The 112,481-nt window shown below is 72.0% G+C and carries 110 protein-coding genes, 1 tRNA gene and 3 pseudogenes (1 of these 114 running past the window's edge); 62 read left to right on the top strand and 52 right to left on the bottom strand.

All coding sequences use genetic code 11. The features are described 5' to 3' along the window. Positions 1-213, top strand: partial view of a 1-phosphofructokinase family hexose kinase gene (locus tag AMK26_RS26190; RefSeq protein ID WP_073757228.1) — the end only. Its footprint begins 714 nt before the window's first position; 213 of the gene's 927 nt are visible here — the last part of the coding sequence; the start codon falls outside the window, past its left edge; its stop codon occupies positions 211-213. A gap of 40 nt (positions 214-253) precedes the next feature. Beyond that, on the top strand, positions 254-1,129 hold the full coding sequence (locus tag AMK26_RS26185; RefSeq protein WP_073757227.1) for a class II fructose-bisphosphate aldolase: 876 nt from the start codon (positions 254-256) through the stop codon (positions 1,127-1,129). On the opposite strand, the gene AMK26_RS26180 is transcribed toward AMK26_RS26185, so the two are convergent. After that, a complete protein-coding gene (locus tag AMK26_RS26180; protein WP_073757226.1) occupies positions 1,126-2,097 on the bottom strand; it encodes a carbohydrate-binding protein in 972 nt (323 codons plus the stop codon). The two genes, AMK26_RS26185 and AMK26_RS26180, sit on opposite strands and share 4 nt — an antisense overlap. 65 nt (positions 2,098-2,162) lie before the next feature. Beyond that, positions 2,163-3,830, bottom strand: coding sequence for a diguanylate cyclase CdgB (cdgB, locus tag AMK26_RS26175; protein WP_073757225.1), 1,668 nt, complete (start codon positions 3,828-3,830; stop codon positions 2,163-2,165). A 216-nt stretch (positions 3,831-4,046) separates the two neighbouring features. Between cdgB and AMK26_RS26170 the strand changes: the two genes are divergently transcribed. Continuing rightward, the gene (locus AMK26_RS26170; protein WP_079277826.1) at positions 4,047-4,691 is read left to right on the top strand and encodes a flavin reductase family protein; all 645 of its coding nucleotides are present in this window, start codon (positions 4,047-4,049) and stop codon (positions 4,689-4,691) included. 639 nt (positions 4,692-5,330) lie between these two features. Here AMK26_RS26170 and arfB read toward each other — a convergent pair. After that, entirely contained in the window at positions 5,331-5,768 is a 438-nt protein-coding gene (gene arfB / locus AMK26_RS26165; protein WP_073757223.1) for an alternative ribosome rescue aminoacyl-tRNA hydrolase ArfB, read from the bottom strand. Between the two features lie 107 nt (positions 5,769-5,875). On the opposite strand from arfB, the gene AMK26_RS26160 reads away from it, so the two are divergent. Continuing rightward, on the top strand, positions 5,876-6,451 hold the full coding sequence (locus tag AMK26_RS26160) for a TerD family protein (RefSeq protein WP_073757222.1): 576 nt from the start codon (positions 5,876-5,878) through the stop codon (positions 6,449-6,451). A gap of 56 nt (positions 6,452-6,507) precedes the next feature. Continuing rightward, on the top strand, positions 6,508-7,023 hold the full coding sequence (locus AMK26_RS26155) for a GNAT family N-acetyltransferase (protein ID WP_073757221.1): 516 nt from the start codon (positions 6,508-6,510) through the stop codon (positions 7,021-7,023). On the opposite strand, the gene AMK26_RS26150 is transcribed toward AMK26_RS26155, so the two are convergent. Both AMK26_RS26150 and AMK26_RS26145 read right to left on the bottom strand, forming a co-directional pair. After that, a complete protein-coding gene (locus AMK26_RS26150) occupies positions 7,004-8,380 on the bottom strand; it encodes a M1 family metallopeptidase (protein WP_073757220.1) in 1,377 nt (458 codons plus the stop codon). The two genes, AMK26_RS26155 and AMK26_RS26150, sit on opposite strands and share 20 nt — an antisense overlap. A 29-nt stretch (positions 8,381-8,409) precedes the next feature. After that, the gene (locus tag AMK26_RS26145; protein WP_073757219.1) at positions 8,410-8,982 is read right to left on the bottom strand and encodes a GlcG/HbpS family heme-binding protein; all 573 of its coding nucleotides are present in this window, start codon (positions 8,980-8,982) and stop codon (positions 8,410-8,412) included. Between the two features lie 78 nt (positions 8,983-9,060). On the opposite strand from AMK26_RS26145, the gene AMK26_RS26140 reads away from it, so the two are divergent. Then, positions 9,061-10,197, top strand: coding sequence for a sensor histidine kinase (locus AMK26_RS26140; protein ID WP_073757218.1), 1,137 nt, complete (start codon positions 9,061-9,063; stop codon positions 10,195-10,197). Continuing rightward, complete coding sequence (locus AMK26_RS26135) at positions 10,194-10,802, top strand: response regulator (RefSeq protein WP_073757217.1); 609 nt, start codon at positions 10,194-10,196, stop codon at positions 10,800-10,802. Before AMK26_RS26140 ends, AMK26_RS26135 begins: the two co-directional genes overlap by 4 nt. 13 nt (positions 10,803-10,815) lie before the next feature. Here the strand turns inward: AMK26_RS26135 and AMK26_RS26130 are convergent, their stop codons facing one another. Then, the gene (locus AMK26_RS26130; RefSeq protein ID WP_073757216.1) at positions 10,816-11,196 is read right to left on the bottom strand and encodes a Uma2 family endonuclease; all 381 of its coding nucleotides are present in this window, start codon (positions 11,194-11,196) and stop codon (positions 10,816-10,818) included. 126 nt (positions 11,197-11,322) lie between these two features. Between AMK26_RS26130 and AMK26_RS26125 the strand changes: the two genes are divergently transcribed. The 4 genes from AMK26_RS26125 to AMK26_RS26110 all read left to right on the top strand — a co-directional run bounded on the left by AMK26_RS26125 (position 11,323) and on the right by AMK26_RS26110 (position 15,139). After that, a complete protein-coding gene (locus tag AMK26_RS26125; RefSeq protein ID WP_073757215.1) occupies positions 11,323-11,823 on the top strand; it encodes a hypothetical protein in 501 nt (166 codons plus the stop codon). A gap of 130 nt (positions 11,824-11,953) precedes the next feature. Beyond that, entirely contained in the window at positions 11,954-13,108 is a 1,155-nt protein-coding gene (locus tag AMK26_RS26120; protein WP_079277824.1) for an FAD-dependent oxidoreductase, read from the top strand. A gap of 45 nt (positions 13,109-13,153) precedes the next feature. Then, positions 13,154-14,152 carry a zinc-binding dehydrogenase gene (locus AMK26_RS26115; protein WP_073757213.1) on the top strand — a complete coding sequence of 333 codons (999 nt, stop codon included), beginning with the start codon at positions 13,154-13,156 and terminating at the stop codon, positions 14,150-14,152. Positions 14,153-14,260: 108 nt separating this feature from the next. Then, the gene (locus AMK26_RS26110; RefSeq protein WP_079277823.1) at positions 14,261-15,139 is read left to right on the top strand and encodes a hypothetical protein; all 879 of its coding nucleotides are present in this window, start codon (positions 14,261-14,263) and stop codon (positions 15,137-15,139) included. Here AMK26_RS26110 and AMK26_RS26105 read toward each other — a convergent pair whose 3' ends face one another. Next, the gene (locus AMK26_RS26105; protein ID WP_073757212.1) at positions 15,140-15,610 is read right to left on the bottom strand and encodes a GNAT family N-acetyltransferase; all 471 of its coding nucleotides are present in this window, start codon (positions 15,608-15,610) and stop codon (positions 15,140-15,142) included. Positions 15,611-15,671: 61 nt separating this feature from the next. On the opposite strand from AMK26_RS26105, the pseudogene AMK26_RS38750 reads away from it, so the two are divergent. Beyond that, positions 15,672-16,466: pseudogene (locus AMK26_RS38750) on the top strand (IS5 family transposase). Positions 16,467-16,517: 51 nt separating this feature from the next. Here the strand turns inward: AMK26_RS38750 and AMK26_RS26090 are convergent. Then, the gene (locus AMK26_RS26090; protein ID WP_073757211.1) at positions 16,518-17,747 is read right to left on the bottom strand and encodes a helix-turn-helix domain-containing protein; all 1,230 of its coding nucleotides are present in this window, start codon (positions 17,745-17,747) and stop codon (positions 16,518-16,520) included. Between the two features lie 167 nt (positions 17,748-17,914). On the opposite strand from AMK26_RS26090, the gene AMK26_RS26085 reads away from it, so the two are divergent. After that, positions 17,915-18,520 (top strand): hypothetical protein, encoded by a 606-nt coding sequence (locus AMK26_RS26085; protein ID WP_073757210.1) that lies wholly within the window; start codon positions 17,915-17,917, stop codon positions 18,518-18,520. Between the two features lie 175 nt (positions 18,521-18,695). Here AMK26_RS26085 and AMK26_RS26080 read toward each other — a convergent pair whose 3' ends face one another. Beyond that, positions 18,696-19,592, bottom strand: a complete 897-nt coding sequence (locus AMK26_RS26080) for an aminoglycoside phosphotransferase family protein (protein ID WP_073757209.1) — start codon at positions 19,590-19,592, stop codon at positions 18,696-18,698. Between the two features lie 52 nt (positions 19,593-19,644). Here AMK26_RS26080 and AMK26_RS26075 point away from each other — a divergent pair, with 52 nt between their 5' ends. After that, on the top strand, positions 19,645-21,036 hold the full coding sequence (locus AMK26_RS26075; protein WP_073757208.1) for an NAD(P)/FAD-dependent oxidoreductase: 1,392 nt from the start codon (positions 19,645-19,647) through the stop codon (positions 21,034-21,036). A 58-nt stretch (positions 21,037-21,094) separates the two neighbouring features. Here AMK26_RS26075 and AMK26_RS26070 read toward each other — a convergent pair. Next, positions 21,095-21,168: transfer RNA gene (locus AMK26_RS26070), tRNA-Thr, on the bottom strand. A gap of 153 nt (positions 21,169-21,321) precedes the next feature. Between AMK26_RS26070 and AMK26_RS26065 the strand changes: the two genes are divergently transcribed. The 4 genes from AMK26_RS26065 (at position 21,322) to AMK26_RS26050 (ending at position 25,531) form a co-directional block, all read left to right on the top strand. Next, on the top strand, positions 21,322-22,722 hold the full coding sequence (locus tag AMK26_RS26065) for an RNA-guided endonuclease InsQ/TnpB family protein (protein WP_073757207.1): 1,401 nt from the start codon (positions 21,322-21,324) through the stop codon (positions 22,720-22,722). Positions 22,723-23,068: 346 nt separating this feature from the next. Continuing rightward, on the top strand, positions 23,069-24,166 hold the full coding sequence (locus tag AMK26_RS26060) for an ABC transporter ATP-binding protein (protein ID WP_073757206.1): 1,098 nt from the start codon (positions 23,069-23,071) through the stop codon (positions 24,164-24,166). A gap of 200 nt (positions 24,167-24,366) precedes the next feature. After that, positions 24,367-24,780: a hypothetical protein gene (locus tag AMK26_RS26055; protein WP_073757205.1), complete on the top strand. Its 414-nt coding sequence runs from the start codon at positions 24,367-24,369 to the stop codon at positions 24,778-24,780. Positions 24,781-24,820: 40 nt separating this feature from the next. Next, positions 24,821-25,531, top strand: a complete 711-nt coding sequence (locus tag AMK26_RS26050; protein WP_073757204.1) for a nucleotidyltransferase family protein — start codon at positions 24,821-24,823, stop codon at positions 25,529-25,531. A gap of 56 nt (positions 25,532-25,587) precedes the next feature. On the opposite strand, the gene AMK26_RS26045 is transcribed toward AMK26_RS26050, so the two are convergent. The 6 genes from AMK26_RS26045 to AMK26_RS26020 all read right to left on the bottom strand — a co-directional run bounded on the left by AMK26_RS26045 (position 25,588) and on the right by AMK26_RS26020 (position 31,832). Further along, positions 25,588-27,219: a DoxX family protein gene (locus AMK26_RS26045; RefSeq protein ID WP_073757203.1), complete on the bottom strand. Its 1,632-nt coding sequence runs from the start codon at positions 27,217-27,219 to the stop codon at positions 25,588-25,590. A gap of 213 nt (positions 27,220-27,432) precedes the next feature. Next, positions 27,433-28,383: a 23S rRNA (guanosine(2251)-2'-O)-methyltransferase RlmB gene (gene rlmB, locus AMK26_RS26040; protein WP_073757202.1), complete on the bottom strand. Its 951-nt coding sequence runs from the start codon at positions 28,381-28,383 to the stop codon at positions 27,433-27,435. 61 nt (positions 28,384-28,444) lie between these two features. Further along, on the bottom strand, positions 28,445-29,842 hold the full coding sequence (cysS, locus tag AMK26_RS26035) for a cysteine--tRNA ligase (RefSeq protein WP_073757797.1): 1,398 nt from the start codon (positions 29,840-29,842) through the stop codon (positions 28,445-28,447). 38 nt (positions 29,843-29,880) lie between these two features. Then, positions 29,881-30,378 carry a 2-C-methyl-D-erythritol 2,4-cyclodiphosphate synthase gene (gene ispF, locus AMK26_RS26030; RefSeq protein ID WP_073757201.1) on the bottom strand — a complete coding sequence of 166 codons (498 nt, stop codon included), beginning with the start codon at positions 30,376-30,378 and terminating at the stop codon, positions 29,881-29,883. Continuing rightward, on the bottom strand, positions 30,368-31,105 hold the full coding sequence (ispD, locus tag AMK26_RS26025; protein ID WP_073757200.1) for a 2-C-methyl-D-erythritol 4-phosphate cytidylyltransferase: 738 nt from the start codon (positions 31,103-31,105) through the stop codon (positions 30,368-30,370). Before ispD ends, ispF begins: the two co-directional genes overlap by 11 nt. 244 nt (positions 31,106-31,349) lie before the next feature. Next, complete coding sequence (locus AMK26_RS26020) at positions 31,350-31,832, bottom strand: CarD family transcriptional regulator (protein WP_003953493.1); 483 nt, start codon at positions 31,830-31,832, stop codon at positions 31,350-31,352. 696 nt (positions 31,833-32,528) lie between these two features. Between AMK26_RS26020 and AMK26_RS26010 the strand changes: the two genes are divergently transcribed. Then, the gene (locus AMK26_RS26010) at positions 32,529-33,218 is read left to right on the top strand and encodes a DUF461 domain-containing protein (RefSeq protein ID WP_073757198.1); all 690 of its coding nucleotides are present in this window, start codon (positions 32,529-32,531) and stop codon (positions 33,216-33,218) included. A gap of 84 nt (positions 33,219-33,302) precedes the next feature. Here the strand turns inward: AMK26_RS26010 and AMK26_RS26005 are convergent, their stop codons facing one another. Both AMK26_RS26005 and AMK26_RS26000 read right to left on the bottom strand, forming a co-directional pair. Further along, entirely contained in the window at positions 33,303-33,983 is a 681-nt protein-coding gene (locus AMK26_RS26005) for a response regulator transcription factor (protein ID WP_073757197.1), read from the bottom strand. Then, on the bottom strand, positions 33,980-35,206 hold the full coding sequence (locus tag AMK26_RS26000) for a sensor histidine kinase (RefSeq protein ID WP_073757196.1): 1,227 nt from the start codon (positions 35,204-35,206) through the stop codon (positions 33,980-33,982). Before AMK26_RS26000 ends, AMK26_RS26005 begins: the two co-directional genes overlap by 4 nt. Positions 35,207-35,406: 200 nt before the next feature. Here AMK26_RS26000 and phoU point away from each other — a divergent pair, with 200 nt between their 5' ends. Beyond that, a complete protein-coding gene (phoU, locus tag AMK26_RS25995; protein ID WP_073757195.1) occupies positions 35,407-36,087 on the top strand; it encodes a phosphate signaling complex protein PhoU in 681 nt (226 codons plus the stop codon). A 105-nt stretch (positions 36,088-36,192) separates the two neighbouring features. Next, on the top strand, positions 36,193-36,342 hold the full coding sequence (locus tag AMK26_RS37420; protein ID WP_198944163.1) for a hypothetical protein: 150 nt from the start codon (positions 36,193-36,195) through the stop codon (positions 36,340-36,342). A 252-nt stretch (positions 36,343-36,594) separates the two neighbouring features. Here the strand turns inward: AMK26_RS37420 and AMK26_RS25990 are convergent, their stop codons facing one another. Beyond that, entirely contained in the window at positions 36,595-37,356 is a 762-nt protein-coding gene (locus tag AMK26_RS25990; protein WP_073757194.1) for a phosphoglyceromutase, read from the bottom strand. Between the two features lie 104 nt (positions 37,357-37,460). On the opposite strand from AMK26_RS25990, the gene AMK26_RS25985 reads away from it, so the two are divergent. Beyond that, positions 37,461-38,720 (top strand): MDR family MFS transporter, encoded by a 1,260-nt coding sequence (locus AMK26_RS25985; protein WP_073757193.1) that lies wholly within the window; start codon positions 37,461-37,463, stop codon positions 38,718-38,720. Between the two features lie 476 nt (positions 38,721-39,196). Here AMK26_RS25985 and AMK26_RS25975 read toward each other — a convergent pair whose 3' ends face one another. Beyond that, complete coding sequence (locus tag AMK26_RS25975; RefSeq protein WP_073757795.1) at positions 39,197-39,685, bottom strand: YbjN domain-containing protein; 489 nt, start codon at positions 39,683-39,685, stop codon at positions 39,197-39,199. Beyond that, on the bottom strand, positions 39,678-41,039 hold the full coding sequence (mshA, locus tag AMK26_RS25970; RefSeq protein ID WP_073757191.1) for a D-inositol-3-phosphate glycosyltransferase: 1,362 nt from the start codon (positions 41,037-41,039) through the stop codon (positions 39,678-39,680). Before mshA ends, AMK26_RS25975 begins: the two co-directional genes overlap by 8 nt. Before the next feature lie 182 nt (positions 41,040-41,221). Here mshA and AMK26_RS25965 point away from each other — a divergent pair, with 182 nt between their 5' ends. The 3 genes from AMK26_RS25965 to AMK26_RS25955 all read left to right on the top strand — a co-directional run bounded on the left by AMK26_RS25965 (position 41,222) and on the right by AMK26_RS25955 (position 44,813). Further along, a complete protein-coding gene (locus AMK26_RS25965; RefSeq protein ID WP_073757190.1) occupies positions 41,222-42,082 on the top strand; it encodes a class I SAM-dependent methyltransferase in 861 nt (286 codons plus the stop codon). Positions 42,083-42,228: 146 nt separating this feature from the next. Beyond that, complete coding sequence (locus tag AMK26_RS25960) at positions 42,229-43,296, top strand: C40 family peptidase (protein WP_073757794.1); 1,068 nt, start codon at positions 42,229-42,231, stop codon at positions 43,294-43,296. Between the two features lie 230 nt (positions 43,297-43,526). Further along, entirely contained in the window at positions 43,527-44,813 is a 1,287-nt protein-coding gene (locus tag AMK26_RS25955) for a PP2C family protein-serine/threonine phosphatase (protein ID WP_073757189.1), read from the top strand. Positions 44,814-45,104: 291 nt separating this feature from the next. Here the strand turns inward: AMK26_RS25955 and AMK26_RS25950 are convergent, their stop codons facing one another. From AMK26_RS25950 to AMK26_RS25940, 3 genes are all read right to left on the bottom strand, one after another. Beyond that, positions 45,105-45,449, bottom strand: a complete 345-nt coding sequence (locus AMK26_RS25950; protein WP_073757793.1) for a DUF2516 family protein — start codon at positions 45,447-45,449, stop codon at positions 45,105-45,107. Between the two features lie 141 nt (positions 45,450-45,590). After that, complete coding sequence (locus tag AMK26_RS25945; protein ID WP_073757188.1) at positions 45,591-46,163, bottom strand: hypothetical protein; 573 nt, start codon at positions 46,161-46,163, stop codon at positions 45,591-45,593. A 26-nt stretch (positions 46,164-46,189) separates the two neighbouring features. Further along, complete coding sequence (locus AMK26_RS25940) at positions 46,190-46,594, bottom strand: helix-turn-helix domain-containing protein (protein ID WP_073757187.1); 405 nt, start codon at positions 46,592-46,594, stop codon at positions 46,190-46,192. Positions 46,595-46,959: 365 nt separating this feature from the next. On the opposite strand from AMK26_RS25940, the gene AMK26_RS25935 reads away from it, so the two are divergent. After that, positions 46,960-47,448 (top strand): MarR family winged helix-turn-helix transcriptional regulator, encoded by a 489-nt coding sequence (locus AMK26_RS25935; protein WP_073757186.1) that lies wholly within the window; start codon positions 46,960-46,962, stop codon positions 47,446-47,448. Positions 47,449-47,572: 124 nt separating this feature from the next. Further along, a complete protein-coding gene (locus AMK26_RS25930; RefSeq protein WP_241838079.1) occupies positions 47,573-49,015 on the top strand; it encodes an MFS transporter in 1,443 nt (480 codons plus the stop codon). Here AMK26_RS25930 and AMK26_RS25925 read toward each other — a convergent pair. After that, a pseudogene (locus AMK26_RS25925) lies at positions 48,993-50,977 on the bottom strand (HelD family protein). The gene AMK26_RS25930 and the pseudogene AMK26_RS25925 overlap by 23 nt on opposite strands. Positions 50,978-51,186: 209 nt before the next feature. Between AMK26_RS25925 and AMK26_RS25920 the strand changes: the two are divergent. After that, the gene (locus tag AMK26_RS25920) at positions 51,187-51,960 is read left to right on the top strand and encodes a tRNA-dependent cyclodipeptide synthase (protein ID WP_241838078.1); all 774 of its coding nucleotides are present in this window, start codon (positions 51,187-51,189) and stop codon (positions 51,958-51,960) included. A 34-nt stretch (positions 51,961-51,994) separates the two neighbouring features. Further along, positions 51,995-53,209, top strand: a complete 1,215-nt coding sequence (locus AMK26_RS25915) for a cytochrome P450 (protein ID WP_274536134.1) — start codon at positions 51,995-51,997, stop codon at positions 53,207-53,209. Between the two features lie 55 nt (positions 53,210-53,264). On the opposite strand, the gene AMK26_RS25910 is transcribed toward AMK26_RS25915, so the two are convergent. Beyond that, positions 53,265-53,879, bottom strand: a complete 615-nt coding sequence (locus AMK26_RS25910; protein ID WP_073757183.1) for a TetR family transcriptional regulator — start codon at positions 53,877-53,879, stop codon at positions 53,265-53,267. Positions 53,880-54,005: 126 nt separating this feature from the next. Here AMK26_RS25910 and AMK26_RS25905 point away from each other — a divergent pair, with 126 nt between their 5' ends. Further along, positions 54,006-54,980: a zinc-binding dehydrogenase gene (locus AMK26_RS25905; RefSeq protein ID WP_073757182.1), complete on the top strand. Its 975-nt coding sequence runs from the start codon at positions 54,006-54,008 to the stop codon at positions 54,978-54,980. A 17-nt stretch (positions 54,981-54,997) separates the two neighbouring features. Here the strand turns inward: AMK26_RS25905 and AMK26_RS25900 are convergent, their stop codons facing one another. From AMK26_RS25900 to AMK26_RS25885, 4 genes are all read right to left on the bottom strand, one after another. After that, positions 54,998-55,498 carry an HAD family hydrolase gene (locus AMK26_RS25900; protein ID WP_073757181.1) on the bottom strand — a complete coding sequence of 167 codons (501 nt, stop codon included), beginning with the start codon at positions 55,496-55,498 and terminating at the stop codon, positions 54,998-55,000. 63 nt (positions 55,499-55,561) lie between these two features. Further along, on the bottom strand, positions 55,562-56,803 hold the full coding sequence (locus AMK26_RS25895) for a GNAT family N-acetyltransferase (protein WP_073757180.1): 1,242 nt from the start codon (positions 56,801-56,803) through the stop codon (positions 55,562-55,564). 72 nt (positions 56,804-56,875) lie between these two features. After that, a complete protein-coding gene (locus AMK26_RS25890; RefSeq protein WP_073757179.1) occupies positions 56,876-57,838 on the bottom strand; it encodes an asparaginase in 963 nt (320 codons plus the stop codon). A gap of 40 nt (positions 57,839-57,878) precedes the next feature. Next, on the bottom strand, positions 57,879-58,475 hold the full coding sequence (locus AMK26_RS25885) for an RsiG family protein (protein WP_073757178.1): 597 nt from the start codon (positions 58,473-58,475) through the stop codon (positions 57,879-57,881). 114 nt (positions 58,476-58,589) lie between these two features. Here AMK26_RS25885 and dtd point away from each other — a divergent pair, with 114 nt between their 5' ends. Continuing rightward, complete coding sequence (dtd, locus tag AMK26_RS25880) at positions 58,590-59,015, top strand: D-aminoacyl-tRNA deacylase (RefSeq protein ID WP_073757177.1); 426 nt, start codon at positions 58,590-58,592, stop codon at positions 59,013-59,015. Between the two features lie 12 nt (positions 59,016-59,027). On the opposite strand, the gene ygfZ is transcribed toward dtd, so the two are convergent. Genes ygfZ through AMK26_RS25865 form a run of 3 tightly spaced genes read right to left on the bottom strand, consistent with a single transcriptional unit; the run spans position 59,028 to position 61,103 of the window. Next, positions 59,028-60,008, bottom strand: coding sequence for a CAF17-like 4Fe-4S cluster assembly/insertion protein YgfZ (gene ygfZ / locus AMK26_RS25875; RefSeq protein WP_073757176.1), 981 nt, complete (start codon positions 60,006-60,008; stop codon positions 59,028-59,030). 9 nt (positions 60,009-60,017) lie between these two features. Next, positions 60,018-60,491 (bottom strand): Fur family transcriptional regulator, encoded by a 474-nt coding sequence (locus tag AMK26_RS25870; RefSeq protein ID WP_073757175.1) that lies wholly within the window; start codon positions 60,489-60,491, stop codon positions 60,018-60,020. Positions 60,492-60,530: 39 nt separating this feature from the next. Further along, a complete protein-coding gene (locus AMK26_RS25865; protein ID WP_073757174.1) occupies positions 60,531-61,103 on the bottom strand; it encodes an FABP family protein in 573 nt (190 codons plus the stop codon). Between the two features lie 258 nt (positions 61,104-61,361). Between AMK26_RS25865 and AMK26_RS25860 the strand changes: the two genes are divergently transcribed. Next, positions 61,362-61,724, top strand: a complete 363-nt coding sequence (locus AMK26_RS25860) for a DsrE family protein (RefSeq protein ID WP_073757173.1) — start codon at positions 61,362-61,364, stop codon at positions 61,722-61,724. Positions 61,725-61,765: 41 nt separating this feature from the next. Here AMK26_RS25860 and AMK26_RS25855 read toward each other — a convergent pair whose 3' ends face one another. The 8 genes from AMK26_RS25855 to AMK26_RS25820 all read right to left on the bottom strand — a co-directional run bounded on the left by AMK26_RS25855 (position 61,766) and on the right by AMK26_RS25820 (position 66,817). Further along, entirely contained in the window at positions 61,766-62,026 is a 261-nt protein-coding gene (locus AMK26_RS25855) for a DUF3099 domain-containing protein (protein ID WP_079277821.1), read from the bottom strand. A gap of 100 nt (positions 62,027-62,126) precedes the next feature. After that, positions 62,127-62,414: a DUF1416 domain-containing protein gene (locus tag AMK26_RS25850; protein WP_064067594.1), complete on the bottom strand. Its 288-nt coding sequence runs from the start codon at positions 62,412-62,414 to the stop codon at positions 62,127-62,129. Between the two features lie 43 nt (positions 62,415-62,457). After that, the gene (locus tag AMK26_RS25845; RefSeq protein ID WP_073757171.1) at positions 62,458-63,303 is read right to left on the bottom strand and encodes a sulfurtransferase; all 846 of its coding nucleotides are present in this window, start codon (positions 63,301-63,303) and stop codon (positions 62,458-62,460) included. Between the two features lie 163 nt (positions 63,304-63,466). After that, complete coding sequence (locus AMK26_RS38745; protein WP_350497993.1) at positions 63,467-63,547, bottom strand: putative leader peptide; 81 nt, start codon at positions 63,545-63,547, stop codon at positions 63,467-63,469. Positions 63,548-63,744: 197 nt separating this feature from the next. Further along, complete coding sequence (locus tag AMK26_RS25835; protein WP_073757170.1) at positions 63,745-64,437, bottom strand: LmeA family phospholipid-binding protein; 693 nt, start codon at positions 64,435-64,437, stop codon at positions 63,745-63,747. A gap of 102 nt (positions 64,438-64,539) precedes the next feature. Then, positions 64,540-65,763, bottom strand: coding sequence for a hypothetical protein (locus tag AMK26_RS25830; RefSeq protein ID WP_443333190.1), 1,224 nt, complete (start codon positions 65,761-65,763; stop codon positions 64,540-64,542). Beyond that, positions 65,699-65,953 (bottom strand): MoaD/ThiS family protein, encoded by a 255-nt coding sequence (locus tag AMK26_RS25825; protein ID WP_073757168.1) that lies wholly within the window; start codon positions 65,951-65,953, stop codon positions 65,699-65,701. Before AMK26_RS25825 ends, AMK26_RS25830 begins: the two co-directional genes overlap by 65 nt. Positions 65,954-65,995: 42 nt before the next feature. Beyond that, entirely contained in the window at positions 65,996-66,817 is an 822-nt protein-coding gene (locus tag AMK26_RS25820; protein WP_073757167.1) for an alpha/beta hydrolase, read from the bottom strand. 228 nt (positions 66,818-67,045) lie between these two features. On the opposite strand from AMK26_RS25820, the gene AMK26_RS25815 reads away from it, so the two are divergent. From AMK26_RS25815 to AMK26_RS25785, 7 genes and pseudogenes are all read left to right on the top strand, one after another. After that, on the top strand, positions 67,046-67,840 hold the full coding sequence (locus tag AMK26_RS25815; RefSeq protein WP_073757166.1) for a response regulator transcription factor: 795 nt from the start codon (positions 67,046-67,048) through the stop codon (positions 67,838-67,840). 24 nt (positions 67,841-67,864) lie between these two features. Then, positions 67,865-68,887, top strand: a complete 1,023-nt coding sequence (locus tag AMK26_RS25810) for a LacI family DNA-binding transcriptional regulator (protein ID WP_073757165.1) — start codon at positions 67,865-67,867, stop codon at positions 68,885-68,887. 94 nt (positions 68,888-68,981) lie between these two features. Continuing rightward, positions 68,982-70,007: a S1C family serine protease gene (locus AMK26_RS25805; RefSeq protein ID WP_073757164.1), complete on the top strand. Its 1,026-nt coding sequence runs from the start codon at positions 68,982-68,984 to the stop codon at positions 70,005-70,007. Positions 70,008-70,026: 19 nt separating this feature from the next. Beyond that, positions 70,027-70,761 carry a response regulator transcription factor gene (locus AMK26_RS25800; protein WP_073757163.1) on the top strand — a complete coding sequence of 245 codons (735 nt, stop codon included), beginning with the start codon at positions 70,027-70,029 and terminating at the stop codon, positions 70,759-70,761. Beyond that, positions 70,758-72,182 (top strand): HAMP domain-containing sensor histidine kinase, encoded by a 1,425-nt coding sequence (locus tag AMK26_RS25795; RefSeq protein ID WP_073757162.1) that lies wholly within the window; start codon positions 70,758-70,760, stop codon positions 72,180-72,182. The genes AMK26_RS25800 and AMK26_RS25795 overlap by 4 nt, the downstream gene beginning before the upstream one ends. 2,091 nt (positions 72,183-74,273) lie before the next feature. Continuing rightward, positions 74,274-75,122 (top strand): annotated as a pseudogene (locus AMK26_RS25790) (helix-turn-helix domain-containing protein). Then, positions 75,082-75,357, top strand: coding sequence for a DUF397 domain-containing protein (locus AMK26_RS25785; protein ID WP_073757161.1), 276 nt, complete (start codon positions 75,082-75,084; stop codon positions 75,355-75,357). The pseudogene AMK26_RS25790 and the gene AMK26_RS25785 overlap by 41 nt, the downstream one beginning before the upstream one ends. 97 nt (positions 75,358-75,454) lie before the next feature. Here AMK26_RS25785 and AMK26_RS25780 read toward each other — a convergent pair whose 3' ends face one another. After that, positions 75,455-77,260: a bifunctional metallophosphatase/5'-nucleotidase gene (locus tag AMK26_RS25780; protein WP_073757160.1), complete on the bottom strand. Its 1,806-nt coding sequence runs from the start codon at positions 77,258-77,260 to the stop codon at positions 75,455-75,457. 122 nt (positions 77,261-77,382) lie between these two features. Here AMK26_RS25780 and mshD point away from each other — a divergent pair, with 122 nt between their 5' ends. The 12 genes from mshD (at position 77,383) to pstB (ending at position 90,217) form a co-directional block, all read left to right on the top strand. Continuing rightward, positions 77,383-78,321, top strand: a complete 939-nt coding sequence (gene mshD / locus AMK26_RS25775; protein WP_073757159.1) for a mycothiol synthase — start codon at positions 77,383-77,385, stop codon at positions 78,319-78,321. Positions 78,322-78,416: 95 nt separating this feature from the next. After that, positions 78,417-78,803 (top strand): GntR family transcriptional regulator, encoded by a 387-nt coding sequence (locus tag AMK26_RS25770; protein ID WP_073757158.1) that lies wholly within the window; start codon positions 78,417-78,419, stop codon positions 78,801-78,803. Further along, positions 78,800-79,693, top strand: a complete 894-nt coding sequence (locus AMK26_RS25765; RefSeq protein ID WP_073757157.1) for an ABC transporter ATP-binding protein — start codon at positions 78,800-78,802, stop codon at positions 79,691-79,693. The genes AMK26_RS25770 and AMK26_RS25765 overlap by 4 nt, the downstream gene beginning before the upstream one ends. Further along, positions 79,690-80,670 carry an ABC transporter permease subunit gene (locus tag AMK26_RS25760; RefSeq protein ID WP_073757156.1) on the top strand — a complete coding sequence of 327 codons (981 nt, stop codon included), beginning with the start codon at positions 79,690-79,692 and terminating at the stop codon, positions 80,668-80,670. Before AMK26_RS25765 ends, AMK26_RS25760 begins: the two co-directional genes overlap by 4 nt. Positions 80,671-80,905: 235 nt before the next feature. Continuing rightward, a complete protein-coding gene (locus AMK26_RS25755) occupies positions 80,906-83,131 on the top strand; it encodes an RNA degradosome polyphosphate kinase (RefSeq protein ID WP_073757791.1) in 2,226 nt (741 codons plus the stop codon). Beyond that, the gene (locus AMK26_RS25750; protein WP_073757155.1) at positions 83,118-84,071 is read left to right on the top strand and encodes a CHAD domain-containing protein; all 954 of its coding nucleotides are present in this window, start codon (positions 83,118-83,120) and stop codon (positions 84,069-84,071) included. The genes AMK26_RS25755 and AMK26_RS25750 overlap by 14 nt, the downstream gene beginning before the upstream one ends. Continuing rightward, a complete protein-coding gene (locus tag AMK26_RS25745; protein ID WP_241838077.1) occupies positions 84,068-84,475 on the top strand; it encodes an NUDIX hydrolase in 408 nt (135 codons plus the stop codon). The genes AMK26_RS25750 and AMK26_RS25745 overlap by 4 nt, the downstream gene beginning before the upstream one ends. A 23-nt stretch (positions 84,476-84,498) precedes the next feature. Continuing rightward, positions 84,499-85,299 carry a hypothetical protein gene (locus AMK26_RS25740; RefSeq protein ID WP_143608627.1) on the top strand — a complete coding sequence of 267 codons (801 nt, stop codon included), beginning with the start codon at positions 84,499-84,501 and terminating at the stop codon, positions 85,297-85,299. Positions 85,300-86,103: 804 nt separating this feature from the next. Further along, positions 86,104-87,234, top strand: a complete 1,131-nt coding sequence (gene pstS / locus AMK26_RS25735; protein WP_073757152.1) for a phosphate ABC transporter substrate-binding protein PstS — start codon at positions 86,104-86,106, stop codon at positions 87,232-87,234. Between the two features lie 116 nt (positions 87,235-87,350). Continuing rightward, entirely contained in the window at positions 87,351-88,340 is a 990-nt protein-coding gene (gene pstC, locus AMK26_RS25730; RefSeq protein WP_073757151.1) for a phosphate ABC transporter permease subunit PstC, read from the top strand. Positions 88,341-88,348: 8 nt separating this feature from the next. Beyond that, positions 88,349-89,419, top strand: a complete 1,071-nt coding sequence (gene pstA, locus AMK26_RS25725; RefSeq protein ID WP_107421058.1) for a phosphate ABC transporter permease PstA — start codon at positions 88,349-88,351, stop codon at positions 89,417-89,419. Between the two features lie 21 nt (positions 89,420-89,440). Next, a complete protein-coding gene (gene pstB, locus AMK26_RS25720) occupies positions 89,441-90,217 on the top strand; it encodes a phosphate ABC transporter ATP-binding protein PstB (protein ID WP_073757149.1) in 777 nt (258 codons plus the stop codon). Between the two features lie 309 nt (positions 90,218-90,526). On the opposite strand, the gene AMK26_RS25715 is transcribed toward pstB, so the two are convergent. Beyond that, positions 90,527-91,525, bottom strand: coding sequence for an inorganic phosphate transporter (locus AMK26_RS25715; protein WP_073757148.1), 999 nt, complete (start codon positions 91,523-91,525; stop codon positions 90,527-90,529). Positions 91,526-91,530: 5 nt separating this feature from the next. Beyond that, positions 91,531-92,151, bottom strand: coding sequence for a DUF47 domain-containing protein (locus tag AMK26_RS25710; protein ID WP_073757147.1), 621 nt, complete (start codon positions 92,149-92,151; stop codon positions 91,531-91,533). A 195-nt stretch (positions 92,152-92,346) separates the two neighbouring features. Between AMK26_RS25710 and AMK26_RS25705 the strand changes: the two genes are divergently transcribed. After that, entirely contained in the window at positions 92,347-92,691 is a 345-nt protein-coding gene (locus tag AMK26_RS25705; protein WP_073757146.1) for a metal-sensitive transcriptional regulator, read from the top strand. 16 nt (positions 92,692-92,707) lie between these two features. On the opposite strand, the gene AMK26_RS25700 is transcribed toward AMK26_RS25705, so the two are convergent. The 7 genes from AMK26_RS25700 to AMK26_RS25665 form a co-directional block, all read right to left on the bottom strand. Then, entirely contained in the window at positions 92,708-92,893 is a 186-nt protein-coding gene (locus AMK26_RS25700) for a hypothetical protein (protein ID WP_073757145.1), read from the bottom strand. An 84-nt stretch (positions 92,894-92,977) separates the two neighbouring features. Continuing rightward, entirely contained in the window at positions 92,978-93,790 is an 813-nt protein-coding gene (locus tag AMK26_RS25695; RefSeq protein ID WP_073757144.1) for a hypothetical protein, read from the bottom strand. A 322-nt stretch (positions 93,791-94,112) separates the two neighbouring features. After that, positions 94,113-94,844 carry a phosphatase PAP2 family protein gene (locus AMK26_RS25685; RefSeq protein ID WP_073757142.1) on the bottom strand — a complete coding sequence of 244 codons (732 nt, stop codon included), beginning with the start codon at positions 94,842-94,844 and terminating at the stop codon, positions 94,113-94,115. 136 nt (positions 94,845-94,980) lie between these two features. Beyond that, positions 94,981-95,994, bottom strand: a complete 1,014-nt coding sequence (locus AMK26_RS25680) for a C40 family peptidase (protein WP_073757141.1) — start codon at positions 95,992-95,994, stop codon at positions 94,981-94,983. Positions 95,995-97,889: 1,895 nt separating this feature from the next. Further along, a complete protein-coding gene (locus AMK26_RS25675; RefSeq protein ID WP_073757140.1) occupies positions 97,890-98,306 on the bottom strand; it encodes a hypothetical protein in 417 nt (138 codons plus the stop codon). A gap of 67 nt (positions 98,307-98,373) precedes the next feature. Further along, positions 98,374-99,162 (bottom strand): SAM-dependent methyltransferase, encoded by a 789-nt coding sequence (locus tag AMK26_RS25670; protein WP_073757790.1) that lies wholly within the window; start codon positions 99,160-99,162, stop codon positions 98,374-98,376. Between the two features lie 23 nt (positions 99,163-99,185). After that, complete coding sequence (locus tag AMK26_RS25665; protein ID WP_274536133.1) at positions 99,186-100,073, bottom strand: NAD(P)-dependent oxidoreductase; 888 nt, start codon at positions 100,071-100,073, stop codon at positions 99,186-99,188. 147 nt (positions 100,074-100,220) lie between these two features. On the opposite strand from AMK26_RS25665, the gene AMK26_RS25660 reads away from it, so the two are divergent. From AMK26_RS25660 to AMK26_RS25630, 7 genes are all read left to right on the top strand, one after another. Then, complete coding sequence (locus AMK26_RS25660) at positions 100,221-100,805, top strand: TetR/AcrR family transcriptional regulator (RefSeq protein WP_073757138.1); 585 nt, start codon at positions 100,221-100,223, stop codon at positions 100,803-100,805. Between the two features lie 255 nt (positions 100,806-101,060). Beyond that, a complete protein-coding gene (locus tag AMK26_RS25655; protein WP_017945892.1) occupies positions 101,061-101,369 on the top strand; it encodes a hypothetical protein in 309 nt (102 codons plus the stop codon). 100 nt (positions 101,370-101,469) lie between these two features. Beyond that, on the top strand, positions 101,470-102,321 hold the full coding sequence (locus tag AMK26_RS25650) for a hypothetical protein (RefSeq protein WP_073757137.1): 852 nt from the start codon (positions 101,470-101,472) through the stop codon (positions 102,319-102,321). Next, positions 102,311-103,684 carry a hypothetical protein gene (locus AMK26_RS25645; protein ID WP_198944162.1) on the top strand — a complete coding sequence of 458 codons (1,374 nt, stop codon included), beginning with the start codon at positions 102,311-102,313 and terminating at the stop codon, positions 103,682-103,684. Before AMK26_RS25650 ends, AMK26_RS25645 begins: the two co-directional genes overlap by 11 nt. Then, positions 103,681-105,234: an SCO6880 family protein gene (locus AMK26_RS25640; RefSeq protein ID WP_073757136.1), complete on the top strand. Its 1,554-nt coding sequence runs from the start codon at positions 103,681-103,683 to the stop codon at positions 105,232-105,234. The genes AMK26_RS25645 and AMK26_RS25640 overlap by 4 nt, the downstream gene beginning before the upstream one ends. Positions 105,235-105,257: 23 nt before the next feature. After that, positions 105,258-106,670, top strand: a complete 1,413-nt coding sequence (locus tag AMK26_RS25635; protein ID WP_073757135.1) for an ATP-binding protein — start codon at positions 105,258-105,260, stop codon at positions 106,668-106,670. Between the two features lies 1 nt (position 106,671). Next, entirely contained in the window at positions 106,672-108,273 is a 1,602-nt protein-coding gene (locus AMK26_RS25630) for a type VI secretion protein (RefSeq protein WP_073757134.1), read from the top strand. Positions 108,274-108,289: 16 nt separating this feature from the next. Here the strand turns inward: AMK26_RS25630 and AMK26_RS25625 are convergent, their stop codons facing one another. Next, positions 108,290-108,856: a GNAT family N-acetyltransferase gene (locus tag AMK26_RS25625; protein ID WP_073757133.1), complete on the bottom strand. Its 567-nt coding sequence runs from the start codon at positions 108,854-108,856 to the stop codon at positions 108,290-108,292. Positions 108,857-109,090: 234 nt separating this feature from the next. Between AMK26_RS25625 and AMK26_RS25620 the strand changes: the two genes are divergently transcribed. From AMK26_RS25620 to AMK26_RS25610, 3 genes are all read left to right on the top strand, one after another. Further along, positions 109,091-110,353 carry a PucR family transcriptional regulator gene (locus AMK26_RS25620; RefSeq protein WP_073757132.1) on the top strand — a complete coding sequence of 421 codons (1,263 nt, stop codon included), beginning with the start codon at positions 109,091-109,093 and terminating at the stop codon, positions 110,351-110,353. Between the two features lie 77 nt (positions 110,354-110,430). Further along, entirely contained in the window at positions 110,431-110,751 is a 321-nt protein-coding gene (locus tag AMK26_RS25615) for a hypothetical protein (protein ID WP_241838075.1), read from the top strand. Next, the gene (locus AMK26_RS25610) at positions 110,751-112,370 is read left to right on the top strand and encodes a sodium/solute symporter (protein WP_241838074.1); all 1,620 of its coding nucleotides are present in this window, start codon (positions 110,751-110,753) and stop codon (positions 112,368-112,370) included. The genes AMK26_RS25615 and AMK26_RS25610 overlap by 1 nt, the downstream gene beginning before the upstream one ends. The last annotated feature ends 111 nt before the right edge of the window (positions 112,371-112,481 follow it).

Below are 112,481 nucleotides of genomic sequence, written 5' to 3'. Positions count from 1 at the left end.
GTGCAGGGCAACCCGACCGGCGCGGGCGACTCGGCGGTGGCGGGCCTGCTGGCCGGCCTGGTCGAGGGCGCGGCGTGGCCGGAGCGGCTGGCGCGGGCGGTGGCCCTGTCGGCGGCGACGGTCCTGGCGCCGGCGGCGGGCGAGTTCGACATGACGACGTACCGGGAACTGCTTCCCCGGGTCACGGTGACGGAGCACGCCACGGCCGCTTGACGGACCCAGCCGCTCGACGGACTCAACGGAGGTACCGCACATGCCCCTCGTCCCCACCGGCGAACTGATCGCCCGGGCCAGGTCCGCGCAGGGCGCCGTCGCCGCGTTCAACGTCATCACCCTGGAGCACGCGGAGGCGATCGCGGCGGGGGCTGAGCGGGTGGGGCGGCCCGCGATCCTCCAGATCTCCGAGAACGCCGTGAGGTTCCACGGCGGCGACCTGTCCGCCGTCGCGGCCGCCGCTGCCGCCGTCGCCCGCGCGTCCGCCGCGCCGCTGGGCCTGCACCTGGACCATGTGGTCAGCCCGGACCTGCTGCGCGCCGCGCACACCGAGGGCTTCGGCTCGGTGATGTTCGACGCGTCGAAACTGAGTTACGGCGACAACGTCAAGGCGACCGCCGAGGCCGCGCGGTGGGGCCACGAGCGGGGCATGTGGGTCGAGGCCGAGCTGGGCGAGGTCGGCGGCAAGGACGGCGAGCCGCCGCTGGACGCGCACACCCCGGGCGTCCGGACCGACCCGGCGGAGGCCGCCGCGTACGTGGCGGACACCGGCGTCGACGCGCTGGCCGTCGCGGTCGGCTCCACCCACGCGATGACGCGGCGCACCGCCACCCTGGACCACGCCCTGATCGCCGCCCTGCGCGACGCCGTGCCCGTCCCGCTGGTCCTGCACGGCTCCTCGGGCGTCCCGGACGACGAGCTCCGCGCGGCGATCGCGGCCGGCATGACCAAGATCAACATCGGTACGGCCCTGAACACGGCCTTCACCGGTGCGGTGCGGGCGTTCCTGGACGCCCACCCGGACACGGTGGACCCCCGCAAGTACCTCACCCCGGCGCGCGAGGCGATGACCGCGACGGTCGCCCACTTCCTGGAAGTCGTGGCACAGCCCGGGGGCCGGCCGGCCGGGGGCTAGCCGCTGACGTGGCCTTCCTTGAGCCAGACCTGGTCCAGGTAGGCCTCGCACTGGTTGCCCTCTTCGCACGACATCTTCATCGTGTTCACGCCCTTCTTGAGCGTGACCCAGGAGTAGGTCTTGGTCCAGCCCTTCTCCCAGTCGCCCTCCGCCGCGCGGGCGAAGTTGGACATGTTGATCTTGCGCGGCTGCTCGCCGTTGATCGACAGCGAGGTCTTGGCGTCCTTGCCGGGCACGCCGTACGTCAGGAACAGCGTGTAGTCGCCGTCCTTCGGCACCTCCACCGTCCAGCTCGCCGAGCCGCCGGTGCCGTTGAACATCACGTACGCGCCGTCGGCGCCCTTCGCGCCCTTGACGTCCTTGCCCAGCGTCGCCGGGCCGCCCAGCTGGAGCGTCGCCGCGTCCTGCTTGGGCAGCTCGACCGGCTCCTCGGCGGACTTCGAGGGCTTCGCCGTCGGGGATTCCTGTACGGAGGTCGCGGGAGCGGACTGGCCGGCGGTGGGGTCGCCCTTGCCGTCCGAGCCGCTGTTCGTCAGGACGGCGACCGTGATTCCGGTCACCACGACCGCGACGACCGCGAGCGCGCCGATCAGCAGGCCCTTGGTGTTGGGGCCGCCGCTCCGGCCACCGCCGCCGCGCTGCGGCGGCTGGGCCTGGGGCACCGGGCGGGTCCGGTCGCCGCCGCCACCCGGGTAGGTCTCGGGGGCCGCGTACTGGGGGCTCGGCTGGGCGTACTGCTGCTGGTACTGCTGCTGCGGCACCTGCCCGTACTGCCGCTCGCCGACCGCCCTGACCTGGTTGTACGACGTTCTGGGCACCCCCGGCTGAGCGGCCGGACCCGGGTAGCCGTAGCCGCCGCCCTGGCGCGGCGCCTGCGCGCCCGCCGCCTGTCCGTCCGCGTACAGGTAGCCGAACGGATCGTCGTCCTCGGGCGTGCCCGCGCCGTTGCCGTTATTACCGGCAGCCATCCCTGGTCACTCCTCATCCCTGCTCGCCAGCGGTCACCGACCCGGGCGAGCCTACCCCGAACGGCTCAGCCCGCCCGGCGGTGAACCTTCGAGCGGGAGCGCTTCTCGATGTACATGCGCTGGTCAGCGGAGTTCAGCACCTCTTCGACGGACATTCCGCACTCGGCCCAGCCGATCCCGAAACTGGCCCCCACCCGCACCGCGCGCCCGTCCACCCGGATCGGCGGGATGATCGCGTTGCGGAGGCGTACGGCCAGGTCGGCGGCGTCGGCCGCGCCGAGCCCGTCGGCGAGGACGACGAACTCGTCACCGCCGAGCCGGGCGACGGTGTCCCCGTCCCGCACCCCGGCGGTCAGGCGGCGCGCCACCTCGATGAGCACGGCGTCACCGGTGTGGTGCCCGAACCGGTCGTTGATCGACTTGAAGCCGTCGAGGTCGCAGAAGAGGACGGCGAGGCCCTTCGTCCCGTCGTCGACCTCTCTGTCACCGGCGGGCGCGACGGCGTGCACATGGTGGTCGTACGCGCCGCCGTCCGCACCGGCGCCGAAGTCGAAGCCGTCGCCCCGGTAGGCGTGCTCGCCGTACTCGTAGTCACCGCTGTCGTAGCTGTCGACCTCGTGCGTCCCGGCCGCCGTCGCGCGGACCGCGTGGGGGCGGGAGCACAGCCGGGAGCTGAGGCGGGCGCGCAGCTCGGCGCTGTTGGGCAGCCCGGTCAGCGCGTCGTGCGAGGCGCGGTGGGCGAGCTGGAGCTCGTGGCGCTTGCGCTCCTCGATGTCCTCGACGTGGGTGAGGAGGAAGCGGGGCCCGTCGGCGGTGTCGGCGACCACCGAGTTGCGCAGCGACACCCACACGTACGTGCCGTCCCGGCGGGCCAGGCGCAGCTCGGCGCGGCCGCCCTCGGCGGAGGTGCGCAGCAGGGTGCCGATGTCCTCGGGGTGGACGAGGTCGGCGAAGGAGTACCGGCGCATCACGGAGGCGGGGCGGCCCAGCAGCCGGCACAGGGCGTCGTTGGCGCGCAGCAGCCGGCCGTGCTGGTCGCCGCCCATCTCGGCGATGGCCATGCCGGAGGGCGCGTACTCGAAGGCCTGGCGGAACGACTCTTCACTGGCGCGCAGCGCCTGCTGCTCCCGCTCCAGGCGGACCAGGGCGCGCTGCATGTTGGCGCGGAGGCGGGCGTTGCTGATCGCGATGGCCGCCTGGGAGGCGTACATCTGGAGCGCCTCCTGGCCCCAGGGGCCGGGGCGGCGGCCGTTACGCGGGCGGTCGACGGAGATGACACCGAGGAGCTCGCGGCCGCTGCCGGACGCGTACATGGGGGCGTAGAGGCGGTCGCGCGGGTGCCACTCGTCCTCGAAGCGGGGCTCGGGGCCGTCGGTGTGCCACTGGGGCACGTCGTCCTCTATCAGGACCCAGCCCTCGGTGTGCGGGATGAAGCGCAGCTCGCCCCAGGCCTCGCCCATGCTCAGGCGGCGCTCCCAGGAGGCGCGGGAGCCGACCCTGCCGGTGATGAGAGCCTCGGCGGCGGGGCTGCCGGCGAAGGCGGCGACGACCAGGTCACCGTCGGGGCGGACGAGGTTCACACAGGCCAGCTCGTAGCCGAGACCGGCGGTGACGCCGTCGGCGACGGTCTGCAGCGTGTCGGCCAGACTGCGGGCCGTGTTGAGGTTGGCGACGACCTGATGCAGCTGCCGCAGGGTCGCAAGACGGACGTACGGCTCCGACTCGGTCTCCATTGCTCGCTCTCCCCGAGACCTCGACAGCAACTCCAGGGTTCTCATCGGCGCTCGTGTTGCACTGTCACCGCCACTGAATCACAGCGAGCTGTGCCCCAGGTACACAGGGTCAACAAAACCTGCGCTCTGTGACTCAAGTCACAAAGGATGATGTTGGTTGCGGAAGGCGGCCGAACTGCGGGTGACCGGCCGCTGAACTTCTTGCGAACGCACAGTATGGGGCCACGGCCCGGGGTGGTCCTAGGACCCAGGGCTGGTCCCTTCGCCCGATGCGGGCGCGGCGGGCGCGGCGTTAGCGTTCCCGGTGTGCTGCCGACGACCACCCACCCTCCCGCCCCTGCCGTCCCTCATCCTGAGGGGGTGAGCAACGACGAGTTCCGGGCCGCGATGTCCCGGCTGGCCGCCGGTGTGGTGCTGGTGACGGCCCACGACGCGGACGAGGGCCCCCGCGGCGAGGACGTCGGCATGACGGCGACGGCCTTCATGTCCGTGTCCCTGGACCCGCCCCTGGTGCTGGTGAGCCTCCGCAACGGCTCCCGCATGGACGACCTGCTGGCCGAGCAGCCGCTGTGGGGCGTCTCGATCCTGTCGGACGGCCAGCGGCAGATCGCGGGCCGGTTCGCGATGAAGGGCCGGGTCAGCGACCGGCTGCTGTTCGCGGACATCCCCACCACGCGCGGTGAGGCGAGCGGCGCGCTGCTGGTGGGCGGGTCGCTGGCGACGCTGGAGTGCCGTACGGAACAGCGCGTGGTGGCGGGCGACCACACCCTGGTCATCGCCCGGGTCATCGCCGTCGCCTTCCCAAGCACCGACGGCGCGCCCCTCACCTACTTCAAGGGCAACTACCGCCACCTGTCCTGACCTCGTGGGCCGCCGCCCCCGAAACCCCCGCCGTGGCCAGCCCCGCCGCCCCCGCCGTGGGCAGTCGCCCCGGCGGTCCCCGTTGCGGGCGGCCGCCCCGCCGCCCCCTCCCGCCGTGGGCAGCCGCCCCGCCACCCTCCGCCCCCCGCCGTGGGCAGTCGCCCCGCCGCCCGCCGCCCTCCGCCCCCCTTTGTGGGCATTCGTCCCGCTGGGGCGGGACGGGTGGGCACAACGGGACCGGGGCGGCGCCCTTTCTCGGTGCCCCCCGGGGCGGTGCCCTTACCCGGTTCGCCCCGGCGCGGTGCCCGCGCGGCGGCTACCCCCGGTGCGTGGGGGGGGCGGGGCCCCTCCGGGCTCACCTCCTCGAGGCCGGCGGCCTTGGGCGGTTGCAAGGGAGCCCTTTCGGAGCCGCCAACCTCTGCGGGGGCGACCCTGCACGGCCCCACCCCGGCCGGTGGCCGACTGCGGGCCGGTGGGAGACGGAGGCACGGCCCCGCCCCGGCCGGTGGCCGACTGCGGGCCGGTGGGAGACGGAGGCACGGCCCCGCCCCGGCCGGTGGCCGACTGCGGACCGGGGGTGGTGGGCACGGGCCCGCCTGCGCCGGAGGGCGACTGCGGGCCGGTGGGGGACGGGGTCCGTCAGGACCAGTCGCGCGACGAGCGGCCCCGCTTCGTCTCGGCGCGCTGCTTCTTCTGCCGGAGGCGCCGCTCATTGATGCCGCGCGGCACCTTCGTCGCCCGCCGCGGCTTCGGCGGCGGGGCCGTCGCCTCCGCCAGCAGGGACGCCAGGCGCACCGCCGCCGTCTCGCGGTTGCGCCACTGCGAGCGGTGCTCCGAGGCGCGTACGGTGAGCACGCCGCCCACGAGCCTGGACGCCAGCCGGTCCAGCGCGCGGTCCTTCCAGACCGGCGGCAGCGCCTCCGTACGCGCCAGGTCGAAGCGCAGCTCCACCTGGGAGTCGCTGGTGTTGACGTGCTGCCCGCCCGGCCCGGACGACCTGGAGAAACGCCACATGAGCTCGGCCTCCGGCAGGCAGACCGAACCGCGGATGACATAGGGACCGGACATGTCCTCCATGGTCCCTGTCCGGACGCGGTCACGTCACCCCGTTTTCGGTTCATGGAACCAGGTCGGGGTGCCGCGCGTTATCCGGTACGACGTACGGACGACGAAAGGGACTTTCCATGGCTGTAAGCCTGTCCAAGGGCGGCAACGTCTCGCTGACCAAGGAGGCGCCGGGTCTGACCGCCGTCACTGTGGGCCTCGGCTGGGACGTCCGTACCACCACGGGTACCGACTTCGACCTCGACGCCTCGGCGATCGGCGTCGACGCCGCCGGCAAGGTCGCGTCGGACGCACACTTCGTGTTCTTCAACAACAAGTCCACCCCGGACCAGACCATCGTCCACACCGGTGACAACCGCACCGGCGAGGGCGGCGGCGACGACGAGCAGATCAACGTGAACCTGGCGGGTCTGCCGGCCAACGTCGACAAGATCGTCTTCCCGGTCTCCATCTACGACGCGGTCAACCGCTCGCAGAACTTCGGCCAGGTCCGCAACGCCTACATCCGGATCGTCAACCAGGCCGGCGGCGCCGAGATCGCCCGCTACGACCTGAGCGAGGACGCCGCGACCGAGACCGCCATGGTCTTCGGCGAGCTGTACCGCAATGGCGCCGAGTGGAAGTTCCGCGCGGTCGGCCAGGGCTACGCCTCCGGCCTGGAGGGCATCGCCCGCGACTTCGGCGTGAACATCTGACACGCGTAGCACCGTGGCGGCCCCGGCGTCGAACGCCGGGGCCCTACTGTTTCCGCATGATCGTCGAACCGCTGGAGGTCGGCGAGGACGGCGCGCTGCCCGGCCCGCTCCTCACCGAGCTCACCGAGCTGTACGCGTCCAACCGGGAGTTCCAGCAGCTCAGCGGGGACTTCCCGGACCCCGACGACATCCGGTCGGAGCAGGTCGCCGCCTCGCTCGCCGAGGAGCTGTCCCACCGGGACACCGAGGTGCTGCTGGCCCGTTCGGCGGGGCACGTCATCGGTGTGTCGGTGACCCGTGCCCACCACCCCGAGGACCCCGACGACCCCGACCCGTGGATCGGCCTGCTGATGGTGCACGCCCGTGACCACCGGGTGGGCTTCGGCCGCGAGCTGGCGGAGATCGTCGAGAAGCGGTTCCGGGCGCTGGGCAGGAGGGGTGTGAAGCTGGCCGTGCTGGAGAACAACGACAGGGCCCTCGCCTTCTGGTCCGCCCTCGGCTACGAGGAGATCGGCCGCCGCCCGGACCGGCGGCGCGGCCGTGACTGCGTCGTCATGCGGAAGGCCCTGTAGGGCGGCCATCGCCGTACAGATAGGTGTCCCACACCGTGGTGAGTTCCTCGCCCGCTTCGTCTTCCACGTAGGTGACGAAGTCCTCCGTCGAGGCGTTGGCGTGCCGGTGCTTCGCCGCCCACCCGCGCAGGATGCCGAAGAAGGTGTCGTCGCCGACGGCCTGGCGGATCTTGTGCAGGACCATCGCGCCCCGCCCGTACACGGGCGGTCCCGAGATGTCGGCGGCCGTGGGCGGGTCGGCGGGCGGGAACGCCCAGTTGTCGTCGTCGGCGAACGCCTCGTCGAAGCTGTCCTGGGCGGGCGTGTCCGCGAAGTCCTCGGCGTACAGCCACTCCGCGTAGGTCGCGAAGCTCTCGTTCAGCCACATGTCCCGCCAGGACTCGGGCGAGACGGAGTTGCCGTACCACTGGTGGGCGAGTTCGTGCACGAGCGTGGAGGCGTCGAAGGTGTTCTTGTCGAAGAACGGTCTGCTCTGGGTCTCCAGCGCGTACTGGACGTCGATCTGCGGGTCGACGATCGCGCCGGTGGAGGTGAAGGGGTAGGGGCCGAACCTCTTCGTCTCCCATGCCAGTAGCTCGGGGATCCGGGCGAGGAGGGGCGCGTTTCCCCGGGCGGCGGTGTGGACGGGGATGCCGTCGGGGGTGCGGGAGGTCTTCGTCTCGTACCGGCCGATGGCGAGCGTCGCGAGGTAGCTCGCCATCGGTTCGGTGGAGCGCCAGGTGAAGGTGGTGCGGTCGCCGCTGGGCCGGTGGGGCGCCGGCTCGCCGTTGGAGATGGCCTGCAGGCCGTTGGGGACGGTGACGGTGAGGGCGTACGTGGCCTTGTCGGAGGGGTGGTGGTTGCCGGGGAACCAGGTGGTGGAGCCGGTCGGCTCGCCGAGCGCGACCGCCCCGTCGGAGGTCCGCAGCCATCCTTCGCGCGCCCCTTCGGCGTCGGTGAGGGTGACCGGCGTACCGGAGTAGCGGATGACGGTACGGAAGGTGTCGCCGCTCCTCAGGCCGGCGCCGGGGCGGAGCGTGACCTCCGAGCCGGAGCGGTGGACGGTGGCGGGCGCGCCGTCGACGGTGGCGCCGTGGACGGTGAGGCCGGTGAGGTCGAGGTTGAAGGCGCTGAGGGTCTGGGTGGCGCGGGCGGTGATGTCGGCGGTGCCGGTGAGGCGGCCGGTGCGCGGCTCGTAGGCGAGGGTCAGGGCGTAGTGGCGTACGTCGTAGCCGCCGTTGCCGAGCTCGGGGAAGTACGGGTCGCCGAGTCCGGCCGCGCCCGGCTCGCCGCCGCCGCCCTCGCCGCCTCCGGTGCAGCCGGTGAGGGTGGCGGCGAGGAGTACGGCGGCGAGGGCTCGGGAGCGGCGTGGGTCCACTCCGTGATCGTATGGGCGGAATGGGCGCGTCAGCGGGTGAGCGCGGCCACACCCGCCTGGGCGAACTTCTCGTCCAGGGCGCCGCTGGGCGCACCGGCCACGCCGATGCCGGCGATGGGCGCGCCCTTGGTGGTGACGGGGGCGCCGCCGGCGAGGAACAGGGTGCCGGGGATGTCCTTGAGGTTCGGGGCGCTCTCCAGGCGCTTGGCCAGCTCGGAGGTCGGGGCGTTCCAGGACACGGCGGTGAAGGCCTTGCGGATGGCCGACTCGTAGGACTGCGGGCCGGCGCCGTCGCCGCGGAGGGTGACGATGGTGTTGCCGTTGCGGTCGACGACGGCGACCGTGACGCGCTGGTTCTCGGCCTCGGCGGCGTCCAGCGTGGCCTGCGCGGCCCGGGTGGCGGCGTCGATGGTCAGGTGCGTGGACTGCGTCAGGTCGCGGGGGTGGGCGGTGTCGGCGGCAACGGTGGCGGGCGCCTGGGCGGGCTCGGCGGCGTTGGCGGACATAGCGCCGAAGGTGCCGGCGCCGAGCGCGGCGGCGGCGACGGTGCCGGTCAGGAGGCGGGCGCGCAGCGACATCTTGTTCTTGGTGTGCTTCGTCATGTCTTCGATCGTGGGGCCGGAGCGGGGGGTGGCGGGTCAGCCGATCGGTTGATGCCGGGGCGGCCGGGTCGGGTGAGGATGGGACCGGAAAATCCCGTACGAGGAGTGGTGGACGTGGAGCACGACCCCGACGCCCGCTGGCTGGCCCGGGTGATGCACGCCGCGTTCTTCGCGCTGCTCGGCGCCTCGCTGGCGCGGTTCCTGCTGCGGCACCCGTGGCTGGACCTGGGCCCGTGGGTGGTGGCGCTGTCGGCGGCGCTCGCGGTGCTGTACGTGCTCCCGGCGCGGCGTCGGCTGGTGTGGCTGTGCACGGTCGTCGCGGTGTGGGTGGTGCTGGTGGTGCTGGCGCCGAGCTTCGCGTGGTGCGCGGTCCCGCTGTTCTACACCGGGCTGCGTACGCTGCCGGCGCGCGCCGCGCTCGTGCTGGTCGCCCTGCTGACGGTGTTCGTGGTGGCCGCCCAGCTCCAGCTGGCGGAGGGGGAGCTGGACCCGAACCTGCTGGTCGCCCCGCCCGCCGTCGCGGCGATCGCCACCGCCGTGTTCGTGCACGCCCAGCGGCAGGCGGAGCGGCTGGCCGCCACCGAGCGGCGCGAGGGCACCCTCGCGGAACGGCAGCGGCTGTCGATGGAGATCCATGACAGCCTCACCCAGGGCCTGTCGAGCCAGCGGATGCTGCTCCAGGCCGCCGACCGGACGTGGGACAGCGACCCGGCGGCCGCCCGCCGCCATGTCCGTACCGCCGCGTCGATCGCCGAGCACAGCCTGGCCGAGGCCCGCCGGTTCGTGCACGACCTGGCGCCCGCCGGCCTCGCCGGGGGCGGCGGCCTGGAGCGGGCGCTGCGCACCCTGGCCGCCCGCGAGTCGGCCGGTTGCCCGGTCGGCTTCCGCGTCGACGGCCCGCCGGTCGCCCTGCCGGAGCGGGTGCAGTCGGCGCTGCTGCGGATCGCGCAGGGCGCCCTGGCGAACGTGGCGGAGCACGCGCGTGCCACGTCGGCCGCGCTGACCCTCACGTACCTGGACGACCAGGTCGTCCTGGACATCGCCGACGACGGCCGGGGCTTCGAGCCGGGTGCCGTGCCGTCTTCCGGCGTACGCGGCCACGGGCTGCCGGCGATCCGGGCGCGTGCCGAGCAGCTCGGCGGCACCCTGACCGTGGAGTCCGCGCCCGGTGAGGGCACGGTCCTGTCCGTATCGATCCCCCTGGAGACCTCGTGACGGTACGCATCCTGCTGTGCGACGACCACGCCGTCGTACGCGCCGGGCTCCTCGCGCTCCTCGGCAGCGCGCCCGGTATCGAGGTCGTCGGGGAGGCGGGCAGCGGTGAGGAGGCCGTCGCGATGGCCGCCAAGCTGAAGCCGGACGTCGTCCTGATGGACCTCCAGCTGGGCCCCGGTATCGACGGCGTGGAGGCCACGCGCCGTATCGCCTCCGCCGTCGCGGGAGTCCGGGTGCTGGTCCTCACCACGTACGACACGGACGCCGACGTCACCCGCGCGATCGGCGCGGGCGCCACCGGCTACCTGCTGAAGGCGGAGCGCCCGGAGGAGCTGTTCGCCGCCATCCACGCCGCCGCGCAGGGCCGCACCGCGCTGTCCGCCCCGGTCGCCGTCCGCCGTACGCCGGCCCCCGCGCTGACCGCCCGTGAGCGGGACATCCTGGGCCAGCTCGCGCGCGGGCTGGGCAACCGGGAGATCGCCCGCGCGCTGTTCATCAGCGAGGCGACGGTCAAGACCCACCTGGGCCGCATCTACGCCAAGCTGGGCGTCGACACGCGTGCGGGCGCGGTGGCGGTGGCGAAGGAGCAGCGGCTGCTGCCGTGACGGGCCCGGGGTGTCATAACTCGCTGGTGTCGAGCTCGAAGCCGAGGGGGTCGGGCGGGGGGACGGTCTGAGAAAACGTGTACTTCTCCTGACGCGTGTACGAGTCGCCCTCGGGCTTGGAGTACACGAAGATCGCGCCGCCCTCCACCTGCCGGTCGATGAGCAGGTACACGGGGATTCCGGCGCGGGCGTAGCCGAGGATCTTCTTGGCGCGGTCGTCGGCGGCGGTGGAGCGGGAGGTGACCTCGCAGACGTCCGAGTCGTCGTCCTGGGCGTGGTACAGCTCGGGACCCGGCTCCGGCTCATCCACCAGACGGGCCCTACGCCTGTTCTTCTCGTGGTCGTACTCGTACTGCTCGTAGTCGTACTCGTACTCGGGAACGGGCAGCGCCACCGTGGCCTCCTTCGCTCAACGCGACACTGTCGGCGTATGCCCCACCGCCGCTGCGGGATCCCGAGCCCATTCATCCGAACGTGTGCGCGGTGACGTTTCCGCAGGCCGCATGACACCATCGACCACGTGCTCGACATCGGCTACTCCCTCTCCCGCCGCTTCCCGGACCCTCCGCAGACGGACTACCGCCACGCGGACGTCCACGCGCTGCGGCACGACCTGTTCTGCGGGGATGTGTACGTCGCCGACACCAAGGCCGACCGCGAGATCTCCACAGCCTGGGGATGGGTGCCGGTCCTCGACTTCGCGTGGGCGCTGTGCGACATCGTCGAGCGGCTCGACCGCGACCCGCGCGGCAGCCGGGCCTCCCAGCCGCAGTACGCGGAGCTGGACTTCACGGAGTCCACGGACCGGATGCTGTTCGAGCGCCGCTTCGGCTGGGTGGACGTCGAGGCCGACTGGATGCCGGCCGACGAACCCCCGCTCACGTTCAGCCACGCGGCCCTGCGCCGGGAGGCGCGTGACTTCCTCCACGACCTGATCGCCGACCTCACGGACATGCACGACGGCCTCGCCGACAACCCGGCGATCTGGACCCTCCAGTCCCGCTTCCCGCGCCTGCCCTGACGTCCGTCCGAGTCAGGGCCGCCCTCGGGCCGGACCCCGGCCGGACCCGGGCCACCCCCGGATGTCACAGACCGCCCACCATCCCTCGTCCTTCCTGGGAGAGCACCACGCACCCTCCCGGAGGAACGCCATGCCCACCCGCATCACCATCATCGGTGGCGGCTTCGCCGGCCTCACCGCCGCGATCACCGCCGCCGAGGCCGGCGCCAAGGTCACCATCCACGAGGCCCACCGCACCCTCGGCGGGCGGGCCCGTACCGCCGAAGGCCCGTACCGCACCAACGAAGGCCCCCACGCCCTCTACCGCCGCGGCCCGCACTGGTCCTGGCTACGGCAGCGCGGCCTGCTGGGCCCGGTGGCCGCCGTCCCGCCCCGCGAGGCCGCCCGCTTCCGCTTCCACCTGGACGGCGAGCTGCGCCGCACCCCGCCCCTGGGCATGCTGCGGCTGGCGCGCCGCAGGCCCGAACACGCCCCGGTGGACACCGACTTCACCACGTGGGCCGCCGACCCCGCCGCCCGCGCCGCCGCGCACTACGCGAGCGTCGCGCTGTTCCACCACGACCCGGGCTCCCTCTCCGCCCGCTTCGTGCAGGAGCGGCTCCGCCGCGCCACCTCCCTGCCGCCCGAGGCCACCTATCCGCGCGGCGGCTGGGGCGAGGTCATCGACCGGATGGCCGCGCACGCCTGGAACCTGGGCGTACGGATCGAGACCTCCGCCCGCGTGGACACCCTGCCCGGCCGCGACGGCCCCGTCATCGTCGCCACCTCCCTCGACGCCGCCCGCCACCTCCTGAAGGACCCGAGCCTCACCTGGCCCAGCGGCCGCACCGTCCTGCTCGACCTCGCGCTGCGCGCCCACAGGAAAGACCCGTTCGTGATCTCCGACCTGGACGCCCCCGGCTGGCTGGAGCGGTTCACCGCCCAGGACCCCTCCCTCGCCCCGGCCGGCGAGACGCTGCTCCAGGGCCAGTTCCCGATCGCCCCGCACGAGTCGAAGGCGGACGGCGTCGCCCACGCCGAGCGGCTGCTCGCCAAGGGGTTCCCCGGCTGGCGCGAGCGCACCCTGTGGCGCCGCGAGGCCCTCGCCAACGGCCGTACGGGAGCGGTCGACCACCCCGGCACGACCTGGCGCGACCGCCCGGCCATCGACCGCGGCGACGGCGTCCTCCTGGCGGGCGACCAGGTCGCCGCGCCCGGCGTACTGACGGAGGTGTCGTTCACCAGCGCCATCCGCGCGGCGACGCTCGCGCTCAGAGCCGCACACCTTGACCTCAAGCACGCTTGAGGTCGAAAGCTCTTCTCCGTACCCCGCAGCAGAGGAGAGCCCACCATGCACGCCATCCGCCTCCACGCCTTCGGCCCCGCCGAGAACCTCACCCACGAGGAGATCCCCGACCCCACCCCCGCCCCCGGCCAGGTCCGCATCGCCGTCACCGCGGCCGGCGTGCACCTCCTCGACACCGCGCTGCGCCAGGGCATGACCGGCCCGTACCCCGCCCCCGTCGAGCTGCCCACCGTCCCCGGCCGCGAGGTCGCCGGCACGGTGGACACGCTCGGCGAGGGCACCGACCCCGCCTGGCTCGGCAAGCGCGTCGTCGCCCACCTCGGCATGGCCCCCGGAGGCTACGCCGAGCTCGCCGTCGTCGACGCCGCCCGGCTCCACGAGATCCCGCCCGCCCTCGACGACGCCCAGGCCGTCGCCATGATCGGCACCGGCCGCACCACCCTTGGCATCCTGCAGTTCACCGGCCTCGGCCCGGACAGCGTCGCCGTCGTCACCGCGGCGGCCGGCGGCATCGGCACGCTCCTCGTCCAGTACGCCAAGAACGCCGGCGCCACCGTCATCGGCCTGGCCGGCGGCCCCCACAAGGCCGCCCGCGTCCGGGCCAACGGCGCCGACCTCGCCGTCGACTACAACCGCCCCGACTGGCCCGAGCAGGTCCGCGCACACCTCGGTGACCGGCACGCCACCGTGGTCTTCGACGCCGTCGGCGGCGAAACCGCCCGCGCCGCCGTCGGCCTCCTCGGCAAGGGCGGACAGCACGTCGTCTTCGGCTGGGCGGGCGAGGGCGTGCACGACGGTGAGCCGCTCACCTTCATCGACGACGAGCTCGCCGCCCGCGGCATCACCTCCGTCAACGTCCTGGGCCCGGCCATGCTCCAGAAGGCCGGCGGAGACGTACGCACCCTGGAACTCCGCTCCCTCGCCGAGGCCGCCGCGGGCCGCCTCCGCCCCGCCGTCCAGCGCTTCCCGCTCGCCGAAGCGGCCGCCGCCCACCGCGCCCTGGAGACCCGCGCCACGATGGGCAAGGTGGTCCTGGTCCCCTGACCCCGCCGGGTGAACCGGCGTAACGGAACCGGCGCAGTCCCCGCGTGGGGCAAACCCCCGCGGCACGCGGCTCCCGCACCATCCAAGCCCACCCACCAGGAGGCAAGGATGACCACCAGACCGCCGCTTACGCCGTACGCACTGGGCGCCCTGTCCGCGCTGCTGCTGTGGACCGTCACCGCCGCCCACGCCACCCCCCAGGCCGCCCCGCCGCCGCCCGCCGGCCCGGTCACCCACTGCGCCCCCGGCGGCACCCTCCGCGGCCCGCACGGCCAGTACGCCGACATCGCCCTGTGCGTCACCAACACCGGCACCACCATGACCGTGACGGCCGCCGCCACCTGCCGCCGGGGCACCACCAAAATCCGCCCCGTCTGCCGCACCTCCGGCACCTGGACCGCCCACCGCGCCGACAGCCCCACCACCGAACCCACCGCCACCGGCACGCTCGCCGGCCGCGCCGACTACCCGGGACCCGGCACGTACGACATCGACGCCACCGTTCACGTACGCTCCGAACCGGCCGAGACCGACCTGCGCGGCCACGTGCGCGCCACCGTCACCCTCACCGACGCCAAACCCCGGCCCACCCACCGCATCGACGTCGCCGTGAAACACGGCGCCCTCAAACCCGGCACCTCCACCACCCTCACCTACACCGTCGCCCGCGTCAGCGACCACGGCGACGGCAGCGCCCGCCTCGGCCTCATCGGGGAGGAGGCCACCGGCATCCGGCTCACCTCGTCCGACCCCCGCTGCGTCAACCCGCTCCCCGGCCGCTACCCCTCCACCACCAGGAGCATGTACGCACTCGACTGCGCCCTCACCGACCTCCAGCCCGGCCGGCCCACGACCGTCACCGTCCGCGCCACCCTCAAGGACGCCTGCTCCACCATCGTGTCCAAGCTGGGCTACTGGACGCCCCGGGGACAGGAGAGCACCGGCGGAATGCTCACCGGCCCCACCGTCACCTGCGACCGCGCCTAGTCACGACCCCAGCTCCACCAGCGCCTCGTCGGTCAGCCGGTACACCGTCCACTCGTCCTGCGGCCGCGCGCCCAGCGACTCGTAGAAGTTGATCGACGGGGTGTTCCAGTTCAGGACGGACCACTCCAGCCGCTCGTAGCCCCGCGCCACACAGATCCGCGCCAGCTCCCGCAGCAGCGCCTTCCCGTACCCGCCGCCGCGCAGCTCGGGCCGCACATACAGGTCCTCCAGGTAGATGCCGTGCACCCCGCGCCACGTCGAGAAGTTCAGGAACCACAGCGCGAAGCCCGCGACCTGGCCCTCGTCCGTCTCCGCGATGTGCGCGAACGCCGCGGGCCGCTCACCGAACAGCGCCCTCCGGAACTGCTCCTCGCTCGCCCGCACCTCGTCCAGTGCCTTCTCGTACTCGGCGAGCTCACGGACCATCGCGTACAGGGCGGGTACGTCATCGACAACAGCGCTACGAATCATGACCGCAGCCTAAGAGGCCATCTCATTTGGTTACACCGGTATTCTGTGGGTCCTGGTGGGGATCGTTGAGCGGCTGGTGCCGGACGCGCTGTGGGAGTTGTTCCGGCGGGTGGTGCCGGAGGCGCCGTCGCGGCCGCAAGGTGGTGGCCGGCGGCGGCACGGTGACCGGGAGGTGCTGGCCGCGATCGTGTTCGTGGCCACGTCGGGCTGCACCTGGCAGCAGTTGCCTTCCGCGTCGTTCGGCCCGTCCGGGGCGACGGCCCACCGGCGGTTCTCGGAGTGGTCGAAGGCCAGGGTGTGGGCCAGCTCCACCGCCTGGTCCTCGACGAACTCGGGGCTCATGGCGAGCTGGACTGGTCGCGGTGCGCCATCGACTCGGTGAACATGCGAGCCCTGAAAAGGGGGACCTGACAGGTGAATCCTGTCGACCGGGGCAAGTACGGCTCGAAGATCCACCTGATCACGGAACGCTCCGGTCTGCCCATCTCCGTCGGAATCTCGGGGCCAACCTGCATGACAGCCAGGCCCTGATCCCTCTCGTGAAAGGCATCCCGCCGATCCGCTCGCGCCGTGGCCGACGGCGGCGCAAGCCTGGCAAGCTCCACGCCGACAAGGGCTACGACTACAACCGCCTGCGACGATGGTGACGCGGGCGAGCATTACCCACCGCATCTCCCGCAAGGGAGTTGAGTCCTCACAACGCCTGGGCCGCCACCGCTGGACCGTGGAACGCACGATGGCATGGCTCGCTGGATGCCGCCGCCTCCACCGCCGCTACGAGCGCGAAGCCGACCACTTCCTGGCCTTCACCAGCATCGCCTGCACCCTCATCTGCTACCGCAGACTCGCCAAATGAGATGGCCCCTAAGCGCTTGCTCAGCCCATGTCAGTCGAAGTTACTCATCGGTCACCCGGTCTGTCCAGAGTCCGAGTCTGTGATCCAGCGCCCTTCGGCGGAGTCGTGCACGTACGCCGGCCTTCCCCTGGTCCCGCTCGTGCGGAACGGCTTCCCGCCGTCCGTGATCCGCACCGTCCCCGTACGGCCCCCGGCGCTCCACTCCAGCTCCAGGTACCAGCGGCAGTCGCAGCCCGCCGTCCGCGCGGAGACCAGCAGCTCCTCGGGGTCGGAGGAGGTGACCTTGTACGGGAAGGAGACGGCCGGGATCTTCCGGACCTCGGCGCCGGAGGCGTCAAGGCCGTCGACGGGCCTCGCGAGCGGGCGCGGCCGGTCGAGGTCCACGGCGAAGTGGCGCGGGGTGACGGCGCCGCCACAGCCGTTGGCCATCCGGTACGCGTTCCACGGCAGCGGCGCGGCGCGGTCGACCACGCGCACGTGCAGGGCATGGAGGACGACGGCGTCGGACGGCGACCGGCCCTGGACCGTGATCCGCACCAGCGCCTCCCCGCCGTGCACGGCACCGTGCGTCCCGGCCCACGCCCCGGAGTCGGCCGCGACCGGCGGCGGGGCGACCGCGCGGGGGGCCCGGTCCACGAGGTAGGTGTGCCCGCAGCCGCCCTCCCAGAGCTGGGAACCGATGCTCCAGGTGAAGGGGAGGGGGGCCGCGGTCCGCCCCGGAGCGGTGGAAGCGGGAGCGGGGGCGGAAGCCGTGCGGGTGGGGTGGCCGAGCAGGGCGGCGGCGAGGGCGAGCACGACGAGGGCGACGGCGGCGGCGACGAGGAGGGGAGCGGGGGCGCCACGACGGGGGCGGGCGCGGGGCGCCTCCGGCGCGGACGGGTCCGGGGCGGACGGGTCCGGCGCGGTCGGGTCCGGCGTGGTCGGGTCCGGGGCGGGGCCGGGGCCCGGTTCCGGCGTGGACGGTTCCGGGTTCGATTCCGGCGCGGCCGACACGGCCGGCACAGGCGTGGGCGCGGGCGAGGCCGCTCGGCGGCGGGCGCGGTCCGCCTCCGTCCAGGCCGCCTCCAGGGCCCGCCGTTCCTCCTCGTCCGCCCCGCACAGCAGGGCGAGGCGGTCGACCACGGCGAACTCCTCCGGGACGGTCGCGCCCGAGCAGTAGCGGTGGAGGGTGGACGCGCTGACGCTCAGCCGCCGGCCCAGCGCCTCGTAACTCCTCCCGTCCCGCGCCTTCAGCGCGCGCACGAGCCCCGCGAACTCCTCGACGGCGGCGTCCTTCGGCATTCCATCCCCCTCGACCCTGCGTCCCATCCTTCACGTCCTTGCACGTCAGCGGGGGTGGAATGGTTCCGGGACGGCTGGTGGGCGCGTGATCGTTGCAGCTGGCGGGCGCCGGCCCCACGCTGGTTGAGCACTGACCGAACGAACGACCCGACGGGGGATCCACCACCATGAACAAGCTCCGCACCGCACTCGCCACCGCAGCCGCTGCCGCACTGGGACTCGCGGCCCTGGCCACAGCCCCGGCGCAGGCCGCTGCCCAGCCCGCCTTCCTCGCCGCCTCCCAGATGCCGCCGTCGTCGACGCCGTGGACCGCCACCCAGGTCTTCACCGGCGTCCCGGAGAACGGCGGCGTCCTCTGCGCCCCGTACAAGATCCCGGCGCAGAACACCCGCTACCGCGAGTTCAGCACCGAGCTCGACACCAACGGCGTCCAGGTCACCACCGTCGCCCGTACCGAGGCCGACGCCGTGAAGCTGGTCGACACCCTCCGCGGGGCCCTCGCCGGCTGCGGCCCCCTGCTGGAGCAGCAGAACCCGGGCCTGCAGGCCGTCAGCGCCTCCCACGGCAAGCTCGCCGTCGAGGAGGGCGCTTGGGTCTACAGCCTGGACACCGCCGACCCGCAGATCGGCATCTCCGACATCCACCTGTTCTCCGTCGGCCGCGACGGCCGCACCGTCACCCTCGTCCGCTGGGGCCAGATGGGCGACCTCGAGGACGCCCCGCTGTCCGCCTTCCGCACCACGACGAAGACCGCCGTCAACAAGCTCCACTGACCCGGGGGCTCCCCCGAGGGCTGACCACAGCTCGACAGCGGCGCGGCCGGAACCCGGGCGCGCCGCTGTCGTGCCCACCTGCTCCGCCGGCGGCGACCACTTCCTGGCCTTCACCAGCATCGCCTGCACCCTCATCTGCTACCGCAGACTCGCCAAATGAGATGGTCTCTAAGCACTACCGCCCCAGCAGCATCCGCCCCACCAGTACGCGCTCCCCCTCCAGTACGGTCTCCCCGTCCTCCACGTCCCACAGCGAGTCCTGCAGCACCCGCCCCAGCGTCCAGGCCCTCGCCCGCTCCCGGTCCAGCCCGAGGACCTCCGTCATCAGGTCGAACCGCCACAGCACCTCGTCCGGGTCGAACCGGTTGAACAGCGAGGGCAGCAGCTCGAACCCCGGATCGCCGGCCAGCGGCTTGGGGTCGATCGCCAGCCACGGTTCCCGGTCCGAGGCCAGGACGTTGTCGAAGTGCAGGTCCCAGTGCAGCAGCCGGTCCCCCGGCTCGCCCGCCACCTCCCGTACCGCCGCCGCGCAGTCCCGCAGCAGCCGCCGGTCGTCCTCCTTCTCCAGCGCCTCCACCGCCTCGGGCACGTCGTCGAGCATCTCCGCCGCGATGTCGCCCAGGCTCCGCATCCCGGCGGGCGCGTCCACCGCCACCAGCCGCGCCATCAGCTCGGCGAGGATCCGCGTCGCCTCCCGCGCGTCCTCCACCGCCGACAGGTGCCGCCCCTCGTCCAGCCGCTCCAGCAGCAGCGTCCCGGTCTCCGGATCATCCGCGAGCAGCCGCACCGCGCCCCTGCCGTCCCACGCGCGCAGCGCCGGCGCCTCGCCCTCGCTCTCCTCGTCCAGCAACTGCAGCTTCAGCGCGGCACGGGTACCGTCCCCGGCCACCACCGGCAGCACCAGCGCCGACCACCCGTGCATCACCGGCCCCGTCCGCCGCAGCCCCCACTCCGCCAGGAACCGCTCGGCCCGCCCGGGCAGCGCCGCGATGAACGCCCGGCCCTCCTCGCCGTTGATCTCGCTCTGGACCCGCGCCAGTTCCGCCGGAACCTCGATCACTGAACTCCCCATCCGATAACGTCCCGCCACACGCGTCCACACCCACCACCAGCCAAGGAACCACATGAGCACCGTCAACGGCGGCATATCGTTCTGGTACGCACAGGAAGGCACCCCCGCTCCCCGGGAGCCCCTCCCCGGCGACACCACGGCCGACGTCTGCATCGTCGGCGGCGGCTACACCGGACTGTGGACCGCGTACTACCTGAAGAAGGCCGTTCCCTTCCTCAACATCATCGTCCTGGAAGGGAAGTTCTGCGGCTACGGCGCTTCCGGCCGCAACGGTGGCTGGCTCTACAACGGCATCGCCGGCCGCGACCGCTACGCCAAGGCGCACGGCCACGAGGCCGCCGTACGCCTCCAGCAGGCGATGAACGACACGGTCACCGAAGTCGTCACCACCGCGTCCGAGGAGAAGATCGACGCCGACATCCACCAGGGCGGCGTCCTCGAAGTCGCCTACACGCCCGCCCAGTTGGCCCGCCTCAAGGCGTTCCACTCCGTCGAGGTCGCCTTCGGCGAGACCGACCGCGAGCTGTACGGCGCCCGCGAGACCGCCGACCGCGTCCGCGTCACCGGCGCCGTCGGCTCCACCTGGACCCCGCACGGCGCCCGCGTCCACCCGGCCAAGCTGGTCAAGGGCCTGGCCGCCACCGTGGAAGCCCTCGGCGTCACCATCCACGAATCCACGCCCGTCACCGAGATCAAGCCCAAGCACGCCATCACCCCGTACGGCACGGTCCGCGCCCCCTATGTCCTGCGCTGCACCGAAGGGTTCACCGCGAGCATCAAGGGCCACAAGCGCACCTGGCTCCCCATGAACTCCTCCATGATCGTCACCGAGCCTTTGCCCCAGGACGTATGGGACGACCTCGGCTGGACCGGCCGCGAAACCCTCGGCGACATGGCCCACGCCTACATGTACGCCCAGCGCACCGCCGACGACCGCATCGCGCTGGGCGGCCGAGGCATCCCGTACCGCTACGGGTCGAAGACCGACAACGACGGCCGCACCCAGCCCGCCACCATCGACGCCCTCCGCGAGATCCTCATCCGCCTCTTCCCCAGGCTCGCCGGCACGTCGATCGCCCACGCCTGGTCCGGCGTCCTCGGCGTCCCCCGCGACTGGTGCGCCACCGTCACCCTGGACCGCTCCACCGGCCTCGGCTGGGCCGGCGGCTACGTCGGCTCCGGCGTCGCCACCGCCAACCTCGCCGCCCGCACCCTCCGCGACCTGATCCAGCAGGACTCCGGCCAGTCCGGCCCCACCGACCTCACCACCCTCCCCTGGGTCAACCACAAGGTCCGCCCCTGGGAACCCGAACCCCTCCGCTGGCTCGGCGTGCACACCCTCTACGCCGCCTACCGCACCGCCGACCGCCGCGAAGCCACCACCCACACCCCCACCACCGACCGCGTCGCCACCCTCGCCGACCGCGTCTCCGGCCGCCACTGAGCACACACAGGACACGCAAAAGGCCCCGGACGGATACCGTCCGGGGCCTTGCGCAGGGAGCCGCCTGTCGGAATCGAACCGACGACCTACGGGTTACAAATCCGTTGCTCTGGCCAACTGAGCTAAGGCGGCATCGCGCACGTCAGAGCCGCACGCGAGGGGCGTCCCCACTCTACACAGCACGCGAATCCCAAGACCACGACGTTCCCCACCCGTGACCTCCCGCCCAGGTGTTCGTTGAACGCACTGGAGTGCTGTTCCGTAGATCGAATCGGGGGCAAGGCGATGACGGATGCGGTCGAGGGACCGGTACGGGTCACCGGCGCAGAGGCCAAGCGCGTCAAGCGAGAGGCGCTGGGTATCGCCGACCGGCATGAGCGTCACGGCCGTGCGTCCGGCCCGATGCAGCCGCGCATCAGAGGATGCGATACCCGGCAGCGGGCCTACCGATTCCGTTTCTATCCGTCACCTGAACAGGCCCAACAGCTGGAGCAGACGTTCGGAGCCTGCCGCTGGGTCTACAACCAGGGCTTGGCCCTGCGCTCAGAGGCCTGGAAGAGCCACCGCGTATCGCTCGGGTTCGCGGAAACCTGCCGCGCTCTCACTGGCTGGCGCCGGGCCGAGGCCACGTCGTGGCTGCAGGCGATCTCCTCGACGGTCCTCCAGCAGGCCCTGCGCCACCTGGACGGGGCATTCCAGCGGTTCTTCCGGAAGACCGCGAAGTACCCGAGTTTCAAAAGGAAGCGGACGAGACAGGACTCGGCAACCTATGTTCGTACGGGCTTTCGCTGGCTTGAGGATCCGGAGCGGCCGGGGACCGGCCTGGTGACGCTGGCCAAGCAGACGGCTCCGCTCGATGTGCGATGGTCCAGGGCACTGCCCGCCGGTGTGGTGCCGGTGAGGTTGAGCGTGACCAGAGACCGGGCAGGGCGGTATTTCCTGTCGATGCTGGTGGAGGAGCGGATCACGCCCCTACCTGCCGCCTTTGCGCCGGGCTCGCGGGCGCCGAAGGCCGTGGGGCTGGATCTGGGGCTGGCTGCTCTGGTGACGCTGGACGACGGCAGGAAGCTGGAGCATCCCCGTCTTTTGAAGAAGTACGCGAAGCAGCTCGCCGATCTCCAGCGGCAGCTCCACCGGAAGGAGAAGAGTTCGAAGAACCGAGGGAGGGTCCGGCAGCGGATCGCCCAGCTGTACGCGCTCATCAGCGATGTCCGGAGGGACATGTTGGACCAGTTCACCACCCGCCTCGTGCGCGAGAACCACGTGCTCGTGGTGGAGAAGCTGCCCATCTCCAACCTGATGCGTCCAGCGGTCGGCAAGGGACGGAGGCGGAAGGCCAAGTTGAATCAGGCCATCCGGGATGCGGCGTGGGGTGAGCTGCTGAGGCAGCTCCGTTACAAGTGCGAGTGGTACGGGCGGACGCTGGTGGTCGTGGACCGGTTCTTCCCGTCTACGCGGCGTTGCTCGGCCTGTCTTGTGAAGGGGCCGCGTCTGGATGTGTCGGTGCGAGAGTGGACCTGCCGGGAGTGCGGTGTCGTGCACGACCGTGATGTGAATGCGGCCGTGAACCTCCGGGACGAGGGGATGCGGCTGTACTGGTTGGCGGCTGCCGCGCTTCCCCCAGGTAGGACGCCGCCGTCGGTGATCAAGGCCTCTGAGCTGAAGCAGTACGCGCCGGTCGCGTGAGCTGAAGTGAGGCACGGACCGACGGGCCGTCGGCCGTCATGCCTGTGGAGCCTGCGTAAGACCGGCCGGACGTGGCCTTCAGGGCCATGGTCGGGCGGCCATGGGTGATGAAGCAGGAAGTGCTGCCCGCGAGGGCTGCAACGCGTTGCCGCGTGCACGCTCGGTCAAAAGATTGGTGCTCTGCCACCAACGCCCCACCACCACCAAGATTTCCTTCCGTCATCTACTGACAGACCGCATATCGCCAGGTAGCGTCACCCCAGGTTCACTCGCGTGGACCAGACCACTTCCATTCCTTTACTCGGATCGTCCGGCACGTTCCTGCCGGTGAAGGGACTGCATCACCATGGCTTCTGTCACGTTCGACAAAGCGACCCGGATCTACCCGGGTGGCACCAAGCCCGCCGTCGACCAGCTCGAGATCGAGATCGCCGACGGCGAGTTCCTCGTCCTCGTCGGCCCGTCCGGCTGCGGCAAGTCGACCTCCCTGCGCATGCTCGCCGGTCTGGAGGACGTCAACGGCGGCGCCATCCGCATCGGTGACCGCGACGTCACGCACCTGCCGCCGAAGGACCGGGACATCGCCATGGTGTTCCAGAACTACGCGCTGTACCCGCACATGACCGTCGCCGACAACATGGGCTTCGCGCTCAAGATCGCCGGCGTCAACAAGGCGGAGATCCGCAAGAAGGTCGAGGAGGCGGCGAAGATCCTCGACCTGACCGAGTACCTGGACCGCAAGCCGAAGGCCCTTTCCGGCGGTCAGCGGCAGCGTGTGGCCATGGGCCGCGCCATCGTGCGTGAGCCGCAGGTCTTCCTCATGGACGAGCCGCTGTCGAACCTCGACGCCAAGCTGCGCGTGTCGACGCGTACGCAGATCGCGTCGCTCCAGCGCCGGCTCGGCATCACCACGGTGTACGTCACGCACGACCAGGTCGAGGCCCTCACCATGGGCGACCGGGTCGCGGTCCTGAAGGACGGGCTGCTCCAGCAGGTCGACACGCCGCGCAACATGTACGACCGCCCGAACAACCTCTTCGTCGCCGGCTTCATCGGCTCCCCGGCCATGAACCTGGTCGAGGTCCCGATCACCGACGGTGGCGTCAAGTTCGGCAACAGCGTCGTGCCGGTGTCGCGCGACGCGCTGTCCGCCGCCGCCGACAAGGGCGACACCACCGTGACGGTCGGCGTCCGCCCCGAGCACTTCGACGTGGCGGGGGCGGAGAGCGACCAGGGTCTGGCCGTGTCGGTCAACGTGGTCGAGGAGCTCGGCGCCGACGGGTACGTGTACGGCTCCGCCCGCGTCGGCGGCGAGGACAAGGACCTGGTGGTCCGGGTCGGCGGCCGCGCCATCCCGGAGAAGGGCTCCGTGCTGCACGTCGTGCCGCGCCCGGAGGAGATCCACGTGTTCTCGACCTCGACGGGTGAGCGTCTCAGCGACTGACGCCGCAAAACGCCCGCACGGCCCCGTACTTCGGTGCGGGGCCGTCGCGCGTGGGGCGCCGGGATGTCGACAAATACCCCGGCACACGGGTCAATTCGGACCCTGTTCGTCAACGCCTGATTCGAAAAGGAGCATCGAACCATCCCCCGTGGGGGTGACTAAATGTCTCCAAATCATCACTGGCCGCTACGCTCACGTCCGTGACCCACACCGCACGCCGAATCGGCCGCTCTCTCGCCCTCGTCCTGCCCGTCGTCCTGGTGCTCTCCGGAACTCTCGCGGTCACCAGCGTCCCGTGGGCAGGCAGCAGCTCCCAGACCCAGATGCTCACCGCGTCCTCGGAGAACGTCTCGGTACGGGCCAAGCCCCGTGCCCCGCAGGATATTCTCCGCGACAAGCTCCTCGCGGAGCTTCAGGAGAAGGACCCGGGTGTCGCCCTCACGCACCTCCAGCGTGCGGTGGAGGAACGCCCCTCGCTGGCCGGCCACTGCATGTCGATCGCCCGCGCGCTCGGCAAGGCCGCCGTCCAGCACTACGGTCCCGTACGCGCCCAGACGTTCTCCAGGCCCGTGTGCGACACGTCGTACGCCACCGGCGTCGCTCACGCGAGCTGAGGCGTATCGCCCGCACCGAGGTGCGCCTATCGTGCGCGGTATGCACACCTCTCCGACGCAGGCCGTGGTCCTGGCGGGCGGCCAGGGTTCGCGACTGCGCCCGTACACCGATGACCGCCCCAAGCCGATGGTCGAGATCCCGGGAACCGGGACCCCGATCATCGGCCATCAGCTTTCCTGGCTCGCCGCCGAGGGCGTGACCGACGCCGTCGTCTCCTGCGGCCACCTCGCCGAGGTGCTCCAGCAGTGGCTGGCGACGGCCGAACTGCCCTTGCGCGTCACCACCGTTGTGGAGCCCGAGCCGCTGGGCCGCGGCGGTGGCCTCAAGTACGCGGCCGCGCGCCTGCCGCACCCCGAAGAGCCGTGGTACGCCACGAACGGTGACATCTGGACCCGTTTCTCGCTGCGCGAGATGGCCGCGTTCCACGCCGAGCGCGATGCCGTGGCGACACTCGCCCTGGCCCGTCCCCGTATCCCCTGGGGGGCCGTCGAGACGGACACCTTCGGGCACATCACCGACTTCATCGAGTCGCCGCCGTCGCCCTATCTCATCAACGCGGGCGTGTACGTCTTCTCCCCGGCCTTCACGGGCGCGTTGCCCGACCGCGGGGACCACGAGCGCACCACGTTCCCCCGACTGGCCCGTGAGCGGCGCCTGGCGGGCTTTCCGCTGCCGCAGGGGGCGTACTGGAGGGCGATCGACACGGCGAAGGACCTCCAGGAGGCGGCGAAGGAGCTGGCCGGCTCCTAGACATGGAGGGGCGGTCGCCGTGTGCACGGTGACCGCCCCTCGTCGTGTTCTGTACGTCAGCCGAGCAGGCCGCCGATCGGGTTCCGGTTGCCGCCGGTGGACGAGCCGCCGTCGTTGCCGCCCGAGCCGCTGCCGCCGCCCGTACCGCCGTCGTCGCCACCGTCGCCGCCGCCGGTGCCGCCACCGCTGCCGCCCGTGGAGGTCGGGCCGGCGCTGGTGGTCGGCGGGGGCACGGGCTCGGACTGCTCCGGCGGCTGCTGGCCGGTGCCCTGGGAGGCGGTGGGCCGCTCCTCCTCGGTGCGCTCGGCCTCGCTCGCCGTCTGGGACGGGGAGGACGCCTGCTCCTCGGCCGTGGGGCCGGCGGACGCGGACGCCGAGGGCTCGGGGCGGCGGGAGGGCTCGCGGGCCGACGGGGACTGCTCGCCCGGCTCCTCGGGGAGCGGCCGGCCGGGCAGGTGGTTGGTGGGGTCGTCGTTCGGGCCGGGGACGGTGACCATCTCGGTGGACCGTACGGCGCCGCCGAGCACCGAGCCGATGAGCAGGGTCAGGCCGACCACGACGGTGGCGACGAGCACGCCGCGCCGCAGTACCCGGCGGCGCAGGTCCCACAGCGCGGAGCGGGGCCCGAGGGTGCGCCAGGCCTCGCCGGCGAGGCGTCCGTCGATGGAGTAGACGGGCGCGCCGGCGATGATCAGCGGCGACCAGGCGGCGAGGTAGATGATGTCGGGCGCGTCGTAGACGGGGACGGTCTTCCAGCTGACGGTGAGGATCAGCGCGGCGGACAGCAGGGCGCCGAAGACGGCGGCGACGCGCTGCCAGAGTCCCAGCACGGTGAGGACGCCCACGATGACCTGCGCGAAGGCGACGGTGAGGCCGGCGCCGACGGGGTGGGCGAGCGCGAAGTCGCGCAGCGGTTCGGCGAGGGCCCAGGGGTGGAGGGAGTTGAGCCACTTGACCATGGAGCCGCGTTCGCCGCCGTCGAAGTAGACGGGGTCGCAGAGCTTGCCCATGCCGGCGTAGATGGAGATGAAGCCGAGGAACACGCGCAGCGGCAGCAGGACGACGCCGAGGTTCATCCGGCGGCCGGGGTAGTACGCGTGCCGGTGGGCGGGCCCGGTGTACGCCCCGTCCGCGTAGCGGCCGTCCTCGCGGCCGTCGTCGCGGCCGTCGTCGCGGTCCGTCTCGCGGCCGTCCTCGCGGTCGGTCTCGTAGGAGTCCGCGTACGTGTCGGCGTACGCGCCGGGGCGGTGCTCGTCGTCGGGCTGCTCGTCGTAGGCGCCGACCGCGCGGCGCATGGGCGGCAGGAGGGGCGGGGCGACGGGGGTGGGCATAGTGTCGTCGGAGAGGTCGACACGCGGGATGACCTGGGTGGCGCCGGCGTCGAGCGTGTCGACGGCCGTCGATTCCCGCACGGCCTGGAGGAGCCCGGTCGCGCCGGGGTCGCCGGGCGAGGACTTGCCGCTCCACACGACGGGCGCGCGCCGCCGCGCCACCGCGCCGGTGCCGGCACCACTCATGGCGGGCACGCGGGCGGTGTCGGCCAACCGGGGCTTGTTCACCGGGGCGAGCTGCACACGGAAACTGGCGTGGTTCACGATGACCTGCGCGGGATCGCAATCCACCTTGACCATGCTCAGCGCAGGCTGATCGTCGAAACCGGGCCGGGGCGTTCTGGTGTCCACACTCATCTAACCGAGTGACGCGGGTTTAGGACACTGCCTTGACGCGTGGGAAATGTCCGAGACCCGTCAAGATCATAACGGGCCCGCACGGTCGGACACGTGTGCCATCAGGCGCGGCACGAAGCCGCCGGCGCACCTCGCGGATCGCGGCCCCGGCGGCGGCCGGGGACACCGGCCCCCACGCACCGGAGGCGTGGGGGCGGCGGGACCCGTGGAGGGTTACGCGCGGCGGCGGGACGCCTCGTACAGGACCACACCGGCCGCGACGCCCGCGTTGAGGGACTCCGCGCCGCCCGGCATGGGGATGCGGACGAGGTGGTCGCACGTCTCGCCGACCAGGCGGGACAGGCCCTTGCCCTCGCTGCCGATGACGATGACGACCGGGCCGCCCAGGGCGTCCAGCTCGTGGACCTCGGTGTCGCCGTCGGCGTCGAGGCCGACGACCGTGATGCCGGCCTTCTGGTACGCCTCCAGGGCGCGGGTGAGGTTGGTGGCGCGGGCGACCGGGGTGCGGGCGGCGGTGCCCGCGGCGGTCTTCCAGGCGCCGGCGGTCATACCGGCGGCGCGGCGCTCCGGCACGACCACGCCGTGGCCGCCGAACGCGGAGACGGACCGGACGACGGCGCCGAGGTTGCGCGGGTCGGTGACGCCGTCGAGGGCGACGATCAGCGGGTCCTCGCCGTCGTCGAAGGCGGCCGCGGCCAGGTCCTCGGGGTGGGCGTACTCGTAGGGCGGGACCTGGAGGACGAGGCCCTGGTGGTTGAGGCCGTTGGTCATCCGGTCGAGCTCGGCGCGCGGGGCCTCCATGAGGTTGATGCCGCCGCGGTCGGCCGCGAGCTTGAGCGCGTCGCGCACCCGCTCGTCGTTGTCGATGAACTGCTGGACGTACAGCGTCGTCGCCGGTACGCCGTCACGCAGCGCCTCGAAGACGGGGTTGCGGCCGACGACCATCTCGGACAGGCCCTTGCCACCGCGCCGGGCGACCTGGCGGCGGTGCGCCTGCTTGGCCTTGGCGTTGGCGACGCGGTTCTTCACATGGCCCTTGCGGGCGGACGCGGGCGGCGTGGGGCCCTTGCCTTCCAGGCCCCGGCGCCGCTGGCCACCGCTGCCGACCGTCGCGCCCTTCTTGTTGGACGTGCGGCGGTTCCTGCGCTGGCTGTTCCCGGCCATGACTTACCTGCTTCGTCGATGATGCGTACGTACGTATATATGAAGTGTGCCAGCGCGGTGCCTACCGCGCGCCGAGCGTCCACCTCGGCCCGTCGGGGCCGTCCTCGATGACGAGCCCGGACCGGCCCAGCTGGTCGCGGATCGCGTCCGCCGTGCTCCAGTCCCTGCGCGCCCGGGCCGCCTCGCGCTGGTCCAGGACCATGCGTACGAGCGAGTCCACGACCCCGTGGAGGTCCTCGGAGCGGTCGGTCTCGCCCGCCCAGTGCGGGTCGAGCGGGTCCAGGCCGAGGACGCCGAGCATGGCACGGACCTCGGCGAGGCGCGCGACGGCGGCTTCCTTGTCGTCGGCCGCCAGGGCGCTGTTGCCCTGCCGGACGGTGGTGTGGATGATCGCGAGCGCCTGCGGCACGCCCAGGTCGTCGTCCATGGCCTCGGCGAAGGCGAGGGGGACATCGGCGGCGGGCTCCACGACGCCGGCCTTCTCGACGACCCGCTGCACGAAGCCCTCGATGCGCGCGAACGCCGACTCGGCCTCGCGCAGGGCCTCCTCGCTGTACTCGATCATCGACCGGTAGTGCGGGGTGCCCAGGTAGTAGCGCAGCACGATGGGCCGCCACTGCTTGACCATCTCGCTGACGAGGACGGAATTGCCGAGGGACTTCGCCATCTTCTCGCCGGCGATGGTGACCCAGGCGTTGTGCACCCAGTAGCGGGCGAAGTCGTCGCCGTACGCCTTGGCCTGCGCGATCTCGTTCTCGTGGTGCGGGAAGATCAGGTCGATGCCGCCGCCGTGGATGTCGAAGGCGGAGCCCAGGTACTTGTGCGCCATGGCCGAGCACTCCAGGTGCCAGCCAGGGCGGCCGCGTCCCCACGGCGTCTCCCAGTCGGGCTCGCCGGGCTTGGTGGCCTTCCACATGGCGAAGTCGCGCGGATCGCGCTTGCCGGTGATGCCTTCCTCGGCGGGCTGGCGCAGGTCGTCGATGTCCTGGTTGGACAGCGACAGGTACGCGGGGAAGGAACGGACGTCGAAGTAGACGCTGCCGTCGGCCTCGTAGGCGTGGCCGCGCTCGATGAGGCCGCGCATCATCTCGATCATCTCGGGGACGTGCCCGGTGGCGCGCGGCTCGTAGGTGGGCGGGAGGCAGCCGAGGGCCTCGTACCCGTCGTTGAACGCGCGCTCGTTCTCGTACCCGATCGACCACCAGGGGCGGCCCTGGTCGGCGGACTTGGCGATGATCTTGTCGTCGATGTCCGTGACGTTGCGGATGAACGTCACGTCGTAGCCGCGGTACGCGAACCAGCGGCGCATGATGTCGAAGTTCAGCCCCGACCGGATGTGCCCGATGTGCGGGGCGGCCTGCACGGTGGCACCACACAGGTAGATCGAGACGCAGCCCGGCGTGAGCGGGATGAAGTCGCGGATCTGCCGGGCGCTGGTGTCGTACAGACGAATAGTCACCACTCCAGGGTAGTGGGCCGGTGCCAGTGCCCCGTGCCTCAGGTGGTACGGACGAGCAGCGCGGTGGCGATGGCGGCGAGGCCCTCCGCGCGGCCGGTCAGCCCGAGGCCGTCCGTCGTGGTGCCGGACACCGACACGGGCGCGCCGGCCGCCGCGCTCAGCACCTTCTGGGCCTCGTCGCGGCGCTTGCCGATCTTCGGGCGTACGCCGATGACCTGGACGGCGATGTTGCCGATCTCGAAGCCCTCGGCGCGCACGATCCGGGCGGCCTCGGCGAGCAGCGTCACGCCGGAGGCGCCGGACCACTCGGGGCGGGAGGTGCCGAAGTGGGCGCCGAGGTCGCCGACGCCGGCGGCGGAGAACAGCGCGTCGCAGGCGGCGTGGGCGGCGACGTCACCGTCGGAGTGCCCGGCGAGGCCGTACCCGTCGGAGTCCTCCCACAGGAGGCCTGCGCACCACAGCTCGCGGCCCTGCTCGAAGGCGTGGACGTCGGTGCCGATGCCGATGCTCGGCAGGCTGGTCGGGCTAGAAGCCATCGTTGGCCCTCCTGCGGGCGAGGACCGCCTCGGCGAGGACGAGGTCGAGCGGGCGGGTCACCTTGAACGCCTCCTCGTGGCCGGGGACCACCACGACCGGCTCGCCGAGCTGCTCCACCATGCTCGCGTCGTCGGTGACGTTGTCGGTGACGGTGGCGTGGGCGCGTAGGAGCGTGTCGCGGGCGAAGCCCTGCGGGGTCTGTACGGCGCGGAGGGTGGCGCGGTCGGGCGTGGCGAGGACCGGCTCCGGCTCGCCCTTCTCGCGCGGCTCCACCTGCTTGACGGTGTCGGCGAGGGGTACGGCGGGCACGACGGCGACGGCTCCGTCGCGTACGGCCTCGATGACCGCGTCGACGGTGTCGACGGGCACGAGCGGTCGGGCCGCGTCGTGGACGAGGACGGTGGTGATGTCGCCGGGCAGTGCGTCCAGGCCGAGGCGTACGGACTCCTGGCGGGTCCGGCCGCCGGGTACGACGAGGTAGTCGGTCCTCTCGGGCAGGGCGTGCGCGTCGAGGAGGTTCTTGACCTCGGGCGCGCCGTCGGGCGGTGCGACGACCACGACGAGGGAGACCGCGCGGGAGGCCGCCATGGCGCGGACCGCGTGGATCAGCATGGGCGTCCCGTTCAGGGCGCGCAGCGCCTTGGGGGCGCCCGGGCCGAGCCGTACGCCCCGGCCGGCCGCGGGGATCACCGCGGCGGTGCGGGCGGGGGGTGCTGCGTCAGACATCGGTTGCACTCCGGCAGGTTTGTTGACTCGGCCGATATGGGTATGGCCTCAGCGGGCGGGCGCAACGCCTTGACCGGACCCTTCCGTGACCCCTGGTCGGGCGAGCCGCGCCGGCCGCCTGGGCACAGCATGTGCGGGCACGATCCGGGAGCCGGACATGCCGCAGCGCCCGGCGACGAAGCTGTCTGTCACAGCATGTCAGCGGGCACCGCGGCATCGCTTCACATCAGCTACGCGTTACGCGTCAGGACGCGAGGACCTCGTCGAGCAGGGCCTCGGCCTTGTCTTCGTTGGTGTTCTCAGCGAGGGCGAGCTCGCTGACCAGGATCTGGCGCGCCTTGGCGAGCATGCGCTTCTCTCCGGCGGAGAGACCGCGCTCACGCTCACGGCGCCACAGGTCACGCACCACTTCGGCGACCTTGATGACATCGCCGGAGGCGAGCTTCTCGAGATTTGCCTTGTAGCGACGGGACCAGTTCGTCGGCTCCTCGGCATATGGTGCGCGAAGCACCTCGAAGACCCGGTCCAGTCCGTCCTGACCGACCACATCGCGCACGCCGACGAACTCCGCGTTGTCCGCTGGCACACGAACCGTCAAGTCGCCCTGGGCGACCTTGAGCACCAAGTAGGTCTTGTCCACGCCTTTGATCTGGCGAGTTTCGATGGCCTCGATCAGCGCGGCCCCGTGATGGGGATAGACCACGGTGTCGCCAACCTTGAACGTCATGTGACAGGTACCCCTTCCGTGGCTATCCAGGGTAACACGGATACGGCTTCTTCTGAATGGCGTTTTCGCAGGTCAGGGCATATCTCGGGGCTTGACAACAGCAACAGGAACGTGCTGCGGAGGGCTTCCGGAAGGGGGTATTCGCAGGTCGGAGCGGCTGCACGGGCGGGCGGAAACGCGCACGCCACACCCCTCGACGGGCGCCCCGAAGGGGGCGATTGTCCGGGTTTGTCGGGTTCCCGGAGGTGAACTTCCCGTACTCCGTTCGGACGCCGCTCACTCGTACGGACGGCTCGCTCGGGCGATTCCCGGAATTGACCGGCCGCGGGTCACGCGTTGATCGCGGAGCTTGGCCGAGCGGGGCTTTTCGGTAAGGAAATGCGACACCGGGATGGAATTGATCAAGAGCGGTTATGTGAACACGGTACGAACTACATGGTTCGGCGCGTGCGGGACGGGCGCGGGAACCGGCCCGGGACGGGCGTACGGCGGTCGCGCGGGCCGGCGGCGCCAGGAGCCCGACACGGGGACTGGGGCGGGTCGGGTGCGGGGCGGCGAGGAGGGGTCGGTAACCTGAGCGCGCCGACTGATCCTTTGGCCCGTTCCCGGGATCGGCCGGCCGCAAGCACCACCACGTACCACCCAGACCGTGCCCGTCCTTCCCTCCGTCCGTACGTCCTAGGAGTTGCCGCCGCCGTGAGCCGCAGCCTTCGACGCGGCGTCCTCGCCGCCACCGCCATCGTGTTCTCGATCGCCTCGCTCTCCGCCTGCGGTGCGGGCAACAACGCGCAGACCCTCGGCGTCAGGCCGGACCACGCCGCCACCTCGGTCGGCACCGTCAAGATCCAGAACGCCATGGTGATCACGCAGCCGAAGCCCGACGCGGAGGGCCCCGCCGTCGTCTCGGCGATGCTCTTCAACAACGGCTCCAAGGCGGAGACCCTGGAGGCGATCGAGCTGCCCGGCACCGACGCCCAGGTCAAGCTCACCGCCGCGGGCGGCTCCGGCCAGATCACCGTCCCGGCGGGCGGCTCCGTCCTCATCGGCGGCCAGGGCAACGCCTCCGCCGTGATCGAGAAGGGCCGGGAGGCCGCGCGGAACGGCGACGCGCAGGAGGTCGTCTTCAAGCTCAGCGAGACCGGCGACGTCGGACTGGAGGCGTTCGTCATCCCGGCGACCAGCTACTTCGCGGGCTACGGCCCTACCGAGGTGCCGCAGAAGCCGGCCGAGCAGTCCCCGGCGTCCACCCCGCCCGCGCCGCCGTCGGGCGCGCCGACCGGCAGCCCCACCGGCTCCCCGGCCGCGCCGGACGCCCCCAACGAGGGCGACCAGGCGCCGGAGGCCCCGTCGGACTCCGCCTCGGCGTCGCACGACGCCGGCCACTGACGTACACGTACGGGAAGGGGCGCCCCACCAGCGGTGGGGCGCCCCTTCCCGTACGTACACCCGCGAGCCGGCGGGCGGGTCGGCCTACGGCTCGAACTTGTAGCCCAGGCCCCGGACCGTGACCAGGTAGCGGGGAGCGCCCGGGTCGGGTTCGATCTTGGCGCGGAGGCGCTTGACGTGGACGTCGAGGGTCTTGGTGTCGCCCACGTAGTCCGCGCCCCATACCCGGTCGATCAGCTGCATACGGGTCAGCACCCGGCCCGCGTTGCGCAGCAGCATCTCCAGCAGGTCGAACTCCTTCAGCGGCAGGTCGACCTTGCCGCCCGCGACCGTGACGACGTGACGGTCCACGTCCATTCGGACCGGCCCGGCCTCCAGGGCCGCCGGGGCGACCTCCTCGGGCTCGCCGCGGCGGCGCAGGACCGCGCGGATGCGGGCGACCAGCTCACGGGACGAGAAGGGCTTCGTGACGTAGTCGTCGGCTCCTATCTCCAGTCCGACGACCTTGTCGATCTCGCTGTCCTTGGCGGTCACCATGATGACCGGGACGTTCGACCGGCCGCGCAGCTGGCGGCAGACCTCGGTGCCGGGCAGGCCGGGCAGCATGAGGTCGAGCAGGACGAGGTCGGCGCCATTGCGCTCGAATTCGTCCAGCCCCTCGGGCCCGGTGGCCGCCACGGCGACTTCGAAGCCTTCCTTGCGGAGCATGTAGGACAGGGCGTCGCTGAAGGATTCCTCATCCTCGACGACGAGCACTCGGGTCACGGAAGGACCTCCGGGGCTGTGAGCGGTTCGTGGGTGGTGTGGTCGTGGTGGGACCGGGAAGAACGGTCCCGTCCGGCGCCGGCCTCGGGGAGCCGGAGGGTGAAGGTGGAGCCCTGACCCTCGGTGCTCCACACGGTGACCTCCCCGCCGTGCGAGGCGGCCACGTGCTTGACGATGGCGAGGCCCAGCCCCGTACCGCCGGTGGCGCGGGAGCGGGCGGGGTCGACGCGGTAGAAGCGCTCGAAGATGCGCTCCTTGTCCTTGTCGGGGATCCCTATGCCCTGGTCGGTGACGGCTATCTCGATGAGGTCGCCGCCGGGCGCGGTGACGCGGCGGGCGGCGATGCCGACGCGGGTGTGGGCCGGGGAGTAGTTCACGGCGTTCTCGACGAGGTTGCCGAGGGCGGCGGCGAGCTGGCCGCGGTGTCCCCAGACGTGCAGGTCGGCGGTGCCGCCGGCGGCCATGGTGATCTGCTTGGTGGAGGCGGTGTGCCGGGAGCGGTCGATGGCCTCGGCGACCAGTTCGTCGACCCGGACCGGCTCGGCGTCCTCCAGCGGGTCGTCGTTCTGGACCCGGGAGAGGTCGATGAGCTCCTGGACGAGGTTGGTGAGCCGGGTGGCCTCTATCTGCATGCGCCCGGCGAAGCGCATGACGGCCTCGGGGTCGTCGGAGGCGTCCATGACGGCCTCGGAGAGCAGGGACAGGGCGCCGACGGGGGTCTTCAGCTCATGGCTGACGTTGGCGACGAAGTCGCGGCGTACGGCTTCGATACGGCGGGCCTCGGTGAGGTCCTCGACCAGGAGCAGGACGAGGCGGGAGCCGAGGGGCGCGACGCGGGCGGAGACGGCGAGGGCCTCGCCCCGGCCGGTGCCGCGCCGGGGCAGGTCCAGCTCCACCTGCCGTATCTCGCCGTCGCGGCGGGTGTCGCGGGCCATGTGGAGCATCGGCTCGACGGCCAGTTTCCCGCCGCGGACGAGCCCGAGCGCGTACGCCGCGGAGCTGGCCTTGACGACCGAGTCGCTCTCGTCGAGGACGACGGCGGAGGAGCGCAGCACGGACAGGACCGTGTCCACACCGGGCGGCAGTACCGCGTCCGTGTGGAGGGAGGTCCGGGTGGGCCTGGCCTGGTCGCGCTCGCTCCAGCGGAACGCCAGCATGGCGATCACGCCGGTGCACGCTCCGGCGATCGCGGCCAATGCGGCGACCGCCGCGTTCACGTCCATGCATCCAGGTTATGCGTGGCCGCTGACACTCTCCCAGCCATCGGGGGTCGTGCTCGAACAGTCGTCGCCCAGAGTTCACCAAGGGGAAAGTGACGGTTCACTTGGGAGGGAGGCCCCGGACTTTTTGGACTCGGACCGTGGGAGCGTAGGGGGGCCGAGCCCACCCGGCCCCCTGAGGTCGCACTGAGAGAGGGACATCCATGCGGGACGCGTACCACGAGGAACTGGACTCGATCGGCGAGGGCCTGGTCGAAATGGCCCGGCTGGTCGGGTCGGCGGTCGGGCGCGCCACCACGGCGATGCTCGACGCGGATCTGAAGCTGGCGGAGGCCGTGATCGCGGCCGACCAGAAGGTCGACGACCTTCAGCACGAACTGGAGGCCCGGGCCATAGCCCTGCTGGCTCGCCAGCAGCCCGTCGCGACGGATCTGCGGATCGTGGTGACCTCGCTGCGGATGAGCGCGGACCTGGAGCGCTCCGGCGACCTGGCCCAGCACGTCGCCAAGCTGGCGCGGCTGCGCTTCCCGGACCACGCGGTGCCGCAGGACCTGCACGCCACGATCCTGGAGATGGGCCAGCTGGCGCAGCGCCTGATGGCGAAGGCGGCGGAGGTCATCATCACCAAGGACGTCGACCTGGCGCTGCAGCTGGAGCACGACGACGACGAGATGGACCGTCTGCACCGGACGCTGTTCCAGCACCTGATGGACGACCGCTGGAAGCACGGCATCGAGACGGCGGTCGACGTGACCCTGCTGGGCCGCTACTACGAGCGCTTCGCCGACCACGCCGTGTCGGTGGCCAAGCGGGTGGTCTACCTGGTGACGGGCGAGCACGCGGACGAGCTGCAGCAGGCGGAGGCGCCGGTGGAGGGCGCGTAACAGCACGGTCGCACATCAGTGCGCCGTTGATGCGCCCTGCCGGGCGGGGATGCAATGGGGTGAGGCGACGTACGCCTTGGAACGTACGCCTTCGAGGAGGGACCCATGGCAGATACGCCCATGACCGACCCCGAGCGGGAAGTGCCCGTCGAAGTGCCCCGTCTGCCCGTGCTGGGTGCCTGTGGCTGCGGCTCGGGCTGCGGCTGCGGCTGCCAGTCGGGCGCGCCGTGCCAGTGCGGCGGCTGCTGCGGCTGACCCGCCGGACGTTTCACGAAGGGCCCCGCCCGGGACACGGGCGGGGCCCTTTGGCGTTCCGCTCGGGGTTCCGTCCGCTCGTGACGGCCCAGGCCGTCTACGTCCAGGGCCGGGGAGAACCGCGCAGTGAGCCGACGAAGGCCCCACCCGCCGCCAGGCCTGGCGTTGGTCCCCAAGATCGAGCCGGCAGCACGCGAAACGCTCGGCCGGGAAACCCAGCCGAGCGCCTGCGAGGGGCTCGTACGCGTGGTCCTACTTCTTCTTGCCCTGGTTCTTGACCGCCTCGATGGCCGCCTTCGCCGCCTCGGGGTCCAGGTAGGTGCCGCCCGGGTTGAGCGGCTTGAAGTCGCCGTCCAGCTCGTAGACCAGCGGGATGCCCGTGGGGATGTTCAGGCCCGCGATGTCCTCGTCGGAGATGCCGTCGAGGTGCTTGACCAGGGCGCGCAGGCTGTTGCCGTGGGCGGCGACCAGGACCACGCGGCCGGTCAGAAGGTCGGGGACGATGCCGTCGTACCAGTACGGCAGCATGCGGACGACGACGTCCTTGAGGCACTCGGTGCGCGGGCGCAGCTCCGGCGGGATGGTGGCGTACCGCGCGTCGTTGGCCTGCGAGAACTCGTTGTCGTCGGCGAGGACCGGCGGCGGGGTGTCGTAGGAGCGGCGCCACAGCATGAACTGCTCCTCGCCGAACTCGGCGAGCGTCTGCGCCTTGTCCTTGCCCTGCAGCGCGCCGTAGTGGCGCTCGTTCAGGCGCCAGGAGCGGTGGACCGGGATCCAGTGGCGGTCGGCGGCCTCGAGCGCGAGCTGCGCGGTGCGGATGGCGCGCTTCTGGAGCGAGGTGTGCAGCACGTCGGGGAGCAGACCGGCGTCCTTGAGCAGCTCACCGCCGCGGACCGCCTCCTTCTCGCCCTTCTCGGTGAGGTTGACGTCCACCCAGCCGGTGAACAGGTTCTTCGCGTTCCATTCGCTCTCGCCGTGGCGGAGGAGGATCAGCTTGTACGGTGCGTCGGCCATGCGTACGAGATTAACGCTTGACGGCCCCCGTCAATCGAATAGGCCCCCGGGGCAGCGCCCTCGTAACGTCCGGTCATCGGTTCGGGCTCTTACGGGGGGTACACATGTCCATCGCCACGCTCAGACGGGCGGCCAAGGAGAGCGTCTCGGGCCTGCCGCGGGCGTTCTGGTGGCTGTGGGCGAGCACCCTGATCAACCGGCTCGGCGCCTTCGTCGCCACCTTCACCGCCCTGTACCTGACCCTGGACCGTGGCTATTCGGCCTCGTACGCGGGGCTCGTGGCGTCCCTCCACGGGCTCGGCGGCGTCGTCTCGTCGCTCGGCGCGGGTGTGATGACCGACCGGCTCGGCCGGCGCCCCACGCTGCTGATCGCCCAGGTGTCGACGGCCGTCTCGGTCGCGGTCCTCGGCTTCATGCAGCACCCGGTCGCCATCGCCGCGGTCGCCTTCGTCGTCGGCGCCACGTCGAACGCCTCACGGCCGGCCGTGCAGGCGATGATGGCCGACATCGTGCGGCCCGAGGACCGGGTACGAGCGTTCTCGCTCAACTACTGGGCGATCAACCTGGGCTTCGCCGTCTCCTCCGCGGGCGCCGGGTTCATCGCCGAGTACAGCTACCTCGCCGGCTTCCTCGGCGAGGCCGTCCTGACGCTGGCCTGTGCGGTCCTCATCTTCCTCAAGCTGCCCGAATCCCGCCCCGCGCAGGCCCCGTCCCACCCCGGGAAGGCCGCGCCACCGGAGACCGGCATGGGGGCCGTGCTGCGCGACGGGCGGTTCATGGGGGTGGTGGGCCTCTCCTTCCTCATCTCGCTGATCTTCCAGCAGGGGTACGTGGGTCTCCCGGTCGCCATGGGCGCGGACGGGTTCGACGCCGCGGACTTCGGGCTGGCGATGGCGGTCAACGGTGTCCTCATCGTGGCGCTCCAGATCCCGGTCACCCGGTACATCGAGCACCGCGACCCGCGCCGGCTGCTGATCGTCTCCTCGCTGCTGGCCGGGTACGGCTTCGGGCTCACCGCCTTCGCGGGTTCCGTCGCCGTCTACGCGCTGACCGTCGGCGTCTGGACGCTCGCCGAGATCGTCAACGCCCCGACCCAGACGGGACTGGTGGTGCGCCTCTCCCCGGTCCACGGGCGGGGCCGCTACCAGGGCGTGTACACCATGTCCTGGTCGGCCGCCGCGCTGGTCGCCCCGCTGATGTCCGGGTGGACGATCGACCGGTGGGGCGCGCAGTGGCTGTGGGGCGCGTGCGCGGTGCTCGGGACGGTGGCCGGGCTCGGCTACTGGCTCCTGATGCGGGGCCTGCCGGCCCACTCCCCGGAGACGGCCGCCCCGGCGCCGTCCCGCGAGGCGGTCACCGCCTGAGGAGGGGTTCACCGGCCCGCGGTTGGCCACCGGCCGGGGTGGGGCCGTGCCCCCTTCTCCCCCGGGAGGGCGCCCGCAGTCGGCCGACGGCCGGGGTGGGGCCGTGCAGGGTCGCCCCCGCAGAGGTTGGCGGCGGCAGTGGGGCTTCCCATCCGACGTACCCAAGGCCGCCGGCCTCGAGGAGGTGAGCCCGGAGGGGCCACGCCCCCCCACCCCCCGGCAGGCCACCGACCCGCACCGGAACGGGCACCGCCCAGGGTGGAGCCGCCGCAAGGGCACCGCCCCGTCCCGTTGTGCCCACCCTCCCCCAAGCTCTCGGCTTCGCTCGAGCAGGGGGGACCCCCATCGCCCCAGCGGGACGACTGCCCACAACGGGCTGGCGGGCGCCGGACGACTGCCGACACGCGGGGCGGGGAGAGGGAGGCGCCGCCCGGCGGGGCGACTGCCCACGACGGGGAGGGTGAGGGCCCGGGCGGTTACTTTTGCGGGCGCGTCAGGTGGGCGAACGCGTCCAGGTTGCGTGTGGATTCGCCGCGGGCGACGCGCCACGCGTACTCCTTGCGGATCGCCGTCGCGAAGCCCAGCTCCAGGAGCGTGTTGAACGCCCCGTCCGCCGCCTCCAGGACCGAGCCCAGCACACGGTCCAGCTCCTCCGGGGTGATCGCGGAGAGCGGCAACTTGCCGGTCAGGTAGATGTCGCCGAGGCTGTCGACCGCGTACGCCACCCCGTACAGGCGGAGGTTGCGCTCCAGCAGCCAGCGGTGGACGCCCGGCTCGTTCTCGTCGGGGTGGCGGATGACGAACGCGTTCAGGGACAGCGAGTGGCGGCCCAGGCGCAGCGACAGCGTGGTGGACAGCTTGCGCGTACCGGGAAGGGTGACGACGTAGGAGCCGGGCTCCGGGGACTCCCAGGTCAGCTCGGCGTCGTTCAGCGCGGACTCGATGATCTTCCGGGCGTCAGCCATGACGCGAGCGTACGCCACGGCGGTGTTCGTGCATGGCCGCGGAGTACACGTCGGCCGTTCCCGCCGCCGCCGTGTCCCAGCCGAACGATCCGGCGTGCCGCGCCGCCGCCTCGCCCAGGCGGCCGGTCAGCGACGGGTCGTCCACGAACCGGCGCAGCGCGGCCGCGTAGTCCGCCGGGTTGTGGCCCTGCACCAGGAAGCCGGTCGAGCCGTCCCGCACCGCCACCGGCAGCCCGCCCACCGACGCGGCGACGACGGGCGTGCCGGCCGCCTGCGCCTCGATGGCGACGAGCCCGAAGGACTCGCTGTACGAGGGCATGACCAGCACGGACGCCGCCCGGAACCAGTCGGCGAGCGCGTCCTGCCGCACGGGCGGGTGGAAGCGTACGACGTCGGCGATGCCGAGGCGCGCGGCGAGTTTCTGCAGGCCCTCGGGCTTGGCGAGGCCGCTGCCGCTGGGCCCGCCGACGACCGGGACGAGCATCCGGGACCGCAGCGACGGGTCCTCGTCCAGCAGCCGGGCTGCCGCACGCAGCAGGATGTCGGGGGCCTTCAGGGGCTGGATGCGCCCGGCGAAGACGGGGATGAACGCGTCGGCGGGCAGCCCGAGCCGGGCGCGGGCGGCGGCCCGCCCGTCGGCCGGCCGGAACCGGTCGAGGTTCACGCCCGGGTGCACGACCGCGACCTTCGACGGTTCGGCCTCGTAGAAGCGGACGAGTTCGTCGGCCTCCTCCGCGGTGTTGGCGATCAGCCGGTCGGCGGCGCGCACGATCTGCGTCTCGCCGATGACCCGCGCCGTCGGCTCGGGGGTGTCGCCCTCCGCGAGCGCCGCGTTCTTGACCTTGGCCATGGTGTGCATGGCGTGCACGAGCGGGACGCCCCACCGCTCGGCGGCGAGCCAGCCGACGTGGCCGGAGAGCCAGTAGTGGGAGTGGACGAGGTCGTAGTGGCCGGGCCGGTGCCCCGCCCAGGCCCGCATCACGCCGTGGGTGAAGGCGCACAGCTGGGCGGGCAGCTCCTCCTTGGCGAGCCCTTCGTACGGTCCGGCGTCGACGTGTCGTACGAGGACGCCCGGGGCCAGCTCGACGGCCGGGGGCAGCCCGCCGGCGGTGGCCCGGGTGAATATCTCGACCTCGATGTTGATCGCGGCGAGGCGCCTGGCGAGCTCGACGATGTAGACGTTCATGCCGCCCGCGTCGCCCGTGCCGGGCTGGTGCAGCGGGGAGGTGTGGACACTGAGCATCGCGATCCGGCGCGGCACCCTCGCCCGGCCGGGCAGCCGGAGCCGGTGCGACCCGGCGGTCCGGTGCGGCCCGGCCAGGGTGCCGGCGAACCGGGACACGTACTGGCTCACGTCGGCGTCCTTCCGCTGTGCGGGCATGGCAGGTGTGCGGGCATGGCGAGCGGAGGACACGCGCGCGCCAGTGCGTACGGCCCTCCCGCCAGCGACAACAGCGGGCCGCGCCCCTTCATTTCCGCTTTGCCAATTCATTACGCGTACGAAGGGAGGGGCCGGGAGCCCTTACCCTCGTCCCCATGGCCCCGCGCACCACCCGCCCCACCGGGACCCGCCCGGACGGAACCCGCCCCACCGGAACCCGCCCCGCCGGGACCCGCCCCGTCGGTACACCGACCCGCGGGACCACCAACCCCAACCGCCTGCGCCGCATGGACCGCTGGATCGCCGCCGTCCACGGCGCGGCGCTGCGCCGCGGCGAGCGGGCGCCCACGGCCGTGGACCTCGGCTACGGGGCCGCCCCCTGGACCGCCGTCGAGCTGCTGCACCGGCTGCGCGGCGACGCCGACCCCCGCACCCGGGTGGTCGGCATAGAGATCGAGCCCGCCCGGGTCGCCGCCGCCCAGCCCTACGCGCGCGACGGCCTCACCTTCGTGCACGGTGGCTTCGAGATCCCCGTGGACGGCGCCCCATCGCTGATCCGGGCGGCGAACGTGCTGCGCCAGTACGACGAGGACGAGGTCGCCGAGGTGTGGGCGCGGCTGTGCGCGCGGCTCGCGCCCGGCGGCCTGCTGGTGGAGGGGACCTGCGACGAGATCGGGCGGCGTCATGTGTGGGTGGCGCTGGGGCCGGAGGGGCCGCGGACGGTGACGTTCGCGACCCGGCTCGGCTCGCTGGACCGCCCCTCCGATCTCGCGGAGCGCCTTCCGAAGGCGCTGATCCACCGGAACGTGCCGGGCGAGCCGGTGCACGCGTTCCTGCGGGACTTCGACCGGGCGTGGGCGGCGGCGGCTCCGTACGCCTCGCTCGGCGCCCGGCAGCGGTGGATCAGGACGGCGGCGGATCTGGCGGGCGACTGGCCGCTGGTGGATGGCCGACGGCGGTGGCGGCAGGGCGAAGTGACGGTGCGATGGGCGGCGCTGGCGCCCGGCTCGTACTGAACACCTCTCAGACGGAACGCACCTGAACGATCTTTCGTCCCCCATGGGTGGGTGTGACTCTGTCGTTTTCGCGAGCCTCATGGCACCATCTCGATCGGCAGCCCGAAGTTACTGACGGTAAATCAGATGGGGAGATGGGGGAGTCCGTGAACCGACGCCGTTGCGCCACCGCCGCGATCACCGTGGTCTGCGCTCTGACCGTGCTGGCGTCACCGGTCCAGGCGGCGTACGCCGCGCCCACCCCGCCCCCTCCCCCGCCCCCCGTGGCCGGTGCCTCCGGCAAGAGCCTGGAAGAGGTACGCCGCGAGATCGACACCCTCTACCGCCAGGCCGCCTCCGCCACCGACGCGTACAACCTGGCCGAGGAGCGGGCGAAGAAGCAGTCGGCCGAGATCGTGAAGCTGGCGCAGGCCATCGTGGACGGCCAGGCCCGTATCGAGGACCTGAAGACGCGGGCCGGCGCGGCCGCCCGCGCCCAGTACCGCAACGGTGGCATACCCGACGAGGCGCAGCTGGTCCTCAGCGACGACCCGCAGCTCTTCCTCAGCGGCGTCGGCCGCCTCCAGCAGGGCCAGAAGGCCACCAAGGATCTCCTCGCCGAACTGAAGCAGCGGCAGGCGGACTTGGAGGCGTACACCAAGGACGCCAGCGCGCACTGGACCAGGCTGGAGGCGAGCCGGGTCCAGCAGGCCAGGACGAAGAAGCAGATCGAGACCAAGATCGCGGCGGCGAAGAAGCTGGAGTCCCAGCTGGAGACGGCGGAGCGCGAGCGGCTGCTGCAACTGGAGCGGGACGAGCAGGCCCAGGCGCAGACGGCGTGGCTCGGCTCCGGCGTACTGAAGGAGACCGGCGGCAGCGTGAGCCCGCAGGGCAAGAAGGCGGTCGAGTTCGCGACGGCCCAGCTCGGCAAGCCGTACGTGTGGGGCGCGGAGGGCCCGGGGTCGTACGACTGCTCGGGGCTGACGTCGCAGGCGTGGGCGGCGGCCGGCACGGGCATCCCGCGCACGTCGCAGGAGCAGTGGCGGCTGCTGCCCCGGATCGACGTCAAGGACATGCGGCCGGGCGACCTGATCATCTACCACGCGGACGCCAGCCATGTCGGCCTGTACATCGGCGACGGGGCGATCATCCACGCGCCCCGGCCGGGACGGAACGTGACGGTGGCCGGTGCGGGCTCGATGGCGATCCTCGGAGTCGTACGCCCGGACAAGTAAGGCGCGCCTCCCGCTGTCGGATACGTCCCGGGATGTGACCGGGCCAACACGCGGCGCGTGACGTTCGTCATGACCCGGTGCCCAACTACCTCCCGCTGCGCGGCATATGCCATCGGCTCTTCGCTGATCACCATTCCGTTCGGCCACCGCGGACCGCTATGGTCCCCGTCGGGTGGTGTGTCGTCCGACGCGCCACCGTGCCCTCGGGGGGAGGGAAGGAAACCACACCGATGCCCGTACCCGTACCGCGACAGAGGGTGAACGCGGCCGCAGAGACCGCCGCCGTCGGCAGCACGGACCTCACCCTCCTGGTGATCGAGGACGACCCGGCGGGCACCTTCACCGTTCCGGAGCTGGTCGACGCGTCCGGCGGCCGGGTCCGTATCCGTACCGCCCGCAACCTCACCGAGGCGGAGCGGCTGCTCACCGACGACGTGCACTGCGTGCTCGTCGACCTCGCGCTGCCCGCCGGCCGGACGGGCGACGACGACGACCGGCTGGGGCCGCTGCACCACGTACTGCGCCTCGCGCCGCGCCACGCCGTCCTGGCGCTGACCGCGCGGGGCGACACGGAGCTGGCGGCCGCGGCGGTACACGCCGGGGCGCAGGACCACCTGTGCCGCGAGGAGCTGGACGGGCCGCTGCTGAGCCGCGCCATCCGGTACGCCGTGGAACGCAAGCGGGCCGACTCGGTCCAGGTCAAGCTGGCCGAGTCGCGGCTGCGGGCGCAGGAGAACGCCCGCCTGGAGCGGGGCCTGCTGCCCACACCACTGCTCCAGGGCTCCGACCTGCGCTTCGCGGCCCGCTACCGGCCGGGGCGCTCGCGGGCGCTGCTGGGCGGCGACTTCTACGACACCGTCCGGACGCCGGACGGGACCGTGCACGCCATGATCGGGGACGTGTGCGGGCACGGTCCGGACGAGGCGGCGCTCGGCGTGGAGCTGCGCATCGCGTGGCGGGCGCTGACGCTGGCGGGCCTGTGCGGCGACGAGCTGCTGTCGACGCTGCAGCAGGTGCTGGAGCACGAGCGGGACAACGAGGAGATCTTCGCGACCCTGTGCACGGTGGACATCGCGCCGGACGGGCGCCGGGCCGGGCTGTGCCTGGCGGGCCACCCCTCGCCCCTGATAGCGCGGCACGGCCGGGCGGCGCAGCTCCTTCCGTACGAGGACGGCGGCCCCGCCCTGGGGCTGCTGCCGCGCGCCCGCTGGCCGCGCCGGCAGGTGGAGCTGGGCGGCTCGTGGAGCCTGATGATGTACACCGACGGGCTGATCGAGGGCCGCTCGGCGGGCCCGGGTTCGCCGCGGCTGGGCCAGGACGGCATGGTCGAGATGGTCAACCGCCTGCTGGCGCAGGGCCTGGGCGGCGAGGAGCTGCTGGAGGCCGCGGTGGCGCAGGTGCGGGAGCTGAACGGCGGGGAGCTGACGGACGACGTGGCCGTGCTGCTGCTCGCGCGCGAACGCACTTCCCGCGACCGCGACCGGACGGCCCCCGACCGGGCCCCGTCCCGCCGCTGACGCCCGCCGCCGCGGATCCCGCGCCCTGCGCGCCGTACCGCGTCCGGCCCGGCCTCGGCCCCGCGTGCGGCGTCCGGCACCGCCGGCCTCCACCACGGCGGATCGGCCGACCGCACCGGGCCGGCGTCCTGGAGCCGCGCCCGCCGACCGCATCGGGCCCGCCGTCGGCTTCCGCTGACGTCCGGCGCCGCAGACCGTGCGGTACCGCGTCGGACCCCACCCCGCGGCCCCGCCCCGGGACCGGCCCCGGCGGCCAGCGGCCCGGCGTTCCGCCGGGGCCCGGGCGTGTCGCTAGCGGCCGCCGTTGTAGGGGCCGTACGGCCCGTCGCTGCTGGAGCCGCCGCCGCGGCGGCCGCCACGGCCACCGCCGGAGACCTGCTGGAGGGCGGGCCGTACGTCGACCATGAAGACGATCGACGCGACGAGCCCGGCGATCTGCAGGAACAGCATCGGTACGAGCAGGTTCACCGCGACCGTGACGCCCAGGATGATCAGCCAGAACATCTTGGTCTGCTTGTCGGCGGCGCGATAGGCGTCCTCGCGTGCCGTCGCCGCGATGAACAGGGCGACCACGGCGATCAGGAGCATGGCGAGGTTGAGCAGAAAGAGGAACGTGCTGAATCCTGCGAGCAACATGCTGAGCACCGCCTAGTCAGTGAGTGAAGCGCCTCGCGGCCAAGGTACCGGTACAACGCCCCGGCCACCCCGAACGTGCCCGCGCCCCGCCAGGGGGCCGGCGCCCCGCCGAAAGGGACCCGGCCCCTGGAACAGCCGGCGTTACTGGTCCGACGCCGTCGTCTTCTTCGCCGCCGGCTTGCGCGGGGCCGGGGCCTTCTTCGCCGGGGTGGCCTTCTTCGCGGCGGGCGCCTTGGGCTGCCCATCCGCCGCCTTCGGCTCGCCCGCCTTCGGCTCCGGGTCCGGCTCGACGGCGATGGCGATCTCGTTGATCTCCTCGGCGGCCTCGCCGCGCCACTGCTTCACGGCCTGCTCACCGTGCTCGGCGACCTTCTCGTACGCCTCGCGCGCCCTGACCGCGTACTCGGCCGCCACGCCGACGCTCCGCAGCGCCAGGTGCTGGGCGTTCTCGCCCAGCTTCTTCAGGTCCGTGTCCAGGGAGCCGAGCACCTCGGTGACCTTGGCCTGGACGGTGGCCTGGGCCTCCTTGGCCTGGGCGCTCACCTTCTCCTGCACGGCCTTGGGGTCGGTGTTGCGCACCGCGTCGATGCGCGCGGGCGCCTCGGCGGCGATCTGCTCGATCAGGCCGGGAACCTTCTTGGCCTGCTGTACGGCGAGGTCGGCCGTACCGGCGGCGAAGTAGAGGGGCGTACGGAGTTCTTCGATGATGGCCACGACTGTGGTCCTCCCGGATCGCAGAGTCAGAGTTCGGGTGAGGTGCCGTCCTCGGTGGTGTGATCGGCACCTTTCGTCTCCGTATCGAGTCCGTTCTCCTTGCGGAACGAGTCGTAGATCTGGAGCAGCACCTGCTTCTGCCGCTCGTTGATCGACGGGTCCGCGAGGATGACGGCACGCGTCTCCAGCTCCTCGCGCTCCCGCTCGTCCAGGATCCCGGCCCGCACGTACAGCGTTTCGGCGGAGATCCGCAGCGCCTTGGCGACCTGCTGGAGCACCTCCGCGCTCGGCTTGCGCAGCCCGCGCTCGATCTGGCTCAGATACGGATTGGACACCCCGGCGGCTTCGGCGAGCTGACGCAGCGACAGCTGCGCGTTGCGCCGCTGCTCGCGCAGGTACTCCCCGAGATTGCCGACGTTGAGTGATGCCATGCCTCGATGGTGCACGCACTTGCTAACTTTTGCAAGCAGCCGCTTGCAAAAGTGTTCCCCGTGGCGCGCCGTAACCCCCGAACAGCCCGACTCACATGTCCGTTCCCAGTGAAGGTGAGCGCTTCCCGCACTATCTGATCAGCGAAGCGATCGGGTCCCGGTTGTTGCGGGTCCGGCGTGCTCATGTCGTTGCATCGCGCCATGCCGTCGAACCGGTTTTTGATCAAGCAACGGAGTATCGGTGCTCAGGCCCGTGGGCGCCGGTCACTCACATGAGGGGTTCGTGTCCCGTGGGACGGTGCGCGCGTCGCGGCAAAGTCTCCTTTCGGATAATCCGTTACGGATCCAATGGGTACGCTGGCGACATGACCGCCATGTCACCCGCCCGCACCGAACCCGACCTGTCCTTCCTCCTCGACCACACCAGCCACGTCCTGCGCACCCGGATGTCGGCCGCCCTCGCCGAGATCGGGCTCACGGCGCGCATGCACTGCGTTCTCGTCCACGCCCTGGAGGAGGAGCGCACCCAGATCCAGCTCGCCGAGATCGGCGACATGGACAAGACCACGATGGTGGTCACGGTCGACGCCCTGGAGAAGGCCGGGCTCGCCGAGCGCCGGCCCTCCAGCAGGGACCGGCGCGCCCGGATCATCGCCGTCACCGAGGAGGGCGCACGGGTCGCGCGGCGGAGCCAGGAGATCGTCGACCGCGTACACGCGGAGGCGCTCGCCGCGCTCCCCGAGGGTGACCGGGAGGTGTTCCTGCGGGCACTGAACCACCTGGTCGAGGGGCACCTGGCGACTCCGGTCGAGGGCCCGCGACCGGCCCGGCGAGCCCGGCAGCGGGAGAAGTAGGACCCGGAAGAGGGCCGAGAACAGGGCCGAGAACAGGGCCGAGAAAAGGTCCGCAACAAATCGTCTGCAACAAAACTATCTGCTACGGTCTCTCCTGTCGGGTCCTATGACAGGAGAGACCGCCATGTCCCTCGCTCCACGCACCCTCGCCCTCGGCGTCATCGCCACCGGAATGCTGATGACCGTCCTCGACGGCAGCATCGTGACCGTCGCCATGCCGGCCATCCAGAACGACCTGGGCTTCTCCCCCGCCGCGCTCAGCTGGGTCGTCAACGCCTACCTGATCGCCTTCGGCAGCCTGCTGCTCCTCGCCGGGCGGCTCGGCGACCTGATCGGCCGCAAAAGGATGTTCCTCGCCGGTACGGGGGTGTTCACCGCCGCCTCGCTGCTGGCCGGGCTGGGTGATTCGCCCGCCGTACTGATCGCCGCCCGCTTCCTCCAGGGCGCCGGCAGCGCGATGGCCTCCGCCGTCAGCCTCGGCATCCTCGTCACACTGTTCACCGAGCCCCGCGAACGCGCCCGCGCCATCGCCGTGTTCAGCTTCACCGGCGCGGCGGGCGCCTCGCTCGGCCAGGTGCTCGGCGGCGTCCTCACCGACGCCCTCGACTGGCACTGGATCTTCTTCATCAACCTGCCGATCGGGCTCGCCGCCCTCGCCGTCGCCGTGCCCGCCCTGCCGGCCGACCGTGGCCGCGGCCTCGCCGCCGGAGCCGACGTCACCGGCGCGGCCCTGGTCACCGGCGGGCTGATGCTCGGCATCTACACCGTCGTCAAGGTCGAGGCGTACGGCTGGACTTCGGCCCACACGCTGGGCTTCGGCGCCCTCGCCGCCCTCCTGCTCGTCGCCTTCGTCGTACGCCAGGCGACCGCCGCCACCCCGCTCATGCCGCTGCGGATCCTCCGCTCGCGCAGCGTCGCCGGAGCCAACCTGGTCCAGGTCCTGATGGTGGCCGCGCTGTTCTCGTTCCAGGTCCTGGTCGCGCTCTACCTCCAGAAGGTCCTCGGGTACGGCGCCGCCGCCACCGGCCTCGCGATGCTCCCGGCCGCCGCCGTGATCGGCGCGGTGTCGCTGGGCGTCTCCGCCCGCCTCAACGCCCGCTTCGGGGAGCGCAACGTCCTGCTGGCCGGGCTGGTGCTGCTGATCGGCGTCCTCGGACTGCTCACCCGCGTCCCCGTCCAGGCCGACTACGTCGTCGACCTGCTGCCCGTGATGCTGCTCGCCGCCGGCTTCGGGCTGGCCCTGCCCGCCCTCACCACGCTCGGCATGTCGGACGCGGGCGAGGACGACGCCGGGCTGGCGTCCGGGCTGTTCAACACCACCCAGCAGATCGGCATGGCGCTGGGCGTCGCCGTCCTGTCCACGCTCGCCGCCTCCCGCACGGAGACGCTGGTGGCGAGCGGCAGCGGGCAGGCCGAGGCGCTGACCGGCGGGTACCGGCTGGCCTTCGCCGTCGGTACGGGGCTCATCGTCGCCGCCCTCGCCGTCGCGGCCACCGTGCTCCGTCAGCGAAGCGCCACACCGGCGGCCACCACCGGCGAGGCGCTCAAGCCGGCCGCAACGGTGTAGGCAGCGGCAGGCTGTGCAGCACGTCGAGGCGGGAGACCGCGCGGGTGAGGACCACGTACAGCCGGTTCAGCCCGCGCGGTTCGGCCGCCACGATGGCGGCGGGCTCGGCTACGACGACGTGGTCGTACTCCAGGCCCTTGGCGAGCGTGGCGGGCAGCACCGTCACGCGCGGCCCGGCGAGGCCAGCCTCCTCCAGCGCGCCGCGCAGCGCGCCGGCCGCCCGGTCCGTGGCGATCACGCCGACGGAGCCCTCCCGGGTCAGCGCCGACCGCACCGCGTCCACCACCGCCTCCCGCACGTCCCGCACCTCGCGGACCGCCACCTCGCCGTCCCGGCGCAGTGACCGGCCGGGCGGTACGTCCACGTCGAGGGCGTCCAGCAGCCGGTTGGCGAGCGCGACGACGCCCGCCGGGACGCGGAACCCGGTCGTCAGGGCGACCACGGGCACCGACTTCCGTCCCAGGTGGGCGAGTTGCTCCGGCCAGTCGCGGGCGGCCCACGGGGTGGTGCCCTGCGCGAGGTCGCCGAGGACGGTCAGGGTGCCGAAGTCCGCGCGGCGGGCGATCGCCCGGCACTGCATCGGGGAGAGGTCCTGGGCCTCGTCGATCACGATGTGCCCGTAGCCGGAGGGCCGTTCGACGAGCCCCGCGAGTTCGTCCAGCAGGACCAGGTCGGCCGCGCTCCACCGCGCCGACCGGTACGAGCGCGGCGGCTTCGGCCACCGGATCGCCTCCCGCTCCCGTTCGGTGAGCACGTCAGCGAACGGGTCGGGGTCGGCCAGCACCTCCGCGAGCACCTCCTCCGGCGTGACCTTGGGCCAGCACGCGTCCACGAACGCCGACACCGCCCGCGCCCGCGCCGTCTTCCGCGTCCACGCCCCGCTCCTCGGTCCCGCCCGCCGCTCCGCCAGGAGCTGGACCGCCCGTACCACCCGGCTGCGCACCCGCTCGCGCCCCACCGCGTAGGGCGGCGCCTCCGCCCGTACCTCCGCGACGATCCGCGCCAGCTCCTCCAGCGGCACCCGCCACCGGTAGGAGCCGTCCGGCACGGAAAGCGGCTCGGCGGGCGCGCCGACCCGTGCGTACAGAGCGCGGTGCAGGACGTCGGCCATCCGGGCGTCGTGCTTGACCACCTCCGCCTCGGGCGAGTCGTACGCGCGCACCTCGTGGCCCCGGTCGATCTCGTCCTCGACCGTCGACTGCCGGACGTCCGACTCCCCCAGCGCGGGCAGGACTTCGGAGACGTACGACAGGAAGGTGCGGTTCGGGCCGAGGATCAGGAGGCCGCCGCTCCGATGCGCCGCGAGTGGGTGTAGAGCAGGTACGCGGCCCGGTGCAGGCCGACGGCGGTCTTGCCGGTGCCGGGCGCGCCCTGGACGCAGAGGGACGCGGTGAGTGCGGCCCGTACGAGATCGTCCTGCTCGGGCTGGATGGTGGCGGCGATGTCCCGCATGGGCCCGACGCGGGGGCGCTCGATCTCGCCGGCGACGATCGCGCTCGGCGCACCGGTCTCCCCTGTGGCCAGGTGCTCGTCCTCCAGCCCGGTCAGGTCCGCCGGGTCGCCGTCGCCGAACGGCGCCCAGCCGAACCGGCGCCGCACGAGGACGCCCTGCGGGTCGCGGGCGCTCGCCTGGTAGAAGGCGCGCGCGACGGGGGCGCGCCAGTCGACGACGAGCGGCGGGGCGGCCGGGTGTTCGGCGATGCGGCGGCGGCCGATGTGGTGGCGCCGGCCGTCCTCGTGGTCGAGGCGGCCGAAGAACAGCGGGCCGCGCGGCTCCTCACGCAGTTCCTTGGCGCGGCTGCGCAGGTGGTGGCCGAGGGCCTCGGCGTCGGCGCCGGACGCGGAGACGTCCTCTCCGGTGACGACGTGGTGGGCGGCGCCCTCGACCATGCGGTTCAGGGCGGCGCGGCAGGTGTCGTGGAAGGTCCGTTCCTTGCTCAGTTCATGGTCGAGTGACGTCATGCCACCCAGAATAATGCAACTGAGTAACTTTTCTTATGGAGTTTCAATATGAACGAAGGATGACACACAGGGTAAGTCCACGTGTACGCAGATGTAACAAGAGGACTCGCGTTGACACTCTCCGTGTTCGGAAGCTAACTTCTCGGCGTCGTCGCCACACCAGGAGCACGAGGCTCCTCGGGACTAGCGACGCGAAGGACTTCTTCCAGTTGACGACTGAGACCGTCTTCGAGATTCAGCCCTTCACTACTCCGGACACCGCTGCGGGCCTGTTCACGGTTCAGCCCTACACCGCACACTGCCAGGTGATATGCGCCGAAGGCGCCCACGCCGTGATCGGCGTCTCCCCCGGCAACAGCTACTTCTCCGCCCAGCGGGTCATCGACCTGGCCCGCTGGGGCACCGCCCACTTCGACCAGGTGGACTTCGTCTATACCGACCTCCACGTGGCCGAGATGTACGAGGCCTCCGGCTATACCGCCGACGACGCCCGCCGCAAAGCCGTGAAGAACCTGCGCGGCGTGCGGGCCAAGGTCACCAACGCCGTCGCGACCGTCGACCCCGACGGGCGGCGCCTGCGCGCCCATCCCATGTCGGCGTTCCTGGACAACCCGGCGTACCGGGAGATCCACCGGCACCTGCTGAGCAGGCTCGCGACCGACCCGGACTTCCGCTCGACCTGCGACGCGCTCATCGACGCCTTCCTCTCCTCCAAGGTCCTGGACGGCAGGACGCCCACGGCCCGGCAGCGCGAGGTGTGCGTGGAGTACGTCTGCGCCGAGGCGCCGCTGTTCCTGGACACCCCGGCGATCCTGGGCGTGCCCTCGTCCCTCAACTGCTACCACCAGCTCCTGCCGATGGCCGAGCTGCTCTACTCGCGCGGCTCCGGGCTGCGCGCGTCCCGCAACCAGGGCCACGCGATCGTGACCCCCGCCGCACCCGCGCAGCACCCCGCCGAAGGAGACTCCTCCGATGTCCGTTGAGACGATGTCCGTTGGGACGATGTCCGCTGAGACGGTGTCCGCTGAGACACTGCCCGACGAGACACTGCCCGACCAGCTTCTCGACTTCCCGTTCTCCTGGCGCGGCGACCAGATACCCGCCGAGGTGGAGCTGTTGCGCAAGAAGTACCCGGTCAAGCGGGTGCGCACCATCGCCGGCGACGAGGCGTGGCTGGTGTCCTCCCACGCCCTGTGCAAGCGGGTGCTGGAGGACCCGAGGTTCAGCCTCAAGGACACCTCGGCACCCGGCGTACCCCGGCAGTACGCGCTGACGATCCCGCCCGAAGTCGTCAACAACATGGGCAACATCACCGGCGCCGGGCTGCGCAAGGCCGTGCTCAAGGCGCTCAACCCCAAGGCGCCCGGCCTGGTGGAGTGGATGCGGTCGGCCGCCGCCGACCTGGTCGACCGCGTCATCGCCGACGGAGCGCCGGGGGACCTGCGCGGACAGTTCGCCGACCCGTACTCCGCCGCCATGCACTGCCACATCCTCGGCATCCCGCAGGCGGACGCGCCCCGGCTGATGCGCAGCCTCGACATCGCGTTCATGAACTCCGCCTGCCCGATCGCCGGTGCCAAGCTCAACTGGGACCGCGACATCGCGTACATGGTGGAGCGCCTGGACGACCCGGCCACCACCGGCCTGATGGCCGAGCTGGCGGCGCTGCGGGAGGACCCGGAGTACGACCACCTCACGGACGAGATGCTGGCGACGGTCGGTGTGACCATGTTCGGCGCCGGGGTCATCTCCACGGCCGGCTTCCTGACCATGGCCCTGGTCTCCCTCATCCAGCACCCGGAGCTGAGGGCCGAACTCCTCGCCGACCGGGACAAGATCCCGGCGGCCGTCGACGAGCTGCTGCGGATCAACCTCTCCATCGGTGACGGCCTGCCGCGCCTGGCCATGGAGGACGTGATGCTCGGGGACGTGGAGGTCAAGAAGGGCGAGCTGGTCCTGGTGCTGGTCGAGGGCGCCAACTTCGACCCGGAGGCGTTCACCGACCCGCAGACCGTGGACCTCACCCGCGAGAACAACACGGACCACCTCTCCTTCGGCGGCGGGCGGCACTACTGCCCCGCGACCGCGCTCGGCAAGAAGCACGCGGAGATCGCCCTGGAGACCCTGCTCGACCGGATGCCCGACTTCCAGCTCGCCGTTCCGATCGCGCAGTTGGTGTGGCGTACCGGGTTCATGAAGCGGATCCCGGAGCGGCTGCCCGTGATGTGGTAGCCGGCCACGGACAAGGACCGCCGCTTTCCGGAGGAGGGAGCGGCGGCCTTGCCGTTCAGAGGGAAAGCCCCTCCGCCAGTTGCCGGAAGGCCAGGTCGGCGGCGGCCAGCGCGTCCGCCGCCACGGCTTCGGCGGTTTCGCCCGCGTCGATCCGGCGCCAGTTCTCCTCGGCCAGGATCCGCTGTACGGCGATGATCTGTCCGGCCGCGAGACGGCCTGGGAGACCGCTGTCCCCCAGCGCGGCCGCCAGCGCCCGCTCGGACGCGCCCTGGTACGCGTACAGTCGCGCGACCAGGCTGGGCGTGCCGTACAGCAGCCGGTGGAAGGCGAGCACGTCCGGGTCGTCGCTCAGCCCGGTCACCGGGTCGCGGCGCGCGAGCCCGTCGGTGAAGTGGCGGTGCAGCGCCTGAAGCGGGCCGACGTCCCCGGGCCGCTCGGCGACGACGCGTGCCGCCTCCTCGCGGTGGTCGGCGAACCGGTGCAGGACCAGGTCCTCCTTGGCGGGGAAGTACCGGAAGAGCGTCGGCTTGGAGACCTCGGCGGCCGCGGCGACCTCGGCGACCGAGACCCGGTCGAAGCCCTTCTCCAGGAAGAGGGCGATCGCCGTGTCGGAGATCGTCTGGTACGTCCGCCGCTTCTTGCGCTCCCGCAGCCCCATGTCACCGCTCATGCCGCCGAGCCTACGCACCCGCCGGCCGCACCCGTTGACCTCAACCGGACTTGACGTTCCAGACTCGGCTGCGCGGGCGCCGGACAGGCCGGACCAACGCCCGTGCACGGGAGGGGTGTGAGTGCGATGCGCGTGGCGCAGGTGAGGGCGTTCGGCGGCCCGGAGGTGCTGGTCCCGGCGGACGTCCCGGAACCGGTGGCGGGGCCCGGTCAGGTGCTCGTCGAAGTGGCCGCGGTGGACACGATCTTCCTGGAGACGCAGTTGCGGTCGGGCTGGGGCGGGGAGTACTTCACGCTCCAGCCGCCGTACGTCCCGGGCGGCGGCATCGCCGGTACGGTCCGGGCCGTCGGCGCGGGCGTCGACGGGGCGGCGTGGCTCGGCCGCCGGGTGGTCGCCTCGATCGGCCACACCGGCGGGTACGCCGAACGTGCCGTCGCCGACGCCGGGTCGGTGGTGCCCCTGCCGGACCGGCTGGCGTTCACGGAGGCGGCGGCCCTCGTCCACGACGGCGTCACCGCGACCGCGCTGCTGGAGGCGACGGAGCCGAAACCCGGCGAGACGGTGCTGGTCGTCGGCGCGTCCGGCGGGATGGGCACGCTGCTGGTGCAACTGGCGAAGGCGGCGGGCGCCCGGGTCGTCGGCACCGCGCGCGGTGAGCGCAAGACCGCGCTGGTACGGGAGCTGGGCGCCGACGCGGTGGTCGACACGGACGCCCCCGACTGGGTACGGCACGCCCGCGACGCCCTCGGCCCGGCGGGCGCGGACGTCGTACTGGACGGCGTGGGCGGTCAGCCGGGCCTGGCGGCGTTCGGGCTCGTCGTGGACGGCGGGCGGTTCTCCGCGCACGGGGCGCCGACCGGCGGTTTCGCCGCCGTCGACCCGGGCGAGGCGGAGCGGCGCGGCGTACGGCTGCTCGGCATCGGCGACGTCCAGCTGCCGCCGGAGGCCTACGCCCGGCTGGCGGACCGGGCCCTCGCGGAGGCGGCGGCCGGGCGGCTGCGACCGGTGATCGGCGGAACGTTCCCGCTGGACCGGGCGGCCGAGGCCCACGCGGCGATCGAGAACCGGAGCCTGCTGGGCAAGGTGGTGCTCACGGTGTGACCCGGCCGGTCGGCCTGTCAGGTGCGCTGTTCCGTGTACGTACGCGCTGAGCGGTGAGCGGCGGCGCGTACGGCGGTGAGCACCGGCTCCAGTGACGTCACCACGCGCCGCGCCCCGGCCCGGCGCAGCAGGTCGACGCGATCGTCGTCGCGGCCGTAGCCCAGGAACGGCACGCCCGACTCACGGGCGGCGGTCAGGTCGGCGGGCGTGGCGCCGATCACCAGGGACACCCCGGGCGCCGCGCCGAGCGAGGTGAGGGCCTGGTCGACGCGGCCGTGGACGTGCGGGCCGAAACAGCCGGACAGGCCCCGGTCGGCGAGGTAGCGCTCCACCGCCGCCGGACAGGTGCCGGAGACGACGGCGAGGCCCGTGCCGACCGCGTGCAGGGTGCGGATCAGCGGGTCGGCGTACGGCGTAGGCCATGCGGTCGCCGCACCGCGCAGCCGGCAGAGGGGGCCGTCGAAGCCGAACAGGACGTATTCGGTGCCGCCGATGACGTCGGTCAGGTCGTCGTACACAGCTGCCGCCCGGGGGTCGGGGTCAGGGGTGGGACGAGGGTGTCAGATCAGGTCCGCGCAGGGCTAGAACACGTCCGGACACCACGGCCGGCGCGAGGTGCGCAGCAGGGTGTCCGCCACCGCCGCCGCGCCCGGCGCCGACTCCTCCACCCTCCCCAGGGCCGCGAGCCGCACCGCCGACTCGTCGCCCAGGTACAGCGTCCCCAGCTCCCGCACGTCCATGATGAGGTCCGGCGACGCGGTGCTCGGCGCGCACGACGCGCCCTCCGGCGAGACGTCCAGCCGGAAGCGGCCGCCCGCCGGGCCCGCCGGGTCGTACAGCTCCAGCACGAGGGTGCCGGACCCCGCGTACGCGCGCGCCTCCAGGGCCCGTACGACGTCGAGGATCCGCACCCAGAGGAAGTCGGCGTGCGTCGTGACGCGCGCCGCGCGCGGGTCCGGCAGCAGCAGGGGCAGCAGGTCGTCGGGGGCGCGGTAGCCGGTCGTGACCGTGGTCATCCAGTCGACGGAGCAGACGAAGTGCCACAGCGCGCGCTCGGCGGCCGGGGTCACGGCGATCAGGTCGCGCACGGTCGCGGAGCACAGCGGCCGCTTGGCCTCCCAGGTGTCGTCGGTGGCGTAGCAGACGTACCCCTCCACCTCCCCGTCCGCCGCCCGGTACGTCGCGTAGAAGGGTTCCGTCCAGGGCTCGCCGGGCAGGCGCGCGGCGCCCGTGCCGACGTCCCAGACGCGCTGGTCCCGGCTGACCATGCCGTGCCGCACGGCGCGGAGCCGGTCGTGGAGGCCGGGGCCGAGCTTGCGGATGTCGTCCGGCGTGACCAGGTCGACGCGACCGCCGTCGTCCGGCCCGGGCCGGCGCGGGTCGAGGCCGGCGCGCCGTACGTCGACGGTCCACTCGGTGGTCCAGGCGGCCGGCCCGTACCCGTACCGGCCGTAGATCGGGTACTCGGCGGCGATCAGCGTCGAGAGGGCCTCGCCGCGCTCCCTGGCCGCCGCGAGGTCCGTGGCGATCATGCGGCTGAGCAGCCCGCGCCGCCGGTGCGTCGGTGAGACGGTCACGGCGGACACGGCGTTCGCGGTGACCCTGGCGCCTCCGGGGACGGTCAGCTCCTGCGCGAAGGAGCGGTAGGTGGCGACGCAGCGCCCGGCGTCGAACGCCCCCTGGGTACGGGCGAGGTCCACGTACGGGAGCCTTTGCTCGGCCTCTCCGTCCGGGACCGTGGGCGGCTGCATGAACCCGACGCGGCGGGCGCGCAGCCAGTCGGGGAACTCGGACTCCGTGACCGTGCGGACGTCGACGCTGATGGCGTCACGCTAGGCGCCGCCCCACGGCGGACGCACCCGGTTTTCCGGCCCCGCGCCCCCCGGGCTCAGGGCTCAGAACGCCGCGCGTATCTCGCCCACCCGCTGTCCGCCGCCCAGCAGCGGCGCGTCACCGATGCGGCCCACCACCGGCGCGTCCACGTCCAGCATCCGCAGCGCCCGCGCGAGGACCGGGCCCAGGGCGCGCCCGGAACCGTCGTCGATCTTGAAGGCGAGCGCCCGGCCGTCCGCGAGGGCGACCGCCTGGACCGCCTCGGCGCCCATCTTGGACAGCGCCCCCGGCACCTCCCGCATCAGCCAGGTGTCCGGGCGCCGCGTGCCCGCCACGTACTCGGGGTGCGCGCGCATCGCGTCGGCGACCCGCCGCTGCGGCGTCCCCGGCTCGGCGAGCACGTACGAGCGGAACGCGCGGGCGAGGCCCACCAGGCTGATCGCCATCAGCGGCGCGCCGCACCCGTCCGTACCGACCACCGGCACGCTCTCGCCCGACGCGGCCTGCACCTCGTCGAGGATCAGCGCCTGGAGCGGGTGGAGCGGGTCCAGGTAGGAGGCCGGGTCCCAGCCGTTGAGCGCGCAGGCGGCCAGCATCGCCGCGTGCTTGCCCGAGCAGTTCATGGTGATCCGCTCCCGGACGTTGCCGGCGGCCAGGTACGCCTCGGATTCCACCGGGTCCAGCGGCAGGTCGGGCGGGGTCTGGAGGTCGGCCTCGGTGAACCCGTGGTCGGCGAGCATCTTGCGGACCAGGTCCAGGTGGAACGGTTCGCCGGAGTGGCTCGCGGCGGCCAGCGCGAGGCGCTCCCCCGACAGGTCCAGGCCGGCCCGCAGCAGCGCCGCGGCCTGCATGGGCTTGTTGGACGAGCGCGGGAAGACCGGCGCCGTCGGGTCCCCGGCAGACAGCTCTACGGTGCCGTCCGCGGCCAGCACGACCAGCGCCCCCCGGTGATGGCCCTCGACGAAGCCGGAACGGACGACCTCGGCGAGGACCGGGGGTATGACGGCGGTGGCGGAGGAGGTCATGACGGCCGGCCTTCCGGGACGGTGACCTGCCTCCCCGTACTCAGCGGAGCAGGTCGTCTACTTGTGCTTCGCCTTCACGGTACCTGCGCGCGATCTCGGCACTGCAATCGTCGGCCGTCCGCTGCAGCTGCTGCCGGCGCCGCGACACCTGCTGCTCGTAGCGCGCGAGCCGCCCCATCGCGGCGTGCAGCTCCTCGTCCGTCCGGGCGGACAGGTCCGACAGCTCCACCTCCGCCAGCATGTCGGCGGCCAGCCGCCGGTACTCCTCGCCGCGCGGTGTGGAGAGCGTCACATGACGGGCCGACGAACGGTGCCGCGACGGGGTGTCCGCGAGGATCTCCGACAGCCGGTCCACGACCGCCACCTCCGTACCGCCGCGGCGTGCCAGTTCGGCGCGCAGGATGTCGATCCGGCCCTGGAGAAGCCTCCGTACGTAGCTCAGGTCCGCCTCGTCGCCGTGCGAGTCCCGGCGCAGCGCGCGCAGTTCCGGCAGCCGCATGGCCTTCAGGTCGTGCTGTCGCGCCTCCGGCAGGACGGCGTCACCGGTCCGCTGGGCGGGAGGCCGCAGCGCTCCTCTGCCACCGGCACATGTCATCGGTACGGGATGTGGCGTCTGCCCGGCGCCAGGTGTACTCATAGGAATCCGTCCCCTCGACCGGTGCGGAACACACCGCCTGAGAGGCATGGTGCCATTTGTGCCAGTGTCAATGCAGGCGCCTGCACCCGTTCGGACGCGGATAGGTTGGTCTGTATGCGTGCAGTGGTACAGAGGGTCGACGGGGCCAGGGTCGTCGTCGCCGGGGAAACGGTCGGCGAAATCGTCGGCGAGGGGCTGTGTGTGCTCGTCGGGGTCACCCATGAGGACACGGCGGAGAAGGCGGCGCAGCTGGCCCGGAAGCTGTGGTCGGTGCGGATCCTGGAGGGCGAGAAGTCCTGCTCGGACGTGAATGCGCCGTTGCTGGTGATTTCGCAGTTCACCCTCTACGGGGACGCCCGCAAGGGCCGCCGCCCCACCTGGAACGCGGCGGCGCCCGGCGAGGTCGCCGAGCCGCTGGTCGACGAGGTGGTGGCGCGGCTGCGGGAGCTGGGGGCGACGGTGGAGACGGGCCGGTTCGGAGCGGACATGCGGGTCTCGCTGACGAACCACGGCCCGTTCACGATCGTCGTCGACGTCTGAGGACGCGGCGCCCTACGGCTCGACAACGACCTCCTGCGCCGCCGCCGTACCTCCCGCGATCAGGTCCGCGTCCACCGGCACATTGCGCTTGACCAGCGCGAGCGCGATGGGGCCGAGCTCATGGTGGCGTACGGAGGTGGTGACGAACCCGAGCTGCCGCCCCTCCTCGCCGTCCGCCTTCAGCCGGACCGGCGTGCCGTGCGGCGGCAGGTGCACCTCGCTGCCGTCGAGGTGGAGGAAGACCAGCCGGCGCGGCGGCTTCCCCAGGTTGTGGACGCGCGCGACGGTCTCCTGGCCCCGGTAGCAGCCCTTCTGGAGGTGGACGGCGCTGCCGATCAGGCCGATCTCGTGCGGGATGGTGCGGTGGTCGGTCTCGAAACCGAGCCGGGGGCGGTGCCCCTCGACGCGCAGCGCCTCGTACGCCCAGATCCCGGCGAGCGGCCCGTGGTCCTCGGCGTACGCCTCCAGGTCCCCGCGCGGCAGGAACAGGTCCCGGCCGTGCGGGGTCTCCCGTACGGCGACACCGTCGGGTACGTCGGCGATGGAACCGGCCGGCAGGTGGACGACGGCGACGTCGTCCGTCCGGTCGGCGACCTCGACCCGGTAGAAGAACTTCATCGACTCCAGGTAGCCGATCAGCGCCTCCTGCGTACCGGGCTCGACGTGCGCCCAGACCGTCTCGCCGTCGTCGACGAGGTACAGGGCGTGCTCGATGTGGCCGTTCGCGGAGAGGATCAGCGCTTCGGTGGCGTGGCCGGCCGGGAGGTCGCTGACATGCTGGGTGAGCAGCAGGTGCAGCCAGCTGAGCCGGTCGTCGCCGGTCACGGTGATGACACCGCGGTGGCTGAGATCGACCAGCCCCTTGCCGGCGGCGAGGGCGCGCTGCTCGCGGAACAGGTCGCCGTAGTGCGCGGCGACACCTTCGTCGCACCCCTCGGCGGGGACGGCGCCGGGCAGGGACAGGAGAGGGCTGGTCGGTGATTGTCGCAGCATGTGATCAGCCTACGACTCGCCGCCGGATGGAGCCTCCGCCTTCTGCCCCTTCGTCCCCTCCTTCTCCTTCGCCGCGCAGTCCTCGCACAGCCCGAAGATCGCGAAGTGCTTCATGTCGGTGTCGAAGCCGAAGGTCCGGCGGAGCTTCGCGGTGAACTCGGCGGCCACCTCGACGTCCGCCTCGATGACGTTCGTACAGTCCCGGCACACCAGGTGCAGGTGGTGGTGCCGGTCGGCGAGGTGGTAGGTGGGAGCGCCGTGCCCGAGGTGGGCGTGGCTGACCAGGCCCAGCTCCTCCAGCAGCTCCAGCGTCCGGTAGACGGTGGAGATGTTCACGCCGGAGGCGGTCTTGCGCACCTCGCCGAGGATGTCGTCGGGCGTCGCGTGCCCCAGCACGTCCACCGCCTCCAGGACAAGCTGGCGCTGGGGAGTCAGCCGGTAGCCGCGCTGCCTCAGGTCGCTCTTCCAGTCGGTGCTCACCACGCGCTCCAGTGTAGGAGCACCGACCGGGAAAACCTCGGGCTACTTGAAGAACGCGATGCCGTCGTCCGGCAGGTCACCGAGGTCCTTGGCCCAGGACTCGACCTGCTCCGGCGTGACGACCTTCTTCAGGTGGGCCGACATGTAGGGCCGCAGCGGAACCTCGGGCGTCGACTTCTCGCCGACCCACATCAGGTCGCCCTTCACATACCCGTAGAGCCGCTTGCCGCCGCTGTAGGGCCCGGAGGCGGCGGTGCGGGCGACGGCGTCCGTGGCCAGGTCGATCTGCGGCTTCCGGTCGGCCAGCTCGCCGTACCAGACCTCGACGATGCCCTGGTCGCGCACCATCACGATCTCGACCTTGCGCTCCTTGTCGACGCGCCAGTAGCCGCTCTCGGACTCCAGGGGCTTGACCTTGTTGCCCTCGGCGTCCAGGACCCAGGTGCGCGAGGTGTACTCGATGAAGTCCCGGCCGTCGTGGCTGAAGGTCACGGACTGGCCGAAGTTGCACTTCTCGGCGCCGGGGAAGTCGGAGACGCCCGCGCCCTCCCACGTGCCCAGGAGGAACGCGAGGGGGACGAGGTTGGGGTTCAGGTCGGACGGGATCTCGATCATGAGCAGCTCTGTCGATCTGTAGGGGTGGCTGGAGGGAAGGTCAGCGCTGGCCCTGGTACAGCTTCTTCACGGTCAGCACGGCGAAGCCGAGCACGCCGACGCAGACCAGGACCAGCAGGGCGGAGAAGAAAGCCTCAAGCACAGGGTGCTCCTCGGTGAGCGGTATGGGCGAAGAAAGGGCCGGGTCCCAGCGTAATGGGTGGGGACCCGGCCCTCCGTGTGAGGTTCGGCCCAGGGGCGCGCACTACAGTTCCGGATATGGCGAAGAAGCTCGTGATCAAGGTGACCGCAGGGGCCGACGCCCCCGAGCGCTGCTCGCAGGCCTTCACGGTGGCGGCGGTGGCCGTGGCCAGTGGGGTGGAGGTGTCGCTCTGGCTGACCGGCGAGTCCTCGTGGTTCGCGCTGCCGGGCCGGGCGGCGGAGTTCGAGCTGCCGCACGCGGCGCCGCTGCCGGACCTGATCGACTCGATCCTGGCGGGCGGGCGGATCACGCTGTGCACGCAGTGCGCGGCGCGTCGGGAGATCACGGAGAAGGACGTACTGGAGGGCGTGCGCATCGCGGGCGCGCAGGTCTTCGTCAGCGAGACGATGACGGACGGCACGCAGGCGCTGGTGTACTAGGCGCCGGCGTACCAGGCGCTGGTGTACTGGTCACCGGCGTACTAGTCGCGGCGCTTCTTGCCGTCGAGCTCGTCCCACCACTCGTCGGACTTCGGGTCGCCGGACGGGTCGTCCCACCAGCGGTCCTCCGGCCCCCGCCGGTTGGCGATCATCGCGGCGACCGGCGGGATGACCATGGCGACGAAGCACATCGCGATGGCCGCCGGCACCGACCACAGCCGGACGACGGCCCAGGCGCCCACGAAGAGCACCAGGCAGGCCGTCATCATCCGGAAGTAGGCACGCCGGCGCTGTGCGTACATACGTCCAGCGTAGGACGGGAACGACCGAAGGGCCGCACCTCGGTCCCGGTAAGCGTCCAACCCCCAGGAGGTGCGGCCCTTCGGCCGGTATTCGGGTACGTCACACGGCGATGGCGACCTCGGCCAGGCCGCCCTGCTGGGCGACGACCGTGCGGTCGGCCGTGCCGCCCGGGACGAGGGCGCGGACGGTCCACGTGCCCTCGGCCGCGTAGAAGCGGAACTGGCCGGTCGCGGAGGTCGGGACCTCGGCGGTGAACTCACCGGTCGAGTCCAGCAGGCGCACGTAACCGACGACGGGCTCGCCGTCCTTGGTCACCTGACCCTGGATCGTGGTCTCACCGGGCTTGATCGTCGAAGCGTCCGGGCCGCCGGCCTGTGCTCCACACATGGGTACTCCTGAGGGGTGTGAGGGGTGGACGGGAGGTCCGGGACTACTTGTTGGCGCCGAGCTCGATCGGCACGCCGACGAGGGAGCCGTACTCGGTCCACGAGCCGTCGTAGTTCTTGACGTTCTCCTGGCCGAGCAGCTCGTGCAGGACGAACCAGGTCAGGGCCGAGCGCTCACCGATGCGGCAGTAGGCGATCGTGTCCTTCGCCAGGTCGACCTGCTCCTCGGCGTACAGCGCCTTGAGCTCCTCGTCGGACTTGAACGTGCCGTCGTCGTTGGCGTTCTTCGACCACGGGATGTTGCGGGCGCTCGGCACGTGGCCGGGGCGCTGCGACTGCTCCTGCGGGAGGTGCGCCGGGGCGAGCAGCTTGCCGCTGAACTCGTCGGGGGAACGCACGTCGACCAGGTTCAGGCTGCCGATCGCGGCGACGACGTCGTCACGGAAGGCGCGGATGGAGGTGTCCTGCGGCTTGGCCTTGTACTGGGTGGCCGGGCGGCTGGGGACCTCGGAGCCGTCGACCAGGTCGCGGGAGTCGAGCTCCCACTTCTTGCGGCCGCCGTCGAGGAGCTTGACGCTCTCGTGGCCGTACAGCTTGAAGTACCAGTAGGCGTACGAGGCGAACCAGTTGTTGTTGCCGCCGTAGAGGACGACGGTGTCGTCGTTGGCGATGCCCTTCGCGGAGAGGAGCTTCTCGAAGCCCTCCTGGTCGACGAAGTCGCGGCGGACCGGGTCCTGGAGGTCCTTCTTCCAGTCGATCCGGACGGCGTTCTTGATGTGGTTCTTGTCGTACGCCGACGTGTCCTCGTCGACCTCGACGATGACGACCTTCGGGTCGTCGATGTGGGCCTCGACCCAGTCGGCGTCTACCAGGACGTCGCTGCGGCTCATGTGTGTTCTCCTCCGGGGCAGTGTGCGGCGGGGTGCGGCGGGGTGGTGCCGGATGCTCTTCGCGTCTTCGCGTACGGGGGTACGGGCTCAACGGGTGGATTCGGCACCGGGTCGGGCCTCGATGGTGGAACGGGCCCTGGAATACGGGAGGTCGGGCTCCCGCTCAGACGGAGCGACAGAGCATGGCGGCGACGCGGCACAGGTCTACTGCCCGCCGCTTCGTGAGATCCGCCTGTCGCTTCATGACGCCGATCGTAGGGACGGACCGGTGGCCGTGTCACCGGCGTGTCGTATCGTGAGACACGATCGTCCGGAATGCGGGACGGAGGGCCACCCGGAAGAGTGACGGCCCGGCCGCCGCGCGGGGCATTGCCGCCCGTCATCTGCGGAGCGGACGGCCCCGTCTCACGATGTGGCCGAATAGAGCCGTAGGGCGGCGGTTCAGCCGGCCAGCACGACGTCCGTGCCGGTGACCGTGACCACGACACCGCCGGGCGTCGCCTCGACCTTCGTCAGCTTCAGCCCGGTCGGCAGCCCGCCGACCTGCCGGTCGAAGTCGGTGCGCTCGCGGATGCGCTCCTCGACCCCCGGGATGCCCTCGCCGGGCACCGTGTCGGCGCGTACGCGGATGGTGTCACCGCCCACCAGGCTGACCGTGGACAGCACGCTGCGCGTGACGCTGCCCAGGACCGGGACGTCGACGCTGCCGGTGACCTTGACCTTGCCGTTGCCGCCGTAGCCGACGGTGACGTCCTCGCCGGACGCCTTGCCGAGGTCGGCGTAGGAGATGCGGGCGGTGCCCGATGCGGTGGCGGCCACGGCGGTGGAGAAGTTGTTCTTCAGCCGCACGTTCTTCAGGGCGGCGTTCATCTCGGTGACGCGGACCTTGCGCCCGCCGGCCGACGCCTCCACGCCCGTGAGGGTGACGTCGACCTGGTCCAGCTCCTTGCCCATGACCTGGGTCAGGAACGGGAAGCCCTTGATCGAGACGTCCGCGGAGCCGGCCAGGCCCTGGTTGGCCCGTATGCGCTCGGCGGCCTCGGACTCGGCGTAGTTCACCGCCAAGCGGTCCGCGATGGTGAAGAGACCACCCAGGATCACAGCGGTGATCAGCAGTATTCGCAGTGCTCGCATTGCCCGGTGTTCCCCCACCCTGTTCGCGCGCGTGTTCGCGCCCCGCCCCCGGTCACGTCATGATCGACGCGCGAGGCTACTCATTGGTTCCCCGTCTGTCACCTACACCACGCAGGCCAGCGCGCGCCCCAGCAGGTAGACGGCGGGCGCGGCGACAGCGAGCGGCAGCGCCACCCCGGCCGTCATGTGGACGAAGCGGGACGGGTAGTCGTAACTGGCCACCCGGTGGCCGATCAGCGCGCACACCCCGGCGCCCAGCCCCAGCAGCGCGCCCTGCGCCCCCATGCCGGTCAGCCCCCCGGCGGCGGCCCCGGCACCGGCGGCCGCGAGCAGCGCCACCACGAGCGACGCGGCGCCCGGCAGCGGCAGCGCGCGGGCCACGACCGTGACGGCGACCGCGAGGCCGCCCACGACGACCGCGTCCGACGCGGCGGCCAGGTGCCCGGCCGCGACGACGGCGAGCGCGGCGGAGGTGACCGTGGCCATCAGGCCGTACTGGCGCTCGTCGGAGCCGGCGTGGCTGCGCAGCTGGAGGACCAGGACGAGGAGCACCCAGACCCCGAGCGTGCCGAGGATCGCGGCGGGCGCGTGCTCCTTGCCGGCGGCGAGCAGCGCGATGTCCGCGGCGAGGCCGCCGGCGAAGGCGAGCGCGATGCCCTGTCGGGCGGGCCACATGCCGTTGAGCCGGAACCAGCCGGCGGCGGTGACGGCCTGGAGCAGGATCAGCGGGACGAGCAGTCCGTACGACCCGAGGGCGGCGCCCGCCGCCATCAGGATCCCGAGGAGCGCCGTCAGCAGGGCCGGCTGCATACCCGGCTCGATGACCGGCGAACGGCCCTCGGCGCGGGCCCGCTGGGCGTCGGTCATCCGCACGTGCCCGGAGGTGGTGGGCGCGCTGTACTCGGGCCCGGAAACCGGCTCGGAAACCGGCCCGGGGGCGGCGGGGCCGGGGGCGACCGGCCGCAGGTGGGTGGTGGGCGCGGGGTCCGGGGCGACCGGCCTCAGGTGGGTGGTGGGGGTGTCGTACGGGACCTCGGGGGGCAGCGGGTACGAGCCGGAGCCCCCGAACGCCCCCTGCGCCGGGAGGTAGGCGGTGTCCGCCGCGTACGGCTGGGCGGGCTGCACGGGCTGCACGGGGTGCTCGACGGCCGGCTGGTACTGGGTGTCCCAGGTCTGGCCCTCCCACGTCTGCGCGACGTCCGGGTGGTCCTGGTACCCGTGTCCGTACGGGTACTGCTGATCGCTGCTCATGCTGTGCGGTTCACCCTCCTGCGAACGGCGGGAGCACCTCGACCGTGCCGCCCTCGGCAAGCCGTACGGTCTCATGGCTCCGGGTCCCGACGGGATCACCGTCGACCAGGAAAGAACACCGCTGGAGTACCCGGACCAGCTCGCCCGGGTGCCGCTCGCGCACGGCGTCCAGCGCCTCGGCCAGGTTCTCCGCGGCGTACGGCTCCTCGGCGATCCCGGCGGCGGCCTTGGCCGCGGCCCAGTAGCGGATGGTCCCCGCTGCCATAGCGGCACTCCTTTCGTCGGCCTCGTCGGCATCCATCATGAGCTATGGCACCGCCAGCCAGTCCGCGATGCGGGCGAGCAGGGCGTCGTCCGCCGCGTTCTCGGCGTGCCCCATGCCCGGCTCCAGCCACAGTTCGGCGGGGCCGGCGGCCGCCAGCATCCGCGGGTGGTCGACCGGGAAGTACGGGTCGCGGTCGCCGTGCACGATCAGCAGCGGCACGGGGGCGATCAGCGGCACCGCCTCGACGGGCGGCATCGGCACCGGGTCCCAGTCCCGGTCGTGGATGCGGGTGCGCAGCCCGTAGCGGCCCACCAGCCGCCCGGCGGGCCGGGTGACCACCCAGTGCAGCCGCCGCATCGGCGCCGTACCCCGGTAGTACCAGCGCGCGGGAGCACTGACGGCGACCACGGCGTCCGTACGCGCCCCGTCCGCCGCGTCCTTGTACAGCGCCGCGTGCCGCAGCACCACCGACCCGCCCATCGAGAACCCGACCGTCGCCACGCGCGCGTACCCCAGCTCACGCGCCCACGCGACCGCCGCCGCCAGGTCCAGCACCTCCCGGTCACCGACCGTGGAACGGCCGCCCGACCGGCCGTGCCCGCGGAAGGAGAACGTCACGACCCCGGCACGCCGCCCGAACACCCGCGCCGCCCGCCGCACCGCCGGCCGGTCCACCGAGCCCGTGAATCCATGGGCGACAACAATGGCCGTGTCCGTAACACTGTCTGTATGCGGTGCTTTGTACGGCGCATGAACCGCTTCGATCGCGACCCCGTCGGATGTACGCAACGTTGCGCGCAGAGGGCCCGGAGTGATCGAGGGAACATCCACGATGTGAAATGCGCCCTCTTTCTCGGAACTCATGTGGGCTATTGTGCTCGGCAGAGGATCCGGGCAACGCAGCCCCCGGGTCCTTTTGTGTTTTCCGCCCGTTGTTACAGGCAGGTGAACAAAGGCTCTCAGGGCGCGGGGAGCCTCGTACGAAGCAGTGCCGCAACGTCCTCGCAGGGACCGAGGAGGAACCGACGTTATGGGCCAGCGAACCGTGCACGACCATAGGACGACGACGACCCGGGCAGGTGGGGACGCGCGATGAGCTCTCTGCTGCTCCTCACCAATGCCCTCCAGCCGTCGACGGAGGTGCTCCCCGCCCTCGGACTGCTGCTGCACAACGTGCGCGTGGCCCCCGCCGAGGGCCCGGCCCTCGTGGACACCCCCGGCGCGGACGTGATCCTCGTCGACGGCCGCCGCGACCTGCCGCAGGTGCGGTCGCTGTGCCAGCTGCTGCGCTCCACGGGGCCCGGCTGCCCGCTGATCCTGGTCGTCACGGAGGGCGGTCTCGCGGCCGTCACCGCCGACTGGGGCATCGACGACGTGCTGCTGGACACGGCCGGTCCCGCCGAGGTCGAGGCACGGCTCCGGCTCGCGACGGGCCGCCAGCAGATCACCGCCGACGACTCCCCCATGGAGATCCGCAACGGCGACCTGTCGGTCGACGAGGCGACGTACAGCGCCAAACTCAAGGGCCGGGTCCTGGACCTGACCTTCAAGGAGTTCGAGCTGCTGAAGTACCTGGCGCAGCACCCCGGCCGGGTCTTCACCCGCGCCCAGCTCCTGCAGGAGGTGTGGGGGTACGACTACTTCGGCGGTACGCGCACGGTCGACGTCCACGTACGGCGGCTGCGCGCCAAGCTGGGCCCCGAGCACGAGTCGCTGATCGGGACCGTCCGCAACGTCGGCTACCGCTTCGTGACGCCCGAGAAGGTGGAGCGCGCGGCCGAGGAGGCCCGTACGAAAGAGGCGAAGGCGGCAAAGGCGGCGGCCGCCACCCGTACGGAGGACACCGAAGAGGTGCAGGAAGCCGCCGTACGACCTGCCCAGAGGTAGGTCACCCCGCGTAGACTGCCGCGCGTGGCCAAGGTGACGCGGGACGATGTGGCGCGACTGGCGGGTACTTCCACCGCCGTCGTGAGCTATGTCATCAACAACGGACCCCGGCCGGTCGCCCCGGCCACGCGCGAGCGGGTACTCGCAGCGATCAAGGAGCTGGGCTACCGGCCCGACCGCGTCGCGCAGGCCATGGCCTCGCGGCGCACCGACCTCATAGGCATGATCGTCCCCGACGCGCGGCAGCCGTTCTTCGCGGAGATGGCGCACGCGGTCGAACGGGCCGCCGCCGACCGCGGGAAGATGGTCCTCGTCGGCAACTCCGACTACCGCGACGACCGCGAGGTGCACTACCTGCGCGCCTTCCTCGGCATGCGGGTCGCCGGGCTGATCCTGGTCAGCCAGGGCCCCAGCGAGCGCGCCGCGCTGGAGATCGAGGCGTGGGACGCGCGCGTGGTGCTGCTGCACGAGCGGCCCGAGGCCATCGACGACGTCGCCGTCGTCACGGACGACATCGGCGGCGCGCAGCTCGCCACCCGCCACCTCCTGGAGCACGGGCACGCGTACGTCGCCTGCCTCGGCGGCGTCGAGAACACCCCCGCCGTCGGCGACCCGGTGGCCGACCACGAGGAGGGCTGGCGCCGCGCGATGCTGGAATCCGGCCGCTCGGTGGAGGGCCGGCTGTTCCAGGCCCCGTACAACCGCTACGACGCCTACCAGGTGGCCCTGAAGATCCTGTCGGGCCCCGACCGGCCGCCGGCGATCTTCTGCTCCACCGACGACCAGGCGATCGGCGTGCTGCGCGCGGCGCGCGAGCTGCGCCTGGACGTGCCGGGCGACCTGGCGGTGGCGGGCTTCGACGACGTCAAGGAGGCCGCGCTGACGGACCCGCCGCTGACCACGGTCTCCTCCGACCGCCCGGCGATGGCCCGCGCGGCGGTGGACCTGGTCCTGGACGACGGCCTGCGGGTGGCGGGGTCGCGGCGGGAGCGCGTGAAGCAGTTCCCGTCGGCGCTGATAGTGCGCCGGTCCTGCGGCTGCGGCTGACACCGCGGCTCTTTATTTGCGACATACGCGGTTCTGTCGGGCTTCTCAGGACGTCCTCAGGCGGTTCTCATGAACGGCCCCGAGAGTCGTACTCATGACGGACCACTACCGCCGAAGCGGCGATGAGGGCGACCAGCGGCACCGGCCCACCCCGTACCCGGGGTACAGCGATCCTGCCCCCTACCCGCCGCCGCCGGCCTACGCTCCCGCCTCCGCGACGACCGCCGAGCCGCGTGCGGAGCACCGGCGCGCCCGCCGGCCCGTCGCCCTGCTCGCCGCCGTGGCGATCGCGGCCGCGGCGGTCGGCGGCGGCACCGCGACGCTCGTCCAACGGCTCACCGGCGACGACCCGGCGCCGACCGCGACCGGCGGCGTGACCGGCACCAGCGTGTCGCAGTCCAGCAAGGGCACCGTCGCCGGTGTCGCCCAGGCGGTGTCGCCGAGCATCGTGGAGATCAGCGCGACGTCGAACTCGGGCAAGTCCACCGGCTCCGGCGTGATCATCACGGGCGACGGCGAGATCGTCACCAACAACCACGTCATCGCGGGCTCCTCGGAGATCAAGGTCCGGCTCAGCGACGGCAAGACGTACGACGCCGAGGTCGTCGGCACCGACCCCGGCAAGGACCTGGCGCTGATCAAGCTCCAGGGCGCGTCCGGGCTGAAGGCAGCCACGCTCGGCGACTCCGACAAGGTCCGCGTCGGCGACCAGGTCGTCGCCATCGGGTCGCCGGAAGGCCTGACCGGCACCGTGACCAGCGGCATCGTCTCCGCGCTCGACCGCGACGTCACGGTGGCCAAGGACGAGGGGCGGCAGCAGCCGGACCCGCGCCAGGGCTGGCCCTTCGAGTTCGGCGGGCAGCAGTTCAACGGCGACACGGGCGACTCGAAGACCACGTACAAGGCGATCCAGACCGACGCCTCGCTCAACCCCGGCAACTCCGGCGGCGCGCTGATCAACATGAACGGCGAGATCATCGGCATCAACTCCGCCATGTACTCGCCGAGCGCCGCCACCGGCTCCACGGCCGGCAGCGTAGGCCTCGGCTTCGCCATCCCGGTCAACACCGTCAAGGCCGACCTGGACGCCCTCCGGTCCGGATCCGGATCCGGCACGTGACGCGTGCGACGCTGGCCCCATGAACGCTGGCCCCATGAACACCGACGCCGACCGCATCCTGATCGTCGACGACGAGCCCGCCGTGCGCGAGGCGCTCCAGCGCAGCCTCGCGTTCGAGGGGTACGGGACGGACGTCGCCGTCGACGGCGCCGACGCGCTCGCGAGGATGGACGCGTACGCCCCCGATCTCGTCGTCCTCGACGTGCAGATGCCCCGGATGGACGGCCTGACCGCCGCCCGCCGCATCCGCGCCGCCGGCTCGACCGTCCCGATCCTGATGCTCACCGCCCGCGACACGGTCGGCGACCGCGTGACCGGCCTGGACGCGGGCGCGGACGACTACCTGGTGAAGCCGTTCGAGCTGGACGAGCTGTTCGCCCGCATCCGGGCGCTGCTGCGGCGCAGCTCGTACGCGGCGGCCTCCGGCGGCGCACAGCCCGAGGGCGACGTGCTGACGTTCGCCGACCTGCGGATGGACCTGGCGACGCGCGAGGTGACGCGGGGCGGCCGGCCGGTGGAGCTGACCCGTACGGAGTTCACGCTCCTGGAGATGTTCCTGTCCCATCCGCGGCAGGTGCTGACCAGGGAGCAGATCCTCAAATCGGTGTGGGGCTTCGACTTCGAACCGAGCTCCAACTCCCTGGACGTGTACGTGATGTACCTGCGGCGCAAGACGGAGGCGGTGGGCGAGCCGCGCCTGGTGCACACGGTGCGGGGCGTGGGGTACGTGCTGCGCAGCGGGGCCGCCGAGTGACCGGACCGCTCTCCCGCTTCCGCGCGCTGCCGCTGCGCTCGCGCCTGGCCCTGCTGACGGCGACGGCGGTCGCGGTGGCGGTGGCGGCGGTGTCGGTGGCGTGCTGGTTGCTGACGCGGGCGCAGCTGCGGGACGAGCTGGACACGTCGTTGCGGGGCATGGCCGTGCAGGAGAGCTATCTGCGGGTGACGGCCCTGGACTGCCGGCAGTCCGGGCCGGTGACCGGGACGAGCACGGCACCGGGGACCGTGTACGTCCAGATCGTCCAGGCGGACGGCACGCGATGCGTGGGACCGAACTCGACGCCGGTGGTGGTCCAGCCGTCCGACACGGCGGTCGCCGCGCGGCTGCGTGACGAGTCCCTGCACGACGCCGTCACCGACAGCGGTCAGCCGGTCAGGGTTCTCACCCGTACGGACCGGACGGGTTTCACGGTGTCCGTCGCCCGGCCGCTGGCGGAGATCGACGGCGCCCTCAACCAGCTCGCCCTGGTCCTCACCGTGCTCGCCGGGGTCGGCGCGCTCGGCGCGGGCGCGGCCGGGCTGTGGGTGGCGCGGACCGGGCTGAAGCCGGTGGACCGGCTGACGGGGGCGGTGGAGCACGTGGCGCGGACGGAGGACCTGACCGTACGCATCCCCGTCGAGGGCGAGGACGAGATCGCCCGCCTGTCGCGGTCGTTCAACGCGATGACGGCCGCGCTGGCGTCCTCCCGGGACCGGCAGGCGCAGCTGATCGCCGACGCCGGGCACGAGCTGCGCACGCCGCTGACGTCGCTGCGTACGAACATCGAGCTGCTGGCGCGCAGTGAGGAGACGGGGCGGGCGATCCCGCCCGGGGACCGGCGGGCCCTGATGACGTCCGTGAAGGCCCAGATGACGGAACTGGCGGCGCTGATCGGCGACTTGCAGGAGCTGTCCCGGCCGGACGCGGCCGCCCCCGGGCGCCTCAGGGTGGTCGCGCTGCACGACATCCTCGGTACGGCGCTCGCGCGGGCGCGGCTGCGGGGCCCGGAGCTGACGGTCACGGCGGACGACGTACGGCCCTGGTACGTGCGGGCCGAGCCGGCCGGGCTGGAGCGGGCACTGGTGAACGTCCTGGACAACGCGGTGAAGTTCTCCCCGCCGGGCGGGACGGTGGAGGTGGCGCTGGTGGACGGCGAGCTGACCGTGCGGGACCACGGCCCGGGCATCACGCCCGAGGAGCTGCCGCATGTCTTCGAACGGTTCTGGCGCTCGCCGTCGGCGCGCAGCCTGCCCGGCTCGGGGCTCGGCCTGTCGATCGTGGCCCGCGCGGTGCGCCAGGCGGGCGGCGAGGTCACGCTCACGGCGGCGGAGGGCGGCGGCACGCGCGCGGTGATCCGGCTCCCGGGGGCGCCGACGCCGCCGCCGTCGACACCGCCGTCGTCCCCGGACGCGGTCTGACCCCCGGCCGGGGCCGGTTCCCCCTCGGCCCCGGCCGGGGGCGTGGATACATAGCTATCCGGCCACGATCTCGTGGCGCAAACCGAAGTGGCCGATATACGCCATGACGTTTTTCACCGGCCGCCGAGGGAACCTTGGGCCGCGAAATCCCCTGCGGGGGCAATCTCAGGCGTTGTGACGGATCAGGGCCTCGCCGAGCCCGGCGGGGGTGTGGGAGAAGTCCATCGGGACGATGCCGAGTCCCTTCCAGCCGCTTGCCTCCGCAGCTTGCCGGGCTGTGCCCCGGGGGCGGACGCCCCGCCACGGTGGGCGTGTGGGCCGCCCTCTCTCCGAGTGTGGCGGGCTCCAGCGCCCCCTCAAGGGCGCTTCGCGTCGGCTTCGCCGATGGGCTTCGCCCACCCTTGACCGGCCACCTCCGCCCGCCTTTTCCCACTCGGAGGGCGGCCCCGGGGGAACGGGCCCAGGAGGGGCGCCCCTTTCCCCGTGCCGTTCATGGCCAGGAGGCGGGCGCCGCAGGGGGCGCGGCAGTGGAATGGGGTGCTCGCTGTCGGCTCGGCGGCGGGCGGCCGCCTTTCGGCTGCGGTACAAGACCTCGCTCCGGTGGGTGGGGGTGCGCCCCAGTGGCATGGGGCATCCGGGCCCGGCTCGGCGGCTGCGGGTGGGTGAGGGGCTGGGGTTCAGGCGGGTGGCTGGGGTGGGTGCGGGGCTGGGCCGGGGTGTTGCCCCGCACGGCGGCCGGGGGCATGGCAGGGGCGTCGGGTGCCGGGTCGGTGAAGCTCCCGGTGCGGCCTGGTCTCCGGCCCGGGGCCGGGGCCTCCCGGACGGTTGGGCGCGGCCGGGTCGGTCCGGCTGCCGCCCGCTGCTCCCCTGTGCGGGGTGCTCGAAGTCCGGGAAGGGGCGGCCCCTTTGGCCTCTCCGGTCACAGTCGTGTCGGCTCACTGGGGTTGTGTGCGGGATCGGACACGCGTGTCGGGATGCTCGTGGCCGGGAGGTGTCCTGCTCCGCACACAACTCCCCGGCTGTTGTGCCAGTGTGACGGTGGGGACCGGTGAGGCGCCCTCGTGAGGCGGGCGGGGCCCCTGGGACTTTCGAGCCCGGCACGCGTGACGCCAAGCGGGGGCCGTCGTGCCCTGGCACAGAACCAGGTCTGCCCGGCGCCCGGGGCGGGACCCAGCCCCTCGTCTCCTCCAGAAGTCGGGGCGGGGTCCGGTCACCGGTGCACCGCACGGTCGGTTGCCTGTCCGGCACCCGCCTGGGGCGCGCCCCTCCGGCCCCTCCAGCCACAGCCGTGTCGCCTCGCCGGAGTTGTGGGCGGGATGGGACGCCCACAGCCCCCGACACCACGGCGGGAAGGTGTCCCACACCGCCCACAACTCCCCCATCCCGGTGCTGGTGTGACCAAGGAGACGGGTGGGGCCTCCCTGTGGGGCAGCCGGGGCCGGTGAGGTGCCCGGGAGCAGCCACGGGCGGCAGGGGCCCTTGACCGGGCCCGCGAGCCGACAGGCCGACCGGCCGGGCAGCCAGCCACCCACCCACCCACCCACGCCTCCACCCGGGCCGCCGGGCGGGGCAACACCCCGGCCCAGCCACCACCCCACCCCAGCCACCCGCCTGAACCCCAACCCCTCACCCACCCGCAGCCGCCGAACCGACCCCAGAAGCCCCATTCCACTGCCGCGCACCCACCACTCACCGGAGCGAGGTCCTGTACCTCAGCCGGGAGACGGCCGCTCGCCGCTTAGCCGAGCCGCGCCGCCCCATTCCACTGCCGCGCCCCCTCCAGTACCCGCCTCCCGGCCACGAACGGCACCGGCAAAGGCGGGCCCCTCCTGGGCCCGTTCCCCCGGGGCCGCCCTCCGAGTGGGAAAAGGCGGGCGGAGGCGGCCGGTCAAGGGTGGGCGAAGCCCATCGCGAAGCGACGCGACCGAAGGGAGCGCCCTTGACGGGACGCCGGAGCCCGCCACACTCGGAGAGAGGGCGGCCCACACGGTAACCATGACCAGCACGCCCACACCGGCGGGCCTGGCGTGAGCGAGCCAGTTGGGCCATTCGCGACCTCTCGATGTAGCTGGCTCATTACGCTCGGCCACCATGACGCACATCCGCGACTTGGACCCGAGCGCGTCGCCGCTGGCCTACTACGGGGCGGAATTGCGCCGCCTGCGGGAGGCGGCGGGGATGAGCCAGAAGCAGCTCGGGGACTGCATCTTCGTCACCGGTTCACTGATCGGCATGATCGAGTGCGCGAGGCGTGTCCCCACACGGGAGTTCTCGGAACGCGTGGACGCCGCGCTCATGACGGACGGCATACTGACGCGGCTCCACGCGCTGGTGATGTGACACCAGTTGCCGCACTGGTTCCAGCCGTACGCGGAGATGGAGGCCCAGGCGGTCGCCATCTCCACGTTCCAATGTCAACTGGTGTACGGCTTGCTCCAGACGGAGCCGTACGCGCGAGCCGTTCTCGAAGCAGGCTGGGTGGAGGGCCTGGACGAACAGGTCGCCGCACGCATGGACCGTCAACGAGTCCTCAAGCGCATGGAACCGCCGCTGGTGTGGGCCGTGTTGGACGAGGCGGTCCTCTACCGGCCCTTCGGAGGCAGGGAGGCCATGTACGAGCAGCTCGGCCATCTACTGACGTTCGCCGACCGGCGTGAGGTACGGATCCAGGTTCTGCCGTTCAATGCCGGCCAACACGCGGCAACCGTCGGCGCGTTTAACGTCCTGCGCTTCGCGAGCGACCCTGACATCGTGTACTCCGAGAACTACGACTCGGGCGGCATGACGGCCAATCCGAAGGTCGTCAGGACCTGTTCCCACCGTTACGATCACCTGCAGGCTGCGGCCCTCTCGGTCGAGGACTCTGCGGCGCTGATCGCCCGCGTACGGGAGGAACGTTATGGAGACCACCACGAGGATCACGGGCACACAGTGGCGTAAGTCGAGCTACAGCGGCGGCACCGGCGGCGACTGCGTCGAGTGCGCCCCCCTCGGCGCCGCCGCCTGGCGTAAGTCGAGCTACAGCGGCGGCACCGGCGGCGAGTGCGTCGAGGTCGCCGACCTCACCGCCCACATCGCCGTCCGGGACTCCAAGCGCCCCGAAGGCCCGGCCTTCAGCGTGACGCCGGCCGCCTTCGCGGCGTTCGTCGGCGCGGCGGCCGAGGGCACCGTCTAGGACGCCCCGTCCCGCCGACGCGGGGCGCGGGGCGGCGGAGCCGTTTCGCCGGCCCGCCGCCCCGCCCCGCCCTCGTAGCGCGTAGCGCGTACGGGAACTACTTCACGACCGTGATCCGGTCGGCGGCCGGCGGCGCGATGGGGGCGCTCGCCGACGAGTTGGCCGACAGGTAGGCGTTGAAGACGTCCAGGTCGGACGCGCCGACCAGCTTGTTCGTGCCCTGGGCGAGAGCCGGGAAGCCGTCGCCGCCGCCCGCGAGGAACTCGTTCATCGCGACGCGGTAGGTCTTCGCCGGGTCGATCGGCTCACCGTTCAGCTTCACCGAGCCGGTCACGACCCGGGCCGCGCCCGTCTTGGTCATGTCGAGCGTGTAGGTGAAGCCCTTCGAGACCTGGAGGATCTTCGGGGAGGCCTCGTTCGAGCCGCTGACCTGCTGCTGGAGGCCGGTGATCAGCTGGGCGCCGGTCAGGTCGACCACGTTCATCATGTTGGTGAACGGCTGCACGGTGAACGCCTCGCCGTACGTCACCACCCCGTCGCCCTCGCTGCCCGACGCCTTGTAGACCAGGTCGGCACGGATACCGCCCGGGTTCATCAGGGCGATCTGCGCGCCGCCCTTGTCGGCGGGGGCGAGCCCGGCGAGCTGCGCGTCGGCGATCAGGTCGCCGAGCGGCTTCTCGTACGCCGTCGAACCGCGGCCGTTGATGTCGGCGGAGATGTAACCCTGCGGCTTGTTCGCGATCGGCGCGGCCAGCGTGTTCCACCGCTCGATCAGCGAGGTCATGTCGGCGGCCTTCGGCACGTCACGCGACACGACGTGGTTCGCGGACTCCACCGCCGTACGGACGATGTCCTTGCTCCGCCGGTCGTACGTCAGGGTCGTGTCCGTGTAGAGCTTGCCGTACGAGGAAGCCGAGGTGACCATGCGCGGCTTGCCGGACGGGTCCGGGATGGTGCACACGTACGCCTGGTGGGTGTGGCCGGTGACCAGCGCGTCGACCTGCGGGTTCAGCTTCTTCGCGATGTCGACGATCGGGCCGGAGATCCCGTCGCCCGCGCCCGGGCTGTCGCAGTCGTAGTTGTACGAGGCGGAGGCCGGCGCCCCGCCCTCGTGGATGAGCGCGACGATCGACTTGACGCCCTTGCGCTCCAGGACCTTGGTGTACTTGTTGATCGTCTCGACCTCGTCACCGAACTTCAGGCCCTTGACGCCCTCGGCGGTGACGATGTTCGGCGTGCCCTCCAGGGTCACCCCGATGAAACCGACCTTGACGCCGTCCTTCTCCCAGACGAAGTACGGGTCGAGGATCGGCTTACCGGTCTTCTCGTCCGTCACGTTCGCCGCGAGGTAGGGGAAGGCGGCGCCGGGGAAGGTCTTGCCCTCCTCGTAACAGCCGCCGGTGGGGTGGCAGCCGCCGTTCTGCATCCGCGCCAGCTCCCTGGCGCCCTCGTCGAACTCGTGGTTGCCGACGGACGACACGTCGAGCTTCAGCTTGTTCAGCGCCTCGACGGTCGGCTCGTCGTGGAAGAGCCCCGACAGCATCGGCGAGCCGCCGATCATGTCGCCCGCGGCGGCCGTGACGGAGTACGGGTTGCCCTCGCGCGCCGTACGGAGGTGCGTGGCGAGGTACTCGACACCACCCGCGTCGATCTTCGTGGTCGTACCGTCCTCATGCCGGTGCGTAACCTGCCCGGACGAGCCGGCCGGCGGCTCCAGGTTGCCGTGCAGGTCGTTGAAGGAGAGCAGCTGCACGTCGACGGTGCGGCCGGTGTGCGCGGCGGTCCGCACGCCGTCATCGGCGCCGGCGGGGAGGGCGGCGACCAGGGCGCCGACGGTGGCCAGTCCGGCGGCGGTGGCGAGTATCCGCCGCCCCGCGCGGTTCTTCTTCGGTGTGGCTGACATCTGTCCCCTCGGTGGTCAACACGTTGTCTACGGCCCAGCGCAGCCTAGGGTCAACGCGCGTAGCGCAACAGGGGGTGGAGGGTTACAAGCCGGTTGCCATCGACCGCCGTAGGCTCGTACGCATGACGACTGACGCCCCCGTACCGGCCCTTGAGCCCGGCCGCCGTATCGAGACCCTCGACGAGCTCACCCACGAGCAGGCCCAGGCCGTCCTCGCCCTCCTCGCCGACGCTGCCCGCGCCGACGGGATGCAGGCCGTCTCCGAACAGGGGCGGCTCCAGCTGCGCGGCGGGCGGCGCGAAGGGGTGTCGCACCTGCTGCTCACCGTCCACGGCGACCTCGTCGGCTACGCCCAGCTGGAGGACACCGACCCGGTCGAGGCCCCGGCCGCCGAGCTGGTCGTCCACCCCGCGCACCGGGGCCGTGGCCATGGCCGGGCGCTCGGTTCCGCGCTGCTGGCCGCCTCCGGCAAGCGGCTGCGGGTGTGGGCGCACGGCGGCAAGTCGGCCGCCCGCCACCTGTCGCAGGTGCTCGGGCTGACCCTGTTCCGGGAGCTGCGGCAGATGCGCCGGCCGCTCACCGACCTGTCGGACATCCCCGAGCCGGTGTTCCCGCCCGGCATCACCGTCCGCACGTTCGTGCCGGGCCAGGACGACGCGGCCTGGCTGGCCGTCAACGCCGCCGCGTTCGCGCACCACCCCGAGCAGGGGTCGCTGACCCAGCGGGACCTGGACGACCGCAAGGCCGAGCCGTGGTTCGACCCGAAGGGCTTCTTCCTGGCCGTACGGGAGCCGGACGGCGAGCTCGTGGGCTTCCACTGGACGAAGGTGCACGCCGAGGAGCAGCTCGGCGAGGTGTACGTCGTCGGCGTCAGCCCCGAGGCGCAGGGCGGCGGCCTCGGCAAGGCGCTGACCGCGATCGGGCTGCGGCACCTGGCGGCCGAGGGCGTACCGACGGCGATGCTGTACGTGGACGCGGACAACACGGCGGCGGTGCGGGTGTACGAGGGGATGGGGTTCACGACGCACGAGGTGGACCTGATGTACCGCTCGGAGACGTGACGCGAGTGTTCTGAGAGACGGGCGAGGTGTTGACACCTCGCCCTCTCTTGCACCACCCTTTCACTACTTGATTAGTGAAAGGGTGGTGCAAGGACGTGGTCGAGTACCGCATCGACCGGCGCAGCGGCGTCGCCACCTACCTCCAGATCGTCCAGCAGACCAAACAGGCCCTCCGCCTCGGCCTGCTGGAACCCGGAGACCGGCTGCCCACGGCACGCGAGGTCGTCGAAGCCACCGCCATCAACCCGAACACGGTGCTCAAGGCCTACCGGGAACTGGAACGGGAGGGCCTCGTCGAGGCCCGCCGCGGCCTCGGCACCTTCGTACGGAAGACCCTGGGCAGCGCCCCGGCCGACTCCCCCCTGCGCGGCGAACTCGCCGACTGGGCCGCCCGCGCCCGTGCGGCCGGGCTGGAGCGGGACGACGTGACGGCGCTCTTCACTTCCGTACTGGAACAGCTCTACGAGGGGGACGACTCATGACCAGCGCCTTGGAGGCCCACGGCCTCGCCAAACGCTACGGACGGCGGCGCGGCCCCGCGCTCCAGGACTGCGCCTTCCGGCTCCCGGCCGGCCGTATCTGCGCGCTCGTCGGCCCCAACGGCGCCGGCAAGTCCACGCTCCTCGCCCTGGCCGCCGGCCTGATGCGGCCGACTGCCGGCACGGTCCGCGTCCTCGGCACCGACCCCGCGTCCGCCCGGGAACGCGTGGCGTACGTCGCCCAGGACAAGCCGCTGTACCCGCAGCTCACGGTCGCCGAGACCCTCCGCGTGGGCGCCGAACTCAACCCCGGCCGCTGGGACGCCGAGGTCGCCGAACGGATCGTCGGCCCGCTCGACCCTGCCGCCCGCGTCCGCACCCTCTCGGGCGGCCAGCGCACCCGCGTCGCGCTCGCCCTGGCGCTCGGCAAGCGCCCCGAACTGCTCCTGCTCGACGAGCCGATGGCCGACCTCGACCCGCTCGCCCGCCACCAGCTGATGGGCACCCTCATGGCGGACGCGGCCGAGCGCGGCACGACCGTCGTGATGTCGTCGCACATCCTCAGCGAACTGGAGGGCGCCTGCGACTTCCTGCTGCTCGTCGACGACGGCCGTATCCGCCTCGGCGGCAGCATCGACGACATCCTCACCGCCCACACCCTGGTCACCGGCCCCGTCGCCGACCTGGCCCCGCACACGGTCGTGGAGTCCCGCGTCACGGGCCGCCAGCTCACCGCGCTCGTCCGCCACGACGGCCCCGTCGCCCCCACGCCCTGGCACACCACGGAACCGTCCCTGGAGGACCTGTTGCTCGCCCATCTCCGCTCCCCGGACGCCCCACCGCTCCTCACCCCGAGCGCGGCCGTCGACACGGACGGGGCGGTGGCGGCGTGAGCGCGCAGCTTCTGACGGGTCCCCGCTGGGTCGTCGTACGCCAGCACCGACGGGCGCTGTGGACGGTACTGGGCCTGGTCGTGGCCGCCGCCGCGATGATGGTCGCCTCCCGCGCCTGGGCGGACAGCGCGGCGGAGGCCCTGCGAGCCGTGGACTGCACCGTCAGCAGCACGGAGCAGCGCTGCTTCCAGCCGGCCCGCGACTACACGGACGCGATCTGGAGCGCCCGGCACCTCATCGAGTACGCCGCGCTCGGCATGATGGCGCTGCCCGCCGTCGTGGGGGCGTTCGTGGCCGGGCCCATGATCGCCCGGGAGCTGGAGACCGGAACGTACAAGCTGGCGTGGACCCAGTCCCTCAGCCCCGCCCGCTGGCTCGCGGCCAAGCTCACCGTGCCCATGGGCGTCGTCATCGCGGGCACGGCACTGTTGACGCTGCTCTTCTCCTGGTCATGGTCGACCGGGCCCGCCCACGACTTCCCCACCTACTGGTACGAGCCCACGATGTACGCCTCGATCGGCGTCATACCCACGGCCTGTGCGGTGATGGGGCTCGCGCTGGGCACGCTCGTCGGACTGCTCGTACGCCGTACCGTGCTCGCGATGAGCGCGACCGCCGTGCTCACCGGTGGAGTTCTGCTCCTCCTGTCCCAGACGCGCGTGCACCTGTGGCCGATCAGGACCGCGACCGGCCTGGGTGAGCCACCCGCCGTCAAGGTCTCCCGGACGTGGCGCGTCGAGGAAGGCATGCTCACCCCCTCAGGCGAGCGCATCGGCCTGGACCACTGTTTCGTCGGCCCACCGTCCCAGCCGCCCCCTCCGTGCAGGGCCGACCGTCAAGACGTGACCTACTTCCTCGATTACCACCCGGCCTCGCATTTCTGGCCCATCCAGCTCGTGGAGGCGGGCATCGTCCTCGCATTCGCCGCCGCCGCGACGTACGCCGCGTTCCGCGTCCTGCGCCGCCACCACGCGTAAGGCACCCAGCCGCGCGCCGGTCCCGCCAATCCGCCCCGGCGCACCGGCCCGCGCACGCACCCGCACGTCCCGGGGGCGGACGGCCTGGACGGGGGTCTGGCCGTCCGCCCCCGGGACGTCATGTCGTCGTTACCGACCATTCAGACACGCTTGCGACGCTCACTCAATGAAGCCCGCCGTGTCCGCGGCCCGCTCCGACGCGCTTGACCAGCCCATCGCGCGGAAGAATGGTGCCATGAGCCAGCAGCCCGCCGAGGTCCAGGTCCCGCACCCCCAGCCGTCCGTCGGCTCCATCGCCGCGCACCGGCCGCACACCGTGGCACACGTCCCGGTGTCCGACCTGGCGCCCGATCTCGACGCCGATCTCGACTCCTACGAGGAGGACGGCGCGGGCGCCGAGCTGCCGACCGGCCGGTTCCTGGACCGCGAACGCAGCTGGCTGGCGTTCAACGAACGGGTGCTGGAGCTCGCCGAGGACCCGGCGACCCCCCTCCTCGAGCGAGCGAACTTCCTCGCGATCTTCGCCTCGAACCTGGACGAGTTCTTCATGGTCCGCGTCGCCGGCCTCAAGCGCCGCATCGCCACCGGCGTCGCCACCCGGTCCGCGTCCGGACTCCAGCCCCGCGAGGTCCTCGACCTGATCTGGACCCGGTCGCGGGAGCTCATGGCCCGGCACGCCGCCTGCTTCCAGCAGGACATCTGCCCCGCCCTGGCCGACGAGGGCATCCACCTGATCCGCTGGCCCGAGCTGACCGAGAAGGAGCAGGCCCGCCTCTTCACCCTGTTCCGCCAGCAGATCTTCCCCGTCCTCACCCCGCTCGCCGTCGACCCCGCCCACCCCTTCCCGTACATCTCCGGCCTCTCCCTCAACCTGGCCGTCGTCGTCCGCAACCCCGTCAGCGGCCACCGCCACTTCGCACGCGTGAAGGTCCCGCCGCTGCTCTCCCGGTTCCTCGAAGCGTCCCCGCAGCGCTACGTCCCGCTGGAGGACGTCATCGCCGCGCACCTGGAGGAGCTGTTCCCGGGCATGGAGGTGCTGGCGCACCACATGTTCCGGGTGACCCGCAACGAGGACCTGGAGGTCGAGGAGGACGACGCCGAGAACCTCCTCCAGGCGCTGGAGAAGGAGCTCATGCGGCGCCGCTTCGGGCCGCCGGTGCGCCTGGAGGTCGAGGAGTCGATAGACCCGTACGTCCTCGACCTCCTCGTCCGCGAACTGAAGGTCTCCGACGCCGAGGTCTACCCGCTGCCCGGCCCGCTGGACCTGACCGGCCTGTTCGGCATCTCCGCCCTCGACCGGCCCGAGCTGAAGTACCCGAAGTTCGTCGCCGGGACGCACCGCGACCTGGCCGAGGTCGAGTCGGCGTCCGCGCCCGACATCTTCGCCGCGCTGCGCGAACGGGACGTGCTGCTGCACCACCCGTACGACTCCTTCTCCACCTCCGTGCAGGCCTTCCTGGAGCAGGCCGCCGGCGACCCCGACGTCCTGGCGATCAAGCAGACCCTGTACCGCACCTCCGGCGACTCCCCCATAGTCGACGCCCTCATCGACGCGGCCGAGTCCGGCAAGCAGGTCCTCGTCCTCGTCGAGATCAAGGCCCGCTTCGACGAGCAGGCCAACATCAAGTGGGCCCGCAAGCTGGAGGAGGCGGGCTGCCACGTCGTGTACGGATTGGTCGGCCTCAAGACCCACTGCAAGCTGTCGCTCGTCGTCCGCCAGGAGGGCGACACGCTGCGCCGCTACAGCCACGTCGGCACCGGCAACTACCACCCCAAGACCGCCCGGCTGTACGAGGACCTCGGCCTGCTGACCGCCGACCCGCAGGTCGGCGCGGACCTGTCCGACCTGTTCAACCGGCTGTCCGGCTACTCGCGCCGGGAGACCTACCGCCGCCTCCTCGTCGCCCCCAAGTCACTGCGCGACGGCCTGATCTCGCGGATCAACAAGGAGATCGTCCACCACCGCGCCGGGCGGCCCGCCTACGTCCGCATCAAGGTCAACTCGATGGTCGACGAGGCCGTCATCGACGCCTGCTACCGCGCCTCGCAGGCCGGCGTACCGGTGGACATCTGGGTACGCGGCATCTGCGCCATCCGCCCGGGAGTGCCCGGCCTGTCGGAGAACGTGCGGGTCCGCTCCATCCTCGGACGGTTCCTGGAACACTCCCGCATCTTCGCGTTCGGGAACGGCGGCGAGCCCGAAGTGTGGTTCGGCAGCGCCGACATGATGCACCGTAACCTCGACCGCCGCATAGAGGCCCTGGTACGGGTCTCCGACCCGGCCCACCGCGCCGCCCTCAACCGGCTGCTGGACACCGGCATGGCCGACACCACCTCGTCCTGGCACCTCGGACCGGACGGGGACTGGACGCGGCACGCGACGGACCACGACGGCCAGCCGCTGCGGCACGTCCAGGAGATGCTGATCGACGCGCGGAGGCGCCGACGTGCACAACCCTGACCGGACCCCCGCGGGCGAGATCCTGTCGCCCTACCTCCACGCCCGGGCGGCGGACTTCCTGCGCAGCCTGCGGCTCCACACCGAATGCGGCGCGGACACGGCGGGCGCCGAGGAGGCCGCCCGGGCGCTGCGCGCCGCCGCCCGCCGCATCAGCGGCACGCTGCACACCTTCCGGCCGCTGCTGGACGCCGCGTGGGCGGACCAGCTGCGCACCGAACTGGCGTGGCTGTCCGGCACGCTGGCCGCCGAGCACGCCTGTACGTCGCGGCTCGTCCGGCTCGTCGACGCGCTGGCCCGGCTGTCGGGCGGTACGGCGACCGTCCCGGCTCAGAGGAGCGGCGGCTCCGGCGGCTCCGGCGGCTCCGGCGCGGAAGCCCTCGCCGTGGGCGCGGCGCGGGCGGGGGCGCTGCTGGAGCGGCAGCTCACCCTTGCCCGGACGCGCGCCCACTCCGCGGCCCTCCGGGCGCTGGGCTCCTCCCGGTTCCACGCGGTCGCCGACGCGGTCGCGCTGCTGGCCTCGGAGGTCCCGCTGGGCCCCGCCGCCGCCGCGCCCGCCTCCGAGGTGCTCGGCCCGCCCGCGGAGGTCGTCGAGCGCCGGCTCCTGGACGCGGTGGCCGCCCTGCCGATGGCCCCGGCGGTGGGCGGTGAGCAGCTGGACGGGCCCTGGCACCAGGTGCGGCTCCTGCTGCGGCTGCACCGGTACGCGGGCGAGGTGCGGGGTACGGAACCCGTGCTGTACGAGGCGGGCCGCGCGCTGGACCGCCACCGGGACGCCGCGGAGGCGGCCGCCGCCGCCGCGACCGCCGCGCGAACGCCGCGCATCGCCCCCGCGACGGCGTACGCGCTCGGGGTGCTGCACGCGGACCAGCGGCACGAGGTTGAGGCGGCCCGGCACGCCTTCCAGCGCGCCTGGCAGCGTACGGCGGTGACGGCGCGGTGACCGTGGTCCCGGCGGCCGGCTGCGTCCTGTGGCGGCGGGCGCCCGGCGGCCTGGAGCTGTGCCTGGTCCACCGTCCCAAGTACGACGACTGGTCCTTCCCCAAGGGCAAGCCCAAGCGCGGCGAGGACCTGCCGGCCACGGCCGTACGCGAGGTCCTCGAGGAGACCGGCCACCATTGCCGCCCGGGCGCCCGCCTCCCGACGGTCCGCTACCTCATGGCCGACGGCCGTACGAAGCAGGTCACCTACTGGGAGGCCGAGGCGACGGGCGGCACGTTCGTCCCCACCCGGGAAGTGGACCGCCTGCTGTGGCTCCCGCCCCCGGCGGCCCTGACCCGGCTGTCCCACCACCAGGACCGCCCCCTGGTCCCGGCGCTCCTGGCGGCGCTCGGCGTACCGGGCTGAGCCGCCCGGATACATTGCTGATCATGTCGACGCCCGCTCAGCAGCCCAATCCGTACCAACAGCCCGTCTATCGGCAGCAGTACGGCACTCCGGCACCCAACCCGTACCTCCAGCAGCCGTTCCCGGCGCCCGGAGGGACCGGAGGGACCGGAGGGAGGCGGATACCGGGCTGGCTGCTCACCGTCACCGGCGCGGTGGTCGCCTCCGCGGTGTGGGCGACGACGCTCTTCGTGACGGGCGTCTTCGACAGGGAGGACGCCGCCGCTCCCGCGAAGCCCGACTTCGGCGGGTACGCGTACGAGGCGAACCTGTGCGGGGCCGCCCCGCTCAACGCCTTCCGGGGGCGCTACAGCCTCGCGGGGGCCGACTCGCGCTACACCTCCCAGCAGGAGGGCCTCGACCAGAGCTACTGCCACCGGGACCTCAAGGACCTGCAGGCCACCGAGAAGGACGGCGACACCGTGTTCGTCCGCACGTCGGCCGAGTGGCACAGGGCGGGCGACCCGTCGGCCGAGTTCGCGTCGTCGTACTGGGCGTACCGGGACAAGACGACCGACAAGTCCCGGTACCGCTACCAGCCGGCCCCCATCGACAACCTCGGCGACGAGGCGTTCCTGGTGACCGAATACCGCGGGGAGGGAAAGGACACGGTCGGCAGCATGCTGCTCGCCGTGCGATCCGGCTGGTTCACCTTCGAGATGGAGTGGACCTGGTACGGCGGCGGCCCCGACAGCAAGGTCGAGCGGCCGGACGAGAAGGACCTCAAGGACTGGCTCATCAAGGACACCACCGAGACGCTGACCGCCCTGAAGCAGAAGGGCTGACCCCCACCCACGGAGCCCCGCACCCGGCGTCCGACCAGGGGTGGGGCCGTGCAGGGTCGTCCCCGCAGAGGCTGGCGGCGCCGGCCGGGCTCCCGTTCCGAGGCACCCAAGGCCGCTGGCCTCGTGGGGGTGCCCCCTCTGGGGGAGAGACGAGCCCGGAGGGGCCACGCCCCCCGCCCCCCGGCAGGCCACCGACCCGCACCGGGAAGGGGCACCGCCCCGGGAGGAGGTACGGCTGGAACCCGGCGCGGGACGACCGCCCACAACAGGGAGAGGCACGGGCGGAACCCGACGGGGAAGGCGGCCCACAACGGGGCACGCGGTGTCACACCTCCGGGCTACCCTCCGTCCCTGTACCCGCCCCCCGCTCGGGTGGTCCGGATGCCGCCCGGCGTCCCGCGCGCACCGGCGCACGACCCCGCCCACGGCGGCGCACCGCCCCGCACGACCACCGCCCGCAGCGGCGCACCGCCCCGCACGACCCCGCCCACGGCGGCGGGCCGCCGGGCACCGCGGGGGCCGCCGGCCCGCGTGCACACGGCCGCGCCCCGCGCAAGGGGCACCGGCCCCACCCGCGGCGCCCCGGCACAATGGGCCGCACCGCCCCTCACCGCGGCTTCCGTCACGGTTCACCTGCCGTTCACTCTCCCCCGTCGGCCACTTCACCTGTTCTGCCTAATTTCGGCCGTGCACGGTGAACGACGTGCCCTCGCAAGAGAGCACGCCGCCCACCATCCACTCCCCGACACACGCCGCCGCACAACGTCACACCGGACCGGCGGCTCCTGGAAGGAACACCCGAAAGTGAAGCTTCAGCGCAAGAACGGGCTTCGCGCCACCGCGCTCGGCGCCCTCGCCGTCTCCGGCGCCCTGGTCCTCACGGCGTGTGGTTCGGACGACAACACCGGCGCCTCCACCGGCGGCAAGAAGACCGGGGCCGCGTCGAACATCAAGTGCGCCGACGCCAAGGGCCAGCTCCTGGCCTCCGGCTCCTCCGCGCAGAAGAACGCCATGGACCTGTGGGTCAAGAACTACATGGCCGCCTGCCCGGGCGTGGAGATCAACTACAAGTCCTCCTCCTCCGGTGAGGGCATCATCGCCTTCAACCAGGGCACCGTCGGCTTCGCCGGCTCCGACTCCGCGCTCAAGCCGGAGGAGGTCGCCGAGTCCAAGAAGATCTGCAAGAGCGGCCAGGGCATCAACCTGCCCATGGTCGGCGGCCCGATCGCCATCGGCTACAACGTGCCCGGCGTGAAGGACCTGGTCCTCGACGCCCCCACCATCGCCAAGATCTTCAACGACAAGATCAAGAAGTGGGACGACCCGGCGATCGCCAAGCTCAACCCGAACGCCAAGCTCCCGAGCACCGCCATCCAGGCCTTCCACCGCTCCGAGGACTCCGGCACCACCCAGAACCTCGGCAAGTACCTCGGCAAGGCCGCCAAGGCGGACTGGCCGTACGAGGCCGAGAAGAAGTGGCCGGCCCCCGGTGGCCAGGCCGCGTCCGGCTCCTCCGGCGTCGCCGCCCAGGTGAAGCAGGCCGAGGGCGCCATCGGCTACTTCGAGCTGAGCTACGCCACCTCGCAGAACATCCCGACCGTCCAGATCGACACCGGCGCCGCCGCCCCGGTCGCGGCCACCTCGGAGAACGCCTCCAAGGCCATCGCCGCCGCCAAGGTCAAGGGCACCGGCAAGGACCTGGCCCTCGAGCTGGACTACGCCACCAAGGCGGAGGGCGCGTACCCGATCGTCCTGGTGACCTACGAGGTCGTCTGCGACACCGGCAACAAGCCCGAGACCCTCGGCACGGTCAAGTCCTTCCTGACCTACACCGCCTCCGAGGAGGGCCAGAAGGTCCTCTCCGAGGCCGGCTACGCGCCGATCCCGGCCGAGATCAACGCCAAGGTCCGCGAGACGGTCAACGGCCTCTCCTGACCTGACGACCACGGCCGGCCCGGGGCACGACGACCGGGCCGGCCTCCACCCCATCCGGTGCACCGCCGCCAGGGGAGCCGCCACCGCGGACTTCCCCCACACAGACCGGAAAGACCATGGCTATAACGACTGACAACGCACCGGCTCCGCCGGTCGCCGGGAAGACGGGATCCACGTCCACCGGCCGCGCGGGCGACAAGATCTTCCTCGGCCTCTCCCGCGGCTCGGGCATCCTGCTCCTGGTGATCATGGCGTCGATCGCCGTGTTCCTCACCTACCGGGCCTCGCTCGCCCTCTCCGAGAACGAAGGCAACTTCCTCACCACCTTCGACTGGAACCCGGCCGGCAACCCGCCCGTCTTCGGTATCGCGGTCCTGCTCTTCGGCACGATCGTGAGCTCGATCATCGCGATGGTGATCGCGGTCCCGATCGCCGTCGGCATCGCGCTGTTCATCTCGCACTACGCGCCCCGCAAGCTGGCCGCGCCCCTCGCGTACGTCGTCGATCTGCTGGCCGCCGTGCCGTCGATCATCTACGGCATCTGGGGCGCCCTCTTCCTGGTCCCGTACCTGGAGGGCCTGAACCTCTGGCTGGACCAGTTCCTGGGCTGGACGTACATCTTCGAGAAGACCGAGGTCGGCGTCGCCCGCTCGCTGTTCACCGTCGGCATCCTGCTGGCGATCATGATCCTGCCGATCGTGACCAGCGTCAGCCGCGAGGTCTTCCTCCAGGTGCCGCGCATGAACGAGGAGGCCGCCCTGGCCCTCGGCGCGACCCGCTGGGAGGTCATCCGCCTCTCCGTGCTGCCCTTCGGCCGCTCCGGCGTCATCTCCGCCTCGATGCTGGGCCTCGGCCGCGCGCTCGGCGAGACGATGGCCGTCGCGACGGTCCTCTCCCCGAGCTTCGTGATCTCGCTGCACCTGCTCAACCCCGGCGGCGGTACGTTCGCCCAGAACATCGCCGCGAAGTTCGACGAGGCCAACGAGCTGGGGCGCGACGCCCTGATCGCCTCCGGCCTGGTGCTCTTCGTCCTCACCCTGCTGGTCAACGGCGCGGCCCGCCTGATCATCGCGCGCCGCAAGGAGTACTCGGGGGCGAACGCCTGATGAGCAACATGATCCAGGACGCCACCCCCGCGCAGGCCGCCCCCGGCCCCCGCCCGGGCAGCCTCAGCGCGCGCCGCATGCCGCGCTGGGCACCGGCCGGCTTCGCCGCCGTGTCCATCGCCCTCGGTATCGGCGTCGGCGTCGCCACCGGCCTCGACAGCCGCATCCAGTGGGGCCTGATCGCGGCCGCCCTGTTCGTCGTCATCTCGTACATCGCGACCTCGGCCGTCGAGAACGAGCGCCAGGCCAAGGACCGGCTCGCCACCAGCGTCGTCTGGGTGTGCTTCGTCCTCGCCGTCGTACCGCTGCTGTCCCTGATCTGGGTGACGGTCAGCCGGGGCATCAAGGTCCTCGACGGGTACTTCCTCACCCACTCGATGGCCGGCGTCCCCGGCTTCGACGTCGGCGGCGGCGTCTACCACGCGCTGATCGGCACCCTGGAGCAGGTCGGCCTGGCCACCCTCGTCTCCGCGCCGATCGGCCTGCTGACCGCCGTCTACCTCGTCGAGTACGGCAAGGGCGCGCTCGCCAAGGCCGTGACGTTCTTCGTCGACGTCATGACGGGCATCCCCTCGATCGTCGCCGGCCTGTTCATCCTCTCGATCATGCTGATCGCGGGGCTGGCGCCGTCCGGCCTGATGGGCGCCCTGGCGCTGGCGATCCTGATGATCCCGGTCGTGGTCCGCTCCACGGAGGAGATGCTCAAGCTCGTCCCGAACGAGTTGCGGGAGGCCGCGCTCGCCCTCGGCGTACCGAAGTGGCGCGTCATCCTGAAGGTGGTCATCCCCACCGCGCTCGGGGGTATCACCACGGGTGTGATGCTCGCTATCGCCCGCATCGCCGGTGAGACCGCCCCGATCATGCTGCTGGTCTTCGGCAGCCAGCTGATCAACACCAACCCCTTCGAAGGTGCCCAGTCCTCGCTCCCCTTCTACATCTGGGAGCAGTACAAGGTCGGCAGTGAGGCGTCGTACGACCGCGCCTGGGCCGCCGCCCTCGTCCTGATCGCCTTCGTCATGATCCTCAACCTGGTCGCCCGCGGCATCGCCCGCTGGAAGGCCCCGAAGACCGGCCGCTAAGGCCACCTGGAAGTGATTGAAATGGCCAAGCGAATCGACGTCAGCGGCCTCACCGCCTACTACGGCTCCCACAAGGCGATCGACGACATCTCCATGACCGTCGAGCCCCGCTCCGTGACGGCCTTCATCGGCCCGTCCGGCTGCGGCAAGTCCACCTTCCTGCGCACCCTGAACCGTATGCACGAGGTCACCCCCGGTGGCCGCGTCGAGGGCAAGGTGATGCTGGACGACGAGAACCTGTACGGCAAGGACGTCGACCCCGTCGCCGTGCGCCGCACGGTCGGCATGGTCTTCCAGCGCCCGAACCCGTTCCCGACGATGTCGATCTTCGACAACGTGGCGGCGGGGCTGCGCCTCAACGGCTCGTACAAGAAGGCCGAGCTCGCCGAGGTCGTCGAGCGCTCCCTCCGGGGCGCGAACCTCTGGAACGAGGTCAAGGACCGCCTCAACAAGCCCGGCTCCGGCCTCTCCGGCGGTCAGCAGCAGCGCCTGTGCATCGCCCGCGCGATCGCGGTCGAGCCGGACGTACTGCTGATGGACGAGCCGTGCTCGGCGCTCGACCCGATCTCGACGCTCGCCATCGAGGACCTGATCAGCGAGCTGAAGGAACGGTTCACGATCGTCATCGTGACCCACAACATGCAGCAGGCGGCCCGCGTCTCCGACCGCACCGCCTTCTTCAACCTGGCGGCGGTCGGCCAGCCCGGCAAGCTGATCGAAATCGACGACACGGAGCGCATCTTCTCCAACCCGTCGGTCCAGGCGACGGAGGACTACATCTCCGGCCGCTTCGGCTAGGCCCCGTGCCCGGGCTCGGCCCGGGCCGGGGGCGTCGACGGTTGCTGTCGGTGGGTGGTGCGCTCGGGGCCACCCTCGCGGGTCACCCCGGGCCGGGAGCGACGGTGGCAGGCACCCCGCCCAATGGCCGCCCCGGGCCGCCGGTGACCGGCCCGCCCCTCGGAACTCCTTGCGGTGCTGCATGGCGGTGCCACCGCAAGGCAAGGGCCCGCCCTCTCTCCCAGAGGGCGGGCCCATCCGTTTGCGTTCAGCCGCTGGGGGTCCCCCCACGCCGCCCGGCGTAGGGGAAGTGGCCCCGCGCAACGGCCCCTACCCGAAGAACAACCGCACCACGAAGAAGCTGGACGCCGCGACCAGCGCCGCCGCCGGCATGGTGATGAACCACCCCAGGATGATGTTCTTCGCGACGCCCCACCGCACCGCGTTGACCCGCTTCGTCGCGCCCACGCCCATGATCGCCGACGTGATGACGTGCGTCGTCGAGATCGGCGCGTGGAAGAGGAACGCCGAGCCGAACATGATCGACGCACCCGTCGTCTCCGCGGCGAAGCCCTGCGGCGGGTCCAGCTCGATGATCTTGCGGCCCAGCGTACGCATGATGCGCCAGCCACCCGCGTACGTACCCAGCGACAGCATCACCGCGCACGCGACCTTCACCCACACCGGGATCGGGTCACCGGCCTGCTCGACATCGGCGATGACCAGCGCCATCACCACGATGCCCATCGTCTTCTGGGCGTCCTGGAGGCCGTGGCCGAGCGCCATGCCCGCCGCCGACACGGTCTGGGCGATACGGAAGCCGCGCTTCGCCTTGTGCGGGTTCGACTTGCGGAAGATCCACATGATCCCGCACATCACCAGGTAGCCGACCACCAGGCCGACCACAGGCGACACGAACATCGGGATGACGATCTTGTCGACGACACCGCCCCAGTAGACGGTCGTCCCGCCCGCCAGCGCCGCGCCGACCATCCCGCCGAACAGCGCGTGCGAGGACGACGAGGGCAGGCCGAAGTACCAGGTGATCAGGTTCCAGACGATCGCGCCGACCAGCGCCGCGAAGAGGATGCCCATGCCCCGCTGGCCCTCGGGCGTCTGGATCAGGCCCTCGCTGACGGTCTTGGCGACACCGCTGCCCAGGAAGGCACCCGCGAGGTTCATCACCGCGGCCATGGCGAGCGCCGCGCGCGGGGTCAGCGCCCGGGTGGAGACGGACGTGGCGATGGCGTTCGCCGAGTCGTGGAAGCCGTTCGTATATGTGAAGCCGAGCGCGACACCAATGGTCACGACCAGTGCGAAGGTGTCCACGAAGCTCAGGACTCCTTGACCGCGATGGTCTCCACCGTGTTGGCCACGTGCTCGAAGGCGTCGGCGGCCTCTTCCAGTACGTCCACGATCTGCTTCAGCTTGAGCACCTCGATGGCGTCGTACTTGCCGTTGAAGAGGTGGGCGAGCAGCTTGCGGTGGATCTGGTCCGCCTGGTTCTCCAGCCGGTTGACCTCGATCCAGTACTCGGTGAGGTTGTCCATCGTCCGCAGGTGCGGCATCGCCTCGGCTGTCAGCTCGGCCGCCCGCGCCAGCACCTCGATCTGCTGCTCGACACCCTTCGGCAGCTCCTCCACGTTGTAGAGGACGACCAGGTCGACGGCCTCCTCCATGAAGTCCATGATGTCGTCGAGCGACGACGCGAGGTTGTAGATGTCCTCGCGGTCGAACGGCGTGATGAAGGAGGAGTTCAGCTGGTGGAAGATCGCGTGGGTCGCGTCGTCGCCCGCGTGCTCCGCTGCCCGCATCCGCTCCGCGATCTCGGCCCGGGCGGAGGAATCCGCTCCGAGCAGTTCCATCAGGAGTTTGGAGCCCGTGACGATGTTGTCCGCGGATGCGGAGAACATGTCGTAGAAGCTCGTCTCCCTGGGGGTCAGACGAAAGCGCACGTGGGGTCCTCTAGGTGCATGGGTTTCGGTCAGGCTGATGCTAGGCGCATCATCCGGCCACGGCTAACCGGCGTTCTTCAGTGTCGCCCATCAGGCACAGTGAACAGAACCGGCCCCCGCCACCTTCGGCCAAGGATCGGTACCATATACCCATGAGGGGTATACATACCCCTTACGTGACAACGGGAGGACGCGATGACGACCACCGAGGCGGCCGGCCTTCCGGTCGAAGGGCAGGACGTGGACCACGACCACGGCGTGCACGGGTACCACCAGCAGAAGAACGAACACCTCAAGCGCCTGCGCCGCATCGAGGGCCAGATCCGGGGCCTGCAGCGGATGGTCGACGAGGACGTCTACTGCATCGACATACTCACTCAGGTCTCCGCGTCCACGAAGGCCCTCCAGTCCTTCGCCCTCCAGCTCCTGGAGGAGCACCTGCGCCACTGCGTCGCCGACGCCGCCGTCAAGGGCGGGGACGAGATCGACGCGAAGGTCGAGGAGGCGACGAAGGCGATCGCCCGCATGATGCGGACCTGACCGTCCCCTCGGCTGCTCACCGGGGCGCGGCAGACCCGCCGCGCCCCTCGGGTATCACGTTCAGCACCTCGTCGATGAGGTCCGCGCTGAGCCGCTCGCCGTCCGTGGCGGACGCCGCGATCATCAACTCACCGCACAGCTCGATCTCGGCGAGGGCCACGTGGTCCTGGACTGTCGTCGGAGTGGGCGGGGCCACGCGCATCACCTCTTCCTGCCGGTGCCGGCTTCCTAGCGTAGGGAGCGCGACACGCACCGCGCATGGCACGTCCGGACCATTCTGCGATGGTCAGGCCTTGACCTTCCCCGCATAGATGTCCTTGCCGGGCGGCAGTTGTACGACGACGGGCACGCCGAACTCGTACAGCAGCGTCGTCGACGCGACCGCGACCGTACGCCCCTGGTTGGCGAAGCTGAACTGGTGGCGCACCTTGCGCAGCCGCCCCTCGCGGTCCAGGTACGCGTCGAACGGCACCGCGTCCCTGGCGAACCCTTTCGCCGCCGCCGCGAGCGCCCCGCGCACCTGCGGTGAGGCCGCCCGCGCCGCCCGCCCCAAGTCGCTCACCCCGCGGTAGTGGGTGACCGGCACGCCCGCGAGCTCCTCCTCGCCGACGTAACTCACGTCCTCGGCGCCGCGCAGCAGCTCGGCGGCGGCCGCCGGATCGGTCGCGCCACCGGTGACGAGGTTGCCATCCTCCAGGGTGGTGGTGTCGACGCGGACCCACTTGTCGGCCGGGACACCGGCGCCCCGGTTCTTCATGTAGAGCGCGCCGGGGGCGAGCAGCTCGGTGATCGGGCGGTGCCCGTCGGTACCGGAGGGGTCCTCGGGCAGGACGACCTTGAGCTGCCCGTGCCGCTTGACGAAGTCGTACGCGCCCTCGCCCCGGATCGTCACCCGCGTCCCGCCGGTCGCCATCTCCATGGACGTACGCGCCTTGGACGTTCCCGCCCGCGTCAGCGCGTCAGGAGCCGCGCGTACCGCATCGCCCGGTTCCACGCCGGGCGAGGCATCGGCCGCCGCCGAACATCCGGTGACCATCGCGCCCACCACGGCGGCCGCGACGGCGAACGCGCCGCTCCTGCGCCTCTGCTGCACCACCATCGCCTGCCAACCCCCAACACTGTGCCGCTGGCTGCCCGAGACCCCCACCCGCCCCAGATAACGACCGCACGGGCGCACCGTCACGCCGGTACCGTGGAGCTGTGCACGCGCATGACCAGACGCCCGCCGTCCCGCCCGCCGTCCCGCCCGCCGTCCCGGACGTCCACAACGCCACGACCACCGAGCGGGGTTCGTTCTCCGTGGCCCGCTGCGCCTGCGGCTGGGCAGGACCCGCGAGACGGTCACGAGACCGGGCACGGACGGACGCGGCGGCGCACATGGCGGCACCGCCGCCCGACCGCGGCCGAGGGCTCCCGGCGGGCTAGGCCGCCAGGTCGTTCTCGCCCGAGCCCGCACCCGTCGCGGAGCCCGAGCCGAGGCGCGGCTCGGCGATGTCCAGCGTCTCGTGCCGCTCCCACGCGGGCGCCTTGCGCGACCGTACGAGCCACCCGGCCCGCCCGGAGCGCGCCACCGCCGACACCAGCGGCGTCAGCAGAGCCAGGGCGACCGGGGCGAGGAGCAGCGCCACCGCCGTACCGAGCGCGAAGCCGCCGACGACGTCCGTCGGGTAGTGCACGCCCATGTAGACGCGGCAGAAGCCCTCGACGAGGGCGAGACCGATCGCGGCGAGGCCGAAGCGGCGGTTGGCGACGAAGACGCCCACGCCGATGGCCATCGCCATGGTGGCGTGGTCACTCACGAACGAGAAGTCCGTCTTCCCGTCGACGAGCACCTCAAGCCCCTGGTGGTCCAGGAAGGGCCGGGGCCTTTCCACAAAACCCCGAATAGGAACATTGACGAGGAGGGCCACACCGGCGGCGATCGGAGCCCAGATCAGACCGGCGACGGCGGCGACGGAGTCCTCCATGCCGCCGCGTCGGCGCACGCTCCACCAGCACCAGAGCACAGCCAGCACCATCGCCAGCATGATCCCGTACTCGCCGGTGAACTCCATGACGCGGTCGAACCACGAAGGGGCGTCCTTCGCCAGGCCGTTGATGTCGTAGAGCAGGCCGACATCGGGGTTCGAACCGTCCGATGCGAGTCCAGCCATGCCGCGGCCCCTTGCCTAGTGTCACCCGGTCAGTGTCGTCATCGTCAGTCCAGGGAACGACCCACAGGAGGGGTACGTTCCACTCTCCACGGAACGATCACCATGACGTTATCGAAGAGTGATACGTACGCGCAGCTCAGGGCCGCGCCGTCGGGAGCGCTTTCGCGCCATCCTCGGTGACGCGGGTGGCACCGAAGTAGTCGGGCGTATCGATCTTGTCGAACCGGATCACCGCCCCGGTGTACGGGGCGTTGATCATGTATCCGCCGCCGACGTACAGCCCCACGTGCCGGATGGCGCGCGAATTGGTCAAGTCATCCGAGAAGAAGACCAGATCCCCCGGCAGCAGTTCGTCCCGGGAGGGATGCGGACCGGCGTTGTACTGGTCGTTGGCGACGCGCGGCAACTCGATGCCCACCGTCCGGTACGCGGCCTGCGTCAGCCCCGAGCAGTCGAAGCGCCCCTGCTGCTCCGGCGTCCCGTTCCCGCCCCACAGGTAGGGCGTGCCGAGCTTCTTCTGCGCGAAGTAGATCGCCCCGGCCGCCTGCCGCGACGGCTCGACCCGGCCGACGGGTCGCGCGAAGCTCTTCTCCAGGGTGCGGATGATCCGGACGTAGTTCTGCGTCTCGCTGATCCCGGGCACCCCGCCGGCCTTTATCACCCGGTACGCACCGGCGTTGTAGGCGGCGAGCATGTTGTTCGTCCGGTCGCCCGGCACGTCCTTCACGTACCCGGCGAGTTCGCAGTCGTACGAGGCGGCCGACGGAATGGCGTCCGCCGGGTCCCACACGTCCCGGTCACCGTCCTTGTCCCCGTCGATCCCGTGCGTGGCCCACGTCCCCGGGATGAACTGCGCGATACCGCGCGCGTCGGCATGGCTCACCGCCTTCGGGTTCCAGCCGCTCTCCTGGTACAACTGTGCGGCGAGCAGCGCGGGGTTGATGGCCGGACACAGGTTCCCCCACTTCTGGACGAGCGGCTGGTACGCCGCCGGCACGGCTCCCTTCGCCAGCCCGACAGCCCCATGGAGGGCACCCCCGGCCCCGCCGAGCAGACCGGCGGCGGCGGAGTACGTCCCGACGACGAGCAGCGCGACAAAGCTCAGGCACGCCCCGACGGACACCCCGGCGACCAGCCACGCCTTACGCACCGTCAACCACCCCTAAACGACATGGCAGTCCACCGAGTGCCAGTGTAGGCGCCCGGCCACCCGTTCAGGGGGTGGACGCCCAGGGCGGCCGAGGTGTCGGCGACGCACGGCCGGAGCGAGGTTCACGCCGTCACGCGCAACGAACCGCGGCGAGGGCGCGCACGCCCCGCCCGGAGGCGACCGCCCCAACTCCACCGGCCCGGCGCCCCGGCGGCCCGGCGGCCCGGCGGCCCGGCGGCCCGGGGGTGGGCCATCCGGTACTGGTCACCGTTCCGGGCCGCCCTCCCTCCCGAGAGTCGCGGGCTCCGGCGGCCTGTCAAGGGCGCTTCGCGTCGGCTTCGCCGATGGCCTACGGCCACCCTTGACAGGCCACCTCCGCCCGCGCGTTTTCTCTCGGAGGGCGGCCCCGGGGAGCAGGCATCCCGGGGGGCCCACCGCTGCGCCGGGGCTCGTTGCCGAGGCGACCCGGCCGTGGCAGGCGCGGCAGAGGAATGGGGGGCTCGCTCTCGGCTCAGCGGCGGGCGGCCGTCTTCCGGTTGCGGCACAAGACCTCGCTCCGGTGGGTGGTGGGTGCGCCCCAGTGCAATGGGGCTTCTGGGCTGGGTTCGGCGACTGCGGCCGGGTGAGGGGCCGGGGTTCAGGCAGGTGGCTGAGGTGGGTGCGGGGCTGGGCCCGGGTGAAGCCCTGTCCGGCCGGGGGCACAGCGGGGACGTTGGGCCCCGGGACGATGAAGCTCCCGGCCCGGTTCGGTCTCCGGCTCGGGCGCAGGGCCACGGCCTCCTGGCCACTCGGGTGCGGCCGGGGCACGCCCCGCTGCTCCCCTGCCGGGGAGGTCCGGGAAGGGCGCCCCCTCCAGTCACAGCCGTATCGGACCCCCGGGTTGTGTGCGGGATCGGACACCCACAGCCCGGACACCACGGCGGGAAGGTGTCCTACTCCGCACACAACTCCCCACCCCTGGTGCCGGTGTGACGGTAGGGCCCCGTGAGGCGTCCTGGTGAGGCAGGCGGGGTCAGGGGGCTCTTGAGCGCCGCCCGCCGCGCCCGCATGACGCCAAGCGCCCGGTCGTCGTGCCCCGTCACAGGGCCAGGTCAGCCCGGCATCCGGCACCCGCATGGCGCGGCCTTCCCGGCGCAGCTGCTGCTCGGCGGGACTCGCGGCGGTCCCCGGACACCTCATCCGACCCACAGGAGGATCCCTCCGGCCCCTCCAGCCACAGCCGTACCGCCTCACCGGAGTTGTGGGCGGGATGGGACACCCACAGCCCCCGACACCACGGCGGGAAGGTGTCTCACACCGCACACAACTCCCCGATCCCGGTGCTGCTGGAACCAAGGAGACGGGTGGGGCCTCCCTGTGGGGTAGGCGGGGCGGCGGTGAGGTGCCCCGGAGCGGCCACGGGCGGCAGGGGGCCGGACCGGGCCTGCGAGCCGACCAGCCGGGCGCCGCTCGGCCAAGGCGACACCCAGGCCCAGCCCCGCACCCAGCCCAGCCACCTGCCTGAACCCCGACCCATCACCCGCCCTCAGCCGCCGAACCCAGCCCAGAAGCCCCATGCCACTGCCGCGCACCCCCCACCGGCAGGAGCGAGGTCCTGTACCGCAACCGGAAGACGGCGGCCAGCCGCTTAGCCAAGCCGCGCCGCCCCATTCCACTGCCGCGCCTGCCCCGGCCGGGTCGCCTCGGCCACGAACCCCGCACCGCAGGGCGCCCCCCCGTGGGCCCGTTCCCCCGGGCCGCCCTCCGAGTGGGAAAAGGCGGGCGGAGGCGGCCGGTCAAGGGTGGGCGAAGCCCATCGCGAAGCGACGCGACCGAAGGGAGCGCCCTTGAGGGGGCGCCGGAGCCCGCCACACTCGGAGAGAGGGCGGCCCGCACGGTCACCGTGTGCGGGGCGTTCACCCGCCGAAGGCCAGAAGCGCGACCAGCGTGGTGAGGATCGTGGCTTGGGGCAGCAGTGCGGCACGGGCAGCCCAGCGACGGGCGGGGCGCCAACGCTGGTGCCAGGGGAGCGCGGTCGCGACGGCGAGGGCGGCGAGGGTCACGTACGGGAGCGCCTGGTAGGCGACGTACATCACGGAAAGCGGGCCCATGGTGCCCGGCCCGCAGTGGCGGGGGCCGCAGCTGTCGGTGCTCATCGTGGAGAGGCCCACGATGAGCAGGCACAAGGGGTACGTGACCAGCGCCACCACGGCGGCCGTCGCGGCCGGCCGCCAGGCCTTGCCGTCCCGGCCGCCGTCACCCTCGCCGTCGCGGTCGATGCCGGCGAGGCCCGGGCGCTGGAAGTACGCGTGGATCGTCTCAAGTGCCTTCATGGGCCCAGTTCACCGCACCGGGGCGGCGCGCCGCCTCGGTGCGGGTGCTCAGTTCGTGCGGGACCGTTTACTCAGCCTTGCGGCCCACGCCCGCGTACATGGCGACCGCGTCCGCCGGGGTGTCGGGGCGCCAGTGGGAGCAGGGGACGACGCCGGGGTCGAGGAGTTCCAGGCCGTCGAAGTAGCGGGTGATGGCCTCGGGGGTGCGCTGGGTGAGCTTGGGGGTGCCGTGCTCGTTCCAGAAGGCGACCGCCGCGTCGACGTCCGGCATGGAGGGGTGGACGACCGTGTGGGAGAGGACGAGGTGGCTGCCCGGGGCCAGGGCGTCCATGAGGCGGCGGACGATGGCGTACGACTCGGCGTCGTCCTCGATGAAGATGACGACGCCGAGCAGCATGAGGGCGACCGGCCGGTCCAGGTCGAGGGTCTTGGCGGCCGCGTCCAGGATGGCGTCGACGTCACGGAGGTCGGCGTCGATGTAGTCGGTGCGGCCCTCCGGGGTGCCGACGAGGAGGGCGCGGGCGTGGGCGAGGACGAGCGGGTCGTTGTCGACGTACACGATGCGGGCGTCCGGGGCGACGCGCTGGGCGACCTCGTGGGTGTTGTCGGCGCTCGGCAGGCCGGTGCCGATGTCCAGGAACTGGCGGATGCCCTCCTCCGCCGCCAGGTGCCGCACGGCGCGGCCCAGGAAGAGGCGGTCGGCCCGGGCGTACTCGCCGATGCCGGGGTGGAGCTCGCGGATCCGGTCGCCGGCTTCCCGGTCGACGGGGTAGTTGTCCTTGCCACCGGTCCAGTAGTTCCAGATGCGGGCGGTATGGGGCCGGGTGGTGTCGATCCTCGATTCGATGTCGGTCACGTCACCAACGTAGAGCAACTGGGCTACGCCGTCGGCCTCTTCAGTATCTCGACGAGGCTGGATGCGCTGTCGGCGCCGTGACCGGCGGCGAGGCCGCGCCGGAAGATGTCGAGGACGGCGGCGGGGAGGGCGCCGTCGACGCCCGCGTCCGTGGCGGTGTGCAGTACGTGCTCGATGCTGGCCGCGCCCATGGTGAGCCGGTCGACGTCGCCGGTGTGGTCGCCGGCGTCGACGCGGGGCGTGTAGAACTCCAGGAACTGGCGCAGGTTCAGGGCGTCGACGGCCAGAGGCAGGATGTCGGCGGCCTTCAGGCCGTGGGCGTCGGCCATGGCGACGGCCTGCCAATAGCTCGTCAGGGCCGTCCAGAACATGGTCATGTTGAGCTGGTAGAGCAGCGCGGCGAGGCCCGGGTCCTCGCCCCGGTGGTCGGCGGCGGTCAGGACCTCCAGGGTGGCGCGGTGGGCGTCGAAGGCGGCGCGCGGACCGCTGTAGAGGGTGGACGTGTCGGGGCTGCCGATGCCGGAGGGCGGGGTCAGCACGCCGCCGGTGAGCTGTGTGGCGCCCCGTTCCGCGGCCCAGGCGGCGGCCGCGCGCGCCTTGTCGGGGGTGTCGGAGCTGAGGTTGACGAGGACGCGGCCGGCGAGGGCGGCGGGCTCGGCTTCGCCGAGGAGGGCGTACATCGCGTCGTAGTCGGTGAGGCTCAGGACCACCAGCTCGGCGGCGGTCAGGGCTTCGTCGACGGTGGGGGCGAGGTGCGCGCCGCGCGCGACGAGGGTGTCGGCGCGGGATGGCGTGCGGTTGAAGACGGTGACGCGGTGGCCGTGGTCGAGGTACGTGCCGGCCATGGCGTGGCCCATGGGGCCGAGGCCGATGACGGTGACGGGGGTGGGGGTGCTGCTCCTGTTGCTCACGAGACCTCCAGGGATGGAACTGAACCGGGCTGAACCGGGCTGGACTGGACTGGTGGACTAGAACGAACGCTCTATCCAGAGCACGGGCCTGACCGTAGCACAGCTCTAGAACGAACGCTCTACTCACCGGCTCGATAGGATCGGCGCATGCAGACCAGCGCCCCTCTTGGCACCCGCGACCGGATCGTCGTCGCCGCCGCCCGCCTCGTACAACGGCAGGGGTACGTCGGCACGGGCATCAAGCAGATCGCCAAGGAGGCGGGCGCGACCCTCGGCTCCGTCTACCACTTCTTCCCGGGCGGGAAGGAGGCCGTCGCCGTCGCCGCGATCAGGCACAGCGACGAGGAGTTCGCGGCGATCCTGCGCGAGGCGCTGGACAGCGAGGAGGACCCGGCCGCAGCAGTCGACGCCTGCGCCCGCCTGCTCGCCGGGGCGCTGCGCGAGTCGGGCTGGGTCGACGGCTGCCCGGTCACGGCCGCCGCCCTGGAGACGCTCGGCGACACCGACTCCGAGATCCAGGGCGCCTGCGTCGCCGCGCTGCGCGGCTGGCAGGACCTGGTCGCCGACAAGCTGCTGCGCGCCGGCCTCGCCGCCGCCGACGCCCGCGAACTGGCGGGCACGGTGATCAGCACACTGGAGGGCGCCGAGGTGACGGCCCAGGTCACCCGGAGCGAGGAACCGCTGCTGCAGGCCGGCCGGCACTTGGCGCGGCTGGTCGCGACGTACCGCTGACCCCCAAGAGTGCACCAACGACAGTCATTGCCCGGAGTCACCCTCCGTGATACACAGAGTGACGATACGCGCACTCGCATACACCCGATTCGCCGCCTGCGCAGGTCAGGGCGCCCGGACCGGTCAAACGTGCGGGGATCGGGTAAAGAGACCAGCCAAGTCGGCGCACATGGGCGGTTTCATCAGCGAAGATAGTGCGGTGACCCGTGCCATGGGGCAGGGGTGTCGAACTACCCAACAGGGGCGGTGAGTTACATGTACCTGGCGGCCGAAAAAGGCGACATCACCACCATCATTGGCGGAATCGCCCCCAACTGGGGGCCCTTCGGGAGCCTGGGGAACGAGGCCCGCGTGATGATCGAGGTGGTGATGGCTGTAGCCATCCTGCTGTGCCTCGGCATCGCGATCTGGGGGGCGGCCAAGCAGCGCATCGGCGCGACCGCACTCCGGGACACGTTCAGCGCCGAACAAGGCAAGGGGCTGATCGTGGCCGGCCTGACAGGGGTCTTCATCATCGGATCGCTGGGAACGCTGTTCACCATCGTGTACGGGATGGCCGTTTAACCCCCGTCAGTCGCTCCACCCCCGGCTCCCCCTTGAGGTCGCGTCACCTGATGTCCAGTCACCATACAGATCAGCAAACGGTTGAGGGGGCGTACCCGTCATGAGCCTCGGCGACGAGCACGACGGCGCCAGCAGCACGGGAGGCGGCGGTACGGGACAGACCCGTACCCGCCTGCCCGACAGCGGCGCCGGTGACGTCTACGGCGGCGTTTACGGCGGCGCGCGCCGCCCGGCCCGCAACTCGCGGTCGCTGATCACGGTGGTGGGCGTGGTGGTGCTGCTGATCGCCGCCATCGCCTTCGCGAACCGAAGCGGTGGCGGCGACGACGCGCCCTCGGACGCCTCGGCCAACCGCGACGCCGCCGCCCCGACGGCGGCGACGGGCGTCAAGCCGGTGACGGGCAAGAACGGCACGATCCCGTCGGGGTACGCGCGGGACGAGCAGGGGGCGCAGAGCGCGGCGGCCAATTACGCGGTGGCGCTGGGTTCTGACGGCATGTTCAGGCAGGACACGCGGCACACCATCGTGCGTGCCGTGCACGATCCCGCCGTTGCAGACGGCTTGCTGAGCAAGCTGGACGCGGCCTACTCGCCCGCATTCCTCAAGAACGTGGGCCTGAACGAGGACGGCTCCGCGCCCGGGGGGCTCACCTTCGTGTCGCGCACCGTCCCCGTCGGCACCAAGGTGGTCGAGCTGAGCGGTGACACGGCGACTATCGAGGTCTGGTGCACTGGCCTCGTGGGGCTCGCGGGGGAGGGCTCCACCAAGCCCGTCACCGAGACCTGGTTCACAATCGCCCAGAAGCTCAAGTGGACCGGCAACGACTGGAAGATCGCGTCCTCGAGCCAGAAGGAGGGACCGACACCGGTCAACGGCGACAATCGGGCCTCCACCGCAGACGAGATCGCCGGTGCCGTCGCCGGATACGGAGGCTTCACCTATGCACGGTAGCCGTCGCACCCGTTCCGCCGTCGCGGCCCTCGCGGCTGTACATGCGGCGCTCTTCCTCTTTGCGGCACGCGCTGTCGCAGCGCCGACACCCACGCCCACTCCTTCACCGAGTGGCAGCAACAACCCTTGCGACCTGGTGGTCGGCCTCGCGCGGGACTACTGCGAAGACGGGGAAAAGGCCGCCAACGGCGGCCCCGCCCGCTCCACCCCCGCCGACCCCGCCGCCGCGCTCGATCCGCTGGCGTCCCTGGCTCGCGGGTGCGCGGATGCGGCCGCGTGGATCGTGGGGAAGCTGAGCGAGGCGGTGAAGAGCACCGCCGAGGTGGACTTCACCAACCCCACGTTCCTGCAGCAGTACGCCGTCGTCTTCGCCGCCTCCACCGTCCTGACGCTCGTCCTGTGGCTCCTGGCCGTCGCCAAGCGCGCCATCCGGGGCGTGCCGCTGGCCACGGCCATCTCCGAGGCCATCGGGTTCCTGTGGCTGACCGTCCTTGCGTCCGCGTTCACGCCGCTCATCCTCTACACCGTCGTCTCGGCGACCGACGGTGTCACCGAGGTGATCGCGAGTGGCAGCGGCGGTCAGACGGACGTGTTCTTCGGGACGTTCGCCGAGGCGCTGAAGAAGGGCGAAGGGATCGGCGGCGGGCCGATCATGTTGATCGTCGTGTCCCTGGTGTCGATCCTCGCGGCCGGGATCCTGTGGCTGGAGCTCGTCATCCGGGCCGCCCTGCTGTACGTCGGCGCGCTGCTCGGCACGGTCGTGTACGCCGGGCTGGTCGACAAGAACATGTGGGGGCACGTCCGCCGCTGGGCCGGGATCATGATCGCCGTGATCCTGGTGAAGCCGGTCATCGTCATCGTCCTGGGCCTCGCCGGGGCGCTGTCCTCCGACGACGGGCCGGACGCCTTCTCGGCGGTCGTGTCCGGCCTGGCCATCATCCTGCTGGCGATCTTCGCGTCCGCGATGATCTACCGCTTCGTCCCCGGCTTCGGCGACGAGATCGCCTCCGCCCGTACGAACCGCAAGCAGGCCACCGACGGTGCCCAGGCCGCCGCCGTCATCTCCTCGCCCGCCGCGCTCGTCTCCCAGGGCATCAAGACCCACAGCAGCCGCAACCACCAGAGGGGCAGCGGCGGTGGTACGCCCCAGCCGGCGAACGCCGTGTCCGGGGGCGTGGCTGCCCACAGTTCCCGTAGCCAGCCGCCCTCCGGAGGCGGCGCGGCCGGCGGCGCGGCCGGCGGCGGAGCCGTCCCCTCCGCCGCGCCCCCGCCCCGGAGCCCCGGTACGAGCGGCACGCCGCACAGCCACCGTAAAAGCACAGGTAACACAGGCACAGGAAGCACAGGAGGTGGAGGGCGTTGACGACCCAGTCCCAACCGATCACGCCCCGCCGCACGTATCTCATCGGCCGGGCCCGGCCGAACGCGATCGTCGGCAAGAACCGCGAGACCGGCGAGATCGCGCTGATCATCGCCGGCGCGTTCCTCGGCATGATGAGCGGGCTGCTGGTCCCCGTCCTGTCCCTGCGGATCGTGTCGCTCATGGGCTTCCCCATGCTGGCGCTCGCCGCCGTGTACGTCCCGTACAAGGGCCGCACCTTCTACAAGTGGTTTGAAATCAGCCGCAGCTATAAGCGCACCCTCCGCCAGGGCACCACCTACCGGTCCTCCGTCATGGAGGCGGGCACCAAGCTCGACGGCCGTGAGGTGGAGGTCGGCCCGCCGCCCGGGATCGGCCGTATCAACTGGCTCGCGGCGCCGTTCGGGCCCGACGAGATCGCCGTCCTCCTCCACGCCGACCGCCGCACCGTCACCGCCGCCATCGAGATCGAGGGCCCCGGCGTCGGCCTGCGCGACAGCGAGGACCAAGAGGCGCTGGTGGACCGTTTCGGCACCCTCCTCAAGCACGTCGCCAACGGCGACGGCTTCGTGACCCGCCTCCAGATGCTCGCCCGTACCCTCCCCGCCGACCCCGACGCCCACGCCAAGGACGTCGCCCAGCGCGGCGACCCGCACGCCCCCGGCTGGCTCCAGGAGTCGTACGAGCAGCTCCAGTCGATGGTGTCGACGTCCAGCGAGCAGCACCGCGCGTACCTCGTCGCCTGCATGCACTACACCCGTGAACTGGCCGCCGAGGCCCACGCCATGGCCCGCGCCGCCCGCCAGGCCACCGGTGGCCGCAAGCTCGACAAGGACGCGGGCCTCGCGGTCGTCATGGCCCGCGAGCTGACCGACATCTGTGCCCGGCTGGCCGAGGCGGACATCCGCGTACGCCAGCCCCTCGGCCAGTCCCGGCTCGCCTCCCTCGTGCACTCCATGTACGACCCGGACCACCCCATCGACCACATCCAGGCGATGACGAAACGAAACGCTTGGCCCGCCGAGCTGGACGCCGTCGAGCCGACGTACCTCCAGGCGAAGACGAGGGAGTCGTCCACCCGCGCGCCCTGGTGCCACGCCACCGCCTGGGTGAAGGAGTGGCCGATGACCCCCGTCGGGGTCAACTTCCTCGCGCCTCTCCTCGTCCACACCCCCGACGTCATCCGTACCGTCGCCGTCTGCATGGACCTCGAACCCACCGAGGTCGCCATCGAGCGCATGCTGACCGAGAAGACCAACGACGAGGCGGAGGCCAGCCGCGCCGCCAAGATGAACCGCACCGTCGACCCCCGCGACATCGCCGCCCACGGCCGGCTCGACCAGCGGGGTGAAGATCTCGCCAGCGGCGCGGCAGGAGTGAATCTTGTCGGGTACATCACTGTGTCGTCTCGTACGCCCGAAGCCCTGGCCAGGGACAAGCGGACGATCAGGGCCTCGGCCGGCAAGTCGTATCTGAAGCTGGAGTGGTGCGACCGCGAGCACCACCGGGCCTTTGTGAACACCTTGCCGTTCGCGACCGGCATCCGCCGATAGGCCGATAGGGGCGCCTGATTCCGATGCGAGACCCGCTGTCAGCACTCACCGAGGCCTTCACCTCCTTCCTCTTCGGGAAGGTCGAGACGACCCGCCTTCCCGTCCGTACGTCGACGGGCCAGGCCCAGGCCGTCTACCTGCCGACCGCCGCGCCCGGCCTCGGCGACTCCGGCGTGATCATCGGACGCGAGGTGTACAGCGGCAAGGGGTACATCTACGACCCGTTCCAGCTGTACGGGCAGCAGCTCCCCGCCCCGCACTGGCTGGTGCTCGGCGAGTCCGGCAACGGCAAGTCGGCGCTGGAGAAGACGTACGTGCTGCGCCAACTGCGCTTCCGTGACCGCCAGGTCGTCGTCCTCGACGCCCAAGGCGAGGACGGGGTGGGCGAGTGGAACCTGATCGCGCAAGAGCTGGGGATAACTCCCATCCGCCTCGACCCGATGGCCGCCCTCGACGGCGGTATCCGGCTCAACCCGCTCGACCCGTCGATCACCACCACCGGTCAGCTCGCCCTGCTCCGTACGATCATCGAGGTCGCGATGGGGCACGGCCTGGACGAGCGGTCCGGCTTCGCGCTCAAGGTGGCGCACGCGTACGTCAACGAGACCATCACCGACCGCCAGCCCGTCCTCACCGACATCGTGGAGCAGCTGCGCCACCCGGAGCCGGAGTCGGCGGCCGCGATGAACGTCGACATAGACGACGTACGGGCGTGGGGCCTGGACGTCGCGCTCGTCCTGGACCGGCTCGTCGACGGTGACCTGCGGGGCATGTTCGACGGGCCGACGACGGTCGGGATCGACCTCGACGCGCCGCTCATCGTCTTCGACCTGTCGCACATCGACCGCAACTCGATCGCGATGCCGATCCTGATGGCGATCGTCGGGGTGTGGCTGGAGCACACCTGGATCCGGCCGGACCGCAAGAAGCGCATCTTCCTGGTGGAGGAGGCGTGGCACATCATCAACAGCCCGTTCGTCGCCCAGCTCTTCCAGCGGCTGCTGAAGTTCGGGCGGCGGCTCGGCCTGTCGTTCGTGGCGGTGGTGCACCACCTGTCGGACGTCGTGGACGGGGCGGCGGCGCGCGAGGCGGCGGCGATCCTGAAGATGGCGTCCACCCGGACCATCTACGCCCAGAAGGCCGACGAGGCGAGAGCGACCGGGCGGGTGCTGGGGCTGCCCCGCTGGGCGGTGGAGATCATCCCCACGCTCACGCCCGGTATCGCGGTGTGGGACGTCAACGGCAATGTGCAGGTGGTCAAACACCTGGTCACGGAGGCGGAACGGCCGCTGGTGTACACGGACCGGGCGATGACGGAGTCGTCGGCACCGGACGTACCGGAGGACATCCAGGCCGCGGAATGGGAGGCGGAGCAGCGCGCGGCCCTCATCGAGCAGCAGATGAACGAGTCCACCTCACAGTCGACGGTGGCGTGACATGGACCGCAGGAGCAGGGCTGAGGATCGCGGTGCGGAGCGGGGCATCCCCGACGGCCTGCTGGTGGGGCTGCTGGGGTTCCTGCTGGGCATAACGCTGCTGGTGTGGACGGCGACCGGACTTGCCGGGCTGTTCGCGCACGGGGCGTGGCCGAAGGGAGTGACGTTCTCGTCGACGCCGCTCGCCATACGGAGCCTGGTGTCGCAGCCCCATGACCTGGCCGGGGCGTGGCCGGGGACACCGGCGGGGCAGTTGTCGGGGTACGGGCTGTTCTGGGGCCTGTTCATCAGCGAGCTGCTGGTGCTGGTGGTGCTGGCCGTCTTCGTGCTCGGGACGCTGGCCCGGTGGCGTGCGGTACGGGCGGCGGGCGCGGCACGTACCGGGGCAGCGGCTGTACGGAGGGACCCGGCGCGGGCCCCGGCCGAACCGGCCCCGGCCGAACCGGTCTGGGCCCGGCCCGATCCGGTACGGCCCGATCCGGTACGGCCCGATCCGGTACGGCAGGACGCGGTACGGCAGGACGCGGTACGGCAGGACGCTGCGCGTCGGGACGTTCCGGTCACCGCCCCGCCGCCCGCGTACGTACCCGCGCCCATGTCGGCACCCGCTGCCGACCCCGCTCCGGCCCCCGCGCCCGTCCCCGCGCCCGCCCCCGCATCCCCACCCGAGGCAGTCGCCGCGCCCCGCATGTTCTACGGCGACGCCGCCGCCCGCCGCTCCGTCGCCCGCCAGGCCATCGAGGAGGCCGACGGCCCCGCCCTGGTCGTCACCTCGGACCCGGCCGTGTGGGCCGACACCAAGGACGCCCGCGCCAAACTCGGCCCCGTCCTGGTCTACGACCCCGGCCACCTGTGCGACACGCCCGCCCGGCTGCACTGGTCGCCCACGCACGGCTGCGAGGACACCGCCACGGCAGCCGCCCGCGCCGCCGCGCTCCTCGCGCCCGTACGCCCCCGGGCCCGTATGGACGCCGCCGTCGCCGACACCGCCGAAACGCTCCTGCGCTGCTGGTTGCACGCCGCCGCCGTGGACGGACGCCCGTTCAAGCAGGTCCAGCGCTGGGCGCAGAACAACGGCGCCCATGAGGCCGTACGCCTGCTCCGTACGCACCCCAAGGCCACGAACAGCCACGCCGGCCTGCTCGAATCGGCTCTCACCGGGTACCCCGAACGGCGTGAGGTGGCCCAGGAGTTGACCGTACGGGCGCTGTCGTCGCTGTCCTCGGTCCACATCCGTGAGGCCTGCACGGCCAATCGAACTGATTCGCTGGCCCTGGAATCATTCATCGCCGAAGGGGGCACCCTTTATGTGGTGGGTGAACCGATCGAAGACCCGAGGACCCGCCCAGGCGCGATGCCCCTGCTGACCGCGCTCGCCTCAGACGTGGTCGAGCACGGCCGCCGCATGGCCGCACGGTCATCCGACGGTCGGCTCGACCCACCACTCACGCTCGTCCTCCACGACGTCGCGGCCGTGGCTCCACTGCCCGAGCTGCCCGAGCTGTTGGCGACGGGTCAGGACATCGGCCTGCCGGCACACGTCCTGCTCCGCTCGGCCGAACAGGGCCGCGCCCGCTGGCCGGACCGGCCCCTGGCTCCCTGACGGCCGGACCGGCCCCTCACACCGTGACGGGCCGCCGCACCTCGTACTCGATCTCCCGCGCCCCGCTGCTGTCCCCCTCCAAGGGCACGCTCTGCCCGGTCGGCACGAAGCCGGCCTTCCGGTAGAAGGCCGCCGCCCGCTCGTTCCGCTCGTGCACGTAGAGCCGTACGCGCCGGATCGGCGCCCCGCCCAGCGACCAGGACCACTCCACGGCCGACCGGAACAGCGCGTCCGCCAGCCCGGCGCCCCGCGCCTCGGGGCGGACGTAGACGCCGACGACGTGCGTCTGGTCGACCACCGGCGCCTCACCGAACCGGACGTCCCCGCCCGGCCGCTCCACGAGCACGGTCACCGTGCCCTCCCACGACCCGTCCGGCGCCTCGGCCACGAACTGATGGGCGCTCTCGCTGTCCTCCGCCGCCCCGGCGGCCCGCTCCTGCCAGTGCTCGTCGGGCCGGGCGACAGCCGCCTCGTACGTATCGAGGAAGGCGAGGGGCGCGGCGGGGTCCTGGAGGGCGGCGAGCCGGATCTCGCGGGCCTTGCGCCACTCGTCGGCGCGGACGGGGCGTATGACGTGTTCCATGCCCCGATCGTCACGGCCCGCATCCCACCGGTCAACGCAATTTCGCGCCCGGGGAGCCTGCCCGGAGCGCCTGATCGGAGCGCCTGCCCAGGGAGCCTGCCCCGGCCCGCATGGCTACCCAGCGGAAACATTACGGTTCGGCTGAGACCACGCCCCATCCTTAAGCAACCGCTTAGCATGGTGGCCCCGGACACGCACGGTGGTTCACGCACGTCCCATCCGCCTGGAGGGTCCATGCACACCAGTTCCGTCACCGACGGCGTCCGCCCTCTCCCCCAGGGCGACACCGCGGACGCCTCCGCTCTGCCCCTCTTCCACCGCGCCTGCGCGCGCCTGCTGCACCACGGCCCCGAATTCGCCGGCTCTGTCGTACGCAGGATCCGCGCCGAGGTGCCGTACTACGCCGACCCGGTGCTCGCACCCCCCGATGTGCGGCAGACCGTGGGCACCGGCATCCACCACGCCCTGGCCGCCGCCCTCGACCCCGCCCGGATCGTGGACGTCGAGCGGTACACCCGGGAACTCGGGATCAAGCGCGCGGAACAGGGCCGGCCCCTGGACGAGGTGCTGCACGCCTTCCGTGTGGCCGGCTCCGAGGTGTGGACCGGCATCGTCGGCGTGGTCGAACGGGACCGGCTCGGTGACATCAGCCAACTGGTCCACGTCGCCGGACTGGTGTGGAAGAGCAACGACCGCGACGCCGTCCTGGTCGCCGACGCCTACCGGCAGGTCGCCGAAGGTATCGGCAGCCGGCACGGCGAACGCGTCCGGCTGATCCTCACCGCCCTGCTGGAGACCCGCGACGACCCGGCCTTCGCCCTGGACGCGGCGGCCGTCCTCGACCTGCCGCCCGACGGCCGCTTCGCCGTGGCCGTGGTCCAGGCGACACCGCCGTACGGCCGCGTACCCGGCACCGCCCCGGAGGTACCCGGCATCCGGATCCTGCGGCACGCCGCCGGACACCGCGATGTACTCGTCGCCCACCTGGCCGACCACCCCCTGGACACGCTCGTCGCCGCCCTCGACGCCCAGGCGTCCGGGCGCGCTCTCCGCATCGGCGTCAGCCCGGTCGCGCACGGGCTGGGGAACGTGGCGCGGGCCCATGACATGGCCCAACTCGCCCTGCGCACCTGCCGGGCCGACGGCGAGACCGCCCGGCTCGACTCCCGTCTGCCCGACGGGCTCCTGGTCTCGCGTCCCGACCTCTCCGCCGAACTGGCCCACCGGGTCCTGCGGCCCCTGTACGACCTGGAGCCGGCCGACCGCGACACCCTGTTCGGCACCGTCGACGTCTGGATCGAGACCGGCGGCTCCGCCGTCCGCACCGCGCGGCGGATGCTCTGCCACCGCAACACGGTGCTCAATCGCCTCCGCCGCCTGGAGCAGATCACCGGCCTCTCGCTCACCCGCCCCCGAGACCTCGTACAGCTCACCCTCGCGCTCGACGCGCACCGCCTGCTCGGAGCGGCCGCCGCGCTCGGACACGACGAACGGTGAGCGCCCTTCGCTGAATGGGCATCAGCCCAATGGCCACGCAACGTGCTTGGGCGCGGGCAACCGTATGGAAACCGGCCATGGACCGGTACGAGCGCGACTGCTGTGGTGGGCCTCGCATCGACGCCCACCAGGAGACCGCCATGTCCTACCCGCCCGCCCCACGCCTGCATCACTCTCATCAACGACCACGAAGGCACCGCCCAGGAGCGGTCTTCGCCACGGTCAACGGATCGGCCTTCGCCCTCCACCTGCTGCTCGCCTGCACCGCCGAGGACTTCATGGCCAACCCCCTCTGGGGCGAGATCACCACGGGCCTGCTGGGTCTCCTCCTCCAGGGCTCCCTCCTGGTGGGCACGGCGGCGCTGTACGACCGTCACGCGGACGAGCCGGAGGTGTGATGCGTACGGAACTACTGCTGCGCCCGGAGTTCCTCCTCGCCGCGCCACCCGGCGCCCTGGACAAGGACACGCGGGCCCTGGTGCTCGTGGGTTTCCTGATGTTCATCGTGCCCATCCTGTTCATCTGCGTCCTCAGCGGCCCCGAGCGGGACCGGGTCGACGACTTCTACACGGCCGGCCGCGGGCTCACACCCCTGCGCGGCGCCCTCGTCCTGTCCGGCGTCTACCTGTCCACGGCCACGGTGCTCGGTACGACGGGAAGCGTCGCGGTATTCGGCTACGACGGCCTGTTCATCGCCCTGTGTACGGTGCTGTCGCTCGGCGTACTCCTCCTGCTGGCCCGGCCCCTCCGCGAACGCGTCGGCTACACCCTGGGCGACACGTTCGCCCTGCGGGCTCCCGGACCGGCGGTACGGATCGCGGTCGCCGTCGTGACCCTGAGCGCGTGCGTGCCGTACCTCGTGGTGCAACTCTCCGGAGCGGGGGTGACCACGGCGACGCTCCTGGGACTGGCCGGCCCCGGCGCCGAGCAGACGGCCATCGTCATGATCGGCTCCCTGGTCGTGTGCGCCACGGTCTTCGGTGGCATGCGCGGCACGATCGTCATCCAGGTGATCAAGACGGTGGTGCTGCTGGCCGCCGCGCTCGCCGTAACGGCCGTACTGCTCCACCGCTTCCACTGGGGCACCGACTCCCTGATCGACGCCGCCGCGCAGGGCAGCGGCCGGCCCGCCGGCCATCTGCGTCCAGGCCTCCGGTTCGCCGACAGCGCCACACCGGAAGGCACCCTGGACTTCATCGGCCTGATGATCACCATCGTGCTTGGGGTCGCCTGCCTGCCACACGTCACCATGCAGCTCGGCGCCTCCCCCAACCCGTCGGCCGCGCGCCGTACGGTACGCCACACCCTCGGCATCGTCGCCGCGTTCTGCTTCCTCACCGCCCTGATGGGGCTGGGAGCCGCCGCGCTGATCGGCGCCCCGGCCATCATGGCCGCCGATCCGGGCGGCAACAGCGCCCTGCTCATGCTCACCGGCGAACTGGCCGGCGGCCCGTCCACCGATACGAACGGGGCACTTCTCGTCGTCCTCGTCTCCTCCGCGGTGTTCCTCACCACCCTGGCGGTCGTAGCGAGCGTCACCCTGGCAGCCGCCGGGTCCATCGCCCACGACCTCTATACGCATGTCCTGCGCCGTGGCCACATTACGGAGGGCCGCGAAGTGGCCGCCGCCCGCTGGGCCTCCGTAGGCGTCGGAGCACTCAGCATCGCCATGGCGGTGGGGGTCCAGGGCTGGAACGTCCTGATCCTGTCGGCCCTCTCCCTCGCGGTAGCGGCCTCCGCCCTGCTTCCGGCGCTGGTCTACTCCCTCTTCTGGCGCGGCTTCACCAGGACCGGACTGCTGTGGACTCTGTACGGAGGCCTCGGCTGCGCCGTCGGGCTCCAGGTGTCGGGGCCGGCCTTCTCGGGCAGCCCCTTCTCGCTGTTCCCCGAATGGAACATCGACTGGTTCCCGCTCCAGACGGTCGTGCTCGTCTCGCTGCCCGCCGCATTCCTGCTGGGACGGATCGGCAGCACGGTGCGAAGACAACGAACAGCGGAACTCACAGAACACCACTGAAACGCAAAAAAGCCTCAGGCCCCGGACAAAGTCCGGGGCCTGAGGCTCAATAATTGTTCGGCGGTGTCCTACTCTCCCACAGGGTCCCCCCTGCAGTACCATCGGCGCTGA

Source organism: Streptomyces sp. CB03234 (genome assembly GCF_001905885.1).
Classification (GTDB): Bacteria; Actinomycetota; Actinomycetes; order Streptomycetales; family Streptomycetaceae; genus Streptomyces.
This window is presented reverse-complemented; position numbering and strand designations above follow the sequence as displayed.

Coding starts and splice junctions, on each gene's coding strand:
- AMK26_RS26185 (WP_073757227.1), top strand. CDS start 254: ATGCCCCTCGTCCCCACCGGCGAACTGATCGCCCGGGCCAGGTCCGCG.
- AMK26_RS25935 (WP_073757186.1), top strand. CDS start 46,960: ATGACCGCCATGTCACCCGCCCGCACCGAACCCGACCTGTCCTTCCTC.
- pstA (WP_107421058.1), top strand. CDS start 88,349: ATGATCCAGGACGCCACCCCCGCGCAGGCCGCCCCCGGCCCCCGCCCG.
- AMK26_RS25865 (WP_073757174.1), bottom strand. CDS start 61,103: ATGATCGAGATCCCGTCCGACCTGAACCCCAACCTCGTCCCCCTCGCG.
- AMK26_RS25695 (WP_073757144.1), bottom strand. CDS start 93,790: ATGGTGGTGCAGCAGAGGCGCAGGAGCGGCGCGTTCGCCGTCGCGGCC.
- AMK26_RS25655 (WP_017945892.1), top strand. CDS start 101,061: ATGTACCTGGCGGCCGAAAAAGGCGACATCACCACCATCATTGGCGGA.
- AMK26_RS26160 (WP_073757222.1), top strand. CDS start 5,876: ATGGCTGTAAGCCTGTCCAAGGGCGGCAACGTCTCGCTGACCAAGGAG.
- AMK26_RS25885 (WP_073757178.1), bottom strand. CDS start 58,475: ATGAGTACACCTGGCGCCGGGCAGACGCCACATCCCGTACCGATGACA.
- AMK26_RS25615 (WP_241838075.1), top strand. CDS start 110,431: ATGGACCGGTACGAGCGCGACTGCTGTGGTGGGCCTCGCATCGACGCC.
- AMK26_RS26145 (WP_073757219.1), bottom strand. CDS start 8,982: ATGACGAAGCACACCAAGAACAAGATGTCGCTGCGCGCCCGCCTCCTG.
- AMK26_RS25825 (WP_073757168.1), bottom strand. CDS start 65,953: ATGGCAGCGGGGACCATCCGCTACTGGGCCGCGGCCAAGGCCGCCGCC.
- AMK26_RS25910 (WP_073757183.1), bottom strand. CDS start 53,879: ATGAGCGGTGACATGGGGCTGCGGGAGCGCAAGAAGCGGCGGACGTAC.
- ygfZ (WP_073757176.1), bottom strand. CDS start 60,008: ATGCTGCGACAATCACCGACCAGCCCTCTCCTGTCCCTGCCCGGCGCC.
- dtd (WP_073757177.1), top strand. CDS start 58,590: ATGCGTGCAGTGGTACAGAGGGTCGACGGGGCCAGGGTCGTCGTCGCC.
- AMK26_RS25755 (WP_073757791.1), top strand. CDS start 80,906: ATGAGCCAGCAGCCCGCCGAGGTCCAGGTCCCGCACCCCCAGCCGTCC.
- AMK26_RS25805 (WP_073757164.1), top strand. CDS start 68,982: ATGACGGACCACTACCGCCGAAGCGGCGATGAGGGCGACCAGCGGCAC.
- AMK26_RS25905 (WP_073757182.1), top strand. CDS start 54,006: ATGCGCGTGGCGCAGGTGAGGGCGTTCGGCGGCCCGGAGGTGCTGGTC.
- AMK26_RS25635 (WP_073757135.1), top strand. CDS start 105,258: ATGCGAGACCCGCTGTCAGCACTCACCGAGGCCTTCACCTCCTTCCTC.
- AMK26_RS25785 (WP_073757161.1), top strand. CDS start 75,082: ATGGAGACCACCACGAGGATCACGGGCACACAGTGGCGTAAGTCGAGC.
- AMK26_RS26170 (WP_079277826.1), top strand. CDS start 4,047: ATGGGGCCACGGCCCGGGGTGGTCCTAGGACCCAGGGCTGGTCCCTTC.
- AMK26_RS25985 (WP_073757193.1), top strand. CDS start 37,461: ATGTCCATCGCCACGCTCAGACGGGCGGCCAAGGAGAGCGTCTCGGGC.
- AMK26_RS25955 (WP_073757189.1), top strand. CDS start 43,527: ATGCCCGTACCCGTACCGCGACAGAGGGTGAACGCGGCCGCAGAGACC.
- AMK26_RS25800 (WP_073757163.1), top strand. CDS start 70,027: ATGAACGCTGGCCCCATGAACACCGACGCCGACCGCATCCTGATCGTC.
- AMK26_RS25705 (WP_073757146.1), top strand. CDS start 92,347: ATGACGACCACCGAGGCGGCCGGCCTTCCGGTCGAAGGGCAGGACGTG.
- AMK26_RS25630 (WP_073757134.1), top strand. CDS start 106,672: ATGGACCGCAGGAGCAGGGCTGAGGATCGCGGTGCGGAGCGGGGCATC.
- AMK26_RS26045 (WP_073757203.1), bottom strand. CDS start 27,219: ATGAGTGTGGACACCAGAACGCCCCGGCCCGGTTTCGACGATCAGCCT.
- AMK26_RS26075 (WP_073757208.1), top strand. CDS start 19,645: ATGAGCACCGTCAACGGCGGCATATCGTTCTGGTACGCACAGGAAGGC.
- pstB (WP_073757149.1), top strand. CDS start 89,441: ATGGCCAAGCGAATCGACGTCAGCGGCCTCACCGCCTACTACGGCTCC.
- AMK26_RS37420 (WP_198944163.1), top strand. CDS start 36,193: ATGGCAGATACGCCCATGACCGACCCCGAGCGGGAAGTGCCCGTCGAA.
- AMK26_RS25965 (WP_073757190.1), top strand. CDS start 41,222: ATGGCCCCGCGCACCACCCGCCCCACCGGGACCCGCCCGGACGGAACC.
- arfB (WP_073757223.1), bottom strand. CDS start 5,768: ATGGAGGACATGTCCGGTCCCTATGTCATCCGCGGTTCGGTCTGCCTG.
- AMK26_RS25930 (WP_241838079.1), top strand. CDS start 47,573: ATGTCCCTCGCTCCACGCACCCTCGCCCTCGGCGTCATCGCCACCGGA.
- ispF (WP_073757201.1), bottom strand. CDS start 30,378: ATGGCTTCTAGCCCGACCAGCCTGCCGAGCATCGGCATCGGCACCGAC.
- AMK26_RS26000 (WP_073757196.1), bottom strand. CDS start 35,206: ATGGACGTGAACGCGGCGGTCGCCGCATTGGCCGCGATCGCCGGAGCG.
- pstC (WP_073757151.1), top strand. CDS start 87,351: ATGGCTATAACGACTGACAACGCACCGGCTCCGCCGGTCGCCGGGAAG.
- AMK26_RS26060 (WP_073757206.1), top strand. CDS start 23,069: ATGGCTTCTGTCACGTTCGACAAAGCGACCCGGATCTACCCGGGTGGC.
- AMK26_RS25815 (WP_073757166.1), top strand. CDS start 67,046: ATGAGCTCTCTGCTGCTCCTCACCAATGCCCTCCAGCCGTCGACGGAG.
- AMK26_RS25620 (WP_073757132.1), top strand. CDS start 109,091: ATGCACACCAGTTCCGTCACCGACGGCGTCCGCCCTCTCCCCCAGGGC.
- AMK26_RS25740 (WP_143608627.1), top strand. CDS start 84,499: ATGTCGACGCCCGCTCAGCAGCCCAATCCGTACCAACAGCCCGTCTAT.
- AMK26_RS25850 (WP_064067594.1), bottom strand. CDS start 62,414: ATGTGTGGAGCACAGGCCGGCGGCCCGGACGCTTCGACGATCAAGCCC.
- AMK26_RS26155 (WP_073757221.1), top strand. CDS start 6,508: ATGATCGTCGAACCGCTGGAGGTCGGCGAGGACGGCGCGCTGCCCGGC.
- AMK26_RS26110 (WP_079277823.1), top strand. CDS start 14,261: ATGACCACCAGACCGCCGCTTACGCCGTACGCACTGGGCGCCCTGTCC.
- AMK26_RS25660 (WP_073757138.1), top strand. CDS start 100,221: ATGCAGACCAGCGCCCCTCTTGGCACCCGCGACCGGATCGTCGTCGCC.
- AMK26_RS26065 (WP_073757207.1), top strand. CDS start 21,322: ATGACGGATGCGGTCGAGGGACCGGTACGGGTCACCGGCGCAGAGGCC.
- AMK26_RS25990 (WP_073757194.1), bottom strand. CDS start 37,356: ATGGCCGACGCACCGTACAAGCTGATCCTCCTCCGCCACGGCGAGAGC.
- AMK26_RS25890 (WP_073757179.1), bottom strand. CDS start 57,838: ATGACCTCCTCCGCCACCGCCGTCATACCCCCGGTCCTCGCCGAGGTC.
- AMK26_RS26080 (WP_073757209.1), bottom strand. CDS start 19,592: ATGGGGAGTTCAGTGATCGAGGTTCCGGCGGAACTGGCGCGGGTCCAG.
- AMK26_RS25610 (WP_241838074.1), top strand. CDS start 110,751: ATGCGTACGGAACTACTGCTGCGCCCGGAGTTCCTCCTCGCCGCGCCA.
- AMK26_RS26085 (WP_073757210.1), top strand. CDS start 17,915: ATGAACAAGCTCCGCACCGCACTCGCCACCGCAGCCGCTGCCGCACTG.
- AMK26_RS26090 (WP_073757211.1), bottom strand. CDS start 17,747: ATGCCGAAGGACGCCGCCGTCGAGGAGTTCGCGGGGCTCGTGCGCGCG.
- AMK26_RS26115 (WP_073757213.1), top strand. CDS start 13,154: ATGCACGCCATCCGCCTCCACGCCTTCGGCCCCGCCGAGAACCTCACC.
- AMK26_RS25675 (WP_073757140.1), bottom strand. CDS start 98,306: ATGAAGGCACTTGAGACGATCCACGCGTACTTCCAGCGCCCGGGCCTC.
- AMK26_RS25835 (WP_073757170.1), bottom strand. CDS start 64,437: ATGCGAGCACTGCGAATACTGCTGATCACCGCTGTGATCCTGGGTGGT.
- rlmB (WP_073757202.1), bottom strand. CDS start 28,383: ATGGCCGGGAACAGCCAGCGCAGGAACCGCCGCACGTCCAACAAGAAG.
- AMK26_RS26180 (WP_073757226.1), bottom strand. CDS start 2,097: ATGGCTGCCGGTAATAACGGCAACGGCGCGGGCACGCCCGAGGACGAC.
- AMK26_RS25975 (WP_073757795.1), bottom strand. CDS start 39,685: ATGGCTGACGCCCGGAAGATCATCGAGTCCGCGCTGAACGACGCCGAG.
- cdgB (WP_073757225.1), bottom strand. CDS start 3,830: ATGGAGACCGAGTCGGAGCCGTACGTCCGTCTTGCGACCCTGCGGCAG.
- AMK26_RS25650 (WP_073757137.1), top strand. CDS start 101,470: ATGAGCCTCGGCGACGAGCACGACGGCGCCAGCAGCACGGGAGGCGGC.
- AMK26_RS25700 (WP_073757145.1), bottom strand. CDS start 92,893: ATGCGCGTGGCCCCGCCCACTCCGACGACAGTCCAGGACCACGTGGCC.
- AMK26_RS25625 (WP_073757133.1), bottom strand. CDS start 108,856: ATGGAACACGTCATACGCCCCGTCCGCGCCGACGAGTGGCGCAAGGCC.
- AMK26_RS26105 (WP_073757212.1), bottom strand. CDS start 15,610: ATGATTCGTAGCGCTGTTGTCGATGACGTACCCGCCCTGTACGCGATG.
- AMK26_RS25765 (WP_073757157.1), top strand. CDS start 78,800: ATGACCAGCGCCTTGGAGGCCCACGGCCTCGCCAAACGCTACGGACGG.
- phoU (WP_073757195.1), top strand. CDS start 35,407: ATGCGGGACGCGTACCACGAGGAACTGGACTCGATCGGCGAGGGCCTG.
- AMK26_RS26050 (WP_073757204.1), top strand. CDS start 24,821: ATGCACACCTCTCCGACGCAGGCCGTGGTCCTGGCGGGCGGCCAGGGT.
- AMK26_RS25845 (WP_073757171.1), bottom strand. CDS start 63,303: ATGAGCCGCAGCGACGTCCTGGTAGACGCCGACTGGGTCGAGGCCCAC.
- AMK26_RS25685 (WP_073757142.1), bottom strand. CDS start 94,844: ATGGCTGGACTCGCATCGGACGGTTCGAACCCCGATGTCGGCCTGCTC.
- AMK26_RS26140 (WP_073757218.1), top strand. CDS start 9,061: ATGGGACCGGAAAATCCCGTACGAGGAGTGGTGGACGTGGAGCACGAC.
- AMK26_RS25780 (WP_073757160.1), bottom strand. CDS start 77,260: ATGTCAGCCACACCGAAGAAGAACCGCGCGGGGCGGCGGATACTCGCC.
- AMK26_RS25940 (WP_073757187.1), bottom strand. CDS start 46,594: ATGGCATCACTCAACGTCGGCAATCTCGGGGAGTACCTGCGCGAGCAG.
- AMK26_RS38745 (WP_350497993.1), bottom strand. CDS start 63,547: ATGAAGCGACAGGCGGATCTCACGAAGCGGCGGGCAGTAGACCTGTGC.
- AMK26_RS25855 (WP_079277821.1), bottom strand. CDS start 62,026: ATGTACGCACAGCGCCGGCGTGCCTACTTCCGGATGATGACGGCCTGC.
- AMK26_RS25950 (WP_073757793.1), bottom strand. CDS start 45,449: ATGTTGCTCGCAGGATTCAGCACGTTCCTCTTTCTGCTCAACCTCGCC.
- AMK26_RS26020 (WP_003953493.1), bottom strand. CDS start 31,832: ATGACGTTCAAGGTTGGCGACACCGTGGTCTATCCCCATCACGGGGCC.
- ispD (WP_073757200.1), bottom strand. CDS start 31,105: ATGTCTGACGCAGCACCCCCCGCCCGCACCGCCGCGGTGATCCCCGCG.
- mshD (WP_073757159.1), top strand. CDS start 77,383: ATGACGACTGACGCCCCCGTACCGGCCCTTGAGCCCGGCCGCCGTATC.
- AMK26_RS25645 (WP_198944162.1), top strand. CDS start 102,311: ATGCACGGTAGCCGTCGCACCCGTTCCGCCGTCGCGGCCCTCGCGGCT.
- AMK26_RS26120 (WP_079277824.1), top strand. CDS start 11,954: ATGCCCACCCGCATCACCATCATCGGTGGCGGCTTCGCCGGCCTCACC.
- AMK26_RS25860 (WP_073757173.1), top strand. CDS start 61,362: ATGGCGAAGAAGCTCGTGATCAAGGTGACCGCAGGGGCCGACGCCCCC.
- AMK26_RS25820 (WP_073757167.1), bottom strand. CDS start 66,817: ATGAGTTCCGAGAAAGAGGGCGCATTTCACATCGTGGATGTTCCCTCG.
- AMK26_RS25830 (WP_443333190.1), bottom strand. CDS start 65,763: ATGAGACCGTACGGCTTGCCGAGGGCGGCACGGTCGAGGTGCTCCCGC.